The sequence below is a fragment of the Carboxylicivirga mesophila genome (assembly GCF_018271975.1).
Taxonomy (GTDB): Bacteria; Bacteroidota; Bacteroidia; order Bacteroidales; family Marinilabiliaceae; genus Carboxylicivirga; species Carboxylicivirga mesophila.
Window position 1 is genome coordinate 1 of sequence record NZ_JAGUCN010000021.1, and the last position, 115,343, is coordinate 115,343.

94 protein-coding genes and 1 tRNA gene (1 of these 95 running past the window's edge) are annotated in these 115,343 nt (G+C 41.8%); 57 read left to right on the plus strand and 38 right to left on the minus strand.

The annotated features are described in order from the left end of the window. Nucleotides 1-204: 204 nt before the first annotated feature. On the plus strand, nucleotides 205-885 hold the full coding sequence (locus KEM09_RS16425) for a DUF2461 domain-containing protein (RefSeq protein WP_212229925.1): 681 nt from the start codon (nucleotides 205-207) through the stop codon (nucleotides 883-885). A gap of 75 nt (nucleotides 886-960) precedes the next feature. Then, nucleotides 961-1,749: a nickel insertion protein gene (gene larC / locus KEM09_RS16430; protein WP_212229928.1), complete on the plus strand. Its 789-nt coding sequence runs from the start codon at nucleotides 961-963 to the stop codon at nucleotides 1,747-1,749. Nucleotides 1,750-1,919: 170 nt separating this feature from the next. Here the strand turns inward: larC and KEM09_RS16435 are convergent, their stop codons facing one another. Further along, nucleotides 1,920-2,627 (minus strand): Crp/Fnr family transcriptional regulator, encoded by a 708-nt coding sequence (locus tag KEM09_RS16435; RefSeq protein WP_212192049.1) that lies wholly within the window; start codon nucleotides 2,625-2,627, stop codon nucleotides 1,920-1,922. A gap of 111 nt (nucleotides 2,628-2,738) precedes the next feature. Between KEM09_RS16435 and KEM09_RS16440 the strand changes: the two genes are divergently transcribed. Beyond that, the gene (locus KEM09_RS16440; RefSeq protein WP_212229930.1) at nucleotides 2,739-3,155 is read left to right on the plus strand and encodes an OsmC family protein; all 417 of its coding nucleotides are present in this window, start codon (nucleotides 2,739-2,741) and stop codon (nucleotides 3,153-3,155) included. 106 nt (nucleotides 3,156-3,261) lie between these two features. On the opposite strand, the gene pheS is transcribed toward KEM09_RS16440, so the two are convergent. The 5 genes from pheS to KEM09_RS16465 form a co-directional block, all read right to left on the minus strand. Then, nucleotides 3,262-4,281 (minus strand): phenylalanine--tRNA ligase subunit alpha, encoded by a 1,020-nt coding sequence (gene pheS, locus KEM09_RS16445; RefSeq protein WP_212229932.1) that lies wholly within the window; start codon nucleotides 4,279-4,281, stop codon nucleotides 3,262-3,264. A gap of 159 nt (nucleotides 4,282-4,440) precedes the next feature. After that, nucleotides 4,441-5,754 carry a peptidylprolyl isomerase gene (locus tag KEM09_RS16450; protein WP_212229934.1) on the minus strand — a complete coding sequence of 438 codons (1,314 nt, stop codon included), beginning with the start codon at nucleotides 5,752-5,754 and terminating at the stop codon, nucleotides 4,441-4,443. 18 nt (nucleotides 5,755-5,772) lie between these two features. Continuing rightward, the gene (locus tag KEM09_RS16455) at nucleotides 5,773-6,576 is read right to left on the minus strand and encodes a peptidylprolyl isomerase (protein WP_212229936.1); all 804 of its coding nucleotides are present in this window, start codon (nucleotides 6,574-6,576) and stop codon (nucleotides 5,773-5,775) included. 102 nt (nucleotides 6,577-6,678) lie between these two features. Then, nucleotides 6,679-7,494 carry a peptidylprolyl isomerase gene (locus KEM09_RS16460; RefSeq protein WP_212229938.1) on the minus strand — a complete coding sequence of 272 codons (816 nt, stop codon included), beginning with the start codon at nucleotides 7,492-7,494 and terminating at the stop codon, nucleotides 6,679-6,681. Nucleotides 7,495-7,518: 24 nt separating this feature from the next. Beyond that, a complete protein-coding gene (locus KEM09_RS16465) occupies nucleotides 7,519-7,872 on the minus strand; it encodes a hypothetical protein (protein ID WP_244825066.1) in 354 nt (117 codons plus the stop codon). Nucleotides 7,873-8,157: 285 nt separating this feature from the next. On the opposite strand from KEM09_RS16465, the gene KEM09_RS16470 reads away from it, so the two are divergent. Beyond that, nucleotides 8,158-9,180 carry a DUF4097 family beta strand repeat-containing protein gene (locus tag KEM09_RS16470; RefSeq protein ID WP_212229940.1) on the plus strand — a complete coding sequence of 341 codons (1,023 nt, stop codon included), beginning with the start codon at nucleotides 8,158-8,160 and terminating at the stop codon, nucleotides 9,178-9,180. Between the two features lie 102 nt (nucleotides 9,181-9,282). Here the strand turns inward: KEM09_RS16470 and arsC are convergent, their stop codons facing one another. The 3 genes from arsC to KEM09_RS16485 form a co-directional block, all read right to left on the minus strand. Then, nucleotides 9,283-9,624: an arsenate reductase (glutaredoxin) gene (gene arsC / locus KEM09_RS16475; RefSeq protein ID WP_212229942.1), complete on the minus strand. Its 342-nt coding sequence runs from the start codon at nucleotides 9,622-9,624 to the stop codon at nucleotides 9,283-9,285. A 50-nt stretch (nucleotides 9,625-9,674) separates the two neighbouring features. Then, nucleotides 9,675-10,773 (minus strand): peptide chain release factor 2 gene (prfB, locus tag KEM09_RS16480; protein ID WP_212229945.1). Its coding sequence is split into 2 segments (ribosomal slippage): nucleotides 9,675-10,709 and nucleotides 10,711-10,773, totalling 1,098 coding nucleotides; the frame shifts between segments, so codons are not numbered across the junction. 198 nt (nucleotides 10,774-10,971) lie between these two features. After that, entirely contained in the window at nucleotides 10,972-12,429 is a 1,458-nt protein-coding gene (locus tag KEM09_RS16485; protein WP_212229946.1) for a S1 family peptidase, read from the minus strand. Nucleotides 12,430-12,716: 287 nt separating this feature from the next. Here KEM09_RS16485 and metH point away from each other — a divergent pair, with 287 nt between their 5' ends. The 3 genes from metH to KEM09_RS16500 are packed head-to-tail and all read left to right on the plus strand — an operon-like array spanning nucleotide 12,717 to nucleotide 18,168. Beyond that, a complete protein-coding gene (gene metH, locus KEM09_RS16490; RefSeq protein ID WP_212229948.1) occupies nucleotides 12,717-16,454 on the plus strand; it encodes a methionine synthase in 3,738 nt (1,245 codons plus the stop codon). Nucleotides 16,455-16,513: 59 nt separating this feature from the next. Beyond that, nucleotides 16,514-17,506 (plus strand): methylenetetrahydrofolate reductase [NAD(P)H], encoded by a 993-nt coding sequence (metF, locus tag KEM09_RS16495; RefSeq protein ID WP_244825068.1) that lies wholly within the window; start codon nucleotides 16,514-16,516, stop codon nucleotides 17,504-17,506. Nucleotides 17,507-17,553: 47 nt separating this feature from the next. After that, nucleotides 17,554-18,168, plus strand: a complete 615-nt coding sequence (locus KEM09_RS16500) for an ankyrin repeat domain-containing protein (RefSeq protein ID WP_212229950.1) — start codon at nucleotides 17,554-17,556, stop codon at nucleotides 18,166-18,168. Here KEM09_RS16500 and KEM09_RS16505 read toward each other — a convergent pair whose 3' ends face one another. From KEM09_RS16505 to KEM09_RS16530, 6 genes are all read right to left on the minus strand, one after another. Next, a complete protein-coding gene (locus tag KEM09_RS16505; protein WP_212229952.1) occupies nucleotides 18,169-19,185 on the minus strand; it encodes a glycosyltransferase family 9 protein in 1,017 nt (338 codons plus the stop codon). A gap of 123 nt (nucleotides 19,186-19,308) precedes the next feature. Continuing rightward, nucleotides 19,309-19,560: an ATP synthase F1 subunit epsilon gene (atpC, locus tag KEM09_RS16510; protein WP_212192062.1), complete on the minus strand. Its 252-nt coding sequence runs from the start codon at nucleotides 19,558-19,560 to the stop codon at nucleotides 19,309-19,311. Beyond that, nucleotides 19,560-21,074: a F0F1 ATP synthase subunit beta gene (gene atpD / locus KEM09_RS16515; protein WP_212229954.1), complete on the minus strand. Its 1,515-nt coding sequence runs from the start codon at nucleotides 21,072-21,074 to the stop codon at nucleotides 19,560-19,562. Before atpD ends, atpC begins: the two co-directional genes overlap by 1 nt. Nucleotides 21,075-21,109: 35 nt before the next feature. Continuing rightward, nucleotides 21,110-22,084 carry a polyprenyl synthetase family protein gene (locus KEM09_RS16520; RefSeq protein WP_212229956.1) on the minus strand — a complete coding sequence of 325 codons (975 nt, stop codon included), beginning with the start codon at nucleotides 22,082-22,084 and terminating at the stop codon, nucleotides 21,110-21,112. A gap of 13 nt (nucleotides 22,085-22,097) precedes the next feature. Beyond that, a complete protein-coding gene (locus tag KEM09_RS16525) occupies nucleotides 22,098-24,509 on the minus strand; it encodes an efflux RND transporter permease subunit (RefSeq protein ID WP_212229958.1) in 2,412 nt (803 codons plus the stop codon). Between the two features lie 65 nt (nucleotides 24,510-24,574). Next, nucleotides 24,575-25,621: a hypothetical protein gene (locus tag KEM09_RS16530; RefSeq protein ID WP_212229960.1), complete on the minus strand. Its 1,047-nt coding sequence runs from the start codon at nucleotides 25,619-25,621 to the stop codon at nucleotides 24,575-24,577. A 221-nt stretch (nucleotides 25,622-25,842) separates the two neighbouring features. Here KEM09_RS16530 and KEM09_RS16535 point away from each other — a divergent pair, with 221 nt between their 5' ends. The 18 genes from KEM09_RS16535 (at nucleotide 25,843) to KEM09_RS16620 (ending at nucleotide 43,334) form a co-directional block, all read left to right on the plus strand. Next, a complete protein-coding gene (locus KEM09_RS16535; RefSeq protein ID WP_212229962.1) occupies nucleotides 25,843-26,355 on the plus strand; it encodes a YfiR family protein in 513 nt (170 codons plus the stop codon). Between the two features lie 9 nt (nucleotides 26,356-26,364). Then, nucleotides 26,365-28,113, plus strand: a complete 1,749-nt coding sequence (locus KEM09_RS16540; RefSeq protein ID WP_212229963.1) for a methyl-accepting chemotaxis protein — start codon at nucleotides 26,365-26,367, stop codon at nucleotides 28,111-28,113. A gap of 10 nt (nucleotides 28,114-28,123) precedes the next feature. Continuing rightward, the gene (locus KEM09_RS16545) at nucleotides 28,124-28,435 is read left to right on the plus strand and encodes an STAS domain-containing protein (RefSeq protein ID WP_212229964.1); all 312 of its coding nucleotides are present in this window, start codon (nucleotides 28,124-28,126) and stop codon (nucleotides 28,433-28,435) included. 24 nt (nucleotides 28,436-28,459) lie between these two features. Beyond that, nucleotides 28,460-28,825, plus strand: a complete 366-nt coding sequence (locus tag KEM09_RS16550) for a response regulator (protein WP_200463503.1) — start codon at nucleotides 28,460-28,462, stop codon at nucleotides 28,823-28,825. 1 nt (nucleotide 28,826) lies between these two features. Continuing rightward, the gene (locus tag KEM09_RS16555) at nucleotides 28,827-29,192 is read left to right on the plus strand and encodes an Hpt domain-containing protein (protein ID WP_212229965.1); all 366 of its coding nucleotides are present in this window, start codon (nucleotides 28,827-28,829) and stop codon (nucleotides 29,190-29,192) included. 11 nt (nucleotides 29,193-29,203) lie between these two features. Then, nucleotides 29,204-31,240 carry a chemotaxis protein CheA gene (locus tag KEM09_RS16560; RefSeq protein ID WP_212229966.1) on the plus strand — a complete coding sequence of 679 codons (2,037 nt, stop codon included), beginning with the start codon at nucleotides 29,204-29,206 and terminating at the stop codon, nucleotides 31,238-31,240. 4 nt (nucleotides 31,241-31,244) lie between these two features. Continuing rightward, nucleotides 31,245-31,679: a chemotaxis protein CheW gene (locus tag KEM09_RS16565; protein WP_212229967.1), complete on the plus strand. Its 435-nt coding sequence runs from the start codon at nucleotides 31,245-31,247 to the stop codon at nucleotides 31,677-31,679. A 6-nt stretch (nucleotides 31,680-31,685) separates the two neighbouring features. Next, nucleotides 31,686-32,165: a chemotaxis protein CheW gene (locus KEM09_RS16570; protein ID WP_212192073.1), complete on the plus strand. Its 480-nt coding sequence runs from the start codon at nucleotides 31,686-31,688 to the stop codon at nucleotides 32,163-32,165. Nucleotides 32,166-32,175: 10 nt separating this feature from the next. Next, nucleotides 32,176-33,039 carry a CheR family methyltransferase gene (locus KEM09_RS16575; RefSeq protein ID WP_212229968.1) on the plus strand — a complete coding sequence of 288 codons (864 nt, stop codon included), beginning with the start codon at nucleotides 32,176-32,178 and terminating at the stop codon, nucleotides 33,037-33,039. A 26-nt stretch (nucleotides 33,040-33,065) separates the two neighbouring features. Then, nucleotides 33,066-33,965, plus strand: coding sequence for a sensor histidine kinase (locus tag KEM09_RS16580; RefSeq protein WP_212229970.1), 900 nt, complete (start codon nucleotides 33,066-33,068; stop codon nucleotides 33,963-33,965). Nucleotides 33,966-33,976: 11 nt separating this feature from the next. Beyond that, a complete protein-coding gene (locus KEM09_RS16585; protein WP_212229972.1) occupies nucleotides 33,977-34,453 on the plus strand; it encodes a chemotaxis protein CheD in 477 nt (158 codons plus the stop codon). Nucleotides 34,454-34,619: 166 nt separating this feature from the next. Further along, nucleotides 34,620-35,699, plus strand: a complete 1,080-nt coding sequence (locus KEM09_RS16590) for a protein-glutamate methylesterase/protein-glutamine glutaminase (RefSeq protein ID WP_212192077.1) — start codon at nucleotides 34,620-34,622, stop codon at nucleotides 35,697-35,699. Between the two features lie 51 nt (nucleotides 35,700-35,750). Then, the gene (locus KEM09_RS16595) at nucleotides 35,751-37,628 is read left to right on the plus strand and encodes a PAS domain S-box protein (protein WP_212229974.1); all 1,878 of its coding nucleotides are present in this window, start codon (nucleotides 35,751-35,753) and stop codon (nucleotides 37,626-37,628) included. 23 nt (nucleotides 37,629-37,651) lie between these two features. Then, a complete protein-coding gene (locus KEM09_RS16600; protein ID WP_212229976.1) occupies nucleotides 37,652-38,494 on the plus strand; it encodes a CheR family methyltransferase in 843 nt (280 codons plus the stop codon). Nucleotide 38,495: 1 nt separating this feature from the next. Continuing rightward, the gene (locus tag KEM09_RS16605; protein ID WP_212229978.1) at nucleotides 38,496-39,317 is read left to right on the plus strand and encodes a CheR family methyltransferase; all 822 of its coding nucleotides are present in this window, start codon (nucleotides 38,496-38,498) and stop codon (nucleotides 39,315-39,317) included. Beyond that, the gene (locus tag KEM09_RS16610) at nucleotides 39,317-39,889 is read left to right on the plus strand and encodes a chemotaxis protein CheB (RefSeq protein ID WP_212229980.1); all 573 of its coding nucleotides are present in this window, start codon (nucleotides 39,317-39,319) and stop codon (nucleotides 39,887-39,889) included. Before KEM09_RS16605 ends, KEM09_RS16610 begins: the two co-directional genes overlap by 1 nt. A 93-nt stretch (nucleotides 39,890-39,982) precedes the next feature. Then, nucleotides 39,983-40,711: a hypothetical protein gene (locus KEM09_RS16615; RefSeq protein ID WP_212229982.1), complete on the plus strand. Its 729-nt coding sequence runs from the start codon at nucleotides 39,983-39,985 to the stop codon at nucleotides 40,709-40,711. 19 nt (nucleotides 40,712-40,730) lie between these two features. Next, nucleotides 40,731-43,334, plus strand: coding sequence for a PAS domain S-box protein (locus tag KEM09_RS16620; protein ID WP_212229984.1), 2,604 nt, complete (start codon nucleotides 40,731-40,733; stop codon nucleotides 43,332-43,334). A gap of 26 nt (nucleotides 43,335-43,360) precedes the next feature. Here KEM09_RS16620 and KEM09_RS16625 read toward each other — a convergent pair whose 3' ends face one another. After that, entirely contained in the window at nucleotides 43,361-44,716 is a 1,356-nt protein-coding gene (locus KEM09_RS16625) for a UDP-N-acetylmuramate--L-alanine ligase (RefSeq protein WP_212229986.1), read from the minus strand. Nucleotides 44,717-44,845: 129 nt separating this feature from the next. Between KEM09_RS16625 and KEM09_RS16630 the strand changes: the two genes are divergently transcribed. Together KEM09_RS16630 and KEM09_RS16635 are read left to right on the plus strand one after the other, a co-directional pair. Then, complete coding sequence (locus tag KEM09_RS16630; RefSeq protein ID WP_212229988.1) at nucleotides 44,846-45,712, plus strand: MBL fold metallo-hydrolase; 867 nt, start codon at nucleotides 44,846-44,848, stop codon at nucleotides 45,710-45,712. A 180-nt stretch (nucleotides 45,713-45,892) separates the two neighbouring features. Beyond that, entirely contained in the window at nucleotides 45,893-46,348 is a 456-nt protein-coding gene (locus KEM09_RS16635; RefSeq protein WP_212229990.1) for a toxin-antitoxin system YwqK family antitoxin, read from the plus strand. 73 nt (nucleotides 46,349-46,421) lie between these two features. Here the strand turns inward: KEM09_RS16635 and KEM09_RS16640 are convergent, their stop codons facing one another. Beyond that, nucleotides 46,422-46,772, minus strand: a complete 351-nt coding sequence (locus KEM09_RS16640; RefSeq protein ID WP_212229992.1) for a carboxypeptidase-like regulatory domain-containing protein — start codon at nucleotides 46,770-46,772, stop codon at nucleotides 46,422-46,424. Nucleotides 46,773-46,919: 147 nt separating this feature from the next. On the opposite strand from KEM09_RS16640, the gene KEM09_RS16645 reads away from it, so the two are divergent. Further along, complete coding sequence (locus KEM09_RS16645) at nucleotides 46,920-47,630, plus strand: ComF family protein (RefSeq protein WP_212229994.1); 711 nt, start codon at nucleotides 46,920-46,922, stop codon at nucleotides 47,628-47,630. Here KEM09_RS16645 and KEM09_RS16650 read toward each other — a convergent pair. Beyond that, on the minus strand, nucleotides 47,625-48,275 hold the full coding sequence (locus KEM09_RS16650; protein ID WP_212229996.1) for a porin family protein: 651 nt from the start codon (nucleotides 48,273-48,275) through the stop codon (nucleotides 47,625-47,627). The two genes, KEM09_RS16645 and KEM09_RS16650, sit on opposite strands and share 6 nt — an antisense overlap. Next, complete coding sequence (locus KEM09_RS16655) at nucleotides 48,268-48,969, minus strand: SIR2 family NAD-dependent protein deacylase (protein WP_212229998.1); 702 nt, start codon at nucleotides 48,967-48,969, stop codon at nucleotides 48,268-48,270. The genes KEM09_RS16650 and KEM09_RS16655 overlap by 8 nt, the downstream gene beginning before the upstream one ends. Before the next feature lie 212 nt (nucleotides 48,970-49,181). Between KEM09_RS16655 and dnaG the strand changes: the two genes are divergently transcribed. The 5 genes from dnaG (at nucleotide 49,182) to KEM09_RS16680 (ending at nucleotide 54,610) form a co-directional block, all read left to right on the plus strand. Beyond that, nucleotides 49,182-51,128, plus strand: a complete 1,947-nt coding sequence (gene dnaG / locus KEM09_RS16660) for a DNA primase (protein ID WP_212229999.1) — start codon at nucleotides 49,182-49,184, stop codon at nucleotides 51,126-51,128. Nucleotides 51,129-51,146: 18 nt separating this feature from the next. After that, the gene (locus tag KEM09_RS16665; RefSeq protein WP_212230000.1) at nucleotides 51,147-51,668 is read left to right on the plus strand and encodes a pyridoxamine 5'-phosphate oxidase family protein; all 522 of its coding nucleotides are present in this window, start codon (nucleotides 51,147-51,149) and stop codon (nucleotides 51,666-51,668) included. Between the two features lie 47 nt (nucleotides 51,669-51,715). After that, nucleotides 51,716-52,411, plus strand: coding sequence for a hypothetical protein (locus tag KEM09_RS16670; protein WP_212230001.1), 696 nt, complete (start codon nucleotides 51,716-51,718; stop codon nucleotides 52,409-52,411). Nucleotides 52,412-52,417: 6 nt separating this feature from the next. Continuing rightward, on the plus strand, nucleotides 52,418-53,650 hold the full coding sequence (locus KEM09_RS16675) for a nucleoside recognition domain-containing protein (RefSeq protein WP_212230002.1): 1,233 nt from the start codon (nucleotides 52,418-52,420) through the stop codon (nucleotides 53,648-53,650). A gap of 168 nt (nucleotides 53,651-53,818) precedes the next feature. Continuing rightward, a complete protein-coding gene (locus KEM09_RS16680; protein ID WP_212230003.1) occupies nucleotides 53,819-54,610 on the plus strand; it encodes a porin family protein in 792 nt (263 codons plus the stop codon). Between the two features lie 59 nt (nucleotides 54,611-54,669). Here the strand turns inward: KEM09_RS16680 and atpG are convergent, their stop codons facing one another. From atpG to KEM09_RS16720, 8 genes are all read right to left on the minus strand, one after another. Then, nucleotides 54,670-55,551 carry an ATP synthase F1 subunit gamma gene (atpG, locus tag KEM09_RS16685; protein ID WP_212230004.1) on the minus strand — a complete coding sequence of 294 codons (882 nt, stop codon included), beginning with the start codon at nucleotides 55,549-55,551 and terminating at the stop codon, nucleotides 54,670-54,672. A gap of 6 nt (nucleotides 55,552-55,557) precedes the next feature. Then, a complete protein-coding gene (gene atpA, locus KEM09_RS16690) occupies nucleotides 55,558-57,141 on the minus strand; it encodes a F0F1 ATP synthase subunit alpha (protein ID WP_212230005.1) in 1,584 nt (527 codons plus the stop codon). 21 nt (nucleotides 57,142-57,162) lie between these two features. Then, complete coding sequence (atpH, locus tag KEM09_RS16695; protein WP_212230007.1) at nucleotides 57,163-57,699, minus strand: ATP synthase F1 subunit delta; 537 nt, start codon at nucleotides 57,697-57,699, stop codon at nucleotides 57,163-57,165. Nucleotides 57,700-57,750: 51 nt separating this feature from the next. Then, nucleotides 57,751-58,245, minus strand: coding sequence for a F0F1 ATP synthase subunit B (gene atpF / locus KEM09_RS16700; RefSeq protein ID WP_212230009.1), 495 nt, complete (start codon nucleotides 58,243-58,245; stop codon nucleotides 57,751-57,753). Nucleotides 58,246-58,257: 12 nt separating this feature from the next. Next, nucleotides 58,258-58,467, minus strand: a complete 210-nt coding sequence (gene atpE, locus KEM09_RS16705) for an ATP synthase F0 subunit C (protein ID WP_143301005.1) — start codon at nucleotides 58,465-58,467, stop codon at nucleotides 58,258-58,260. A 26-nt stretch (nucleotides 58,468-58,493) separates the two neighbouring features. Next, nucleotides 58,494-59,570, minus strand: a complete 1,077-nt coding sequence (gene atpB / locus KEM09_RS16710; RefSeq protein ID WP_244825071.1) for a F0F1 ATP synthase subunit A — start codon at nucleotides 59,568-59,570, stop codon at nucleotides 58,494-58,496. 405 nt (nucleotides 59,571-59,975) lie between these two features. Next, nucleotides 59,976-60,356 carry a bactofilin family protein gene (locus KEM09_RS16715; protein ID WP_212192100.1) on the minus strand — a complete coding sequence of 127 codons (381 nt, stop codon included), beginning with the start codon at nucleotides 60,354-60,356 and terminating at the stop codon, nucleotides 59,976-59,978. Between the two features lie 60 nt (nucleotides 60,357-60,416). Next, nucleotides 60,417-62,204 carry an adenylate/guanylate cyclase domain-containing protein gene (locus KEM09_RS16720; RefSeq protein WP_212230011.1) on the minus strand — a complete coding sequence of 596 codons (1,788 nt, stop codon included), beginning with the start codon at nucleotides 62,202-62,204 and terminating at the stop codon, nucleotides 60,417-60,419. Nucleotides 62,205-62,323: 119 nt separating this feature from the next. On the opposite strand from KEM09_RS16720, the gene KEM09_RS16725 reads away from it, so the two are divergent. From KEM09_RS16725 to KEM09_RS16775, 11 genes are all read left to right on the plus strand, one after another. Next, nucleotides 62,324-63,157, plus strand: a complete 834-nt coding sequence (locus KEM09_RS16725; protein ID WP_212192102.1) for a universal stress protein — start codon at nucleotides 62,324-62,326, stop codon at nucleotides 63,155-63,157. A gap of 125 nt (nucleotides 63,158-63,282) precedes the next feature. After that, nucleotides 63,283-63,864 (plus strand): non-canonical purine NTP diphosphatase, encoded by a 582-nt coding sequence (locus tag KEM09_RS16730; RefSeq protein WP_212230013.1) that lies wholly within the window; start codon nucleotides 63,283-63,285, stop codon nucleotides 63,862-63,864. Beyond that, on the plus strand, nucleotides 63,857-66,226 hold the full coding sequence (porZ, locus tag KEM09_RS16735) for a type IX secretion system anionic LPS delivery protein PorZ (RefSeq protein ID WP_212230015.1): 2,370 nt from the start codon (nucleotides 63,857-63,859) through the stop codon (nucleotides 66,224-66,226). Before KEM09_RS16730 ends, porZ begins: the two co-directional genes overlap by 8 nt. A gap of 102 nt (nucleotides 66,227-66,328) precedes the next feature. Next, nucleotides 66,329-69,070, plus strand: a complete 2,742-nt coding sequence (locus tag KEM09_RS16740) for a DUF3352 domain-containing protein (protein WP_212230017.1) — start codon at nucleotides 66,329-66,331, stop codon at nucleotides 69,068-69,070. Nucleotides 69,071-69,081: 11 nt separating this feature from the next. Next, a complete protein-coding gene (locus KEM09_RS16745) occupies nucleotides 69,082-70,071 on the plus strand; it encodes a Gfo/Idh/MocA family protein (RefSeq protein WP_212230019.1) in 990 nt (329 codons plus the stop codon). Nucleotides 70,072-70,145: 74 nt separating this feature from the next. Then, complete coding sequence (locus KEM09_RS16750; protein ID WP_212230021.1) at nucleotides 70,146-70,700, plus strand: GNAT family N-acetyltransferase; 555 nt, start codon at nucleotides 70,146-70,148, stop codon at nucleotides 70,698-70,700. Nucleotides 70,701-71,007: 307 nt separating this feature from the next. Next, nucleotides 71,008-71,577 (plus strand): SiaB family protein kinase, encoded by a 570-nt coding sequence (locus KEM09_RS16755; RefSeq protein WP_212230023.1) that lies wholly within the window; start codon nucleotides 71,008-71,010, stop codon nucleotides 71,575-71,577. A 12-nt stretch (nucleotides 71,578-71,589) separates the two neighbouring features. Beyond that, a complete protein-coding gene (locus tag KEM09_RS16760) occupies nucleotides 71,590-71,970 on the plus strand; it encodes a DUF1987 domain-containing protein (RefSeq protein ID WP_212230025.1) in 381 nt (126 codons plus the stop codon). Between the two features lie 29 nt (nucleotides 71,971-71,999). Next, nucleotides 72,000-75,050 carry an ATP-binding cassette domain-containing protein gene (locus KEM09_RS16765; protein WP_244825076.1) on the plus strand — a complete coding sequence of 1,017 codons (3,051 nt, stop codon included), beginning with the start codon at nucleotides 72,000-72,002 and terminating at the stop codon, nucleotides 75,048-75,050. A 56-nt stretch (nucleotides 75,051-75,106) separates the two neighbouring features. Then, entirely contained in the window at nucleotides 75,107-76,018 is a 912-nt protein-coding gene (locus KEM09_RS16770) for a hypothetical protein (protein WP_212192111.1), read from the plus strand. A 65-nt stretch (nucleotides 76,019-76,083) separates the two neighbouring features. Next, complete coding sequence (locus KEM09_RS16775) at nucleotides 76,084-76,518, plus strand: hypothetical protein (RefSeq protein ID WP_212192112.1); 435 nt, start codon at nucleotides 76,084-76,086, stop codon at nucleotides 76,516-76,518. Nucleotides 76,519-76,826: 308 nt separating this feature from the next. On the opposite strand, the gene KEM09_RS16780 is transcribed toward KEM09_RS16775, so the two are convergent. From KEM09_RS16780 to KEM09_RS16790, 3 genes are all read right to left on the minus strand, one after another. Next, a complete protein-coding gene (locus KEM09_RS16780; RefSeq protein ID WP_212230027.1) occupies nucleotides 76,827-79,085 on the minus strand; it encodes a sodium-translocating pyrophosphatase in 2,259 nt (752 codons plus the stop codon). A gap of 269 nt (nucleotides 79,086-79,354) precedes the next feature. Next, nucleotides 79,355-82,381 carry a basic secretory protein-like protein gene (locus tag KEM09_RS16785; RefSeq protein ID WP_212230029.1) on the minus strand — a complete coding sequence of 1,009 codons (3,027 nt, stop codon included), beginning with the start codon at nucleotides 82,379-82,381 and terminating at the stop codon, nucleotides 79,355-79,357. A 90-nt stretch (nucleotides 82,382-82,471) separates the two neighbouring features. Then, on the minus strand, nucleotides 82,472-82,756 hold the full coding sequence (locus KEM09_RS16790; RefSeq protein ID WP_212230031.1) for a hypothetical protein: 285 nt from the start codon (nucleotides 82,754-82,756) through the stop codon (nucleotides 82,472-82,474). A gap of 172 nt (nucleotides 82,757-82,928) precedes the next feature. Between KEM09_RS16790 and KEM09_RS16795 the strand changes: the two genes are divergently transcribed. Both KEM09_RS16795 and KEM09_RS16800 read left to right on the plus strand, forming a co-directional pair. Beyond that, a tRNA-Ile gene (locus tag KEM09_RS16795) sits at nucleotides 82,929-83,002 on the plus strand. A gap of 441 nt (nucleotides 83,003-83,443) precedes the next feature. Beyond that, on the plus strand, nucleotides 83,444-84,757 hold the full coding sequence (locus KEM09_RS16800) for a fibrobacter succinogenes major paralogous domain-containing protein (RefSeq protein ID WP_212230032.1): 1,314 nt from the start codon (nucleotides 83,444-83,446) through the stop codon (nucleotides 84,755-84,757). Between the two features lie 225 nt (nucleotides 84,758-84,982). Here KEM09_RS16800 and KEM09_RS16805 read toward each other — a convergent pair whose 3' ends face one another. The 8 genes from KEM09_RS16805 to KEM09_RS16840 form a co-directional block, all read right to left on the minus strand. Then, a complete protein-coding gene (locus KEM09_RS16805; RefSeq protein WP_212230033.1) occupies nucleotides 84,983-85,141 on the minus strand; it encodes a hypothetical protein in 159 nt (52 codons plus the stop codon). Further along, on the minus strand, nucleotides 85,125-86,075 hold the full coding sequence (locus KEM09_RS16810; RefSeq protein WP_212230034.1) for an L-threonylcarbamoyladenylate synthase: 951 nt from the start codon (nucleotides 86,073-86,075) through the stop codon (nucleotides 85,125-85,127). The genes KEM09_RS16805 and KEM09_RS16810 overlap by 17 nt, the downstream gene beginning before the upstream one ends. After that, on the minus strand, nucleotides 86,059-86,571 hold the full coding sequence (gene purE / locus KEM09_RS16815) for a 5-(carboxyamino)imidazole ribonucleotide mutase (protein ID WP_212230035.1): 513 nt from the start codon (nucleotides 86,569-86,571) through the stop codon (nucleotides 86,059-86,061). The genes KEM09_RS16810 and purE overlap by 17 nt, the downstream gene beginning before the upstream one ends. Beyond that, the gene (locus KEM09_RS16820) at nucleotides 86,556-87,722 is read right to left on the minus strand and encodes a 5-(carboxyamino)imidazole ribonucleotide synthase (protein WP_212230036.1); all 1,167 of its coding nucleotides are present in this window, start codon (nucleotides 87,720-87,722) and stop codon (nucleotides 86,556-86,558) included. The genes purE and KEM09_RS16820 overlap by 16 nt, the downstream gene beginning before the upstream one ends. A gap of 470 nt (nucleotides 87,723-88,192) precedes the next feature. Next, on the minus strand, nucleotides 88,193-88,816 hold the full coding sequence (locus tag KEM09_RS16825; RefSeq protein WP_212230037.1) for a carbohydrate-binding family 9-like protein: 624 nt from the start codon (nucleotides 88,814-88,816) through the stop codon (nucleotides 88,193-88,195). A 1-nt stretch (nucleotide 88,817) separates the two neighbouring features. Further along, complete coding sequence (locus KEM09_RS16830; RefSeq protein ID WP_212230039.1) at nucleotides 88,818-90,197, minus strand: sulfatase family protein; 1,380 nt, start codon at nucleotides 90,195-90,197, stop codon at nucleotides 88,818-88,820. A gap of 10 nt (nucleotides 90,198-90,207) precedes the next feature. Further along, nucleotides 90,208-91,755 (minus strand): sulfatase family protein, encoded by a 1,548-nt coding sequence (locus KEM09_RS16835; RefSeq protein WP_212230041.1) that lies wholly within the window; start codon nucleotides 91,753-91,755, stop codon nucleotides 90,208-90,210. Between the two features lie 10 nt (nucleotides 91,756-91,765). Beyond that, nucleotides 91,766-92,995, minus strand: coding sequence for a glycoside hydrolase family 88 protein (locus KEM09_RS16840; RefSeq protein WP_212230043.1), 1,230 nt, complete (start codon nucleotides 92,993-92,995; stop codon nucleotides 91,766-91,768). Between the two features lie 326 nt (nucleotides 92,996-93,321). On the opposite strand from KEM09_RS16840, the gene KEM09_RS16845 reads away from it, so the two are divergent. The 11 genes from KEM09_RS16845 to KEM09_RS16895 all read left to right on the plus strand — a co-directional run. Further along, nucleotides 93,322-97,380 carry a hybrid sensor histidine kinase/response regulator transcription factor gene (locus tag KEM09_RS16845; protein ID WP_212230045.1) on the plus strand — a complete coding sequence of 1,353 codons (4,059 nt, stop codon included), beginning with the start codon at nucleotides 93,322-93,324 and terminating at the stop codon, nucleotides 97,378-97,380. After that, nucleotides 97,367-98,071 carry a DUF6250 domain-containing protein gene (locus KEM09_RS16850; RefSeq protein ID WP_212230047.1) on the plus strand — a complete coding sequence of 235 codons (705 nt, stop codon included), beginning with the start codon at nucleotides 97,367-97,369 and terminating at the stop codon, nucleotides 98,069-98,071. The genes KEM09_RS16845 and KEM09_RS16850 overlap by 14 nt, the downstream gene beginning before the upstream one ends. Nucleotides 98,072-98,188: 117 nt before the next feature. Continuing rightward, a complete protein-coding gene (locus KEM09_RS16855) occupies nucleotides 98,189-99,745 on the plus strand; it encodes a DUF4955 domain-containing protein (RefSeq protein ID WP_212230049.1) in 1,557 nt (518 codons plus the stop codon). Between the two features lie 12 nt (nucleotides 99,746-99,757). Then, entirely contained in the window at nucleotides 99,758-100,378 is a 621-nt protein-coding gene (locus tag KEM09_RS16860) for a CBM96 family carbohydrate-binding protein (protein WP_212230051.1), read from the plus strand. 190 nt (nucleotides 100,379-100,568) lie between these two features. Then, nucleotides 100,569-103,634 (plus strand): chondroitinase family polysaccharide lyase, encoded by a 3,066-nt coding sequence (locus KEM09_RS16865; RefSeq protein ID WP_212230053.1) that lies wholly within the window; start codon nucleotides 100,569-100,571, stop codon nucleotides 103,632-103,634. Between the two features lie 151 nt (nucleotides 103,635-103,785). Then, nucleotides 103,786-105,672, plus strand: a complete 1,887-nt coding sequence (locus tag KEM09_RS16870; protein WP_212230055.1) for a surface glycan-binding family protein — start codon at nucleotides 103,786-103,788, stop codon at nucleotides 105,670-105,672. A gap of 52 nt (nucleotides 105,673-105,724) precedes the next feature. After that, complete coding sequence (locus tag KEM09_RS16875) at nucleotides 105,725-108,865, plus strand: SusC/RagA family TonB-linked outer membrane protein (protein ID WP_212230057.1); 3,141 nt, start codon at nucleotides 105,725-105,727, stop codon at nucleotides 108,863-108,865. A 15-nt stretch (nucleotides 108,866-108,880) separates the two neighbouring features. Beyond that, nucleotides 108,881-110,527: a RagB/SusD family nutrient uptake outer membrane protein gene (locus KEM09_RS16880; RefSeq protein ID WP_212230059.1), complete on the plus strand. Its 1,647-nt coding sequence runs from the start codon at nucleotides 108,881-108,883 to the stop codon at nucleotides 110,525-110,527. Between the two features lie 159 nt (nucleotides 110,528-110,686). Further along, nucleotides 110,687-112,231, plus strand: coding sequence for a sulfatase family protein (locus KEM09_RS16885; protein ID WP_212230061.1), 1,545 nt, complete (start codon nucleotides 110,687-110,689; stop codon nucleotides 112,229-112,231). A gap of 461 nt (nucleotides 112,232-112,692) precedes the next feature. After that, nucleotides 112,693-114,186 (plus strand): T9SS type A sorting domain-containing protein, encoded by a 1,494-nt coding sequence (locus tag KEM09_RS16890; protein ID WP_212230063.1) that lies wholly within the window; start codon nucleotides 112,693-112,695, stop codon nucleotides 114,184-114,186. Nucleotides 114,187-114,269: 83 nt separating this feature from the next. Continuing rightward, on the plus strand, nucleotides 114,270-115,343 hold the start of the coding sequence (locus tag KEM09_RS16895; RefSeq protein ID WP_212230064.1) for a chondroitinase family polysaccharide lyase. The gene runs 2,079 nt beyond the window's last position; only the first 1,074 of its 3,153 coding nucleotides appear in the window; it begins with the start codon at nucleotides 114,270-114,272; its stop codon lies beyond the right edge, outside the window.

Sequence of the window (115,343 nt, forward strand, 5' to 3'; positions counted from 1 at the left end):
AAAGGGTAGTTCTCCAAGGGGGAAATCTGTTAGCCACATTAACCAGGCAGCGAATAAAATCTTCCCCTTGGGGAAGTGGCTGTAAGCCGATGGGGAGGCATTACTTCGGAAGAATAGTATTAAACAGATGCTGCTCCATAGGATATCATCTTTCATCTAAAACTAATTTTGTATTTTGCATCTTCATCAACTAAAACCCGAGATATGGTAGACCCTTTAGTATTTGATTTCCTGACGCAGCTTAAGGCGAATAACAACCGCGATTGGTTCAACGACAATAAGGCTTTCTTTAACGAGGCCAAAGCGTCTTTTGAACAGTCGATGCAGCAGTTTATTGAAATTGTGCACACCATCGATCCCAGTATAGGTGATTTATCGCCCAAGGAATGCGTGTTTCGTATTTATCGCGATACCCGTTTCTCAAAGGATAAGACGCCCTATAAAACCAATATGGGTGGCTTTGTGGCAAAGGGTGGCCGCAAGAGTACGCTGGCAGGCTATTACCTGCATGTTGAGCCGGGTGCCAGTATGGTGGCGGGTGGCAGCTACTGTCCGCCGGCCGATGTGCTAAAGGCCATCCGTCGTGAGATATACAACTTTGCCGATGAGTACAAGGCCATCATCCACGATAAGACCTTTACAAAGGTGTTTCCCGAGATGTTTGAGGATAAGCTGAAGATGGCACCCAAAGGTTTTCCGAAGAACTTTGAAGATATTGAGCTGCTTAAATACAAGTCATTTGCACCCCTGCATGCCGCTGCTGATGAGGACCTGACAGGGCCGGGTGCTGCAGATCACGTGCGCTACATTATTCAGGTGCTCGAACCGCACAATACGTTTATCAACCGGGGTATTGAGGCCGAAGAAGATGAAATCATCCTCTAAGCCGGTAAATGTTCTAAACAGATTAAAACATAACAGAGCTAACAGTTGTGGCTGATAGCTAAAGCTTAAAACAATATGCAACTATTAATTGACGCAACAGGCGGTATTGCCGGAGATATGTTTGCAGCCGCTCTTATTTCGGCCGGTGCCGATGAGAAGCAGATGCTGCACGCTATGCGGCTGGCTGCTGAAAAAATAGGGAAAGCCAGTATTTCCACTTCACTCACCCACGATGGGGCACACCGTCTGCATATAGATATTTCCCATAATCACGGGCATTTGTCGGGTCATAAAGCCTATCATTTACTTGAGGATATTTTTGAGGTGCTCGGCATTACTGAAACCTACCGGCAGTTTGGGTTCAAGGCCCTGAATGTATTGGTTAAGGCCGAAATAAGAGCCCATAAAGAGAATACCTTCCTCACCGACCATATCCATGCGCACCATCACCATCATCATGACGACACCGATCATCATCATGAGCATCACGAAGATGCCTACCTGCACGAGGCCCAGGATATATTGATTGACATCACCGGTGCGGTCATGGGGCTGCAGCTGCTCAGTGCACCTGCCAATGCGAGTCTGCTTAATCCGGTGAGTTTTGGCGGCGGACATATTACCTTTTCGCATGGGCATCTGCCGGTACCGGCCCCGGCTACGAAAATTATATTTGATACCTATCAACTGCCTTGGGAGATGGGACCCATCGAAAAAGAATTGTGCACACCAACGGGCTCGGCCTTACTGGCTGCCCTGGATGCACAGCTAAGTGCCCACAATGGTGCTGCTATCATCAAGGAAGGCACCTCAAGGGGAGGCAAGGATTTTCCCATACCCCCGTTAAAAATACAATTGGTTTAGATTTAGATAAAAACCTTCATGATATTGGGAAATACCAACAGATAAGCAAGTCGTTAAGACTTTCGGAAAAAAGAAACGCCTGAGTTCGAAAGAGCTCAGGCGTTGTGCTTGTTTTATAAAGTCTTAAATCTTATGTCTTGCATCTTGATACTGCATTAATAAGCTACTGACTAAATATACACGTTACCAATCTTAATCAGCTTAGGGATATTAATCAGCTTAATCTTACGACCGTTCAGCTCAATCAGCTTATCTGATTTAAATTCCGATAGCAAACGAATCACCGATTCGGTGGCGGTACCCACCATATTGGCCAGTTCTTCGCGTGTTAAGGAGATTTGCAGTGTGCTGTCCTCGTCCAAATCGAAGGTGTCCATAAGCAGTAATAATACCTCGGCTAAGCGTTCACGCACTGTTTTTTGCGCAATGTCGGTTAAGAATTTGTTCGACTCACCCAACTCACGACAAGTCAGTTTCATCAACGACATGGCAAATTCAGGGTTGACCTTAATCAGGCTGGTAAGTACTTCTGATGGTAAATAACACAGCACAGCATCATTTACTACTTTGGACGTGGTACACGCCAATTCATCACTCACAACCGATCTAAAGCCTATTAAATCGCCATCTTTTGCAAATCGGATGATCTGCTCTTTCCCGTCAAAACCTGTCTTGTAAATCTTCAAGATCCCTTTGATTACTACATAGGCACCATTGATACGACTACCCTCGTGGTAAAGAATATTACCGCGTTTGTGCAGGGTACAGCTCATCGACTGCGTCAAAGAGTCTAATTCCTCTTCCGTTAAACCGCTGAATATTTCATATGACAGCAAATCTACCTCGTCGCTGAAAGGGACACTTTGAATATTTTTCATAACTTGACTACAACTGAATGAATAAAAAAGTGATAAATGTCATCATTTGAAGGCAAAGATATAAAAAGGTCAGATAATTACTATATTTGAAATATCTAAATAGTTAAATACATGAAAACATCAACGAGCATTAAGTGGACAGGTAACATGTCTTGGGAAACAGAATTATTCGGTCATAAGTTAGTTTTAGATGCCGGAAAAGAGAACGGGGGAGAGGATAAGGGACCTCGCCCGAAGATACTTATGTTAACGGCTTTAGCTGGTTGCACGGGTATGGATGTGGTGTCGATACTTAAGAAGATGCGTGTGGAAGTTGAAGATTTACAGATAATTGTAGAGGGTGATTTGACTGAGGAGCATCCTAAATATTACGAAAAGATGCACGTGATTTATGAGTTCAAAGGCAAGGATTTACCTATGGACAAATTGGAAAAAGCGGTCAACTTGTCGGAAGAAAGGTATTGCGGTGTATCGGCCCTTTATAAAAAAGCCATACCTGTTACAACCGAAATACGAGTGATTGAATAGTTTAAAAAATGTTATTAAACATCAATTTTTGAGCCTGAGAAGGCTAACAAAACAAGAAACCCCTGCTCGAATAGAACAGGGGTTTTTGCTATTTTATAGGGGCTTTTTACTCGGCCGACTTAAACTGGTCGAGGAAGCGTTTATCGTTTTCAAAGAACAGTCGGATATCCTTAATCTGGTACTTCAGCATGGTAATACGTTCGATACCCATACCAAAGGCAAAACCGGTATATTCGTTGCTGTCAATGCCACTGGCTTCAAGTACTGCCGGATCCACCATACCACATCCAAGAATCTCTACCCAGCCTGTGTATTTACATACGTTACAGCCTTTGCCACCACACAATGAACATGAAATATCCATTTCAGCCGATGGCTCAGTAAACGGGAAGTACGACGGACGCAGGCGAATCTTGGTATCTGCACCAAACAGCTCCTTAGAGAAATACAGTAAGGTCTGCTTCAGGTCGGCAAACGATACATTCTTATCGATGTAAAGGCCTTCTACCTGGTGGAAGATACAGTGAGCACGGGCCGAGATAGCTTCGTTACGGAATACACGTCCGGGGAAGATTGCACGGATGGGCGGCTGTTGCTTTTCCATCACACGCACCTGCACCGATGAGGTATGCGTACGTAACAGTACATCCGGGTTGGTGGCGATAAAGAAGGTATCCTGCATATCACGTGCCGGGTGTTCTGGCGGGAAATTAAGCGCTTCAAACACGTGGTGATCATCTTCAATCTCCGGTCCATCGGCAACAGTAAAGCCTAAGCGGGCGAAAATATCAACAATCTCGTTCTTAACAATTGATAGCGGGTGACGGCTTCCCAGTTCAAAAGAGGTACCAGGCAATGTAAGGTCGGCACCTGACTCACCCTGTCCGTTGGATGCAAAGCTTTCTTTCAGCTCATTGATTTTGTCCAATGCTTGTGTCTTCAGTACATTCAGTACTTTACCAACTTCGCGCTTTTGCTCGTTCGGAATCGTCTTAAACTCATCAAACAGCTGAGAAACCAACCCTTTTTTACTTAAATACTTAATTCTTAGTTGCTCAGCCTCCTCTGCTGTTGATGCAGCCAGGCTCTTAATCTCTTCAGCTAATTGATTGATTCTATCTAACATGATTGTTTAATTACTTTAGTATAGCGACTTGCAAAATTAATAAAACGATTGGGATGACGGATGTATATTGTGTTTCTTTTTTCGCCTGGTGGTTTGGAAACGCTCACTACCGATAACCAGTCATAATTGATACAGCCTGTGACTGGACTTCCCGGACTCCTATTTTCTGATTATCTCAATGGTTTTGATACGTATTTCATTTACCGGCCGGTCAATGGCGTAGGTTTTAACACCTGCCATCTTATCCACCACATCCATGCCTTTGGTTACCCAGCCAAACACGGTGTAGTCACCATCGAGGTAGGGGGCACCGCCAACGCTGGTATAGGCTTTTCGTTGTGCAGTTGTGTACTTAATGCCTTTCTCAGCTTCTAAATCATCCAGTTCGGCATCACTAAAGCGGCGGCCGGCTACAATGTAAAACTGGGAGCCATCGCTGCGGTTATGCCGGTTGCGATCTTCCGGGAGCTTAGAGGCGGCAATCATCCCGCGCTTGTGAAAGAGCTCTGGTACAATATTCATTTTTAGTGTGTAGCCCGGGCCTTGCCAGCCTACTACATCGTCCTTTTTAGCATATTTGGAGTCGGCCGCACCCGTTTGCACCAGGAAATCTTTGATGACGCGGTGTACCAGCAGACTGTCGTAAAAGTGGTCACTCACCAGCTTAATAAAGTTATCGCGGTAATCAGGTGTTTGGTCCGATAGGGCCAGTTCAATATTGCCCATGTTGGTGATGATGCGAAAACCTTTCACTTTGGTGTGCGAGATGTAAACTTTATTGGATTTGTTACGGAGCTCGTATATCGATTCGGGGCTGGATGACTTTTGCTCAATAAGCTGGTTGATCCATTTGGCCTCCAACACCCGTTTACTACCGTCTGTTTCCTGCACCAATCCTGCCAGGCGATGGCTTTGGGCAAAGACCGGGTTACCGGGTTTAAAATCACCATCATATGGTTTATAGGTGATGGTATCACTGACAATGCCGGTGCCCAATGCATCTTCGTTGAAATAGAGCTTCCGGTTATTCCTGTAGAGCTGGTAAACCGAATCAGCTTTGAAGGTTGCATCTTTAAGGCTCAGGTAGTTGAGGTTACGGCGGGTCACCTTTAGCAGCACAAGGTCCAAATCCACATCGTAGGCCACATAGCCTTGTACCGAGGAGAAATCTTCCAGATCCATGGGGGAGGCTTTCACTTTATAGGCGCCTTTTATAAAACTCAAGTTGGTCACCACCAGGTTAGGCGCCACATAAAAGCCATAGCCATCATTGAGGCGGCGTGTATAGTGATCGAAGGTGCGCAGGCTGACAATGCCCTTCACATTATCCTGGTACGAACCCTTGAATGTATCAATGGCTTTCTCTTTTCTGGAATTGGTGTTACAAGCCATCAGGCTGGCTACCATCAGGCATAACAACAGTTTATATATTTGCTTAAGACGTATTGGATTGATAGATCTTTGGTCTTGCATGTGTTGACAGGTTTCTTTTTACTGGGTTACAATGCTTACTTTGATAGTCACGTCGGTTTGCGGACGGTTATTTTTATCAACCGGTAATGAGGCAATTTTATTAATCACACTCAGGCCCTCTACCACCTCGCCAAATACGGTGTAATCGCCATCCAGCTCAGGTGTTCCACCAATGGTTGAGTATTGCTGACGTTGCTGTTCCGAAAACTCAATTTTATCGGAAATGCTGTAATGAAAGTTGATGTTATCCTTTATTTCGCGCAGCAGCTTGTTAAACGCCTTGGGGTCTTCCTGTTTCAGTCGGGCCAGCTCCTCTTTGTGAGGAAGATAGTATTGTCTTTTTAGCTCAATTTTAATCGGGTTATTGGTCGCCTTTTCAATCATGTCCAACTCCTCATTGGTGTATTTGCGGCCCTGCACAATATAAAACTGCGATACATCCGACATTTTGAAATGGTTCACTTCTTCGGGTTGGCGTGGGGCACAGATGGCTCCGCGTTTGTGGAAACAATTTTCGTGGTATTCGGCATCTATATTAATGGCTTTGCCGTAGCCAATGGCCCTGCCTGGTGCTGCATTGCGCGAATCGGATGAGCCGCCCTGGATAACAAAACCTTTTACGACCCGATAAAACAAGGTGCCGTTAAAATGCTGATCACCCACCAGCTTCAGAAAGTTATCGCGATGATTAGGCGTCTCGTTATAGAGTTTCACCTTCATGTTGCCCATGTTGGTGGAGATATTAACATAGTACACCGGCTCCTGGGCATTCATCAGTGAGAAATATATTACGCTTATGGTAAGAAAAAGTAGTCTGTGCATTGCTAAAACTATTTGAACCTGCAAGATATAAAAAAAGAATCCGGTAGCCGAAACAATGCGTTCAGCTACCGGGTAGGTCTTATCATCTGATTAACTCAGGATTTACTTCAATACCTTAACTTTTACAATGTAAACATCTTCCAGTGGGCGATCCATCTGGTTAGTATTCACTGTTGCAATGGAATCGATCACATCCAGTCCTTCAACCACTTCACCAAACACCGTGTAATTATCATCGAGGTGAGGCACACCGCCAACCGTGCGATACACTTCTTTTACTTCTTCCGGAATAGTTTGCTTGGGTTCATTGGCCAGTTTTTTCTCCACTTCTTCCTCAATCAATACACGCATATCCATAAAGCCTTGCTGGTTACCGGCCTGCTGTAATATCTGAAGCGTATCTTTATAATCCTCCAGGGTTTGATAAAAAAGCTGCTGACGTTTCATGTCTTCGTAACGCTTCTCAATGGCAGTAAATCCTTCGTCGTTATAGGTTTTGCCTTGTACAATGTAAAACTGTGAGCCCGATGACTTACGTTCAGGATTTACATTATCGCCCGTGCGTGCTGCAGCCAATGCACCTTTCTTATGAAAGAGTGTTGGGTAGTTGATTTCAGCAGGAACCTGGTAGCCTGGCCCGCCATTGCCCAGCATAGCACCTGATGCAGCACCTTTCGATTCGGGGTCGCCGCCCTGAATCATAAATTCATTGATAACACGATGGAACAGCAGAGAATCGTAGAAGCCTTCTTCAGCTAGTTTTACAAAGTTATCGCGGTGCTGAGGTGTTTCATCATAGAGCTTTATTTTCATATTGCCTTTTGATGTTTCCATTAGCAACATAACACCCTCTTTGGGCTGAGTGCTACAGGCAGACAATACGATGATGGCCAGAGCGATTGATAGTAGATGTTTCATGTTAATATTGTTAGTTCAATTTGTTTATGCAAATTCCACATTTTTAAAGTACTCAATGAGTCCCTTTTTAATGAGTTGGTTTTGATAAGAAGGCATCATGGACTTCAGTTTGGGGCTGCTTTCAAATATCGGGAATCCATCGGCATCAATTCCTGTTTCCTTAATAATGCCCTGACGCACCAATATGCGACAGCGGGCCACGTTGATGAGGTCCATCTTTTCAGTTTTTGAAAATTCGCGGAAGCCCCAGCCCATTTCCTGTATGCCCAACACAAACAGTATAAATTCGTATTCGGCACTCACCTTAAAGTGCTTACTGACTTTCAGGATCAGTTTATCCCATTCTTGCTCAAATTCTTCAGTTGTCATCTCTGCCATGTTTCAAAATTAATCAATCGCTCGTAATGCACAAGAGCTTTTCGACCTGTTGAAAGCTAACAACACCTGCTGTAAAAAGTTGAGTTATGAGCGCAGATGTCTAAGTGTTGTATCTTTTAAACTAATAACCTGAGTTCGATTTAAATTTTAAAACTCAGATTAGAATCAGGATAAACTCGATAAAATGTTCGTTTAGTTGTAACTTCTTCGAATGTGTGAGCGTCCTATTTTTTGTAGGGAATATTGCGTCCTATACATAAGTAAATGTTTTACCCAAAAGATACTATGATGAAAGTAATTAGAAGAAGTTTTTTAGCGTTTGCAGCCGTCTTGATGCTGGTACCGGTCGTGCAGGCACAGGATGTCATTGATAAGGTGGATGAAACCTATAGTAATATTACTTCTGTGGAAGTGGAAGGCTCGTTTTGTGGTGTTCGCATAAACGGTGGCACTGGCAATGACGTGCACCTGACTGGAGAAGTAAATGGTTCAAAGCAATATGATGTCAAGATACGTCACAATGTGAGTGGTGGTACCTTACGCGTTTGGATTGACCGTCCGAATTCATTACGTAATGTAAAAGGTAAACTGGAACTGAATGTGCCGACCAATACCAATATCGATGTAGAGAACTCAAGTGGTAGTGTTTATGTCTCAAATATTGGCCAGGTAATGGTGAAGCTAGAGGCATCAAGTGGCAGTGTAAAAGCCGAAAACATAGATTCTAACCTGACTATATCCGCTTCATCGGGAAGTATTTCAACAGCTGATATAGCTGGTGATGTGCGTGCCACTACCTCATCGGGTGGTCAAAAGCACATGGCTATTGGTGGAAGTCTGAAAGCCAAAGCTTCCAGTGGCAGCATAAAAGTAGAAGGTGTAGAAGGTGAAGCCGATGTAACGACCTCATCGGGTAGTCAGTCGGTTAGTTCTATTGGCAGTAACCTGTATGCACAAGCTTCATCGGGAAGTGTTAAAATCAGTGATGTAAGAGGCGATGTAAAAGCTGGTACATCATCAGGGGGCTTAAGCCTGAGCAATGTAACCGGTGCGGTTAACTTGTCATCTACCAGCGGCAGTCAGCGTGGCAGTAATATTAAACTGACAGGCAACTCTACCTTCAAGTCATCATCGGGCAGTGTATCCATGGATTTGACCAACGATACCGAGGAATTAAGTTTTGCCTTAACGGCTTCATCGGGCAGCCTGAGTGCCAAGGGCAGTAGTGGACGTAAGAAACTGATCATCGATCGCGGGCCAATAAAGATAACAGGCACCAGTAGTTCAGGCAGTCAGTCATACAGATAAGAAAACGGTTCAGAGGCCGGTTTTGACCGGCGATATTCAAAATAAAGCCGATTAGTGAGTGCATCACTAATCGGCTTTTATATTTTCAAACAATATCCTGGATTACAGGATGGTTTCAATCACTTCAGTTGGGCGGCCAATAACTGCTTTGTCGCCATTGACTACAATAGGGCGCTCTATTAAACGCGGGTGCTCCAGCATGGCCAGAACCCACTCCTCGTCGGTTAGCTCCTTATCTGCAAATTCATTTTTGTACACTTCTTCGTTTTTACGAATCAAATCATGTGCACTGATGCCCAGCTTTTCTAAAATGCTTTCCAGTTCATCCGGCGTTAAAGGATCATCAAGGTATTTAAGAATTTCAAATTCAACACCTTTCTCTTCAAGCAATGCAACGCCTGCGCGGCTTTTTGAGCATCTTGGATTATGTAATATCGTAATCATACTTTTTGAATTTTAATGCAACTATTTAACTGTTAGGTATCAGCAATTGTTTAAAAAACCTCTTCGGCACCAAACTCCATCAGGTAGGCCTTGATAAAACCATCAATATCGCCATCCATTACGGCCTGTACATTGGATGTCTCGTGATTGGTACGCACATCTTTCACCAGCTTGTATGGCTGCATCACATAAGAGCGTATTTGTGAGCCCCACTCAATCTTCTTCTTTTGTGATTCCACCTTATTTTGCTCTTCCAGTTTCTTACGCAACTCAATCTCGTACAACTGCGATTTCAGGAGGCGCATAGCGTTTTCCTTGTTGCCCAGCTGTGAGCGCGACTCGGTGTTTTCAATCACAATGCCCGATGGCGCATGTCGCAAACGCACGCCTGTTTCCACCTTGTTCACATTTTGACCACCTGCACCCCCAGAGCGGAATGTTTCCCAGGTGATATCGCTGGGATTGATGTCAATGTCAATGGAATCGTCAATTAGCGGAATAACAAATACCGATGTAAAGGACGTCATACGCTTATTGGCCGCATTAAATGGCGATAAGCGCACCAAACGGTGAACGCCATTCTCACTCTTCAGGTAACCATAGGCAAAATCGCCCTCAAACTGAAGGGTCACAGTTTTAACACCAGCCTCATCGCCCGGTTGGTAGTTCACCTCCTTAATTTTGTAATTGTGAGATTCACCCCAACGGATGTACATGCGCATCAGCATCTCTGCCCAATCCTGGCTTTCGGTGCCTCCTGCACCAGCATTGATTTTTAGTACGGCACCCATTTTATCTTCTTCGCGACGCAGCATGTTTTTCAGTTCCAGCTTTTCCAGGAGCTCTTTGCTCAGCTCGTACTGCTGGTCTACGTCATCCGCATCAGCTTCGCCTGCTTTATGAAAATCAAATAGTACCTGTAAATCTTCAACAGCTGAGGCTACTTCCTCGTAGTCGTTTACCCAGCTTTTAAGTTCGCGCAGTTTTTTCATCTGAAGCTCTGCCTTTTGGGCATCGTTCCAGAAATCAGGAGCCTGCGAGCGCAGCTCTTCTTCTTCTATCTCAACCTTCTTACGATCGATGTCAAAGATACCTCCTTAACGCTAACTCGCGTCCTGCTAAATCTTTAAGTATTTCTTGTGTTATCATGTTCAAAAATTAAAGACACAAAGGTACTAATAGTTCTTTAGTTTCGTGTCAGTGGTCAGTAGTTTGTGGCTAGATGGCAGAGCTTAGAAATATAGAGTGGTGAAAGCTGATGTTTCCTGTTTCGGCTTTAGTGTTGTGGCGCAGATAAATTGGAATTTAGCATTTGCACAAACGTTAAACCTGGTCTCTGGCCACCCATCATCGGCCGTAAACGTTTCGCTTCACATTTTTGCAATAGCGCGAAATGTACTTAAACGCTTCGTAGTTGCCCAGCTTACCCGCTTTATCCCAGTCGTAACAGGCTTTTTGATGCAGGCCAATGTTATAGTGGGCCACCCCGCGGTTAAACCAGGCGTGCACATCTTTTATATCCCGTTCAATGGCCAGGTCAAAGTCTCTGATGGCCGGCAGGTAATCCTGCTTAGAAAAGAAGATGGTGCCTCTGATTGAATAGATACCCGGCAAATCGGGATCCAGGTAGATGGTTTTGTCAATATCCTCCAGTGTGGCTTCTTCATCAGACGAATGCCGGAGACGCAGGCGGGCTCTTTCGTAATAGGCTTCGGCCAGCAGTGAGTCGGCATCAATGGCAGCCGTAAACCAGTCGAAGGCTGTTCGTACATCGTTGTTATTCTCAAGGTTGAGTTTAGCCAACTGGCAGATGGCAGGTCCGAAATCTACCTTATTATCAAGGCACAGCTCCAGATTGATGCGTGCTTCATTATCTTTCTCAACTGCCAAATCAAACAAGCTTTTAAAATAGTATTGCAGGAAGCCATGGGGGTTAAGCTCCTGACAGATGTCCATATCTTCGCGGCTGCCCACCAGGTTCTGGTAATGATAGCGGGCATAAGCTCTTAAGCAAAACGCCTGATCATCCTCAGGGTAAAGACGGATGTATTTACTTAGGTTTTTAGCCGCCTCAATGTATTGCTGGCAGGTTATATTGAGCAAAGACTGACTGAACAGTGGATTCAGAACATCACGTTTTTCCTTGTAAAATGTATTGTTTTTAACAGGCTGATTAATATTCACCCAGTTGGAATCATTGAGCAGGTAGGTATTGTAAAGTAATTTATGCATGCCATTGCGCGACATGTTAATAATTCCGCATAATTGGCCTTTGTTGTTGATGGCAGGTGCTCCGGCTGAGCGGGTATTATATTCACCGCTAATAATGCCTGCCCGGGATAGATATGGGAAAAAAGCCAAATCGTTAACAGGGGCCAGGGTCATGCCATCTTCCGATTCAAGTGGGTGAGTGAAGAACAGTAGTTCCTCATTTTGCTTAAAAGACTGCTTGGCCGGAAGTAGAAAGTTGAAGGTTTTTTGACGGTTCTGTTCTATCTTAATCAACGCCATATTGGTTGGCGGATGAATAGAAACAATGCGCTCCACCTCAAATGTTTTTCCACTGCGTAAGGTTACTACGGCTGAGTCGGCCTTCTCAAAAATATAGCCCATGGTAATAGCCAGTCCATCGCTGCTTAGGAGAAAACCGGATACAGTACCCGTTTGTAGCCTGGCACTGTTATAGGCCCGTGCTTCAAATACAGCCTTTTCGGTACTGTTGATAATGTCTACAATCGATTGGGCATTCAACACAAAAGGCCATATCAGCGATAGTAATAGTATTTTGAGTTTGGTCGTGGTCATTGATGATTTTGATTAGTCTCTTCAAAAGTAACAAAATTGACGTTTATTGGTTGATTCTCAAATTAAGAAGATGAACACCTATTGCGCTTATCTGCCCGTGCATGCTACTTCATGGCTGTTTATTGTCTTATTGGAAAAAAATTATCGTAATTTTGCTTGTTCAGGTCTAACTATTTAAGATATTGGATTGTTAGGTAATCTGATAACAATTGACTGCTCTTAAGAGTTGAAGTTAAAACCATATACCATAAAACATTAACCACATTTTTCAAATTGATAAGATCAATATGACGCGAACAGAATTGTTGTATAAGGTCATTAAAGAACGTGTATTGCTTCTTGATGGCGCCATGGGAAGCCTTATTCAGACCTATAAACTGGAGGAAGATGATTACAGGGGCGAACGCTTTAAGCATCACCACATGCCCATCAAAGGAAATAATGATATCCTTTCATTGTCCAGACCTGATATAATTAAAGAAATTCATGCCAAATACCTGGAGGCTGGATCTGATATCATTGAAACCAATACATTTAATGCAACGTCTATTTCACAGGCCGACTATGACATGCAGGAGGCCGTGTGGGATATTAACTTCGAATCGGCACGTATTGCACGTGAAGTGGCGGATGAATACACAGCCAAAAATCCGGATAAGCCTCGTTTTGTTTGTGGGTCCATTGGTCCGCTGAATAAAGCACTGTCGTTATCACCCGATGTGAATAATCCGGGCTACCGTTCAACCAGCTTTGATGAGGTAAAGGAAGCTTATAAAGAGCAGGTGAGAGCGCTGATTAAGGGCGGGTCTGACCTGTTGATGATAGAAACCGTTTTTGACACACTAAATGCCAAAGCGGCTCTGTTTGCCATTGATGAAGTGTTTGAAGAGGAAGCTTGTAAGTTGCCAATTATGGTATCAGGTACTATTACTGATGCCAGTGGACGTACCTTATCAGGTCAGACTTTGCAGGCGTTTATCGATTCTATTTCGCATATGGATATTCTCAGTATCGGTCTTAACTGCTCATTGGGTGCTGAGGAGCTGGAACCATATGTAACCGAGCTGTCCAAGAATGCCCCTTTCTATATAAGTACACACCCCAATGCCGGTTTGCCCAATCAGTTTGGTGAATATGACCAAACCCCCAATCAGATGTCTGCGTTGGTAGAGCACTGGATGGCCGATGGTAAAGTTAATATTATTGGTGGCTGCTGCGGAACAACACCCGAACACATTGCGGCGATGGCTAAGGTGGCTGCCAGGTATAACGGGCACCAGAAAGTACAGCCTCCAACCATCACTCATTTAAGTGGTTTGGAATCGTTGCAGATGCGTAAAGATGCCAATTTTGTGAATATTGGTGAGCGCTGTAATGTGGCGGGCTCTCGCAAGTTTTTGCGCTTAATCAAAGAAAAGCAATACGAAGAGGCGGTTGATATAGCCCGTCATCAGGTAGAAAATGGCGCCCAGATAGTGGATGTGAACATGGATGATGCCATGTTGGATGCCAAAGAGGAGATGGTCACTTTCCTCAATATGCTCATGTCTGATCCGGATGTATCCAAAGTACCGGTGATGGTGGATTCATCTAAATTCGAGGTGATAGAAGCCGGTCTGAAGTGTCTGCAGGGTAAGTCTGTGGTGAATAGCATCAGCCTTAAAGAAGGGGAAGAGCCGTTTTTAGAGCATGCCCGTATCATCAAAAAGTACGGAGCAGCAGTGGTGGTCATGGCTTTTGATGAAAAGGGTCAGGCCGATACCTTTGAACGTCGTAAAGAAATATGTGGAAGAGCATACAGGCTATTAACAGAAAAGGTCAACTTTCCGCCACAGGATATTATTTTTGACCCCAATGTGTTGGCCATTGCCACAGGTATAGAGGAGCACAATAATTATGCAGTTGATTTCATCAAAACCTGTAAGTGGATAAAAGAGAACCTGCCACATGCACATATCAGTGGAGGTATCAGCAACCTGTCTTTTTCGTTCAGAGGGAATAATGTGGTACGTGAGGCCATCCACTCGGTATTTTTATATTATGCTATCCAGGAAGGCCTGGATATGGGAATTGTGAACCCGGCCATGCTGCAGGTTTACGATGATATACCCAAAGAACTGCTGGCATATGTTGAAGATGTGGTGTTGAATAAACGCAGTGATGCTACTGATCGTCTGGTGGAGTATGCCGAGCAAATTAAAAATACGCAACAGACCGAAGGCGAAATCCAACAAGCTGCCTGGCGCGAAGGAACACTGGAAGAACGCCTGAGTCATTGTCTGGTGAAAGGTATCAGCGATTATCTGGATGTGGATATTGCCGAGGCCCTGGAAAAGTATCCAACAGCACTCGATATTATTGAGCAGCCGCTCATGGACGGCATGAATGTGGTGGGCGAGCTCTTTGGAAGTGGCAAGATGTTTTTGCCTCAGGTGGTAAAAACAGCACGCGTAATGAAAAAAGCTGTTGCTATTCTTCAACCAATTATTGAAGAGGAAAAAGCCTCAACCGGAGGTGCTAAAACCAATGGGAAAATAGTAATGGCCACCGTTAAAGGTGATGTACACGATATTGGTAAAAATATTGTGGGCGTTATTTTAGGATGTAACAATTATGAGGTGATTGATTTGGGGGTGATGGTGCCCACCGAAGAGATTTTGAAGAAAGCCATTGAGCATGGCGCTGATATCATAGGGCTGAGTGGTTTGATTACACCTTCGCTGGAAGAAATGGTGACGGTAGCTAAAGAAATGAAACGTAATAGTTTCAATATTCCTTTGCTGATAGGTGGTGCTACCACGTCAAAAATACATACCGCTGTTAAAATTGAGCCTGAGTATGACAATCCGGTAGTGCATGTGAAAGATGCCTCAAAAAGTGCACAGGTGGTGAGCGCCTTATTATCTGCCAAAGAGAAGGATAACTTTGTGCAGCAGGTTAAGCATGAATATGCAGGCCTTCGAGAGCGAAATGCGAGTAAGAAAACAATTAAGCTGATGCCAATAGAAGAGGCACGTGCCCGAAAGCATCAGATTGACTGGTCTAATACAATAACGCCACTACCGGCAGAGGCTGGTGTGCGTGTATTGGAAGACTATCCGATAAGTGAGATTCGTAAATTTATTGATTGGACATTCTTTTACCAGGCTTGGCGTTTAACCGGTAACTACGACCATATGGAGTCGGTGGTTGATAAGGCTTCAAAAGCCAAATGGCTGGAGCGTTACCGTACCGATGATGCTAAAGCTAAAGCAGAAGAAGCATTAAAGCTGTATCGTGATTCACAAGCTATGCTCGATAGGATAGAGCAAGAGCATATGCTGCAGGCTAATGCGGTGTTTGGTATATTTCCGGCTAATAGCGTAGGCGATGATATAGAAGTATATACGGATGAGTCGCGTCAGGAAGTTATGGCCACTTTCCACCATCTTAGAGAACAGCAGGATAAACCCGGCAAAAAGGTATTCCACTGTTTGAGCGATTACGTGGCACCTAAAGAAAGCAAGCGCTTCGACCATATTGGTGGGTTTGCCGTAACGGCTGGTGTTGGTATCGAAAAATGGCTGGAGCAGTTTGAAGCTGATCATGATGATTACAGCAGTATCCTGTTAAAATCATTGGCCGACCGATTAGCCGAAGCTTTTGCCGAGTTGTTGCATTATCGCATCAGAACAGAGTTTTGGGGTTATGCGCCTGAGGAGGTCATCGACCATGAGAACCTGATTCGTGAGCGTTACAGGGGTATTCGCCCCGCGCTTGGCTATCCTGCTTGTCCCGATCACAGCGAGAAGCGCACGCTTTTTGACCTGCTGCAGGCCGAAGAAAATGCCGGCATTACCTTAACTGAGCATTACAGCATGTATCCTAATGCGTCGGTGAGTGGTATTTACCTGGCGCACCCCGATGCCATCTATTTTGGTTTGGGTAAGATTGGTAAAGATCAGGTGCAGGATGTGGCCCGTCGAAAAGGCTGCACTGCTGAAGAAGTAGAGAAGTGGATTCCTTTAAATCTGGAGTATAAGTAACAATTAGGTGTTGAATCGGATATTTGTTGATTTGAAGACTTTGGTTTGCAAATCAACAAATGTCCAAATCAACGATTCAACTAATCACCATTGATAGAATGACTGTAGCAGAACAAATAAAATCAACCACTAAAACCGGCTTTTCCTTTGAACTACTACCACCACTCAAAGGCAATAGTATTGACAAAGTATTTAATACCATTGAGCAACTAAAAGCGTTTAACCCGCTCTATATAAATATCACGTCGCACAGGGATGAGATGCAGTATAAAGATACTGCCAATGGGCTGTATGAGCGGCGCGTGATTCGTAAACGACCAGGTACTGTAGCCGTGGCAGCATCAATCCAGCATAGTTACGGCATTAAGGTTGTACCACACATCATATGCAGTGGTTTTACAAAAAGTGAGACCGAGTACGCTTTGATTGACCTCAATTTTCTGGGAATTCATGATGTTTTATTGTTGAGGGGTGATAATTCCAATAAAGCGCGATTTGCTTCCACATCAGAGGAAAGTAATAATTATGCGCTTGATTTGGTCAATCAGGTGAATGAATTAAATGCCGGACAGTTTCTGGATGGCACATTACTCGATGCATTTGATACGCCTTTTAGTTATGGTGTGGCCGGTTATCCTGAGAAGCATGAGGAGGCTCCTAATATGGAATCTGACCTGTACTGGTTAAAACAGAAAGTTGACGCTGGTGCTGAGTACATAGTTACCCAAATGTTCTTTGATAATAGTAAGTACTTTGAGTTTGTTAAGAGAGCTCGTGCAATGGGCATAACGGTTCCTATTATCCCCGGTTTAAAGCCTGTTACGTTAATGAACCAGCTTACGGTGCTGCCAAAAATTTTTCACGTGGATATCCCGGAGGATTTTGCCAAAGAAATCAGGAAATGTAAAAATAATGATGAGGTGAAACAGGTAGGGGTAGAGTGGTGTATTCAGCAGGCAAAAGAACTGATACAGCATAATGTACCTATTCTGCATTTTTACACCATGATGGCCACAGCAAGTACCCGCAAGGTGGCGGAGGCTATCTATTAAGGGAATTACCTTTATTTTAATTGACCATTTAACATCAAAATATCAGGATGAAGAAATTAGTAACATTAACAAGTGTGGCAATAATGATAGTCACACTGGCTTGTCAGTCGACGGCCAAAAAGGATAAACAAAAGGAAAGTCAGTCAATTCAGGAAACAGAAGAGCAGGCAGTAACGGAAAGTATCAATATGCCAGCTTATTTTCAGGCTGCTTTGGAGGGCGATTTAGATAAAGTCAAGGAAGCAATCGGCAATGGCATTAATATCAATGCGATGGACGAAAATCAGCACAGTGCTTTAATGCTGGCCGCTTATAACGGACATCACCACATTGTTTCAGTATTGCTTGAAAATGGAGCTGAGGTTGATGCTGTAGATGGCATGAACCGCACGGCGCTGATGTTTGCCTCTACCGGTCCTTTTACACAAGCTGTCGAAGTGTTGATACAAGCCGGAGCCAATGTGAATGCCACAGATAATGAGGAGCAGTGGACACCCGTGATGATGGCGGCTTCAGAAGGTCAGCTGGAAGTTGTTAAGCTATTGGTAGCTAACGGAGCCGATCTTTCCATGGTGGATGTGGATGGTGAATCGTCACTGGATTTTGCCCAATCAAAAGGCCACCAGGAAGTGGTAGCCTATATTCAATCGCAAGTGAAATAATTAAAAGTCAATTGACTTAGCAACTAATAGAGGGGAGATGTCCATGAGGCATTTCCTCTCTTCTTTTATCTTGCATTTGGTACTGCCATCTTTGGTACACGGTCGACAAGGTAAATCCACCTCCATTATTTTCATCTTTGGGTTTGATGGATAGCCGAAAGCTGTTGGGCCAATAATCGCCTGTCCGGGTTTCTGAAACAGGTCAGCTGCATGTAAGAAGCCGGTATCGCCACTGATAACATATGGTGAATGCCACACGGCACAGAAGCTTTCCATTAATGAGGTTTGACCTGCCAGGTTAATCACACGCTCAGGAGCAGCTGCTTTAATTTCCTCACAAAATGTATCGCCGGGCCCTCCTAATACCACAAAGTGCAGGTCTTCTCTAATTTTAACCAGCTCTTGCCAGTATTTAACCGGCCAACGCTTCAGTTCCCACGCAGCTGATGGTACAAGGGTCACAAACTTCTGGCCTTGGGGTAGCCGATTTAAAACCAGCTCTTCTATCTTTTCTTCTGTTTCACGTGGAAAACGCCAGTCGTTAAAAGGTGTGTTAAACTCATTTACCTGCCATTTTTTCAATGGCTGACGAAACGAGTCTAGTGCCTTAAATGGTTTTGGAAGCAGATTAACACCAAATTTAAACAGCAATAAGCGCTTGAGGCGATCTTTATGTCGCGTTACCAGCTTGTTTCTTTTAAATATGTTACAAATACCAAAGGGGCACAACACCAGTTTAAGGATGTTTGAGCGAATATTACTATGGGCATCATAGATTAGGTCAAATTGCTCCTTTTTAAGTTTCGAACCCAGCTTAAAAACGCCTCCAAATCCTTCTTTCCTATCAAAGGCCCAAATGCGGTCGATGCGTGGTTCGATCTTAACCAGCGACTCCATGTCGGCGCGCACCACCCAGTGAATTTCAGCCTGTGGAAATTGGTTTTTAAGGCCAGTTACCACCGACATGCATTGAATGATATCACCAATTGAACTTAATCGTATAATAAGGATCTTCATGCTTTAAAAAATATAGTAAAAGAGGTGTATAAACCGCTTCGTTGAGATGTAATTAAAGCGCAAAAATAACAAAATCCCGGTGTATTGCCGGGATTTCATTTGTGTTATATCGTAAACTGACTATTAGCTCTTATGGATTAGGATGGTCACCTTATTGTTTTCACATTCTAACACGCCACTTTTGCAGTCAAAATACTCTTCGCTACCTGTTTTACTAATCACCCTAATCTTCCCTTCAATAAGCACGGAAATGATGGGTGCGTGATTCTTAAGCAAGGTAAATTGCCCTTTCTCACCAGGCACGGTCACCAATCCAACCGGTGCATCGTAGATGACCTTTACTGGTGTCACTATTTCGCAATGCAGATCTTCCATTAGGCTGATTTAGCTTGTTTCAACATGTCTTCACCTTTGGCAATAGCTTCTTCAATGGTACCCACCAGGTTAAAGGCTGATTCGGGGTATTGATCCACTTCGCCGTTGAGTATCATCTTAAAGCCTTTGATGGTGTCTTCAATAGATACAAATACACCTTTCAGACCGGTAAACTGTTCGGCCACATGGAATGGTTGCGACAGGAAGCGTTGTACACGACGTGCACGGTGCACTACTAGTTTATCTTCCTCTGATAGTTCTTCCATACCAAGGATGGCGATAATATCCTGTAACTCTTTGTAGCGCTGTAAAATCTCAATAACAGCCTGAGCGGTATTGTAATGTTCATCACCAACAATTTCAGGCGTTAGCATCCGTGAAGTTGAATCCAATGGATCTACAGCGGGATAGATGCCCAGCTCAGCAATCTTACGGCTTAATACTGTTTTGGCGTCCAGGTGAGCAAAGGTTGTTGCAGGAGCCGGGTCAGTCAAGTCATCGGCAGGCACATATACAGCCTGTACCGAGGTAATTGAACCATGCTTGGTAGAAGCAATACGTTCCTGTAAGGCACCCATCTCAGATGATAGGGTTGGCTGATAACCTACTGCAGAAGGCATACGGCCTAATAGTGCAGACACCTCTGAACCAGCCTGCGTAAAACGGAAGATGTTATCCACGAAAAGAAGTACATCGCGTCCTGAACCTGTGCCGTCGCCATCGCGGAAACTTTCGGCAATGGTTAAGCCTGACAAGGCCACGCGTGCACGTGCACCAGGAGGCTCATTCATCTGACCGAATACCATGGTTACCTGTGATGTATCCAGCGCATCTTTATCTACTTTCGATAAGTCCCAGCCACCTTTTTCCATATCTTCTTTAAAGGCATCGCCATAATTTACAATGCCTGATTCAATCATCTCGCGAAGCAGGTCATTACCTTCACGGGTACGCTCACCAACACCGGCAAATACTGATAATCCATCGTGTCCTTTGGCAATGTTGTTGATTAGCTCCTGAATTAATACGGTTTTACCTACACCAGCACCACCAAACAAACCAATCTTACCACCTTTGGCATATGGTTCAATCAGGTCAACTACTTTTATACCTGTAAAAAGGATTTCGGCCTGAGTAGATAGTTCCTCGAATGATGGCGGATCGCGGTGAATGGGTTTACCACCTTCTTTGGTTACATTACCGATGCCATCAATGGCATTACCCACCACATTAAGCAGGCGGCCTTTAACGTTTTCGCCCGCTGGCATGGTAATAGGACTTCCCAAATGGGTCACTTCCAGGCCACGCATCAAGCCGTCTGTTGAATCCATCGCAATACAGCGTATGGTATTTTCGCCAATATGCTGTTGGCACTCAATAATAATTGAAGGATGACCTTCGCGCTTAATTTCTAAAGCATCTAAGATATTAGGTAGCTCCTGATCGTTAAGGTCGAAGCTTACATCTACAACCGGACCAACTATTTGAATGATGGTACCAACCAATTTTTCCATATTATGCGTATTATTCTCGCGTTGATAATGTTCCTTTATCGGGAACGCTCAATGAGCTTAACTGCGAAATGGCGCAATTGCTCTTTCATGCTTTCACGACCATTGACCTTGTTAAGGGCGGCAATGGCTTTATCAAAATAGAAGTTCATTTTTTCTCTGGCTAATTCGTCTACCTTTAGTGTGTTGTAGATGGTTTTAACAGCTTCTATTTTTTCCTGAGCATCAAAGTCGACAGCGTTTATCCATTTCAGAAGGTCATTGCGCAATGAACCCGACGCCAATTGTAACGCATTAAGTAGTAAAAATGTTTTCTTGTTGGCAACAATATCTCCCCCAATTGCTTTTCCAAAAGTTTCGATGTTACCATACACATCCAGGAAGTCATCCTGTAACTGGAATGCCAGGCCAATATTCTCGCCAAATTCATATAGCAAATTTGCGTCGTCATCACTGGCACCACCTATGATAGCACCTGTTTTCAAGCTGGCAGCCAGCAATACGGCTGTTTTCAGCCTTATCATATTCAGATAATCCGATACCTCCACATCGTCGCGGGTCTCAAACTCCATGTCGTACTGCTGACCTTCACATACTTCAATGGCTGTTTGACTGAATAAGTCAATTACTTTTTTAAGGTGGTGCCCATTAATTTCGGAAGCGTATTGGTAGGCTTTGATCAGCATGGCATCGCCAGAGAGGATAGCGGTATTCTCGTCCCACTTTTTATGCACAGTTGCCTGGTTGCGTCGCACATCGGCATTATCCATTATGTCATCGTGCAGCAAGGTGAAGTTATGAAATATCTCCAGTGATAAACTGGGCTTCAGAGCTGGCTGAATATCATCGGTAAACAGGTAGCAGCCTGCCAGGCACATGGTTGGCCGTATGCGCTTACCGCCCATTCCCATTACGTATTCTATCGGCTGATACAGGCCTTTGGGCTCAACCACAAATTGTTGTTTGCTGATTTCTTGCTCTACCAATTTTTGAAGGTCGGTTATTGTGTACATAAATTGATGTGTGTTATTCTGATTTAAGCTCGTGTTTCTTTTCTATTCTTAGTTCTTCCAGTTCAATGTCTTCATCTTCATCATAAATATGTAATAAAGGCTCTTTGAACGATTGATTAGTAATAGCCTTCTCTAACGTTAACAACAACGCCGGCAGAAGAATAAGGTTTGAAAACAGAGCTATTAAAAGCGTAACGGCTACTAATATACCCAATGCCACGGTGCCACCAAACTGCGATACACTGAAGATTCCAAAACCGAAGAATAGAATGATGGATGTGTAAATCATGCTCACACCGGTTTCCTTTAAAGCCAATACCACAGCTGCCCGGATGCTCCAGTTGGTCTCTGATAGCTCTTGCCGGTATTTAGCCAGGTAGTGAATTGTATCATCGACACTGATACCAAAGGCTATACTAAAAACTAAGATGGTGGATGGTTTAATGGGTATATGGAAAAAGCCCATGAGTGCTGCCGTCATAATAAGCGGAAAGATGTTTGGTATTAAGGATACCAATACCATTCTTTTGGATGAGAACATCCAGGCCATGAAGGAGGCGATTAGTACAATGGCTAATAGCAGACTGGTAAACAGGTTGCGTACCAGGTAATCGGTTCCCTTGAAAAACACTACGCTGGCACCCGTTAGGGAGGTGTAATATTTATCTGAAGGAAATACACTATTGATGGTTTCTCGGATTTTTTTATCCAGAACAGCCATCTCAGTGGTGCCAATATCCTTCATGCGGAAGCTTAAGCGCGCCCGCTGCTTGGTTGAGTCAATAAACGTAGTGACCAGTCCGTTGTTGGCTGTTGCCTCCGTATCGCTTTTATTGACATACGAAAGAATAAAATTACGCTCCTGGTTACTGGGCACTTTGTAATGTCTTTCTTTACCATTATAGAAAGCCTGACGTGCAAACTTCACCACTTCAACCATAGATAAGGGATGTGAGATGGCATCAAATGCTTTCAACTCTTCCTGCAGCTTGTCCATGCGTTTCAGGTTACTGCCCGATATGGCGCCATTGGCTTTCTTTGTGTCAATCATCAGCTCCAGTGGCATTAAGCCATTAAAGTTTTCTTCAAAAAATTTGAGATCGACATACAAAGGATCATCATGGGGGATGTCATCAAGCATAAAGCCCGTGGTTTTAATCTTCGAAATTCCGAAGATACCCATTAGTAGCATGATTCCGGCTACCCAATATACTTTCGTTCTGTGATTTAATGAGATGCGCACCAATCCGTTAACTGCTTTGCCTACCAGTTGATTATCGAGGTGATTGAGGTGGCGCTCCTTTGGTCCATCCAGGAAACTGAAGATGATGGGGATTAAAAGGATGGACAGGACAAACACGACCATAATGTTGATGGCTGCAATCACACCAAATTCAACCAGGATTTTACTACTGGTGAAAATAAATGTGGCAAATCCCGATGCAGTGGTCAGGTTGGTAAGAAATGTGGCGTTACCTATTTTGCGGATAACACGCTGCAATGCCTTGATTTTATTTTTATGCTTTCGGTATTCCTGATGATACTTGTTGAGAAGAAATACTGAGTTGGGGATACCAATGACAATAATCAATGGCGGAATCATACCGGTTAGGATGGTGATTTTGTAGCCGAAAATCCCTTGAATACCTAAGGCCCAAATAACAGCAATGCCTACCACCAGCATGGAAAACATCACCACCTTAAACGAGCGGAAGAATAAGAAAATGATAAGCGCTGTAATACCTAAAGCGAGGAAAATGAACATGTTCAATTCCCTCTTAATCATTTCGGCTGTTACCACTCGTATAAACGGAAGTCCTGAATAATGTATATCGTGTCTGCTGTTCTCAACAAATTGCTGCCCTGCTTCTTGAATATCTTCAATCAGTTTCACCCGCTTTTTGCTGTGCAGGAGCTCATCATCAAGCGTAATGGCCATTAAAAAGGCATCTGTGTTTTCGTTGTATAAAAGCTCTTTGTAAAATGGCAGTGAATAAAATACTTCTTTAAGTGAGTCTAGCTCAGTTTGGTACTTGACCTTTTCAGGAAATATAGGCGCTATTTCAAAGCGCTTCTCTTTGCTATTCTTTTTAAGGTCATACGATTGTCCCACTGAAAAAACGGAGGTAACTCCATTGATATCAAGGAGTGATTTAGATAGTTCCTGCCAATTATTAAAATCACTAAGCTCAAAAAAATCTTCGTTCTTAATACCAATAATAACCATGTTTCCTTCATTCCCATAGATATTCAGAAACTCTTCATACTCCAAGTAGGTTGGATCATCTTCTGGTAGCAGGGGGGCATATTGGTACGACATTTCAATCTGTCGCGACATGATGCCCATGAAAACGGTTACTATAAATAATGCTATTAGAATGGCTATTCGGTTACGCAGTATGTAGCGTGCAATATTAATCCACATCTCTTAATCTTCTCCTTTTTTGTGATTGTGCGAAAATAGGTAAAAAGGGTTTGTTGGGCAATGATTTATTTGTCGCAGGTAACCGAGGCAATAACTTCAATGTCAAACCAATGTTCTGCTTTGTTCGATTGGGTATGAAATACGCTTGTTTTATTTTGGTGCAGAAGATTTGTCAGCTCATCTTCTACCAACTGTGCCAAATCGGGGTTAGTGAGTAAAATCTTCAATTCTTCGATAAGTATTTCTGATGAACTATAGTTACTGATGACTGCTTCAATAGCTGTTTTGTAGAAGTCTATTTGCTCATCAATGCTATTGGCTTGTTGAGTACTAAGGTTGCCGATTAAGACTTTTTGCAGACATGGCAGATAGCACGATTGTGTCAGACCATTCGTGTTTTTTTGGTACTGGGCAGTTGGAAAACCATCTTTTGATGCTGCTATAAAGTCAATGCAAAATGCGCCTGTTTTGATGCTGTTATTCAAGAGTAGTGGGTAACCATGCTTAAAAAGGGTGGGATCGAAATATAAAGATCTCACTTCTTCAAGTGTTGCCAGGTTGCTCCACCCGGTAGAAGCAATATTTTTACCTTCCAGATCTTCCATGTAGTTGGAGACGGTTGCCAGGTGACCCATGTGCATCTCTTCATGGTCGAGTAGCTGTTCTGCAAAATCATAACTCAACTGGATGCTACGGAGAATATCCTTCTCCTCAGTAAAATGTATCCCGCCTGAAAACACCAGTTTATCATCGTTAATGGTTACAACGGTGTAGGGGTGTTTCTGAAACTCTTTGCAGCTAACTACTGAATCGGGCTCGTCAAATAGTGTCAGTTTTAAAAGTGCTTTGTTGCTAATATCAGCAGCTTGCTGATTAATCAGTGAAAAAGCTGGTATGTGTTCCCCAAACAGTTGTTTGAAACTATCTGTCAGATGAGTCTGACAGCTGATGATATCATCGGAACTGTCCAGCGAAATATAGCACTCAAGTTTGGCTATGCAGGCTTTATTAAGGTTTAAATCGGCAATGAATGATGACAGCTCTTCGCTAATCTCCTTTGTTTTGCCCAATAATAATAAGGATGAGTCTATTTTTAGTGAGGTATGTTTCATTTGTTTTGTGTTGATGTTTTGGAGGTGTTTGACACCTATTTATTTAGCGTGGTTGGACTAGAAAAGTTGTGCAAAGTTAAGTGAAATGGCTTAATTTTTAACCCGTCATTTTGGATTCTTTTGTCCTAAAAATCAAAATTATTAAGGTAAAAAGAAACAATATAAGTTCTGGTGCGTACCAAAGCGCATTAAGATGTTGAATTTTGTAGGACAGATTTATTATGAAAAAGGTTTTATTCTTTTTGGCTTTAATTGTTTTACCTTTAGCCGGAAACGCTCAGGTAGCCAAGTTTAAGTCAGTATTTACATTGAGTTTCATAAGGCACATTGGCTGGACTGAATCAGCCAAACAAGGGGACTTTGTGATAGGAGTTGTGCGCGACAGGGAAATCGCTGATTGGATGACGAAATTGTCTGCAGGTAAAAAATTCGGATTCCAGAATGTTGTTATTAAAGAGTTTAAATCTCCGGAAGAAGTTGTAGATTGTCAGGTGGTTTACGTTTCATCCAACGTTAACTTCTCGAAACATGCCGCAACTATTGTAAGTAAAGTTAACGGCGGAAGCACGTTAATAATTACCGAAGCCGAGGGTGCATGTAATTCGGGATCGATGATTAACTTTGTGGTTAGAGATGATAAACTTAAATTTGAGATCCATAAAGGCAATGCTGCTAAATTTGGTTTGCAAATTAGCTCAAAGCTAGAAGGGATGTCAAATGCAATAAGCTTATAACAAGTAATCATGAAAAACATCAAACTGAATATTGCCCAAAAATTGTTAGCCGGGTTCGGACTTATCCTGTTGTTAATTATAGCTAACGGAATCTGGACTTATTCTACGCTAACAAGTAGTAAAAATTTGAATCGCAAATTAACAGGTCTGTATTCTCCCTCAACTACTAAGCTTGAGAGTCTGGCTGATGCTGTTAATGAATCTAAAATGCTTATTCGTAGCTGGGTATTTATTGATACACAGTCCGGAACACCTGATAAGGTGCGTTTGGGTGAATTGCATTCCACCGAGTACAAGGCTTTGAAAGAAGAATTACTTGCCTTAAGCAAGCTTTGGATTGAAGAAGAGGGAAATGAGGAAGATGTGGAGACATTAAACACTATCTTCCACGATGTTGATTCTTTATTTCAGATGCAGCAGTACGTGATGAGTAGCCTGAATTCATTTGAAGCTTACGAAGATGCCATGGTGCTGTTCGAAGTGGAGCCAATGGTGCAGGAGGGTGGTGAAATTATATCATTGTGCGAGTCAATTGATACTACAATTCGTGAGTTAACAACTAAATATGATGAGGCAACTAATGTAGCCTTATCTGGTAGTAACAGAAGTTTTACCGTGTTGCAGTGGGTTATTATTATTATGAGTTTGCTGGTTATTGCCGGTGCACTTGTTACTGCCTACATGCTATATAACTCCATTATTACGCCGCTTAACAAAGGTGTTACTTTTGCACAGGCTATTGGGCAAGGTGATTTAACGGCCACAGTTGATGTTGAACAGGATGATGAAATTGGTGATTTGGCCAGAGCTTTGGTTAGCATGGCTGAAAACCTTAAAAATACAGTGAATACCATCAAGTCAAATGCCAATGATTTGGTGACTTCAAGTACACAATTAAAGTCAAGCTCTTTACAACTGTCTAAAGGTTCTGCCGATCAGGCTGCTTCTGCCGAGGAAGTGTCAACTTCTATTGAAGAGATGGTAGCTAATATTGATCAGAATACTGATAATGCCATTCAAACAGAGAAGATAACTGTTGAAACAGCTAAAGATGTAGGTGTTGCCGATGAGCTTTCCTCACAGGCTGCTAAAGTGATGAAGGATGTTTCTGAGAAGATCACCATCATCAGTGATATTGCCTTCCAAACGAATATTCTGGCGCTGAATGCTGCTGTTGAAGCAGCCAGAGCAGGTGAGCACGGAAGAGGATTCTCTGTTGTGGCAGCCGAGGTGCGTAAATTGGCCGAGCGCAGTAAAACTGCAGCTGATGAGATCGTATCTCTTGTTTCTACAGGTCTGAAGGTATCTACTGAAGCCGGCGAAAAATCAAAAGCGCTGGTGCCGGATATCGAGAAAACCACGCAGCTCATTAAAGAAATATCTGCTGCAAGTATGGAGCAAAAAACAGGAGCTGAGCAAATTAACCTGGCTATGCAGCAACTCAATATGATTACGCAGGAAAATGCATCATCATCTGATGAGTTGACACAGAGTTCTGATTTGTTGGCTAATTTAGCCGATAACCTGAATGAAGCAGTTAGCTATTTCAAGCTTGATAAAACATTTGCTAAGGCGACCGATAAAACAGGTAAGAAAGTGGCGAAAACGCCTGTGGAAAATACTACTGAGAAGGTAGCTGTTAAGTCTGAGCCAAAGGCAGCACCAAAGCCAACAACTGGCAATGGGCAGAAAAAGGCCGATAATCCATTCTCTAATTTCGATAAGGATTTTGACCTGGATAATTACGAGAAATTTTAAGGTGTAGACCATGGAGAATTTACCATATTCAGTACTAATTGATGAATTGCCTGAGAAAACAATGATGCGCTTCTCAGGGCAGCTAATCATTAATCACATCGAAAAAATTACAGGAACTGTAAAAAACGGTTTGATAACCGATAAGGATTTACAGATCGAAGTCGATAATCCTGAGAGTGTTGATGTAACTTTTATACAGCTTTTATTGGCATTAAAAGCAACATTAAGTGCCAACGGAAAAAAAGTAGAAGTAAATGCTGAGTTAAGTGATGATATAAAAAAGCTTATCTTGAACTCAGGTTTTCAGTATGTTCTTAATTAATCTATAATAACTAGAATAATAATTATGGCTAAAACAGTTCTCATCGTTGATGATTCAGAAAGTATCCGCGAAGTAGTCAACTTTACCTTGCAGAATGAAGGTTATGAGGTATTGGTGGGCGTTGATGGTGAAGATGCTCAAAAATTCCTGGACGGCAGAACAATTGATATTGTAATAACCGATCTTCATATGCCAAACCTCGATGGCCTTGGGCTGATTCGTAAGATAAGAGAGATTGAAGCATATAAGCATATTCCAATCTTATTCTTAACAACCGAATCACAAGCTTCAAAAAAGATGGAAGCTAAGCAGGCTGGCGCTACCGGGTGGATTATCAAACCATTTGTTCCAGCTAAGCTATTGAGTGCAATTTCTCGTGTCTTAAGATAAGATGAGAGTTAAAAATATTTTCATTAAAGAAACTTCTGATAATCTGGCTGTTCTTGAGGAAGAACTGACTAAGCCTGTTAACCTGTCAAAAGAGGCTATTGAAATGGTTGTGCGAACTATGCACAATATCAAAGGAACAGCCCCTATGGTAGGCTTTACAGCATTACCCGAAATTGCCACACCGGTTGAACAGGCCTATAAAGAAGTTCTTGATAACAAATTGGTGGTGAGCAATCATATGGTTGAGAAAACCAAAACGGCGGTGTCGGTCATTCAACAACTGCTTGTTAATGAGGAATCGCACACGCCACAAACAGAAGAAGAGCAACAGCTTTTGATTGACTATTTTAACGCCATCACAGGTTAAACGCGTAAACAATGATTGACAAGTTTAAAGCAAAATTCGTAGAGGAGTCAAACGATAATGTTCATGACTTAGAGGAAGCGCTGTTGCTTCTTGAGAAAGATACGGGCAACAAAGAGATAGTTGAGCGGATCTTTCGTGCTATGCACACGCTTAAAGGTGGGGGAGCAATGTTTGGCTTTAATCAGTTAAGTGAATTTACGCATCACCTCGAAACGGTGTTTGATCTCGTAAGAAACAATAAGCTCGAAATAACCGATGATATTATTTCACTCACCTTCGAATCAATTGATCATATTAAGCACATGCTTGAAGTGGGCGATGTTGATGATGAAGAAGAACTGGATAACCAGCAGTCTTTTATTCAACGAGTACAGCGCGTGGCAAATCTTGAAGGTGCAGTAGTAACTAAAACACCGGCTAGCAAGGAAGTGGCAGTTAAGGATGACGGTTCCAAGACTTATCTGATCGACATCAAGCCAAATGAAGAAATTCTCCGAAATGGAACCAATCCATTTTACCTGCTTGATGATTTGCACGCTATGGGTATTGCCAAAGTTGTGGCCTACCATGAAAAGGTACCCGTATTAAGCAGTTTTAATCCTATTAGCAATTATTGTCATTGGCAGGTGGTGCTAAACACATCTGAATCGATAAATGACATTAAAGATGTATTCATTTTTGTTGAGGATGAGTGTGATATAGCCATTAACGAAATTAGTGCAGGTAATTTGCTGACTTCAACTGAACTGGTCAATAAAATTGATGAGGCGGCTCGTCTTCAGAAACCATTGGTGAAAGATGAACTAGCAGGATTGGCTGCAAGTACAAGCGATAGTGAAGCTAAGAAGGATGCCCGGAAAAAGGTGCAGTTAAAAGAGCATAAAATATCAAGTATTAGGGTTAACTCTTCAAAGATTGATGAGTTGGTTAACCTGGTGAGTGAATTGGTAACCATACAGGCACAGCTCAACTTATTTGCCGAAAACGATGGTAATCCGGCTGTATTAGCTTTAGCCGAAAATATACAGAAGCTCAGTCGTCAATTGCGCGATAATGCTTTTTCTATAAGCCTTATACCACTGCAAAGTGAACTAATGCGCTTCCAGAGACTGGTGCGTGATTTGTCCAAAGAACTACAAAAAGATATTGACTTTGTGATAGAAGGTGGTGATATAGAGCTAGACAAGAATATCATTGAGCACCTGACCGATCCTCTGTTACATATTATTCGTAATGCTGTTGATCATGGTATAGAACTGCCTGACGAGCGCATTGGTAATGGAAAGTCACCTAAAGGAACCATTCTTTTCAAAGCATACTACTCGGGTGCCAGCGTTATTGTAAAAGTGATGGACGATGGTAAAGGAATTGATCCTGAGTTTATTCGTAATAAGGCCATTTCAAAGGGACTTATAGATAGTTCAACAGAACTGAGCAGAAAAGAAATATTTGAGTTGGTCTTCCTAAGCGGATTCTCAACTAAGGACGAAGTAACCGATGTATCGGGTCGTGGCGTTGGAATGGACGTTGTGAAGAAGAAAATTGGCGAAATCCGTGGTGAAGTATCCTTAGATTCTGAAATAGGAAAAGGGACCACGCTTACGCTTGAGCTACCAATGACACTATCAATTATTGACGGTTTATTGGTGCGGGTGTTTAATAATCAGTATGTGATTCCAATTGCCAATATTGAAAAGATTTATGCGATTGATTCGGTATCATTCGGTAAAACATTTAATCATGTTGTTAATATCGATAGTGAGCAATATCCGTTTATTGACTTACGTGAAACATTTGAAACAGACCTGGTAAATAAAGGAACTGAGCAGCTGATATTGGTCAAATATGAAGATCGCAAAGTCGGACTGTTGGTAGATCAGGTAATTGGTGAATTCCAGACAGTGGTGAAACCTATGGGACGCTTCCTGAAAAAACAGGAAAATATTTCAGGTGCATCAATTATGGGCGACGGAACAATTGCAATGGTTATTGATACCAATCGTTTGATTCATAATAATGCCACTAAAAAATATCGAACCAAAAATTAAAAAAATGACATCAATTATTTCGTTTTTAATCAATGGAGAAGTATTTGCGTTCGATACATTGAAAGTTCGTAATATTCTTGAATTTGATAAGGTAACGTGGGTGCCAAACACCAAAAACTACCTGCTGGGAGTAATTAATCTGCATGGTAACATTATACCAATTGCCGATTTAAGGATGATGATGGGCACTGAGAATGCTGAAATCGGCCAGGATACTGCTATTATTGTTGTGTCTGATGATGATAAAACAGATTCTCTTATTGGTTTGGTGGTAGATGGCGTCAAAGAAGTGTTTGACCTTGATGAAGCCAGCCTTAAAGAATCAGTAATCAACGGTAATACTGGTCTGGTTCATACGTTTACCGGGAGCATATTTAAAAATGATGAGTTTATTCACATCATTGATTTATCAGAAGTTGTACAGGAAATAGAAAAATAAAGATAGATGAGTCAGGAAGTTAATGCCTATCTAACCTTTGCTGTAGGGAACAATATTTTTGGAGTTCACGTTGAGAAGGTTGTTGAAATAAAGGAATATGCAGCACCAAAGTCTGTTCCGGAAAGCATGAGCTATGTAAAAGGAGTGGCTGACCATCGTGAGCAAATCATTCCAATTATCGATGCAGCAGCTAAGTTCAACCTCGGAGAAATCAATATTACACCTCAGTCGTGTATTGTGGTTTTAGAAATAGACAAAGCCGATGGCAGTGGGATGATGAGCATTGGTGTATTGGTTGATGCGGTGTCTGATGTGTTCGAAACTGATGAATCAAAACTTAAGGCCATTGAAACAGATTATAAGCCAGGATATATTTCAGCTTCTTATCAGAATGGCGATGACCTGGTGATGATACTAAATGCAGATAAGATATTTAGTGAAAAAGATATAATAAACCTTGGGGAAGTAGTGAAAGCTGTAAAGTAGAGATGACCGGATGTTTGGAGTAGGTAATATAGGTAAAGAGAAGGAATTGGATGCGTTTAAAGCTGAGCTTTCAGAAAAGGATTTTCAGGCATTCAGCGATTTTATCTATAACGAATATGGTATTAAGATGCCACCCGTTAAGCGGGTGATGCTGCAGGGAAGGCTATTAAAGCGTATTCGTGAACTCAACATGAAGTCATATACCGAATACAAAGAATACTTCTTCAGTAAGGAAGGGCAGGCGAAAGAGATATATAATTTTTTGAATGTAGTAACGACTAACAAAACAGACTTTTTTCGCGAACCGGTTCATTTCGATTTTTTACGAAATGAGGTACTGCCAAAGCATAATGGAAATGGATTTTTTAAAGTTTGGAGCGCAGGCTGTTCAAGTGGTGAAGAGCCATACACGATTTCGATAGTGCTTAATGAATATAAACGTGAGTCTCCGTCCTTTAATTTTTCAATACATGGGTCTGATATTTCAAATAAGGTATTAACCTCAGCTGCAAAAGGGGTATATGCCGAAAATAAGATAGCCATCATTCCGTTGGAATTGAAAAAAAGATATTTCTTAAAAAGCAAAGATCGCTTGAACCCAACAGTAAGGGTAAAGCCAGAATTGCAACGAAATATTGCCCTGAAGCATGTTAATTTAATGGATAGTCATTACGACATGAATGAAACCTTTGATGTTATTTTCTGCCGTAATGTGTTGATATATTTTGACAGGGCAACACAAGAAAGAGTAATAGGGAAACTATGTAATTACCTGAAACCCGGAGGGATCTTTTTTATTGGTCACTCGGAGTCATTATCGGGGATGAATGTGCCTTTAGATCATATAAGGCCAACAATTTTTAGAAAAATATAACTAGTCCGGAATATAAAAAAACAATTATGAGCAATTTATCTGACAAACAACTTTTACGCGAACTCAGGTTACGACTTGAAGAAAGGAAAAAGTTAGATAATGAGATGAAGGAATTATCAAAGGATTTTCAGAGTGTAACTAAAAAGCTGAAAGAGTCTGAGGCGTTGAAGAGCCACTTTATCTCAAATATTTCTAACGAAATAGTGAATCCATTTACATCGATTCTTGGTTTATCAAAAGCCATCCTTTCGGTAGAAAAAAACGACTGGAAAAAAGTTGTTTCAATGGTAGCGCTTATTCATAGCGAGGCTTTTAACCTGGATTTTCAGTTACGCAATATATTTGTGGCCGCCAAAATTGAAGCTGGCGAGATAGCTCCTAACATTACCAAAGTTAATATCCGAAGCCTGGTACAAACGGTCGTTGATTCGTTCAACATCATCTCGCGTAAAATGGGTATCGATATTAAAATTGAATTCAATATTGAGCATGGCTTTGGTAAGAATTTTTACTTTAAAACTGATTCAGAGAAGCTGAAGCTTATTTTAAGTAATCTATTGAATAATGCTCTGAAATACAGTTATAAGGATAGTCAGGTGATTCTGAAAATGTGGGTGGATGAAGATGTGTTACACGCTTCAGTGCAGGATTTTGGTACTGGTATTTCAGAAAAGAATCAGAAAATTATATTCGAGCGTTTCAAGCGTCTTGACTCAGGTATCAACTCAATCAACCGTGGCCATGGTCTGGGATTGTCAATTACCAAAGCATTATTAGATGTGCTGGGTGGAGATATTGACATTAAGAGCCAAAAGGGTGAAGGCTCAACCTTCTCAATTGCTCTTCCAGAGGCGCGAAACATCGTTGAAGGATTTAGTGGCGATGGCAATGATGTGTTCTTTGATGATGATGATGAGATTTTTTAAGACAGTGTTAGATGGAAAATAGATATTTGCAACATTTTCTATACCCCTCTTCACTGTTCGCAAGCAAAGAACCGTATGTGATAAAAACCATACTTGGGAGTTGCGTTGCTATCTGCCTGTGGGATCCAAAGCTGAAAGTTGGTGGAATGAACCACTATATGCTTCCCAACTGGAATGGTAATGATTTAGCTTCGCCAAAGTATGGTAATATTGCTATCGATAAGCTGGTTGAACGCATGCTATATCTGGGTAGCGATATTAAAAACATACAAGCCAAAATATTTGGAGGCGGCGAATTGCTAGAGTCAGCTACCGGCAACTCCAATATGATTGGTGAGCGTAACATTAGGGTTGCGCGTTTGATGCTTGAGGAGAAGAAAATTCCGATTGTCGCATCAAGTACAGGTGGAAGAAGGGGAAGGAAAATTATTTTTTTCAACGATACAGGGGAAGTAAGGCATAAGTTTCTGGAAAAAAAGGTATATTAAACCTGTGTTGTAAGGGCCATGGGGCAACAAGAAAAAGGTGAAGCTGGACAATCAAGTTAGTTGAGTAGCTAATTGGTTGAGTGAATTGGGAATAATAAAAGAGTGTCTTGATTATTGTAAGATAGTAAGAGATAAGAATCGGGTTCTCAGATAAAATATTTTGCGCATGAAGAAAAAGATTCGAGTACTAGTAGTTGATGATTCTGCGGTTGTCAGGCAGAGCTTGTCATCCATCCTTGAATCTGATCCGGGCATTGAAGTCATGGGCACGGCGGCAGATCCAATTATCGCCGTTAAAAAAATCATGAAAGAAATTCCGGATGTTATAACACTTGACATTGAAATGCCCCGTATGGATGGATTAACCTTCCTGCGTAAGATCATGTCGCAACACCCAATCCCGGTTGTGGTTATCTCCAGTCTTACCACTGAAGGAACGGAAGTGGCCATGAAGGCACTGGAGTATGGTGCCAGCGAAATCATTGGCAAGCCGGCGATGAATGCCGCTCAGTTTATTAATGAATCGAAAATTATGCTCTGCGATGCCGTTAAGGCAGCTGCTCAGGTAAAGTTGAAGCGTCGCACCATTGCTGCGCCTGTGGCACAAGTGAGCGTAAAGCCTAAATATTCAGCCGATGTCATACTTGATAAGCCTGCCAGTTTTAAGCAGATTATTGATACCGAAAAGATTGTTGTGTTGGGTGCCTCCACAGGAGGTACAGAAGCGATTCGTAACTTTTTAAAGGCATTACCTGCTAAGGTGCCAGGCATTGCTATTGTGCAGCATATGCCCGAAGGATTTACCAAGTCATTTGCCAATAGTCTTAACAATATCTGTGGACTGGAGGTGAAGGAAGCCGAAAATGGTGATAAACTCTACCAGGGACGTGTGTTAATTGCACCTGGTAGCAAGCATATGCTGCTGAAAAGGGTAGGCAAAGAATATACTGTAGAAGTGAAAGAAGGTCCATTGGTCAATCGTCACAGGCCATCAGTTGATGTATTGTTTCGATCAGCAGCACGTTATGCCGGCAATAATGCTACCGGGATATTATTGACCGGGATGGGTAATGACGGAGCAAAAGGCTTGTTGGAACTAAAGGACGCCGGTGCACATACAATTGCCCAGGATGAGGCTTCATCGGTAGTGTTTGGTATGCCCAAAGAGGCTATTAAATTAGGTGCCGCCAGCAAAGTGTTACCACTTGATAAAATGGCTGCCTATTTATTGTCGCGTCTCGGATAACAGCAATAATTACTATTTTTACCACTCGTCTATAAAATAAGAATTACACATATGGCAAAGGTCAATATTAAGAATATCAGAAGCAGATATACTTTAAGAGGTTTTATGCTTGGATTGGTCATATACCTTTTTACAGTTTTTCTGAGCAACAGCATTTTTGATCACGTTAACCAACAGCCTACCTTTTATAATCTTTATAGTTTTTTCCCAGGCTTGTGGGTTATCACGTTTCTGCCCTTCATTACTGCGTTAGCCGGTTACCTGATAGCAGGTAACTTTGCTGTTTTTATTCGTAAACAACGCAAGCATATCAAGCAAGAGGCCAGTAAAAGTGAAAAAGTGCTCGAATTTGTTGATAACCTGCGTAAAGATAATTTCGAATCAGATCTGAATCTTAATGACAGAAAAGATAAACTGGCTCAGTCATTACTTCGCTTACGCGATTACCTGATTAAAAGCAAAAAGGACGAGGAACAACGACGCATAGAAGAAGAGCAAAGAACGTGGGTAACTCAGGGGTTGGCTCATTTTGGGGAGTTGTTGCGTAAGGAAAATGATAATATTGAAGATTTAAGCTACAATATAATCAGGTACCTAGTTGATTATATGAAAATTAATCAGGCTGGTTTCTATTTATTGAATAACATCAATTCAACCAACAAATTTTTCGAACTGACTGCTTGCGTAGCTTATGATCGCAAAAAGTTTGCCGATAAACGCATTGATTGGGAAGACGGACTGATTGGTCGTTGTGCCTTGGAAAAGGAAACGATACACCTGACCGATGTACCAGATAACTATCTGAATATTACTTCCGGATTAGGTGATGCCAATCCAAGAAGCATCTTAATTGTACCTCTTAAAACCAACGACGAAATCTATGGTGTCATTGAAATGGCTTCATTTAAGGATTTTGCAGAGTTTGAAATTGAGTTTGTTGAGAAGATTGCTGAAAGTATTGCTCTAACTATCTCTTCGGTACAAAACACCATACGCACCACAAAACTGCTGAAGGAAACACAAAATCAGGCTGAAAGAATGCTTCAGCAGGAGGAGGAGTTGAGGCAGAACCTTGAAGAGATGCAGGCAACCCAGGAAGAGAGTGATCGTCGCGAGGTGGAAATGAAAGGTATTCTGGAGGCAATTGATCATGCTGCTATCAGCTCAGAGTTTGAAGTAGATGGTACATTGATTAACGTTAATCAGAACTTTCTAAGAACCTTCCGCTATAATCCTGAAGAAATTGAGGGACAAAATATCAAGATTTTCTTTTTCAAAGACGATGCTGAAGGCCTTGATCAAATTCTGACTGATCTGAGAAACGGTCATAACTTTAAAGGACGTGTGCGTCGTCGTACCAAGATGGGAGACGAAATATATCTGTTGACCACTTACACGCCAGTTATTGATCACGAAGGAGAAATTATTAAAATTCTCAGCCTCGAAAATGACATCACTGAACAGGTAACCATGGAGGAAGAGCTGAAACGCAGTAAAGATGAGCTGGGTATCATGCTTGAAGAAGCCAAAAAAGAAGTGACCGAGCAGTTTAAAGAAGTGGAGGCTGTTAAGATTAGAAATGAGAAAACTTTAGAGGGAGCATTAGATGCCATTATAACCACCAACAAAGAAGGTATCTTAGAGTTCTTTAATGCTGCAGCTGAGAAACTATGGGGGTACGATAGAAGTGAGGTATTAGGGCAGCATGTAGCTATGTTATTTTCTGAATCAACTGTGGCCAATGACGAGTTTATCTCTGCTTTTGTATCTAATGACAAAACCAAGATAATTGGTGAACGTCGCGAGGCTCCAATCAAAAATAAGGTAGGCAGTGAAGAACCTGTGCTGTTTCTATTGTCGGAGGCTGAATACGGAGATGATCATTCTTATACAGCATTTATTCAGCAGGTTGAAGTTGAGTTGTTTTAGATAATCTGAAAAGAACCATAAGAATGGATTTTAAGCATTATCTGCAAGTGTTGAAAGAGAATACGCCTTATGATTTTAGTAATTATTCCGATAATTCAATCAAAAGGCGTTTGCAGAAGGTGATCGCGGATAATGATCTGACCATTGACGAACTGCTCGAAAAAACTCAGAATGATAAAGGTTTTATCGAGCGTTTGGTAGAGGATATTACCGTTAATACCACAGAATTATTTCGTGATCCGGAGTTATGGCCGGCTTTTTACGAAAAGTTGTTGCCAATGCTAAAAGGCAAAAAGACCTTTAACATCTGGCATGCAGGTTGTAGTTCAGGTATGGAAGTATATTCCAATATGATTTTGTTGAATGAGCTCGGGTTGCTCGATAAGGCACGCATCTTTGCTACGGATATCAGTGCTAATATGGTACGACAGTGTAAAAACGGCAATTATCGTTATGGTTTTAATAAGAGGCAGTTAACTGATTTCAAGGCAGTACTTCGAAAGTATCCACTTAATGGTATAACGGCCATTGACTTTTCTAAGTACTTTGAAATTGATGAGGCATCAGACCGTATTACTGTTAAAGAGTTTCTGAGAGACAAGGTTGATGTACGACAGCATGATTTGGTGCAAAGTAATCCGCCTTTTTATCACAAGTTTGATGTTATTTTTTGCCGAAATGTGTTGATATACTTTAATGCCAATCTGCAATCGAAGGTATATCAGATGTTCCATAAGCAATTATACCCTAAAGGTGCTATGATACTAGGAAATCATGAAAGTCTGACTGGTTTTTATAATACCAAGTTTAATAAAAATGGGCCCGTATATACCAAAAGCAACTCCTTTCATTTTAAATATCATTAATATGGCAGTTAATTTCAGTATTAGTGAAATAAGGGAGCTATCGGAGCAATTAAGTCTAAAACTTAATCTGCCATTCAGGTATATGACGCATTCGTTTCTTAAGCGCAGGCTGGGTATGTTTTTTGATAAACAGGGCATCCGTAAGCCTGCTCAGCTTATCGAGCAGCTTGAAAATCGAGATATGTCGGATGAGTTGTGCTATTTCTTCTCGGTTAATACCACAGAGCTATTTCGTGATGCTGGATTTTGGCGCCATCTGAGGAAGCTGGTTTCTGCCAACTATTGTGGCAATTCATTTAGAATTTGGTTGCCCGACGTGGCATCAGGTGAAGAGCTGTTTAGCCTGTTGATTCTGCTCAAAGAAATTGATTGCCTTGATAATGCTCATATTGTGGTTAACAGTACCTCAGATAAGCGAATTGAGCAAATAAGTAAAGGTTGTTTATCCGTTAAAAAGATGGATGTGAATGCTTACAACTATAAACGTTTTGAAGGGCATGAAAATCCGGAGACCTACTTTATTGATGGTGACAATGGTTTTATGTTCGATACCACTTTAATGCACAATGTTAGTTTTCAGAAAGGTGGTATTGAAAATGCTCCTGACGAAAAAATGGATATCATCTTGTTGCGTAACAGCTTACTGTATTACATACGTGATTACCACGAAACAATTAAGGATATGGCTGATAAGGCATTAGTGAGTGGAGGCTTAATGTGTCTGGGGGTGAAAGAACAGTTACCGGCACCATATAACGAGCGTTTTGAGTGTCTCGATGAAAAAGAAAAGATTTACAAAAAATTCAGGTTTATAAAAGACTAATGGTAAAAGGTGCATATAAAGCAGTAGTAATTGGTGGATCGGCAGGTAGTTTTTCGGTCGTTTCAAAATTGTTGTCGCAACTACGCGAAGACTTCCCCTTGCCCGTTATTATTTGCCTGCACCGTCTTAAGCATGTGCGTTCTGGATTGGTGGAGAGCATCAGGCTTAAATCCAAATTAGAGGTAATAGAACCTAATGATAAGGAGCCGATAAAAGGAGGTAAAGTATATTTAGCACCATCCAATTACCATATGTTTATTGAATACGATGGTACCTTTTCATTATCAACTGAGGAACCGCTTAATCATAGCCGGCCATCCATCGATCACACACTCTCGTCAGCTGCATACGTCTATCGTAATAAGCTGATAGGTATTGTACTGACAGGAGCTAATAAAGATGGAGCGAAAGGCATGAAAGATATTGCTGATAAGCGCGGCCATACTATTATCCAGGATCCAAAAACCTGTGAAATGGATACCATGCCCAAAAGTGTTGCAAAATTAATAAAGCCTAACGAGGTATTGACGCCTGAGGGAATAGTAAAATTTTTAAACCAATTAGCGTTATAAGAGTATAAACAAAGAGGCCGGTTTGGCTTTTTTAAACAGATAAATGGCAAGGGTGGCAGTGTCATCAGGCTATTGAAAGATAATTTTAGACACATGAAAAGAGGTAAGTATATTTTCTGGTTAGGAGCATTATTTTTTGGATTATCATTAGCTAAGTATGCTTTTAATATGGATCTGATGCCTGCCACATTTATTGTGTTTGAAGTACTTTCTTTTTTAGTTGTACTGTTCATGATCTATTTCGTTCAGAACTATATTGATACCTGTAAAAGTGGTGTAGGTAAATCTGAAGAGGATAAGGAATGTGTAAAAAAACAAGCTGAAATTGAGCGATTAAGGCGCCGGTTAAAGTCCTTTGAAAATTCAAACGATTTAAAGGAGCAACAAGTACATGCTAATAGCAATGAGCTGGTAGGCCAGTTAAAGAAGGCCTTTAAGGGGTATGATGGTCAAACTGGCGATGCTTTAATGAAAGAGCTTATTAAGCATTATGAAGTGATGGCTGCCGTTGCCTATTGTAAAGATAATGATAGTTACTCTGCCGTAAATCGATTCGGAATCGATGATGAATATATTTTACCTGATTTAAAGGCAGATGATGGGCTGCATGCACAGGCTATTGCTGACAAACAAGCTATGGAGATTGCTGATATACCAGCTGATTACTTAGAGGTTGGCTCAGCTACAGGTAGTACTCAACCAGTGTATCTTTATATTCTTCCTTTAATTCAGGATGAACAAAAAGGATTGGTTCTCGAATTAGCTACCTTTAAGAAGAATGACCTGGTTGAGGTGTGGAATAAATTTCAATCAGCGCAATAAACCCAGAGAATAAATAGATATGGCTAAAATAACCAATAAAATCAAGCAATTATTATCCATGTCGGTACTAAGTGAACGCGACTGGTATTTGTTGTCCATGGGGCTATTGTGTATACTGTTACTCATTTGGTCAGGTTTTCTATCGTTCAATAACCTTCATTTTTCAATGGGTAATATTGCGGTCATACACCGGTCGGTATTGGTATGGGCAATTGATTTATTAGTTATCTCTATACCAGTGGTTATCTTGTCAATCGTCAATTATAACAAAGGACAGCAAAGGAAACTTCAGAATGAGAATCGTCTGCTTAAGGAGCAACTCGATAAAAATGTGGAGCTGGCAGAACAAATTGGTCGTGGCGAACTGGATGAAATTGAATTGGTTGACGGACATCTTTCAGAAGTACTCTATAATTTAGGCACCAACCTTAAAAACACAAAGCATAAAGAGGAGGCCTATAATTGGATATCAAAGGGTAAGGAAAAAATCTCGGATATACTGCGAACGCACAACAAGGTGCATATGCTGGCTGACGATGTGATTCGTGGAATTATTGATTATTCAGGCGGTGTTCAGGGGTCGTTATATCTGCTAAAGGGTAAGGAACTCGTAAATATTGCCACCTATGCCTATAATCGTAAGCGGTTCGAAAAGCAAGTGGTACCTCTTGGCAAAGGATTGCTGGGAAGTGTGGCTTATGAAAAGCAGATGGTGTATCGTACCGAAATACCTGATGATTACTTCTACATTACCTCTGGCCTTTTAGGTGATAGAAAGCCCAGGAGCCTTCTCATAGTGCCACTTTTGCAAGAAGAGGAGTTGCAGGGAGTGTTTGAAATTGGTTATCTGCATGAAAGACTGCCCAAGCATGTATTAAAGTTTGCGGAAGAGCTAAGTAGTGTTATCGGACGAACGTTTTATAACTTAAAGATTAATGAGCAAACCGAAGTACTTCTGAAAGAATCGCAGGAGATGACGGTGACGCTGAAGGAAAACGAGAAGCAGTTGCAATTGAATGCTGCTGAAATGCTGGAAGCACAAGAGGAGTTGGAAAAGTCTAACAAACTGCTTGAAGGGCATATTCAGGAAGTTGAACATGCCCAGCAACGTCTGGAAGCTCTTCTGACCAATGCGTCCGAGTTTATTTCAATCTATAATGAGAAACAGGAGCTGGTGTTCGAGAGCCCGTCGGTCAAGCACATTCTTGGTTATGGGCCAGAGGATAAGGTATCGGGAATGGATCCTGAACTGATGACACCTCGAGGTTACAAAACCATCAATAACCTGTTTCAATACCTGCTTGAAACACCAGGAGGCGAGCAATCTGCGCAGTATACTTACCTAAAAAAGAGCGGGGAGAAATTATTCCTCGAAACCACCGGTAAAAACCTCTTACATGACCCGGCCATTAGAGGTATTATTTTTAACACCCAGGATATTACTGAACGTAAGCGTGCGGAGAAGGAAGAGCGAATGAAAAGTAGGATGCAGTCGCTTTCAGAGAATTCACCAGATATGATCATCCGTATTAATACCGGAGGAAAGTTGGTGTATGTCAATCCTAAAGTGGCTGATTTTATTGGTTTGCCTGCGGCCGAACTAGTGAAAAATCGCGTTAATGAGTTGGATATTGATGAGCGATTCAGAGATTATATGCTGGACTCACTGAAGCAGATTAGAGCCGAAGAAAAGCAAGTTATATCCGAGGTGGAGGTGCAGGCTGGTGAGCAAACCTTAATCATGGAGATAAAGGCTATTCCTGAATTCAATGAGGACAGGGATTTAGAATCGGTTTTGTTTGTAGCACATGATATGACCGAGTTCAAGAAAATTGAGCAAGAGATTAAGGAGAAAAATAAAAAGATTTCTGACAGTATTAACTATGCTCAGCGTATTCAGACAGCTATTTTACCTGATACCAAAGTACTACAGCAATTTTTTCCACGTTCATTTATCTTTTATCGACCTAAAGATGTGGTAAGTGGTGATTTCCCCTGGATGTTTAAGAAGGATAACTTCTTTTATATTGCAGCAGTGGATTGTACGGGGCATGGTGTGCCGGGTGCTCTGCTGTCGTTCATTGGTTACTTTTTGATGAATAATATAGTTAATGCCAGTGATAGTGTAACGGCGTCTGAACTACTGGATAGCCTGCATCTTGATGTGCGTCGAACCCTGCGTCAGGATCAGGAAGGTTCGAACGGTCGTGATGGTATGGATTTGGCCTTGGTGAAGATTGATCTTGAGTCGGATGAATTACAATTTGCTGGTGCGCATAACCCACTTTATTACCTGAGTGATGGTGAATTGTCCATATACAAGGGGTCCCGCAAAGGCATTGGTGGAAAACCATTAGCGAAAAAGGTGGAGAAAGATTTTGAGAATAATATTATTCAATACAAGAAAGGTGATCAGTTCTTTATCTTCTCCGATGGGTTACCTGATCAGGTGGGAGGACCGAAGGGACGTAAATATCAATCTAAACGTATCAGAGAGGCTCTGGAGGCTGAGCCGAATCAAACAATGGCACATTTCGAACGCCATTTCTCCAATGATTTTTATGATTGGATGGGCGAATATAAACAAGTTGACGATGTACTGTTAATAGGTATCGAGTTGTAGCCTGATTAGCTACAACTCATGAGTTTTTAAATTAATTCAGTTGCCAGAGTTTTAAGATCGACACCCGATAAGTTACCTGATGTCATTATTAGTAGGTTAGAGTTGGTATAATTCTGTTGTTTAAGCCATTGTACAAGGTTTTCAGAATCAGTCATTACCAATAAATCTATACGTCCAAAAGCAGCTAGTACCTCATCTGGTGTGATAGCCGGTAGTTTCTTATGCTCCAGCACTTGTGGATTATAGTACACCACTGCCGTATCCGCTTCATCCATTGTTTTATTGTACTGTGGCAGGAAATCCTTGTTCAGGCTGCTAAACGTATGTAGCTCCATCACTGCAATTAGTTTACGATCTTTAAACTGTTGCTTCATGGCATTAGTGGTAGCCTGCAGTTTACTAGGTGAGTGGGCAAAGTCAAGGTAAATGCTTGTATCGTCATTTTTAGCCAAGAGTTGAAGGCGTTTGGCTGCTCCCTTGAAGCTTTGCATGGCTTGTAAAAAGGCATGATTTTCGATGCCAAGCTGTTCACAAACCATGCGTGCACCATTCATGTTTTGCATATTGTGATCCCCAAATACTTCCATGGGATAGTGCTTACCCTCCCATTCAACAATAGCTAGCCCTTCATCATTAATATTAGTGATGGTGTTGTATGGAATCGCCTTGATTCTAGCGGTAAGATTCGTTGCTAGTTTACACAGCTCATTATCACCATCGAAATAGATGAGGGAGCCTTCATCAGTGATACTTTCAGAAAATTTAACAAATTGACTGATGTAATTCTCCCAGGTGGGAAAAACATTCATATGATCCCACGCTATACCTGTTAGCATCGCAATATGGGGTTTATACCAGTGAAATTTCGGTGTTAAATCAATGGGTGAGGACAAGTATTCATCGCCTTCAAATATGGCAATAGGGGCTTCCGTAGTCAGTTTAACCATGGTATCAAAACCATCCAGTTGAGCGCCTACCATGTAATCAAAATCTATTTGCAGCTCCTTTAGCACGTGCATAATCATAGCTGTGGTAGTGGTTTTACCATGACTACCGCCAATCACCACACGTTGTTTATTCTTGGTTTGCTCATACAAATACTCCGGGTATGAATAAATTTTGAGGCCCAGCTTCTGAGCTTCTATTAATTCGGGATTGTCTTTACGTGCATGCATGCCAAGAATAATGGCATCCAGGTCAGAAGAAATTGCTTCTGGATGCCAACCTTCTTTTGCAGGCAATAGGCCATGTTGCTTTAGTCTTGATTTGGACGGTTCAAAAATTTCATCATCAGAACCTGTTACCTGAAAACCTTTTTGATGTAATGCGATGGCCAGATTGTGCATGGCACTGCCACCTATGGCAATAAAATGGACTCTCATAGAAATACTTTGTTTTGCTCTTTTGTTTACCCTTTAGCACCTGCGGAAACCCTTTTGTCATTTGGCAAAAGCGTATCTTTGGCGGCTTGAGTACTTTGGACAAGTAAATGTAGTTATTATTAAGAGAGGATGAGTGGAATGAAGCTGGTAAAAATAGAAACTGGTAATTTTATGGCGGATGGAGGTGCACTATTTGGTGTTATCCCTAAAGTGATGTGGCAGAAAAAGTATCCGGCCGATGAGGATAACTATTGTAATCTGGCCATGCGCTGTTTGTTGGTCGATATGGGTGACCGAAAGGTGTTGATTGATACTGGTGCTGGCGCCAAACAAAGTGATAAGTTCTTTTCGTGGCATCGTTTGAATAGCGAAGCCAATTTGCTGGATTCATTAACCTCGGCAGGTTATAAACCCAGTGATATTACAGATGTCATATTAACTCACTTACATTGGGATCATTGCGGTGGCTGTGTGTATTACGATGAGCGAGATAAGCCTATGGTGAGGTTTGAAAATGCCAATCATTGGGTATCTGAAACTCAGTGGCAGAATTATGTTGCCCCAAATAGTCGTGAAGGCGTCGTCTATTTCCGTGATAATATGCAGCCCATTTATGAAGCTGGCTTGCTTAAGCTGGTTGAGAAGGATGGAATGATAATGGATAACATTGAGCTGCGTATCCTAAATGGCCATACACAAGGTAATATGTTACCAATTATTCATTCGCCCAATGGATCTTTGGCTTTTATGGGGGATGTCATCCCGGTGTTGCCGAGTATCGGTTTGCCATGGGTATCAGCCTATGATACCAAGCCTCTTGAAAGTATTGAGGAGAAACAAACGTTTTTAAAAGAAGCCGTAGAAAAAGAGATATGCCTGTTTTTTGAGCACGATTATTATACCGAGTGCGCCACAATTACTTATGGTTCTAAAGGTTTTGAAGCCGAGAATCTATTCACCCTCAATGAATGGAGTCATCGTAATTCAGGTGTTTAACAGCAGCTAAAATGTGTTGTGCAACACTTTCACCTTAAATACAGGTCAATTATTTATTTAATGTAATATAAATGTTAACTTTGTGTTAATACAATGAGGTTTTCGTAGTGACATATCAATGCGAAAAGTAAACACACAGGACTTTTGGGAGTTGGTATAAACGTTTAAAAAGGAGGCCTTATGAACAAGTTAGTTTTAGTAATTCTATTGGTTTTAGGGGTTGTGACAACCAGTGCACAACTAAGTGAAAAGGACGGTAAATATTACGATCAGGATAACAAACTCTATTCGGGAGTCTATGTCGAATATTATGATTCTGGCAGTAAAAAGTTTGAGATGAATGTGGTGAATGGCGTGAAAGAAGGTCTCACGACTATTTATTTCGAAAACGGTAAAACAAAAGAAATTCGCTCTTTTTCAAATAACCAAATGGATGGCACCTGGTTGACTTATGAATCAACAGGTGTAAAAACAGGTGAAGCCAACTACAAAGACGGGAAGAAGCATGGCAAATGGTTTATTTGGGATGAGCACGGCGTTAAGCGCTATGAAATGTCCTACAACGACGGTACAAAAGACAGTACCTGGACTATTTGGGATGGAAATGGAAAAGTAGTTGGAAAGAAAGAGTATTAGAAGGAAACTTCGATAAAGCAATAAAGGCGACCAAAACGGTCGCCTTTATTGCTTTGTTATAGGTTAAATCTTACTATAAATCAGCTTTCAGGCTAATGTCAAGTGCATTTGATTTATTAGTATCAATTGAAAGTGATTCGCATGTTTTGTATGAAACATAGTCAGTTGATACAGTGTACTTACCTAAAGTAACATTTGGAAATTCATAGTTACCATCAAAGTCGGTGTAAACAACTGTATTGAGCTCTTTTAAAACTACCTTAACTCCAACAAGGCTTTCACCTGTTGCAGCATCCGTAATTGTTCCAGAAATAGAGGTAGTTAATGTTGTTGTCGCTTCTTTTGAGTTTTCCTTCTCTTCAGCTGTGATGTTTGAAATACCAACCATCAAAAGTGCCAATAATATAATAACCTGTGTTTTCATAATCGTGTCGAATTATTTTTTAGCAAATCTAAGGGAGTAATGTTACCTAATCGTTAAATGCATTTTATTTGATGATTAAGGCTTTGTTAACTTGATGTGCTTGACCTTTTAGTCAGGAATGGATATATTCGATAAAAACCTGACATCATGCACATTGTCGCTAATATTATGGACGCTTTATCTACCTTGGGTGAGTTATTCTACCCACCAGTTTGTTCTTCATGTGGCAATCACCTGTTTAAAAACGAAGCAGAAATATGTCAGATGTGCATCAGGAGACTACCGCGCACCTATTTTGAAAAGCAGCCATTTGAGAATCAGATCTCAATTATGATGTGGGGGCGATGTAGAGTAGAATGTGGTTTTGCCTTATTCTATTATCGGAAAGGTGAGCGTGTGCAACAACTTTTGCACGATGTGAAATACCGGGGTAATCAAAAACTGGGTGTGGAACTTGGCAAGCAATTGGGGAAATTAATTAATCAATCCAGGCCCAGTGAGTTTGATGAGCTAATACCTATTCCACTGCATCCGCGCAAAAAGCGGATAAGGGGATTTAATCAGGCCGAGGTGATCTGTAATGGCTTGGCCGAAGCTCTGAGTATTCCTGTTAATAGTTCAGATGTTTACCGTAAAACACACACCGCTTCACAAACCAAAAAAGGGCGTTTTGAACGTTGGCAAAATGTCGAAGATATTTTTGGAGTAACAAATCCGGAATATCTTAAAAACAAACACCTGCTTGTGGTGGATGATGTGATTACAACAGGTTCCACCATGGAGGCCTGCATCAATCAGCTTACAGCTATTGAAGGCGTAAAGGTAAGCATAGCCACTATAGCCTGTGCTGCATTATAATAGTTTATCGAACTTATAGTACAAACTCACGACAAAGTTATTATTGTATTGCCCTGGTTTTCGGCTAATCCAGTGTGGTTTGGGATTATAAACCGGTATTTCACCATCATATGGTATGCGGATGCGATTGATGGAATAGAACCAACGGGCATTCACCCATAACTTGTCAGTAAAATGATAGTTTAAGCCAAAAACGGTGGCCCACTCAATATCCTGAAAGGGAACAACGCTGTGCGATGGAAGTTCATCAATGGGCGTTCCGTCAATTTCTTCTTTACTACTCAAAAGTGTGCCTACCGATAGCCCTCCTTCAGCTGAGAATTGTTTATACCTGTATCTACCTACCAGTGGAAATTGTATGTAAGTGAGGTGTATCTTGTAATCATCATACTTGCCTTTTTCGGGATTGGGTGCTTCACGGCTACCCTTCTGCATATAAGCAATGTCTAGCTGGATATCCCAATGTTCTGTTATAGTTCGGCTGACAAAAGCACCCAGGTTGATACCTACTTTGTTGTAACCTCCAAAGTTGTCGCCATCTACCTGAGAAAAGGAAGTGCCTAATAAAGGTCCTGCACTAAATTCCTGAGCAACTATGGTTATGCCAAAGGATAAAATGAAAAGAAGTATGTATAATTTACGCATGTATGGTTTGTGTTAACAGGGTTATTAGTTTTGGTACGCCGCTTGTTGCATTTTCCTGAATGAAAGTAATCTGCTTAGATGGAGTAAATGCCGGTTGATGTGGATCGATTATATATACTGGCGATCTGCCGGGTACATAGTTGAGCAGGCCAGCCGCCGGATATACGTTTAAGGAGGTGCCAACTACAACAAAGATATCGGCCTCATTAACCAGATCTATGGCTGGTTGAATAGCCGGTACTGCTTCACCAAACCAAACAATATGTGGCCGTAATTGTGATCCTTTCTCACAAGTGTCACCCCAATTAAGCTCCCAACCATCCAGTTCGTAAACGAGTGATTCGTCAATGGTGCTTCTCACTTTCTTCAATTCACCATGTAAGTGTAATACGTTTGAGCTGCCGGCCTGCTCATGCAGGTCGTCAATATTCTGGGTAATAACTGCTACATCAAAGTACTTTTCCAATTCAACCAGGCCTTTGTGTCCTTCGTTGGGCTGACATTCGTATAATTGCTTACGTCGTTGATTATAAAATTCAAGAACCAGGTGAGGATCCTTTGCCCAGCCTTCGGGACTAGCCACTTGAGTAACATCATGGTTTTCCCATAAGCCATTGTTATCCCTAAAGGTCCTAAGGCCACTTTCTGCACTGATCCCGGCACCGGTTAATACCACTAACTTCTTTTTAGACATAATTGCGGGTATTTGATGAATACAATCATTGTTAGAGAAAGTAAGTTGCTATTTAGACTGCTTACAATCGAGGTTTTTATATGGATAAATGTAAAGGAATTGGGCGAGTATTCAAAAAAACCAATTGGCTCCATTGAAGGTTAGGCGCACCGAATAATGTGTTATTTTTCTATCTTTGTGAACCGCTCAAAACGATAAGATAATTCCGTAAGATGATAGATCAGGTAACAGTAGATAAAGTGTTGGAAACAGCCAATAGCCAAATTATTGAGGTTGTTTCTGATTACGTTACCCTAAGGAGAAGAGGAATTAACTACCTGGGTAATTGCCCGTTTCATAATGAGAAAACCCCATCGTTTACCGTTTCACCACATAAGGGGATATTCAAATGCTTTGGGTGTGGCGAAGGAGGTAATGCGCTCAACTTTGTGATGAAGCACGACCAGCTTTCATTTGTTGATGCCATTAAATACCTGGGTAAAAAATTCAATATAGAGATTGAGGAAGAAGAATACTCACCTGAGCAGCTAAAGCAAAAGAATGAGCGGGAGAGTATGATGGTGTTGAGTGAATATGCCGGGCATTTCTTCAGCAAAAACCTGAACGAAACAGATGAAGGCAAGTCGGTAGGTTTAGGCTATTTCCGGAGTCGTGGTTTTCGGGATGATATCATTGAGAAGTTCCAGCTGGGCTATTCGCCCGAGCAAAGAGATGCTTTTACGCAAGAGGCGCAGAAGCAAGGCTATAAGCTCGAATACCTTGAAAAAACCGGATTAACGGTGGTGCGCGAAAATTACCAGGCCGATCGTTTCAGAGGTCGTGTGATGTTTCCCATCCACAGCCTGGCCGGTAAGGTAATTGCCTTTGGTGGGCGCATCCTTAAGAACGATAAGAAAACGGCTAAATACCTTAACTCGCCCGAATCAGAAATATACCATAAGAGCCGGGTGTTGTATGGTATTTATCATGCCAAACAGGAGATTACGCGACAGGATCGTTGTTATCTGGTGGAAGGCTATACTGATGTGCTGGCATTCCATCAGTCGGGTATTAGTAATGTGGTCGCGTCATCCGGTACTGCTCTTACCTCTGATCAAATTCGACTGATTGCCCGTTTTACTAAGAATATTACCATTATTTATGATGGCGATCCGGCTGGTTTAAAAGCGTCATTACGTGGTATTGACCTGGTGTTGGCCGAGGGCATGAATGTGAAAATTCTTTTGCTGCCCGATGGCGAAGACCCTGATTCATTTGCTAAAGGCAGAAATGAGGAGCAGTTAACGCAATACATTGAAGCGCATCAGCAGGATTTTATCAAATTTAAAACATCACTGCTGCTGGAGGATGCTCAGAATGATCCTATCAAAAAGGCACAGCTGATTCAGGATATCGTGCGCAGCATATCCATTATACCTGATAGTATTACGCGCTCGGTGTATGTGAAGGAGTGCAGTACACTGCTGAAAGTAGATGAACGTGTGCTGATGCAGGAGACAGGTAAGCTGCAACGAAAGAAACAGGAGGAAGATTTCAGGCGAAATGCCCCACGGCCCGACAGTAGTATGCAGCCAAGGCCTGCCGAAACAGCTCCTCCACCAGAAAAACGTACACCAAGCAATCCGCTTGAACTGGAAGAACGTGAGATATTGCGCTTCCTGGTAAAGTTTGGTGAACGCCCGGTTAATCCCGATGAAGATGAGAAAGTGACCGTCGGTCAGTATATCTTGCATGAATTGCGACAAGACGACCTGCTAAGTGTTAATCCCATCTATAATAAAATGATGGATGCTTATGAAGCAGTGAGTGACAAAACCGAATTGCCAGCGCTGAAGTTTTTTGTGAACAGCGCCGATCCGGATTTGAGCCGACTGGCGTCTGACCTGGTTGGTAAGGAGCACGACCTGAGTAAGATTCATCATAAATTTGGTATAGTGACTAATGCCGAAGAGCTATTGCCCAACCTGGTGCCCAAGATTGTAATGGAGCTGAAATGGAAAAAGGTGAAGACGGTTATTAAAGAAAAGCGGCAGCAGCTTCAGCAGATGGAAGTAAACGGCAACATGGAAGGTCTGATGGAACTGATGAAGGAGCTCAATACCTGGCAACAGGTACTAGCCCACATCTCCAAAGAACTTGGTGGAAGAACAATTGTGTAATCTATATATTAATGCATAATGCAAACGCTTAATCATACCGATAAAGAGGTTATTGAAGCCATTATACTCAAAGCCAATATTTGCTTTGTAGGCGTGGTTGACCAGAACAACAAGCCCTATGTGCTGCCAATGAATTATGGCTATAAGGATAATGTGATTTACCTGCATTCGGCACCCGAAGGACGTTTAATCGATATCGTCAACAACAATCCAAATATCTGTATCACTTTTTCAATTGATAATGACCTGGTGTTTCAGCATCCTGAGGTGGCATGCAGCTATCGGATGACATCTAAAAGTGTGGTGGCAATGGGGCAGGTGCAGTGGATTGAGGATATGGATGAGAAACGCGAGGCCCTGGATATTCTGATGAAAACGTACAGTGAGAAGCAGTTTAACTACAGTGATCCGGCCGTTCGTAATGTGAAGATGTGGAAGATACCTATTGATGAGGTGACGTGTAAAGAATTTGGGGCGCCTCATGATGAATACCGCCTGAAACGTAACCTTGATGAACTGAAAAATGTGCCGGGTAAATAAAGTTTGTTATTTTAGTAACTGATTATTAAGAATTACACCATTAGTCAATGAAGCAAGTTTTCCTTACCTCCATTGTTGTATTTTGTTTGGTAATGGTTGCCAGTGGGCAGACAGATACATATAAAGATTATAAAATAGTTTACTCCCAGGGCTTTAACAAAGAGAGTTCGACTAACGACTTTGAATTCTCCGATGCATCAAAGTGGCTGATTAGCAAAAACGGTAAGCCCGGCAAGACCCTCAAATGCCTGGGGAAAGGGACATATGAAAGCGCACATGAAGGCCCTGCTGTAGTGGCCGTGTTAAAAGATTATGAGCTGAAAGATTTTGTGGTAGAAATGGATGTGGTGCAGAATGGTAAAGACTTTAGTTTGCTCGATTTTTGCATTTTTTTCGATATAAAAGATAAGAACAACTATTGTTATGCACAGATAGCCAGTAAGGCCGATAAGAAGAGCCACAATGTATTTGCTGTTAATGGCGATCGTCCCAAACGGATAGGAACCATTTGTGAAGAAGGAATTATCTGGCAAATGAATGAATGGCAGCATATACGCATGGAACGAAATACTTCTGCCAAATCGATTAAAGTGTATTTTGATGGAGAACTCGTGCTTGAGGTAGCCGATGATATGTTAGCTGGTGGTTATATCGGCTTTGGATCATCGCATAGCGCGCTAAAAATTGATAACTTCAAGGTGAGTGCACCCACCTTTGAATCTAACACAAAAACTATTTTCTAAACGCCTATGGCTCTTAATTATCTCTGGATAGCTTTTTTCCTCATCGCTTTTGTTGTTGGACTGGTGCGTCTGATCTTCTTTGGCGATATGGAGGTGTTTCCGGAGATGATGAATGCTACTTTTGATAGTGCCAAAACGGGTTTTGAAATATCATTGGGACTAACCGGTGCTCTTACGCTCTGGATGGGGCTTATGCGCATTGGTGAGAAGGGCGGCATGATTAATGTGATGTCACGATTGATTGGCCCCTTCTTTAGTCGTTTGTTTCCTGAGTTGCCCAAAAACCATCCGGCCTATGGCAGCATGATGATGAACATTGCGGCCAATATGCTGGGGCTTGACAATGCGGCCACACCCGTAGGGCTTAAAGCCATGCAGGAGCTGCAATCAACTAACAAGAGTAAGGATACAGCCTCCAATGCCCAAATCATGTTTTTGGTACTTAATACCAGCGGGCTTACTATTATCCCCATTAGCGTTATGGCCATACGGGCTACAGAAGGCGCATCTAATCCATCTGATATTTTTCTGCCTATTCTGTTGGCTACATTTTTCAGTACCATTGTGGGTATCATTGCTGTATCTATCGTTCAACGCATCAATTTATTCGATAAAGTGATACTGGCATATTTAGGTGGCTTTACGGTATTGATTGGTGGGTTTATATTTTACCTGAGTACTTTAACTAAAGCTGAGGTGAATATTGTCTCTTTACTTGTTGCCAACCTACTTTTGTTTTCCATTATTGTCACTTTTATCCTGATGGCCATCAGAAAAAAGGTAAATATTTACGACACTTTTATTGATGGTGCCAAAGAGGGGTTTAACATCGCTATTAAAATCATTCCATTTTTAGTAGGAATATTAGTAGCAGTTGCTGTTTTCAGGGCGTCCGGCACATTAGATTTTCTGCTTGAAGGAGTGCGGACTTTCTGTGTCTTTATAGGTGTTGATACTCGATTTGTCGATGCCTTACCAACCGCTTTTATGAAGCCTTTAACCGGGGGTGGAGCCAGAGCAGTCATGGTTGAAACAATTGATGTATTTGGAGCAGATTCATTTGCTGGTCGCGCAGCTAGTACCATTCAGGGTTCTACCGATACTACCTTTTATGTTTTGGCTGTATACTTCGGTTCGGTGGGTATTAAAAAAACGCGTCATGCTCTGTCGTGCGGTCTCATAGCCGATTTTGCCGGTATAGTGGCCTCCATTCTGCTGGCATACCTGTTCTTTGGTTAGGATGAAGAAAAGCTATAGTTTTAGATAACTTTTAAAACCATACGTATATCCTGATGAAATTTAATATTGCTGTTATTGGCAATTATGCCTATTTATGGACAAGAGGTATCTAGCACGAGTCGCATACGAATACTGGATTTTCATGTTGGAGCTGGCTTCAGTAATTTTTTGAATGCAGAAGCACCTCATAAAACCTTTTTGTTCCTTAGCTCAGATGAGTATTATTTAACGCTTGATCCCGCCTCACTCGAGCGGAATTACAGCACAAGCCTCACAAAAGATATTAGGTATAGTGTGACTTTTGGTGTGGGCTTTGAGTATGAGCTAGAGAAGAGTTGGGCGTTATTTGTCGCTCTCAATTACGAAGGCAAAGGTATTAATTTAGAAGACCGTTACAGTCATCATCAAGAGCATTGGGGGCTTGATCCCAATACAGGTGAACAGGTTCTATTTTCCGAATCTCTAACCGAAGAATCAACAAAGGTGGAGGTGTCCAACAACTATCTGGCAATGCCCATTCTATTGCGAAAATACTTGACGGTGAACCGGGTGTTTTATCTGCAGGGAGGCTTTTATATGGCTTATTTATTGAAGTCGGAAGGCAAGATAGAACTATTTGATGCCTATGGCTCTACATTAGGGGATAATAACTTTTCATCCATGTCCATAATCATTGATGATAAGGATAAAATACACACTGCCAAATTTGATTATGGGCTTTCATTGGGTACCGGGATAACAAAAACTTTGACGAACAAGTTATACCTAAAAGCTGACTTATTAGTAAACATTGGCCTCAGATCGGTTGATAGCTTGTATGATAATGAATATGAAGAGGCGGCAATAGGTGGGGCAACTGGCTTTAATAATGCAGTTAAATCGAACAATTATTACGGGTTAAATTCAGATGCTAAAAACATAAATGTTGCATTAACTATTGGTGTCGGCATTCAATTGTAAGGATTGATAAGCACAAATGCCACCTTGCGGTGGCTTTCTTATATCTCATTTTTTAGAAATTACTTCTTTAACGCTTCAGCTCCTCCAACAATTTCAAGTATCTCAGTAGTAATAGCTCCCTGGCGCGCTTTATTGTACTGTAGTTGCAGTTCGCCAAGCATATCAGTGGCATTATCGGTGGCTTTATGCATCGATGTCATTCGGGCACCATGCTCCGATGCCAGCGATTCTAGTATTACGCGGTAAAACATGGTCTTTAAGGCATCGGGTATTACTTTGGTAATAAAAGTGGGAACATCTGGCTCAATGATAAAATCTTTGTTGCACGATGCAGCCTTTCCACACTCCGGTAATTCCATTGGCAGGAACTGAGATGAGCGAATAATCTGTACGGCCGCATTCTTGTATTCGTTATACACGAGCACAACCTTATCATAATGTCTGGCTCTAAATGCTTCCATTATTTCATGTGCAACATCTATTGCTTTTTCGTAGCTAAAGTCGGTATATAACTCATTATAATCTTTTACCACATTATAGCCCCGCGATTTCAGTATTTTATGGGCTTGCTTACCGATTGGCTGAATATCTACATCGCCCAATGCATTTTGAAGCTTAAAATCAACTTTGCAAAGCTTCTCAACTTCTTTAATCACATTGGTATTAAAGGCACCACACAGTCCTCGGTTTGATGAAATTGGAATAATCAATATTTTACGCGGCTCCCTCACCTCGGCCCATTCGAGTTGAAATCCTTCCTCCAGAGCTTCAGACAATTTCCGGATGATATTCGCCAGCCTGTCTACATAGGGGCGGATATAAGATATATCGTCCTGTGCCTTTTTAAATTTGGCAGCCGATACCATTTTCATGGCACTGGTTACCTGCCTGGTGGTTTTAACCGAGTTAATGCGAATACGTATGTCCTTTAAACTTGGCATAGTTAATTATTCTTCGGTTATGTATTTGTCAGCTGTATCATTGGCTAATGACTCAATCTGGCCGGTGATTTCATCGTTATAATTACCTTGCTTAATGTCATTCAATAGGTCTTGATGACTTATTTGCAGGCTTTCAATAAATTCCTTTTGCCACTCTTTTACTTTATCGGCTGGCACATTTTTAAGCAGACCTTTTGTACCACAATAAATCAGCGCTACTTGTTCTTCAACTTTAACTGGTTGGTACTGCGGTTGCTTTAATAGTTCAACATTTTTACGGCCTTTATCCAATACCAGCATGGTAGCCGGGTCAAGATCTGAACCAAATTTGGCAAATGCTTCCAGCTCGCGGTATTGGGCCTGGTCAAGTTTCAACGTACCAGCAACCTTTTTCATGGGTTTAATTTGCGCACTACCTCCCACACGCGATACAGAAATACCAACGTTAATCGCCGGGCGCACACCTGAGTTAAACAGGTCACTTTCCAGGAATATCTGTCCATCTGTAATGGAGATAACGTTGGTTGGGATATAAGCCGATACGTCACCCGCCTGGGTCTCAATAATTGGTAATGCTGTCAGTGAGCCACCTCCTTTTACTAAAGGTCTTATCGATTCTGGAATATCGTTCATTTGTGCTGCAATCTCATCCGATTCGATGATTTTTGCGGCGCGCTCCAATAAACGGCTGTGCAAATAGAATACATCGCCTGGATAGGCTTCACGGCCCGGTGGACGGCGAAGTAACAAACTCACTTCACGATACGATACGGCCTGTTTTGACAGGTCGTCATAGATGATTAATGCTGAACGGCCTGTATCTCGGAAGAATTCACCGATTGCGGTACCTGAAAACGGCGCATAGAACTGCATAGCCGATGGGTCAGCAGCCGAAGCCGCTACCACAGTGGTATATTCCATGGCCCCATGCCTTTCAAGGGTGTTCACAATCTGTGCCACTGTACTTCCTTTCTGACCAATGGCCACATAAATACAATACACTGGCTCGCCATCGTCGTAAAACGAACGCTGGTTAATAATTGTATCGATCGCAATAGCCGTCTTACCGGTTTGTCGGTCGCCAATGATCAGCTCGCGCTGTCCCCGTCCAATAGGTGTCATAGCGTCAACAGCCAACAGACCTGTTTGTAAAGGCTCTTTTACCGGCTGGCGATAGATTACCTGAGGCGCTTTACGTTCCAGCGGCATTTCATACGTTTGGCCTTGAATAGGGCCTTTGCCATCGATGGGTTCACCCAGGGCATTAACAACGCGACCAACTAACCCTTCACCTACATTAATGGAAGCAATACGCCCGGTACGTTTCACTAAATCGCCTTCCTTAACAGCTTGTGATGAGCCAAATAGTACGACCCCAACATTGTCCTGCTCCAGGTTAAGTACCACACCCATACATGATTCCAACTCAACCAACTCGTTGGCTTTTACGTTGGTAAGACCATATACACGGGCAATACCATCACCCACCTGCAAAACAGTTCCAACTTCTTCCAGGTCGGTTGATGTTTGGAAGCCTGCTATCTGTTTTTTTAATAAATCCGATACTTCAGCCGGTTTTATTGTGTCCATCCGAAAATCAATTTAGTACGTTTAACTAAGCAATTGCTTTTTTATTTGTTTCAACTTAGTGCTCATGCTGGCGTCGGCCATTTTACCATCTACCTTTAGTATAAAGCCACCTAGTAGTTCGGGCTTTACTTTGATGGTGAGCTCAATGGGTGCCTTAAATTGCTCTTTTAAAAACTGATTAAGTACATCGTGTTGCTGGTCATCAAAGTCAATGGCAGTGTATACTGTTACTTCTTTGATGCCTTTTTCATTTTTGTATAACCAGATAAAGCGCCTGTTGATATCTGCCAGAAGAACCTCTCTGTTATTGGTTATCAGTAAGTCCAAAAGGTTGAGCGTGCTCCTGTTAACCTTTCCTTCTAAAACCGAATGAAATGCCTGCTTTTTCTGGCCGGGCTTAACTACCGGGCTGTTCAGCAAATCGGTAAAGCCTTCAGCATCGTTGCAATAGCTTTGCAGCATATTTACATCCTGGTAAATCTGCTCCAGTTCTTTTTGCTCCATAGCGAGCTTAAAAAGTGCTTTGGCATATCTGTCGGCTATTAAGCTTCTGTTCATTCTCTTATATTCAGAGGTGTTCTACCTGTTGTTGATTAGTGCATAAGCGCACTAATTAAAGTTTACTTCCTGCAGGTATTTATCGATGATAGCCTTTTGCTTATCAGAAGTCTGTAACTCTTCTTCCAATAGCTTACCGGCAATATCAACCGAAAATTCTGCTACTTTCTCTTTCAATTGAAGGATGGCTTCGTTCTTTTCGCGCTCAATCTGAAGGCGGGCAGACGCAATAATTTTGTCTGCTTCCTGCTGCGCTTTTGATTTAGCATCATCCAGCATTGATTTTTTTAATTCCCGCGCATCTTTGATCAGCTTGTCGCGCTCTTCTTTGGCCTCGTTCATAATCTGAACTTTAGTGGCATTTAAATCTTCCACTTCGACTCTGGCTTGTTCGGCTGCAGCTAATGCATACTCAATGGTCTCTTCACGAGATTTAACAGCTTGCAGAATTGGTTTCCAGGCGTATCGACGCAATATGAAAACCAATATACCAAACGTAATGGCTGACCAAAAGACTAAACCGGGATCTGGCGTTAACAATCCCATAATCGTTGAGTTTTATCCTTTCATCAAAGCCACCACAATTGCAAATAAAGCAGCACCTTCAATAAGAGCAGCAGCAATAATCATGGCCGTCTGAATTTTAGAACTTATCTCTGGCTGACGTCCCATCGCTTCCATAGCGCTTTGAGCAATTCGACCAATTCCATATCCGGCTCCGATAATGATTAAGCCTAAACCGATTGTGGTTAATGATAAACCTTCCATTGTATTACGTTTAAAAATATTAACTATTAATGTTCTTCACTTTCGACTGCCATACCAATAAATAGGGCAGATAATAAGGTAAATATATAAGCTTGCAATACTGCAACTAATAATTCCAACATAAACATCATCAGTGCCATAGGAACTGATACAAACCCTATGTACGCACTTTTCATCACAAAAATAAGTGAGAATAAACTCAGGATAATGATATGACCTGCTGTAATGTTAGCCAATAAACGAATCATTAGCGCAAATGGTTTTGTGAACAGGCCGATAAATTCGATAACAGATAACAGCAGGCGGATAGGTACTGGTACGCCCGGCATCCAGAATATATGTCCCCAATAACTTTTTGTACCACTGAAATTGGTTACAAAAAAGGTAATAAGGGCTAATACCATAGTTAGGGATATGTTACCGGTAAGGTTACTGCCTCCCGGGAAGAAAGGAACCAGTCCAATCAGGTTATTTATCCAGATAAAGAAGAATAGTGTTAACAAAAAGGGCAGAAAGCGGTCTGCCTTGTGTCGGTCAATTTGTGCATAGGCAATATCATCGCGCACAAAGAGTATTAAAGGTTCGAGGAATGATTGCAGGCCTTTAGGCACAGCCGGTGGGCCCCGGTATCGTTTGGCAGCGCTGGTGAAAAGACCAATAATCAGTAGGATGCTCAGCCACATTGACGCTACATTGCGGGTAATGGAAAAGTCGATTGGTTGCGCATTAATCACCTCATGATGGTCGTCATACTCAATTGTTCCTTCAGCATCAGTCACGTATATTTTGCCATGATACAGCTTATAGTATTTTTCTCCTTTACGAACTAATGTCTCTCCATGATGAAAGGCAGATGACATAAATATGTGCAGTCCATCGTCAATTAAAATAACCGGAAGTGGAATAGTGATGTGTTGTTCCTGACCTTGCTTGTTTGTATAGGAAATAACGTGCCACTCATGAGCATCGGCAATGTGATGCATAATCATTTCCATTGGGTCAAATTCAGCATCAGTGCTTTCCTGGTGCTGATCGGTAGCATGTACGCTAATTGTTAATGCCAATGCGGCTATCAGTGCAAGCAATTTCTTAATAAGTTGCATCAAATCTCAAGTGCTGTTATTATGTTCCTTTTTTACTTTATTAAGCGCAGCTTAACAACGATGTCTACGATTAAAAGCGCGAAATAGTTCATTAAGAACAATAGTATTTCTGTTTTGTTTTCGCTGTCCGTTGGATTTAAGAAAAGAAATAAATAGGAAATGATGAAGGCTAGTTTTAATCCCATTAATATCAGAAAGATAAAAGCGCTATTATCGGGGTGCTTTTTTTGTATAAAAACAAACAGGAAATAAAAAAGAAGGTATAATCCGCTGAGAAACAGGAGTGCGGATGATACCTTCTTGATTGATATTGTCAGCCATTCTGTCAACCACCATTCTGCGCCCAATAGCACTGTTGCTAAAGTAAGGTATACGAATGATGAGCGAATGGATTGGATAGCCCAATTACTTTTTGATATTGGCATTCGCAGCAGGTGGTGTTACCTTTTCATCCATTTTGCAGGTGCCGGTAAAGATGGCGCCTGGTTCAATTGAAAGCTTGCTGGTTTGAATGTCGCCATGCAACTTACTGGAAGCTTTGAGCGATAATAGTTCCGATACTGTCAGACGGCCATCGAAAGTACCATAGATATCGCAGTTAGTACATTTTACTTCGCCTGTAACGGTACCATTTTGTCCAACAAGTACTTTTCCTTTTGAGATAATATTTCCTTCGATTGAACCATCGATCTTAATATCACCGTTTGTTTCTATGTCGCCTTTGATTTTTGTACCCGGACCAATCATGTTGGGTAGCTTATTTTCAGGTTCGAAATTTTTAGCCATTTTCCAATTGTTAGTTTTAAGAATATAACAAATATAGATATTTAAATGCTATAACCATAGCTAATTTGTCACCAGAACTTTTAATTTTTGTAATTGACGATCCTTGTTTACCTGTCTTAATCTGCGTGCTGTATTGGTATAGTAGGTGTGCTGCGAAATAAACTCATATTGCATTTTATTCCATTCGTCCATTGACATTTTACCATTGTGCCGGTTGAGTTCTTTATAGAGATTGTCAGAGATAGAGATGAAATCAGCCCTGCCTAAATAGTCAAGGTCAGCATCTTTAAGTATCTTTTCCATGTAGTTCTTGGGCTGATGCCCGACTCGCGTGACATTAATCAATTCAACTATTTGATCTATTTGATAATCCTGGTAGTAATATTGAGGTAGTATTTCTTTAGCGAAACTGATGCTGTTATCTTCATGATTACTGTATTCAACCAGAAATCCCACATCGTGAAGCAAAGCTGCTGTTTTTAATAACAGGAGATCTTCAGAGCTGACTTTCTCTCCCCGTCCGATGATTTCAACCTGTGTAATCACATCTTTAGTATGGGCTTTGTTGTGATAGAAAAGGTCAGGCATCAACTCGTTTTCCAGTTTGTCTAAAATAAACTCTTCAATGTCACCAAAACGAATATGTTGCAGCTTAACGTTGAATTGCTGGTTAGGAAATATGCCATTGGTATCGGCCGAAAGTTCAGGCTTGATTCTGCGTACATAATACATGTCTGTTTCACCTTTGTATTTTATGGGCATCTTACCCCTGTAATCGCATTCAAAAAAGTCTCTGATAAGCTCATAGGTAACGCCCGTTATATTAATCATGCCGGCAGTTCCAGAGCTTTCCATCCGGGATGCTATATTAACTGTGTCTCCCCAAATATCAAATGTAACGTTTTTACGGCCTATCTCTCCTGAAATAACTGGTCCGGTATGAATGCCAATGCGTAATTCCCATATTCCCAGCTCGGTGTTTTGTTGTTGCTTGCTATCGTGCATAAATTTTTGCATTTCCAGTCCTGCCAAAACAACTTCAATAGGATTGGTGCGGTTGATGCTGGGTATGCCACCTGCGCACATGTATGCATCACCAATAGTTTTAATTTTTTCAATATTGTACTTCTCTACAACTCCATCGAAGTAAAAGAAGAAGCGATCCAGCTCATCGATTAAAGTTTCCGGATTAATGTGTTCAACTATTTTAGTGAACCCTTGAATGTCAGCGAAGAGTACTGTTACTTTTTTGTATTTCCTTGAGCGTATGCGTGCTTGTTCTTTCACTGCCAGTGCGGTAGTGCCAGTATTTTTCTGTTGTGCTTTCTGTTTTATCCTAAATGCTTTACGAAACTCATCTTCAATGTTATGGGTTATTTTACGGATGCGCTGTTTAAATAATATAACTATTAGTACAAATGCCAAAAAGCTGATAAGAACAATACTTCCAATGTAAAACAGAGTGTGCTGCCAGATGGGTAAATCAATGTCTATGCTAATTTCTTTGGTCTCACCATTAGGCAGTTCTAGCAAAAAAAAGTAGGTGCCTTCTTTTAAATTGAAAAAACTGGCAGAATTTCGGGGTGACCAGTTACTCCAATCCTCAGAATAAGGAATAAGGCGGTACCTGTACAATGGCTCTATGGTACTATCGGTTTGCCAATATAAAGAGAAAGTTTTGCTTGATAGGGTGAGATTATTTTCAATTGAGATGGGGTGGTTGTCAGGAGATTCAGCCAAAACTTGTATATTATGTACTTGTGCCGGAAGAATATTTGGAAACAAAAGTGAAAATGTTACGTATACAACGGCGTATGAAAAGATCTTCTTGGAAAGTAATAGCTTCACAGCCCTTATGTTGATTGCTCCCTTCGGCATAATAGTTCTGGTATCGTTCCCTTACTTGCAATTAGAATCAAAAGTACTATATTTATTCCGTTAATAAAGAACATTCAGTATAGCTTTTTATGGACACATCAAAGAACACAATTCTGGTTCCCTGCGATTTCACCGAAGGTGTAGATTTTGCAGTAAGACATGCCATTAAGGTTGCTAAGGAATTAGATGCAGGCATTCACCTGTTGCATATTGCGAAAAAAGAAGAAGAGATTTCTGCACTTGAAGATCGCTTGACCGCATATGCCAATGAAATCCATGAACGCATGGGAGTTCTGCCAACAACATCGGTAAAGGAGGGTACTATCTTTAAAACAATTAATGCAGTTGTTGAAGAGCTAAACTGCCTTTTGGTGGTGATGGTGACTCATGGTATGAAAGGATTGCAAAAGCTAACTGGTAGCTGGGCTTTGAAAGTAATTGTTGGATCAAAAATTCCATATCTTGTTGTTCAGTCTGCTCCCAAGCGCGATGATTATCAGAAGATAGTATTCCCAATTGACTATAAGGCTGAGAACAAGGAAAAGCTGAAGTGGATTCAGTTCTTGTATCAGTTCTCGAAGCCAAAAGTTTATATATATGCTTCGGCCACCAAGGAAGGAATTATCGATAGCCGGACAAAAGCGAATGTTGTGTTTTCTAAAAAGTACCTTGAAGAGAAAGGGATTGATTATGAGTTAGTCTTATCTGAAGGAGAAGCATCCTTTTCTCAGGAAACTATTCAGTTCTCAGAAAAAATAGATGCTGATTTAGTGTTGGTGATGACTACGCGCGATATTGCTTTTCATGACTATGTTTTAGGTGCCTACGAACAATATATTATTGCTAACAGTGCGAAAATGCCTGTATTGGTAATAAACCCCCGTACTGACTTAATGAAGTATGGTTACGGAGGTTTTGGTTGATAAACTTTTCAAATAGCATATATAAAAAGACGATCTGGGATGATCGTCTTTTTTTGTACCATGTTTTTTTACGCGAATTAAAATACTTTTGTCTACAAATCGTTTTATTAAAAAACAATAACATCATGGAACTGGTCTTTGCTACGAATAATGAGCATAAACTTCGGGAGATTCAACTGCTTTTGGGCTGTAGTTTAAAACTATTGAGCTTAAAGGATATAGATTGTAATGAAGAGATTCCGGAGACAGGGACCACTTTGGAGGCTAATGCAAGGCAAAAGTCAGAATATGTATTTAATAAGTTTGGCCTCAATTGCTTTGCCGACGATACAGGATTGGAAATTGATGCCCTTAATGGTGAGCCAGGTGTTTATTCTGCCAGGTATGCAGGTACAGATAAAGATGCCGAAGCGAATATGAATAAAGTGTTAGACTTAATGAGTGAGGAGAATCATCGAAAGGCACGGTTTCGTACCGTTATTTCGTTGATTATCGATGGCAAAGAGCATCAGTTTGAGGGTGTTGTTGAGGGTGAGATTCTCAGGGAACGTTCGGGGAAAGAAGGCTTCGGATATGATCCTATTTTTACGCCAGATGGCTATCAGCAGTCCTTTGCTGAAATGGCTATGGAACTCAAGAATGAAATTAGTCACCGTGGAAGGGCTATAAAAAAGTTAATTGATTTTTTGAAAGAGCACTATGGGTAAACGCATATTATTTATTTTTCTACTGGCTTTAATCAATGCTTCTTTATTAAGTGCGCAAAATTCGGGATGGAGCGATCATTTCTCGTACCGAAATGCATTGCATGTAGCCGAAACAGAAAGCTATGTAGCGACAAGCTGTGAGATGGGCATAATGCTGCTGGATAAACTAACAGAAGAGTTGACTACATATAGCCGGGTAAATGGGCTTAGTGATACTGATATTACAGCTATAGAATCAATAGCTAATGATGTTTTTATTATTGGGTACGGCAATGGTAATATCGATATCTTGTCAGAACGAGGAATCTTAAATATTCCTGATTTTAAGCTTAAACAGATAGTAGGGGCCAAACGGATTAATCATTTTTACAAGCACGAGGACAAAGTGTACTGTAGCACTGACTATGCGCTGCTCGTGCTTGATCCTTCAAAAGGAGAGATAAGTGATACTTATTTTCTTGGACTCAATGCCGAACGATTAAAAATATATCAAACGGTTGTTTCTGGAGATTCAATCTATGCCGCCACTGAGAGGGGATTGTTAACAGCCAGCTTATCAGATCCTCGAATTGTATTTGATGAGGCGTGGAAAAAAATATCATCAGGTTCCTTACCTTCTTTTGCTGTAAATATGCATGGTGGTGAAATAGTTTTCGTTACCAAAGAGCAGAATACATTTAAAATAATAAGAGGGAATGAGAATAGTTGGTCAGATTTATTAAGTAGTTCAGGTTATAAAAGTCTTCATACCTATGGAGGTAAACTGGTTATCTCCCTCACCTCTCAGGTGTTAGTGTACGATGAAGGTTATAATAAAGAGCTAACTATCGATGAAAACAAAATAGAAGATAAACTTTCTGTTAATGGAGCACTCTATTCGAGTTTTGAGGGAGCTTTTTTTATGGCTGATAAAAACTATGGTCTGGTCAAATATATAGGAGAGAATAATTCAAGTTTTTATTTGGTAAACAGGCCATATTCCAATTATTGCTTTGAACTTCATTCAACAGAGTATGGGATTTATTTAACGGCTGGTGGTTTAAATGAGATTTACAATAACCTAGATAGAACTATTGAATATTCATACTATGACATAAATAAAAATGAATGGGGTAGTTTTAAGAGTTCCGTTCCTGCTACAAGCAACACAAGTCGTGATTTAATAAGAATATGCTCCAGTCAGACAGATGAGTATAAAGTGTACATGAGTAGTTGGGGTGGAGGTCTTTATGAGGTACAAGGCCTTGATTCGATTAAGTATTTTGGCGAGCAGAATGGAGGATTACAAGATATTTACCCCGATAATAGAATGTATGTGAGAGTAGGTGGTGTAGCCAGTGATAGTCAAGGAAATATATGGATGTCTAACGCAGAGGTAGAGGGGGGTATTGTAGTCAAGTCAGGCAATGAATGGAGGCGGTTTGATTATGAAACAACTAATAATCTACATAGTGTAGGTCAGATGCTTATAACCAGGGATGACTATGTATGGATGACAATACCGATGTATTTTGTCGGCGATCGGCAGGGGATTATGGTTATTAATACCAATGGTACATTATTGGATGATAAAGATGATGAGTATAAAAGTCCTGCCCCAGTTAATAATAGTAGTGATGAACGGCATGTAGGACAATTAAGGTTATGGGATGAGAATAGAAAAGAAATAACAAAGGTTGTGTTGAGCATGGCTGAGGATAAGAACGGCTACATTTGGTTGGGAACTGATAAGGGTGTTTTGGTGTATTATCGGCCATGGGCCATTTTTTCTGAAGATTACCCGGTTGTTAGCCGAATAAAAGTACCTCGCAATGATGGTAGTAACCTCGCAGACTACCTATTGGAAAATGAACGAATATCTTGTATAGCTGTTGACGGTGCCAACCGAAAGTGGATTGGTACCGAAGATGCGGGGCTTTATTTGGTGTCTGAGGATGGTTTAAAGACGTATTATTCATTTAATACTGAAAATAGCCCTTTACCATCTAATGCCATCAAAAGTATAGCAATATCACCAATTACTGGTGAAGTATTTATCGGTACTGAAAAAGGAATACTTTCCTATAAAGCAAAGGCGACTGAGGGCAATACGGCTTTTGATAAAATTTATGCCTATCCAAATCCTGTTCGCGAAGATTTTGCTGGCGATATTACTATTACCGGATTAATGCAAAACAGTATTGTTAAGATAACGACAGTGAGTGGTAAACTGGTGCATGAAACCAAGTCATTGGGAGGTAATGCCCATTGGAATGGTAAAAATTTTAGAGGGGAGAAAGTAAAGACCGGAGTTTACATTGTGTATGTTAGTAATCAAGATGGCGAACAGTCAGGTGTAACAAAAATTCTGATTGTTCGTTAGAATTCATCCTATTTTTTTGTCCGTTTAGCCTTTCAAAATTAGTTTTGTAACGAGGTGCTACTATTGTGAGTTACTTGCTTGTTTAATCGAACTATCAGAAAAATGAAGAAAGGCTGGGTTGTTGCTACCATTGCGATTAGTTGTTTGTTATTGGGTTATATCCTTTACCAGGTAAGCCGCGTTAAATCATACGATAACACACAGTCTTTAGTAGCCGTGCCTGCTGATGCGGCTGTTATTATTAAGGCTGAGAATGCTGATTGTATCTATAATGCTCTTTTTAATACCATTGATTATAAAGAGGAGCTGCAAAACTCTCAGGTGCTTAATAATGCCTTTAAGCAGATCCTTGCACTTGACTCGATAACCTTTGAAAATGGTGTTAATGTATACCAAGAAATAAACGGATTACCGGTCTATTATTCATTTCATGCTCAAGGTAAGGAGAGCGTAAGTCAGCTTTTTGTTTTTGAGCTGCCTAATAAACGGGAAGAATCTAAAATAGCAAGACTCATTAAGCAATTAACAGAATTGGGAGCCAATGTGTCGGTAAGGAAGTATAATTCACAATCTATCTATAAAATTACGGCCAATAAGCAGGAATGGTTTGCCAATATCGATAATGGAATATTACTATTGAGTCAGTCAAGCCTGTTGATAGAGACTTCCATTAGGCAACAGCAAAGCCCTGATTCATGGGTGAATGGTGCAGATTTCAAGCAGATTTATAAGACCATTGGTGCAGGCTCCAAACTAAATGTGTTCATCAATTTTCCGCGATTGCCAGATGTTATGAAACCTATACTTGGTGATGCTTTTCAGAAAAACGCAAAAATTGTTGGAGACCAAAGTAAATGGGCTGAGTTTGATGTTGAAATTAGCAACCAGGCTATTGTACTAAATGGTTTTATGAGTGCTTCTAATACTGGTGTCATCAGTAAAATGCTTGAGAATGCGCGTCCGCAACGCACACAAATACAATATGTGCTACCTAGTAATACGCGTGCTTACCTTTCGTATTCGTTAGAAAGTGCGTCTGATATGAGAAAACGTATTACTGGCTTGCATAATGCGAATGTGGATTATCAACGAAAACTGGAGCAGTGGCAAAAGAAATATGGTTTCAACCCTGAAGAAGAATTGTTTAGCCAGCTTACCGGTCGCCTGGCATTGGTGTATAGCGACTACAATAATCTGCAGCCCGAGGCAAATGGGTTATTAGTGCTTAAGCTAAAGAGTCAGTCATCTGGCAAAGAGATGCTATTGGAGATGTTGCGTAAGATGAGTTCAACATCGAGTAGTAGTATGGTTGTTAAAACCTATCAACCTGATAATGGGGTCAGCTATCCTGTTTATCATGGATTTGAAGAAGGTGTTTTGGCTCACTTTTTTGATCCGCTGTTGCCAAAAGTACCCTATAAATACCTGGCATTTTATGACGATAATTTGGTTGTAGCCGATGCACCTGTGCTGCTTGAGCAGTTCATCTACAACAATATGCTTAAGAAAACATTGGGTAATGATAAGGCGCATCAACAGTTTCTGAGTAATTTTTCGAGCCGCGAAAATGTGTTTGCCTTTTGTGAAACTGCACATCTGGCTGCTTATTTCGGAGAGACTTTTCAACCTCTTTTAGGGCAGCTTAATGAAGCACAAAAGGAGGCATTCAATAATTTTTATGGTATTGGTATGCAGCTTAGTGGTACTGGCAAAATGATATATACGACCTCCTATTTGCAGTACATGCCAAGTCGTGAGTCGGAGCCAAGAACCGTTTGGCAAAGTCTACTCGATTCCACTGTTAGCTTTAAACCAGTACTGGTCGACAATCATTACACCCGTGAAAAAGAAGTTATTGTGCAGGATGATGCTCATAATCTCTATCTGCTGAGTAATACTGGGCGTGTTTTGTGGAAAAAGCCTTTGGATAGTGAGATTTTAGGCGATGTGATTCAGATCGATTATTACCGAAACAACAAGCTGCAATACCTTTTTAATACCCGCAAGTCTATTTATCTCTTGGATAGAAATGGTAACCATGTTGCCAATTTTCCGGTTCGATTGCCATCGGATGCTACCAATGGAATGGCTGTTTTTGACTATGACAATAACCGTAACTACCGATTTTTTATCGCTTGCGAAAACAGACACATTTACCTGTATAACAATAAAGGCAATACCGTATCGGGATGGAAATTTGATAAAACAGACGGCAGGGTGATCATGCCAGTGCAGCACTTTCGCTCCAATGGAAAGGACTATATTGCATTTGCCGACGATAAGCGCAACTATATCTGCGATAGAAAAGGAAATATTAGGGTAAAACTGAATAAGCAATTTGCCAGAAATCGTTACTCTTCCTATTATTTATGTAATCAGAACCAGGCTGACGATTGTCTGGTGACAACCAACTCAGATGGTTTGCTGACCAAGATTAAACTATCCAGCGGTGAAGTTAAAACATCGGCTCTCAAAACAATTAAAGAAACGCACGCTTTTAGCGCATTTGAGCATAATGGTAAGCTGCATTATCAGTTGGTAGAACCGCATTGTGTAACTTGTTTCACCAGTGATGGTAAGGAAGTATTAAAAAAGGAATTTGATAATGAGATTAACCTAAATGTTGATTTATACAGGTTTTCTGCACAAAATATTAAACTAGGTGTTTCTGAAAAGGTCAACGGCCATATTCATTTGCTAAATGCGGATGGCAGGACCTACAAAGGCTTTCCTCTGAAAGGCAACTCCAGATTCAGCATCGGCTTTCTCAAGTCATCTGCTTCCAGGTTTAATTTAATTGTCGGAGGTGCTGATAACTACATATATAATTACCAGGTAGATTAATAATTGTAATAATGATGAAACTGAAAATTGGTGTACTGGGCGTGTCAAATCACTTTATTAAACGAGTGGTTTTACCAATGCAGGAATTGAGCAATATAGAGTTGTATGCCATCGCTTCGCGCTCTTTGAATAAATCAGCTGAAGTAGCTCAGCAATTTAATATTGAGCACTACTATGGTAGTTACGACCAATTGCTTGCCAATAAAGAGGTGGAGGCTGTGTATATTCCGCTGCCTAACCATATGCATGCCGAATGGATTAAAAAGGCAGCCAATACTGGCAAGCATATTCTTTGCGAGAAACCAATGAGTATGAATGCCGAAGAAGCCATGGAAGTGGTTGAGTATTGCCAAAAGCGAGGCGTCATTCTGATGGAAGCATTTATGTATAAGCACCATCCGCAATGGCTGAAGGTGCGTGATATTATCAGAACCAACAATATTGGTAAAATACAATACATCAACACTTCTTTCTCATACAATAATGCTTCAGCATCTAACATTAGAAATGTGAAAGAATATGGCGGCGGCGGATTGCGTGACATAGGTTGTTATGCTATTTCTGTTCCGCGTTTTTTGTTGGGTAAAGAACCTGAAAAGGTAGTTAGCCTGTTGAGTTTTCATCCTGAATTTGGCACAGATATGCTTACTTCTGCTATCCTTGACTTTGGAACGGCTCGTGCTACTTTTAATGTGTCAACGTGCGCCAGCGCCTTTCAAACAGTTGATGTTGTTGCTTCAGCTGGGCGAATAACTATTGATTTACCTTTTAATGCCTATAATGATGTGCCAGCTAAAGTAACTGTTGAATCAGCCATTGGCACCCGCGAAATATTAATAGAGGCAGCTGACCAGTATGGATTGATGATAGCTGATTTTGCTGAGATGGTAGAAGGAAAGCAGCAAGTGTCGGTTAGTGAAGATGATGCCATACTGAACCAGAAAGTGCTGGATGCGGTAATCAGATCTTCAGAAACTAGTTCCTGGGAGTCAGTCGTGTAAGTCGTTTTTTAAGGTTTTTTAAAGAACTTTGGCATGAATAATGCGTAACACCGTCTGGATGAAATAAGGGTGTTATGAAAAAACGTAATAGCTATAATGTGCTTGAATTAACAAGCCGCAGTCAGTTTGTGCCGGCAAAAGGATATAACGAAAAGATTGAACTTGTTAAGATTCGGAAAAATAATGAGTTCAGTTTTGCATTGCCGGATGTGCCATTGAAAAAGGGTTGGTGGGAAAATCTGGCAGTTAGTGGAGATATTCTGAAAAGTGTATTAATACACCCTGAAGTGCATTTTTTTATAGCATTACATAATGGCGAAGTTATCGGCTCGTTTGATTTAATTGTGCTACCCGACCGTCAGGTGGAAATACGTGATTTGGGAATCTCCAGTGATAGCCTGGATTTTGAAATTCGGGCATTGTTTCTGTCCAAAGTGGTTGATTATTGTTTCCAGTTTGAGCCAACGCGCATCTTTTGCCATGCCAGCGAATTTGAGAAAATGTCTGCCATTTCCAATTATCTGTCGCAAGGGTTTACCATCAACTCTCAAAATAATGGCGCGAGTACCGAAGATGTAGTAAAAGAAAAAACTCACCTTCAATCCGGTTTTCTTCTCAATTTGAATTAACGACGTTGTTGGCCATATAGCTTATCAGCCTCTTGTTAATCAGGATATTTGAATCGTTTAAGGGGTATATCTGTTATTTGGCGTAATTTTTCAAAACAATTCTGTCGTTTCTCCGTACTACCACTGACGTGAGAAGTAATTAGTTATTTTATTGTTCTATCTTGCACATGCTGCTCGATAGTTGAATGTGTAGTTTTAAGAAATTCATTAATGGAAAGGTGATGATATTGTATTGTTCTTTCTACTTTTGTATTTCTTGCTATATTGCAGTAAGATAAGAAGTCGTAAGTCTAACACACTTCAAAATATGGATAAGAATAAAGAAAATCATGGGTTTCTGGACTTTGCATATCAGATGTACAAGACCATGAAAACCAATGAAATTAATTTGGTGTATGAAGGGGAGGTAACCCAGGAAATTACCAAAACATTTACTTCGTTGACAGAGCGAAGTCTTGAAAAAAGTCAAGAGTCTAATACTGTTCAGCGTAAGGTGTTTAATGTAATGGTGGAGTGCCTTCAGAATATTAGTAAGCATGCCGATTCATTGGATGATGATGAGGATGAACGCAGGGGAATTGTTATGGTGAGTCATGGTGAAAGCAGCTATAACATTATTACCGGTAATGTTATAAAAAATGAAAAGGTGCCTGAGTTGAAAGCCAACCTTGAACTTGTTAACAGCCTGGATAAAAAAGGCCTGTCTGAGCTATACAAAAAGCAGATGAAGGAAGGTAGAATTTCTGATAAAGGCGGTGCCGGTCTCGGGTTTATCGATATCGCTAAGAAAACAGGCAGTAAACTTAGCTATGAGTTTAAGAAATTAAATGAAGACGTTAGCTTTTTTATCTTAACATCAACTGTACAACGAAACTAATTAGACTATAAAATGGAAGTAATTAATATTGTAGGTACTGACGATACACCTAATGTAATTCTGGATAAAGACAACGGTAAATTTGAAATTTCGGGGCGTTCGTTACCTGAAGATGTGAACATGTTCTATGAGCCAATCCTTGACTGGATTGATGCATATGCGGAAGCGCCTGCCGAAAAAACTGAATTCAACTTTAAGCTGGAGTATTTTAACACTGCCTCATCAAAAGTGATTCTTGATATACTGCTTAAGTTCGAAGAAATTGTTGAAAATGATCATGATGTTGTCATCAAATGGCACTATCACGAAGAAGAAGAAGATATGCTCGAAGCAGGCGAAGAATACGCCGATATAGTAGAGATACCTTTTGATTATATTTCATATACCGACTAATTAAAACTGACCTCCCAGAAAGCTAAAATATGAGTGAAGAAATTCTGAAGGCACTGATGCAACTGTTTGGTTTAATTGCCAAACAGGACGGTGGTGTTGAAGCGAATGAGACAGAGTATGTAAGAACTTTTCTTGAGCAGCAGTTAAATGCCGAGGCTGTGGAAGAATATTATTCGCTCTTTCTGAAATTCTCAAAAGATTCGAAACTTGGCAAGGGAGAGCCGGAAGGTAAGGTAAAACTAACGTCGATGAAAGATTCCGTGAAAATCCTCGGAATCTGTAAAAAAATCAATAAGCAGCTAAATAAGGAGCAGAAAGTGGTGGTTTTGCTGCGTTTGTATGAGCTGGTTAATGCCGACCGTAAGTTTACTGAACAACGCATGGCTATCATCAATACGGTGGCCGATGTATTTAAATTGCCAAAAGAAGAAATTGAAGCTATTGAGACCTATACGGTTAATAATGCTGTTCAAGAACTTGATTTGGAGGACGTACTCATTGTCAACCACAATGTAGATGAGTTTACAAATGCCAAGCATATCCAGTCAGGCGAGCTCGATGGGGATGTGCTAATCTTACGAGTAAACAGTGCTGGCTTATATTTCGTAAGGTATACAGGTAATCAGGATCTGTTTCTGAATGGCTTGTTAATTAATAATCGTCGTATCTATCTGTTTCCTAAGGGAAGCTTCATAAAACTGCCCAAAGGACAGCCAGTTTACTATACCGATGTGGTCTCACGGTTTATGTCCGATTCATCGGTGTCTAAAATCTCCTATGAGGTAAAAGATGTTGGTTTTCAGTTTAAGACAGGCGGTATCGGTCTGCGTAACGTCAACATCTCAGAAGAACAGGGTAAGCTCATTGGTATAATGGGTGCCAGTGGGGCTGGTAAAACAACGCTGTTAAACGTTCTTTGCGGGAATGAAACGCCTACTAAAGGAGAGGTGTTGATTAATAGCTATAATCTACATCAGGAGCGTGATAAGGTGGAGGGCGTGATTGGCTATATTCCACAAGACGACCTGCTGATTGAAGAACTAACTGTATACGAAAACCTCTATTATAATGCTAAGCTCTGTTTTAAAGATAAAGATGAAGCAGAAATAGAGGAGATGGTGAATAATACGCTAACGAGCCTTGGCTTGTATGAGCGTCGTAACCTTAAGGTGGGTTCACCACTTAATAAAATGATTAGTGGTGGGCAACGAAAGCGATTAAATATTGCTCTTGAGTTAATTCGTGAGCCAGGCATTTTGTTCGTTGATGAGCCTACCTCAGGATTGTCATCACGTGACTCGGAGAATGTTATGAACCTCCTGCGTGAGCTGGCTTTAAAGGGCAAACTCATATTCGTGGTTATTCACCAGCCATCGTCAGATATCTATAAGATGTTTGATAAGATGTATATCCTTGATACAGGCGGCTACCCGGTTTACTATGGCAATCCCAGCGAATCATTGATATATTTCAAACGGCTGGATGCGCAAATCAACAGTGACCAGGGTGAATGTGGTACATGTGGTAACCTCAATCCGGAGTTAATTTTCAATATCATTGATGCCAATGTAATTGATGAATATGGAAATTACACCAACAAAAGAAAAACCTCACCTGAGGAATGGCATGAGCATTACAAAGAAAACATTGAATTGCCACAGGTGGAACAGGTTAATTCTACACCGCCTAAATCATTGAATATACCATCGTGGTTTAAGCAATTCTTTATTTATACGCTTCGCGATTTTAAATCGAAAATCAGTAACACCCAGTATATTCTGCTCAATTTGCTGGAAGCCCCCTTGCTAGGGTTCATTCTGGCCTACCTCATTCGTTACATTGTCGATCCTGAATCGGATATCTACGTTTTTCGTGAGAATGAAAATATTGCACCGTATATCTTTATGGGTATCATTGTCGCCCTTTTCTTTGGTCTGATAATCAGTGCAGAGGAAATATTCAAAGATGCAAAAATATTAAAGCGGGAGAAGTTTCTGAATCTGAGTCGCTCGAGCTACCTGGCTTCCAAAATTCTGATATTGTTTGTGATGTCGGCTATTCAGATGACCCTTTTCGTAGTTGTTGCCAATAGCATTTTGGGCATTAAAGGGATGAATTTTGAATTCTGGCTGGCACTCTTCTCGGTATCTGCCTTTGCCAATATCCTGGGCCTGATACTTTCAGCATCATTCAACTCCATTGTAACCATCTATATTTTGATTCCACTGGTAATGATCCCTCAAATGGTGTTGGGTGGCGCGATGTTTACATTTGATAAGCTGAATAAAGACTTTACAAGTGTTGATAAGGTGCCGTTAGTGGCTGAGGTGATGCCTTCGCGCTACATTTACGAAGGATTAATTGTTCACCAATACAAGCACAACAATTTCAAGAAAAACATTTTTAAAGTGGAGCTGCAGCAAAGTAGTGCTGACTTTAAGAATGTATACTACCTGCCTGAATTGGAAGAAGTTATAGCCAATTGCCGTATAGCAGATAAATCAGGTAAGAGCTTTTCTGATGATATTGCCTTATTGCGCAATGAGTTGAGTAAGGAACAGAAACGGGTTCCATCTATTGAATTCGAAGGGATGGATAAATTAACAGTGAACGAATTTGATGAGCATGTTGCCAGTGATGCCAAAATGTACATTGAGCAATTGAAGAATCACTATCGCGATTTGTTTAATACAGCTGATAATACCATCAACCGTTTTATGTCAGATAATATCAGAAATAATAAAGATCGGTTTAATGTCATACGCGATGCCTATTTTAATGAAAGCATCTCTGATATTGTTCGTAAAACATTTGATAAGAATAAGATGCTTCGGGATGGTGATAAGCTGATTCAGGTTGTTGATCCGATTTATCAGATACCTGAGCCAGAGACAGCCATTTCATTCAGAACGCATTTCTTTGCACCACAGAAGCATTTTGCAGGGCACTTTTTTGATACTTTATGGTTCAATATAATGGTGGTTTGGCTCCTCACTATTTTGATGTATATAGCTCTGTACTTTGATCTCCTGAAGCGGAGTCTGGACTTCTTTGGTGAATTAAAACTGTTTAAAAAGTAACCTTTTACTAAATAATTGAGTATAATTGCTTCAATCGAAATTAAAAACGTACTAAAATGTTGAGAAAATTTAGTTACCTAGCCTTGATGGTTGCCGGAGTATGTATCATGTCAGCATGTTCAGGATCATCGAAAAAAAGTAGCGAGTCGGATGAATTGACACTTGCACCTGCTACAGAGAGTGCAGCTCTTGAGCTGTCAGAGGAAGTGATGAGTGATGTCATTCAAAATATTTCGTCACCAGTTGAAATGGCTTCAATAATCAAAGCAACAGGCGTTGATTTCTCACAAAAGATCCTCAATAGTACCGATAAAGTTGATGCTTACAATACAAGTTACAAGCGTGCGTTGAACCTGGGTGTGTACAGTGCTGATTTAGGTTATATCAACACCTTTGATAAGAATAACATTGTTGTATCCTACTTAGTAGCTATTAAAAGCTTGTCTGAAGGAATTAAAGTTGGTCAGTTTTTCGATTTTAATGCTCTAAAGCGTATGGCTACCAATAGCAATAATCTGGATTCGTTGATGCAGATTTCTATTTCTAGCTTTAACCAGATGGATTCATACCTGCGCAGCCAAAAGCGTAGTAATGTATCTTCATTAATTGTAACCGGTGCTTGGATTGAAGGTTTGTATATTACTGGAAATGTTATTGAGCAGACCAATGATGAGGGCTTAATCAACCGTGTTGCTGAGCAAAAAGATATCATTAATATTATTGAAATCATTCTTAAGAACTATAGTCAGGATCCTGATTTTGCGGAGTTGGCGCAGCGTATTGGTAAGCTAAAAGCGGCATACGATCCGGTTAAGATAACCACCGAGTTTGCAGAACCAAAAACCATTGAGCAGGATGGTATGCTTATAATTGTTCAGGATGAGATTAGTCATGTTGAAATTACTCCGGAGCAGGTGACAGCTATCATTGAAGAGATCAAGGCATTAAGAGAATTCATAGTGTCGTAGTCTGTGTGTTTGAAAAAAAGTTATTTTTGTAATTATTCTTACCCGGACCAATTAAAATTGATACCATGAAAAAAATATTTTATAGCTTCTTTATCCTTTTTATAATGAGTGGGCTAAGTGCGTCAGCGCAATGTGGCGATGATCTGCTTAAGACAGCATTAAAAGAGATGGGAGCCACACAGTACATCAAAGATTTCACTGTAGAAATGGTGAAGGAGCGTAAAGATGTTAAAACAGGCTACGTAAAGTTTTCTGTTGTTTTAAATAGTAATACGCAATACAAGTTTAATATTGTGAATGGTGCATCGAATGCTGAGCAGATGATAATGCAACTAAAGCAAAACGAGAAACTGATTAGTAGCAACTTTCACAATGGCAAAATGTACGATGAATTTCAATTCATTTGTCGAAAAACAGGCGTTTATCACCTTTATTTCTCCTTTAAAGGCGGACAGGAAGGTTGTGCAAAAGCTGTTTTGTCGCTTGTTAAGCAATTATAAGAACATATAATCATTTTATATAAAAGGGTTACTCAATATTGAGTAGCCCTTTTTATTTGTATCGTTTGCTATACCTCTTTTAAATGCTAGCAAGCTTTCGTTTATAACTGTTGGTGATTTAACTCTATCGCTACTGTTTTTGTTATTACGGAAAGCACATTGTGTATAATCAGGTTTTGAAATGACTGATGCCATAATGCGTATGTTGAGATTAGGTGCAAAAAAACCGCCCCAATTTGCTGGGGCGGAGAAATCTAATCAATGGTATACAGATGATAATTACATCTGTTTTCAATGTAGAAGTGGTTCTAAAACAATGAATAAATAACGGTTAATCCTGACATAACCACTGATACCATGGTCATTAGCTTAATCAGGATGTTTAATGACGGACCTGAAGTGTCTTTGAACGGATCACCCACTGTATCACCCACAACCCCGGCTTTATGTGCTTCACTGCCTTTGCCGCCATAATTGCCTTTCTCAATGTATTTCTTCGCGTTATCCCAGGCTCCACCCGAGTTATTTAACATTACAGCCAGCGTAAAGCCGGTTACAAGACCTCCCATGAGTAAGCCAATAACGCCTGCAACACCAAATACCAAACCCACAAAAATTGGGACAGCAATAGCAAGGATAGACGGTACCATCATTTCGCGTTGAGCACCTTTTGTTGAGATAGCTACACATTTAGCATACTCAGGTGTGCCGGTTCCTTCTAAAATACCCGGTATCTCTCTGAACTGGCGACGTACTTCCTCTACCATGGCACCAGCTGCACGTCCTACTGCTTTCATGGTCATGGCACAGAATACAAAGGCCATCATGGCTCCAATAAATAGTCCGGCCAACAGCAGAGGATTAAACATGTTAAGCTCATAGTAGTCCACAAAATTCTGGATGGTTGCTTTGGTAAGGCTTTCAGCACCTGTTACCTCCAGGAACTTATTACCCAGTTCTGGTACTTTTTTCAGCCATATACGCACTTCTTCCATGTATGCAACCAGCAAGGCCATAGCGGTTAATGCAGCCGATCCAATTGCAAAGCCTTTGCCGGTAGCTGCAGTGGTGTTTCCAAGCATATCCAGAGCATCAGTCCGTTCACGTACTTCTTTCGGTAGTTCTGCCATCTCAGCATTACCTCCTGCATTGTCGGCAATAGGACCAAACGCATCAGTAGCTAGTGTTATGCCAAGCGTTGAAAGCATACCAACAGCTGCAAATCCAATTCCATACACACCTTCGCTAAAGTCGGTAAAACCACCTGCAAAGCCAAATGCTGCAATAATACCGGCAACAATTGTAAGCACAGGTATCCATGTTGAATACATACCAACAGCAATACCATCGATAATGGTTGTTGCAGGACCTTGTTGTGCTTGTTTCGCAATACCCTGAGTTGGCTTATAACCATCAGAGGTATAATACTCGGTGCCTTGACCGATGATAATACCGGCAATCAACCCGGCTACAACAGAGCCGAAGATGCCCCATCCAAACCAACCTAAATAGGCCATAACTGCTATTGCAACCAGTATGAGTACAGATGAACCGGCTGTGCCAACAAGCAGTGAATTTAATAGGTTCTTGGCGCTGGCATCCTCTTTGGTTCGCACCATAAATATGCCTAATATTGAGAAGATAATACCGATGGCTGCTACAATCATTGGCGCAATAATGGCTTTCTCATTAAATGCACCTGAATTCATGGAGATGGCAGCTCCTAATGCTGCCGTTGCTAGGATAGAACCGCAGTACGATTCGTAAAGGTCGGCTCCCATACCAGCTACATCACCAACGTTATCACCAACGTTATCTGCTATCGTGGCCGGGTTACGCGGATCATCCTCTGGGATGCCTGCTTCAACTTTACCAACCAGGTCGGCACCAACATCGGCAGCCTTGGTGTAAATACCTCCGCCAACGCGGGCAAATAAAGCTTGTGTTGATGCACCCATACCAAAGGTTAACATGGTAGTTGTGATATGCACCATTTTAGCATGTGTCCACTCTCCATTAGCTACAAAATCAGCCGACCAGGCGCCGGTAAGACCTACCTCCTCGGCTACTTTCAAGCCCAGGCCAAAGATATTATGATCGTAAATGTTGTTTAATATCAGATACCATAGTGCAATATCAATTAAACCAAAACCCACTACAACCAGACCCATAACAGCTCCACTTCGGAATGCCACTTTTAAACCTCTGTTAAGTGATTGTGACGCCCCGTGTGCTGTACGTGCCGAAGCAAAAGTAGCTGTTTTCATCCCCAGGTAACCACATAGACCTGAGAAGAAACCACCTGTTAAAAATGCGATCGGTACAAAAGGATTCTGGACACCCAGAAACGCCAGTATTGTTAATATCACCAGCAGCACCAAAAAGACAATGCCTACTACTCTGTATTGTCTCGACAGGTATGCCATTGCTCCTTCTCTTACGTGCTGGGCAATTTCTTTCATTTTGTCAGTACCTTCCGATTCTTTCATCATGGATTTGAAGAATATCCATGCAAAAACCAATGCTAATAATGAAGCTATTGGTATAAACCAAAAAATTGAATCCATAGAAATTTTGTTTTAGTTAGTAAATGAGTAAGGGTATGTGAAGTACTTGAAGGGCACACATGATAAACCTGTCGAAAACAAGTGTTCTTTCGACTAACCAGAAGTGTAGAATAAGTCGGTTTGATCCGGCTTAGATATCCCATGTGGCTTCGTTTTTCAGGATTCTCTCCAATTAACTTTTCTCACATAATTATCTGTCCCCGCAATCACAAGATAATGATTTTAAGATGCCTGATGAATAATAATCAGAAAAATATTAGTGATTTACATCACCATCCGGCAAAGATATTAATGCCAAATTCACCTCTTTTAAGCTGATTCTGATGGAAGGGAAAGCCATAATATGGTTCCAGGATCATGGCTCCAAAGAGGTTGATGCGGTAGGCTACACCACCACTAAATACTGGTATGCGTTGAGCATTGCTGTTGGTAGTTAATTTAGCTACCGGGTATGAGTTTTTATTCCAGCTGACGCCGCCATCAACAAACAGTGCCAGTTCGCTAAATAAGAAATTGGAGCGGAACCAGGCAATTTCTTTCGGTCCGGTGAAAGGGATGCGCCATTCGAGGTTGGTAACAAGTAGTCGTGTGCCTATCAGTTGATTCATGCTGATAGTATTGGCATTGGTTGTTTCATCCCCGTAGAAGTCGCCCATGTCATATCCTCTCACAAACCAGGGAGAGCCAAGAAATAACTCACTCATGCGGTCACTGTCTGAATCTTTCCCGTAACGGCCATAGTGGTAGAGCCGAAATGCCAGGCTATAGGGCTTAATAAACACGTAACGCCTGAAGTCAATTAGAAGTGTCTGCATCTGAAGCTTATGCAGGTAGTGCTCCACCTGTATACGCAGTCTTTTACCCTCTACCGGTGAGGCAAGTCCCATTTTGGCATTGTCAATAACATATGCAGCATCCAGAATACCGGTACCGAAACCATCAGGTGCAGGAAGCTTTTCTTTTTCTGCCGAATAGATTTGTGAATAAGAATTGATGTTTTTAATCCGTTCAATTCGATAGTTGTAGAAGGCATAGGATGCTCCCACCTCAAATCGCCTGGTTTTGTTTATCGGAATAAATGTGAAGACCGATAGCTTATCCTCAAAGGTTCTTCGGAAAAGGTAATGAAGCGAACGTGCAGTTGTGCCGTCAGCCAGCGAATCGGTCTGATATTGGTACGTGCCTGTGCGATACGGAATGTGCGATAAAGCCACTCCGAATTTCATCCTTTTTTGCTGGGTAATATAGGCGATTTGTCCACCAAAATCATAAATCTCGCCATTAATGCTCACGGCCGTATATAGCATGTTTTTGCTGAGTATATCGCTAAACATTGCCTCAATGCTACCTGCCATACCAGTACCGAAGCGTCCGGTCATCACGCCTGCCGATGCGTTCCCAATATAGTCGAGCTTAAATTTGTTTCTAATTTGATCGGTAAAGAAGCTGTCTGCCTGCAGGGCGTATGATTGCCGGTTAAAATAGAGGTTGGTTTCTATTTGTGAAGGGATGGTGGAATGCGGTAATAATCGCGAAGCACTTAAATTAGTCTCGCGCTCAACCACCAGTTGCTTGTTTTTCCGTATGTTTTGTAAAGATGTTTTAAAAATGTTGTATTCGCCATTCCACAGCATAGTGTACAAAAGTGTGTCGCCAGTAAGAGTTAAGGCAGGCGAATAATCGGTCATGCCTGTTATGCCTGTTGGATAATTGGTAATTTGATGAACCTGTGCGTTATTGGTGTTAAGCAGATACAGGTTGCGCCGTCCGTCGCGGTTGGATAAAAACAGTATTTCATGCTTGTTGATGGTGGCAATTGGGTTGAGGTTTTTAGCGCCATCAAACGTTCTGAAGTACTCGGTTTGTCTAGTATCAACTGATACACGGGCTATATGCAGACTGCCTTGACTGCTGAGTTTAGTTGATATGGCTTTGTCGGTGACGTAATAAATGTATTGACCGTCTGGCGACCAGGTTGGCTGAATACAAGCAAACTCATTTTTCGTTATGTTTTCAATAGCATTGTCATCCAGGTTATACAGAATAATGTCTGAAACACCTTCTTTAAGTGCTGAGAAAGCGATGGTGTTATTGTTGGTTGACCAGGCCGGCCATGAGATTTCATCCATCTCATTAATTTGGATCTCCTTGATAAGATGCTTTCTTCGTACATCATAAATCTGGCAGGTTGACTGCCCTTGTTTGAAAGCAATAAAAGCAAAGTAGCGGCTGTCTGGCGACCATGTGCCCGATGTTTCGAGGTAATTCAGTGCATCAATTTCATCGTGGCTTGTAGCGGTATAAAGCCTGGAAACTACCTCGCCTGTTTTGCTGTCGGCCATAAACAGGTCGATATCATACATATCCCTTTCGGAAAGAAAAACAACATAGCGGCCATTGGGGCTGATGGACGGATTAAGGTTGTAGCGTCCGCTGTTTTTCTTAGATATAATTCTTTCGCCAACAATTGTAAATGTAGAGTCTATGCTTTCTTTCAGCAGATGTTCTTTTAATGTTTGCTGCCACATCACTGAAAGTGAATCGTCAGATAACATTAATACATCGCCTATAGCCTGCTCATATCCAACCCTTGCAGTAGCCTTAAACAAGCGAGGTATGTATTGCTCACCATACTGATAGGCAATATATGCCCAAAAGGCATGACCGTAGCGATAGGGAGAATACCGATAGCTAAAAGTCATTTCCCTCAGTGTTGGAAACGTGTTGTTTATTAGGGCATCGCGCATCCACAGTGCTGTATGGCTGTTAACACTGCCCAATGACAAGTATTCTGCCATACCTTCAATCATCCAGAGTGGGATATTATTAATGGCCATCAGGCTAACCTCCTCATCGGTAGACAGCATGTGGTACTGAAATGCATGTACCAATTCATGACCAAGCACATGGTCTGTTTGTCCGCCGGTGAATGAAACAGGCATTACCACCCTCCGTTTCATCCCTTCGGTAACACCACCTGTGCCAACATCAATGCGACTGCTTACGGCGGTTGTTTGCTGGAAATCGGCGTGGTTAGAATAAAAAATGATTGGATTTCGGGTTTGAAACGTATCTAATAGCACCTGCTGGTGGTAGAAGTACCATTTTTCGGCTTGCTTGCCTAACTGCTCGGCTAATTTTTCATCTTCAAAATAGTGATAGAGTTCAAAGTTGGGTGTTTTGTACAACTGAAAGTTGAACTTCTCGTAGGAAGGTTTATTTTGTCCAAAGTATTGCGCATGAAGCAATGGTATACTCCATCCACATAACACTAATATGGTGAATACGAATCGCATATTGGACACATTAAGGGCTGTTTTAAGATACGCATTTCAACCAATAATGTTGTCAATATATGATATTTGTTGTGTTTTGTAAATTGCTTTTTAACCTTCCTTTTTGCGTAGCAATCGTATACTACCAAAACCAGCGATAATGGAAATGTAAAAGCCAAAATCGTACCACCAGCCCGTATTAAATGACTCGTAGATGGTGATATCTTTATTGAATAATCCAAGAATTAGCGAGATGGGTGCAATCCAGCCATGCCAGATACCAGTGAAAAATCCTGCCGGAGAATCAGGAGCATAATTGCCTCCACCAGGTAAACATGAATTTAGTAAAAGGAGAGTAATAACGGTAGCGATTGTAAAAATACTTTTTTGCTTCATGACTAAGGTTAATAATGTATTCCACTAAAATACAGAAGTGTAATTAATATTTCAATGACGGACTTTGGCACAATGCCTTTAAAATTGCGGAAAATATTAAAATATCTATTTGATAATATAAAATTGTTAGCTATTTTTGCATCCGCTGAAAAGGTAATAACCTTGATAAGCCGGGCCTATAGCTCAGTTGGTTAGAGCACCTGACTCATAATCAGGGGGTCCCTGGTTCAAGCCCAGGTGGGCCCACCCCTTAAACGAAAGCCACTTACATCAATTTGTAAGTGGCTTTTTTGCACCACATTTTCTTGCAGTACTGATTTATAGGGACAACTCGCCCGCTAAATAAACGGAATGTTCGCAGGAAATTAAGAGGATTATTTGATATGTGGTTACTCAGCTCCACCTTTTTTATTTCAATAAAATAAACAAAATATATAATAGGAATGCATTATGGTATTTCTTTAAGTATCATGTATTGAGTGATATATGTGTAAAAACAAAAAAGATATTGAAAATATGTGTTACGAAATAGAATTTCTGCAATTAATAGGTGGGATTGTTTACTTAAAAATGAAATAACGCCTGTGAGCATAACACGCAGCAAGTGTGGTTTAGTGGCTTACGAGGTTGTTAACTGATGTTTTAAAATTAGAGATAATTAAAAAAAAGCTGATAAGATAAAGATTTATGAAACAACACGTATTTTTAATTGCACTATTATTAGTAACCCTTTGGGCATGTGAAAAAGATGAAAATAAATTACCTACCGAGCCGGTTCTGCTTTCACCTGCCAATGGCAGTGTGGTCGATCTATCAAAGCTGGAATTTGATTTTTCCGGAGGAATCGATCCAGAAGGCGCTTACGTTGCTAATAATTTAATGGTTAGTGAAGATTCAATGGCTTGGTACGAGATTAAAAATCATGCCAAAGTATTTGATTGCGAATTGGAATTTAGGGAAGGGCAGAAGTACTACTGGAAAGTACAGAGTTTCGAATACGATGAATCGGCTACTCAGGTTATTGCGGGCCGCATGACGGAAAGCAAGGTCTTTCATTTTTACACCAATGCGCCCAATGTGTTTGAACTGAAAGCTGAGTCGAGCTCACACACCAACTGGACCGGCCATAACTTTGTAAAACTTAGCTGGCTCGAACCTGAAAATACCGACTATGTGGAAGTTTCTTTTGAGCCACAGGTGGATGGCATACAACAACCCATACAAGTACCGGCAGGCCAGGGAGAGCTCTTGCTCGAAGACTTTTTTGACAACTGGGTGCCGCTAAAACAGGAAGATGCCAAAGTATACACATTTGAAGTAAAGGCGGTTAGTACCGATGGATTGCCCTCTGTGCCGGACACCATCAGAGCCATGCCACTGGATAAATTGCTGGTCCACGATTACGATTTTAATGTGTATGGCATCGTTATTATTGATATGCAAGCCTGGCTCGACAGAAACCTGATGACCACGCATTTTAATGATGGAAAGCCTTTAACTAGAGGTGTGATTGTTAAAAGAGGGAAAGAAATTCCTGAGTACGGGTATTATTATACCATATTTCCAAGTTATGATCCTGTTAACCATAACCCTTGCCCTTGTGGGTTTCATATACCAACTCATGAAGAGTGGAAGCAGTTAGAATTGGCTATTGGCATGCCGGCTGATAAGATTGATGAGCAGACTGCTGAATTAAGAGGCGCAGATCGTTCTTTTGTTCTCAAGTCAACTACAGGTTGGTTACCAGGTCCTAACGGCGAGAATTATAATGGCATTGATCAATATGATTTTAATATGAAACCAGCAGGAACTTTATCCTATAATTCTACTACACATCTTTATGATTCAAGACTTGATAGTGTAATGACCAAATTCTTGACCAGCACCAGAATCCCAAACTCTGATGAATATTTTTACATTAGACATATTTTTGAGAATGATGGCATAGGTGTTGGCAATTATTCTTCTTTTTGCAGCATTCGCTGTATCCGCGATAATTAATCTTTTAAATATTGTCATTTGCTGTCAATACATATGGCACCACAATGTTGTATGTACCTATAGCCCAACAATTCTATAGGTATATACAATTTCTGCCGGACAATCAATAAACCAAAACATGCTTCTATGAATAAAAAGTTACCCCCGTTTGGCGTAGCGTTTTTCATATTAAAACATAGCCCGACATAGAATGCATCCTTATCCTAACTAAAAGTTAGTTTGCAATTACCCAATACAACTTAAAGCCACGTAGTAATGCGTGGCTTTTTTTGTACTTCCGTTTAGCTTAGCGTCGCGCTGTTGCTGGCAGGCTGTATGATTAGGGCTTGATGGCAGAGTGGCCGGGTCAGCACCAAGCAGAGTCTTTTTATTTACGCCAGTCATACTCAGCCTTGCGCAGGCGATCCATGATGGCAATGCCAATGCCTGTTTCAGGTACCGGTTCAGCAATAATCAGTTCAATACTATCATCGTCTTCAAAGGTGTGCATGGCTTCAAACATATTAACTGCATAATCTTTCAGCTCTTCATGCTGCGATATGCGTATCACCTTGTAGAAGCCATTCTCCAGCTTACCGGTAAAAGAAATCAGTCCGGCTTTGCTAAGGTCTGCCTGCCAGTTAGCAGTATCATCTGCCAGCAGCAGCTTTTTACGGGGGCTGTAATGTGATTTGAGCATGCCGGGTGCTTCCATGCTTTCAATGGCCGATTGTTCGTCGCACGGCAGAACCGTTTCCAGCTCCTCGCGGGTGATAATGCCATTGCGAAGTATCTGAAAACCCTTATCGGTCAGTCGGATAATGGTTGACTCAATGCCCACAGTGGTTTTGCCGCCATCCAATATATAATCCACATCCGGCAGTTGCTTCTGAACATGAGCTGCCGTGGTTGGGCTGATACGACCAAATTTATTGGCACTGGGGGCGGCAATGGGGCAGCCTGACTGGCTGATTAATTCCAGAGCAATGGGGTTGGCCGGCATGCGGATACCCACAGTAGGTAAACCTGATGTGACCAGGTCAGGAACCCGCTCGCTTTTGGGCAGAACCATGGTAAGAGGTCCCGGCCAGAATTTCTCAGCCAGTTGATAAACCCGCTCATCCGTCGTTTTTATCAGCTCCTTTAGTTGATCCAGGCTGGCAATATGCAGTATCAGTGGATCAAAAGACGGACGCTCTTTCAGTTCAAATATTTTGGCCACAGCCATAGGGTTCAAACCATTGGCCCCAAGGCCATATACGGTTTCGGTAGGAAAAGCAACCAATTTGCCTTCCTGAATATATTTGGCAGCAGTTTCGATGTTATTTGTTCGCTCCATTTTTGCCCGATGTAATGTCATTTGATTTCTTATTCACCTGCTCCTTCATTTCCTGCTTATATTCCATCAGTTTGGTCTGAATGGTTTTATCCATCGCCGATACAATTTGAGCAGCCAGTATGCCTGCATTTTTGGCACCATTCAATGCTACTGTAGCCACAGGTACACCACCGGGCATTTGCAGAATTGAAAGGACAGAATCCCATCCATCAATGGAGTTGGTCGATTTGATGGGCACACCAATAACCGGGAGTGGTGAGATGGCTGCTATCATGCCCGGCAGATGAGCTGCGCCACCGGCACCGGCTATTATTGCCACCATACCGCGTTCATGGGCCTTACTGGCAAAGTCATAAAGCTTTTCGGGTGTGCGGTGAGCCGAAACGATGTCAATTTCGTAAGCGATATCAAATTTATCCAGCATTTCTGCTGCCTGTTTCATCACCGGCATATCCGAATCAGAGCCCATTACAATGCTCACTAGTTTTTTGTCCATGACTTAACTTTTATTAATTGTTTTACTTTTTCAGCTTTTTTCAATGCACATTCAAGCGAAGGTGAAAGCACGGTAATATGTCCCATTTTGCGATAAGGCTGCGTGATTTTTTTACCGTACAGGTGAATTTTAACACCATCAATGGCCATACTCTCAGTTAAACCCTCGTATAAGACATTGCCATGGTGACCTTCTTCACCTAAGATATTAATCATCACCGAAGGTAATTTAAGCTTGGTACTGCCCAATGGCAGGTTCAATATGGCGCGCAAATGCTGCTCAAACTGCGATGTTACTATGCTTTCAATAGTATGGTGACCGCTGTTGTGCGTACGCGGTGCCACTTCGTTAACGATGACTTCCCCTTTGCTATCGATAAAAAACTCAACCGCCAGCAAGCCTTCCATATTAAGCAGTTCAATTATTTCACTGGCAATGTTTTTGGCCTTTTCTGATTGCTCAACAGTAATAGATGAGGGGCAGATCAATTTATCCACCAGGTTGGCCTGCGGATCGAACAGCATCTCAACAATGGGGTAGCACTTGATTTCACCTTTGTTGTTGCGGGCTACAATCGCAGCTATTTCTTTGTCTATTTCTACTTTTTCTTCAATAACCGATGGCCCTGGCAGCAGCTTGTTTAAATTATTCGCACTGTTGATAACAGCCACGCCTTTGCCGTCATAGCCGCCTTTTCGTAATTTCTGAACAAACGGAAAGCTAAATTCCCCGTTGTCAATGCCTTTCAGAATATCCTGTTCCGACTCCACAAGCCTAAATGGCGAAGTAGGTATGTGGTTGTTCTGGTAGAAGTCTTTTTGAAGTCCTTTATCTTGTATAAGAGCCAGTATATCAGGGTCGGGCAGTATTCTTACCCCTTCCGATTTCAGCTTGTTGAGCGCCTCAATATTGACATTCTCAATCTCAAAGGTTAAAATATCCACCTGCTTACCAAACTGGTACACATCATCGAAATCGAGGTTACTGCCTTTGACAAAGTGCGATGCAATTTTACCGGCAGGGCAGTCTTCGTCTTTATCCAGCACGTAGGTGATAATATTCCACTTGCTAGCCTCCTGTATAAGCATTTTACCCAGCTGTCCGCCAGCTATAATTCCCATTTTTAAGTTTGATGTAACCAGTCTTTCCATATCATCTGTGTAGCAAAAGTTTCCATTGATGGCTTCAGAGTACAAAAGTAGTCTAAAGCTGACAAACAATCGACATTGCTTTTAATTGGCTGCAAAAATAATCAACTCTTTTGCATGTGCCAGCACTCACCATTGTGTTTGCAATTACCCTTGTCTGTCTGGTGTTTCACAAAACACTAGGTAAACCAATGGTTATGAAAAAAGTTTAACCTGTCTGGCAGAGTCTTTTTATTTGGTTTTCTGTTCGTCATTGCCTCTCGCTACATGGTATAACGGCAGTTCAGTTACCTCAATTGATAAAATTGAGTTATACCTTGCGATTAACCCCAAAACCGATCACTATCGGTTTTTGAGCACCTTAAATCCCTTATAAAATGCGAGGTACAGATACAGTGATAAGCGGGGGGAGCCAATAAAAAAACCCGGTACATCAGTACCGGGTAGTAACTATTGTTTTGACTGGTTTTAGCCTATACCAGTTTGATGGTACCAAAATATTGCGGCAGATGAAAGTTAGGTGCTTCATGACCGATGGGGTTCCATGACAGGAAATGCACCTGCTTTTGTTTATCGCCGCATTTGTAGAAGTTGGCTTTGTAGCTTTGGCCGACCTCGAACTTCTCAATGTTATCGCCAAACAATGTTCTGGGGATTTTAATCTTCATCGTCCATTGGGTTGGTGTGCCTTCCAGATCAATAGATTGCCCGCCCAGTGATGGCATTGTCTCAATGCTTTCAACCAGCCCGGTGGCTAGCCACTGACGATCTGTATTACTGGAACCTAACCCTGCTAATCGTGTGCCAATGCAGTTAAACTCCAGGTTATAGTATTTATCGTCATCAAATGCAATAAAGAACTCTACGCAACTGTCTTCCCACACCGGACCATTGGTGGTGGTGCATACCGCTTTGGGGTGATTTTCATTCACGGCATAGTGCAGGTAAAGATGGCTATCGTCATAAGCCATGCCAAATTTCACCTTCACATCGGCCGGGTAGTTCCAGTTATCGTTATCAATTGGGTGGATGGCCTCAGGGTAGCTGATGTCGCCTGATGCACTTTGTTTAATACGTTTAATCTCCAGTTGCTTCATTTCAATAAAGGTTTTTAACAACGGGGTCTTCGGTAGTTTGTCCCCATTGAGTCAATAAAGAAACTAATTTCTTTTTAATTGTCTGCGTATCGCCATGGTCAATCAGGTCGTTCATTTCACCCGGATCATCTGACAGGTTGAAGAGCTGTTCACGCTTCTGGCCTTCAGAGTAAATAATGTACTTCCAGTTGTTGTGGATGATACAGCGTCCAGAGATACCATAGTCTTCCTTGCCATTGGCAAAGGTGGTTTCCAGCACAATCACTTTATTTTCATCCCTTGCCTGCGGATGAAGGGCATAGGGCTTCTGACTTTGTCCGGCCATACTGGCGGGTTGCTCAATGGTTGCATAGTCGCACATGGTCGGAATCAAATCCAGACCAATATTGATGAGTTGTGAAGAATTTACACCAGACTGTTTCACTCTGAAATCAGCGATGATAAAAGGTACGTTGACAGATTCCTCGTAAAGTACCTGCTTCTGATTCCACTGGTGGCTGCCCGCTCCATCACCGTGATCACTCAAAAAGAAGATGACCGTATTATCCAGTTTGCCAAGTTTATCCAGGGTATGAATCACATGACCTACATAGGTATCCACCCGTTCAACCAGGCGGTAGTAGGCCCAGCGGTACTGGCGCCAGTCGTCTTTATCCCAGTCGTTGGTGGGGTAGGTTCTCCATGAAAGACTTCGTACGTGTTTCAGAATATCGGGCTGACCGGGTGGTATCGCATAGTTAGCCGGTACATCCGGGCATTCAGCCGGAGCAGGTGCTTCAGCAATTGGCTCCATACGCAAGCTCTGTCGGCGGGCCCATTCGCATATATCGTGCGGATTAACAAGGGATGCCACCATCAGGAATGGTTTATCTTCGCTTTGTTGCTTAATAAAGTCGTAGCAGTCGGCCGGGATGGAGGCATCCTGCCAGTCGCGCTCTTTTGTATTGGTGATGAGGTCAAAACCATGCAGCTCCTTTTCTTTAACAGGCACAGGCAGATGCCATTTGCCAATGTAGCCTGTGCTATAGCCCTGCTCTTTGAATACCTTACCCATCAGGTCAACTTCCATATTGGCCCAGTAGTTATTGGTTTCGGGGAGGTTGATGGAAGCATCTATCTGATGTGGGTACTGACCGGTAAGCATTGATGAGCGACTGGGACCACACAAGGGTTGCGGACAATAGGCACGCGTAAAGCGTGTGCCATTAGATGCCAGCAGATCCATAGCCGGAGTAGATAAGTCAGTATTACCGGCGCAGCTCATGGCATTAGCTGTTTGCTGGTCCGTCATAATTACCACAATATTGGGTTGGGGCGATTGGGCTGATACCAGACTGGCTGCTGTAAACATTACAGCAGCCAAAAATATGGTTTTTAGCATGTCCCTGTAATTATTCACCATCATAATTAATCCAGTCGTTTAGTATCTTTTCGTTGTACCAGGGGTCATCACTGTGTTTCAGCCAGTAGGCCATTTCTTTTAACAGCGCCTGTATCTCCGGAGTACTTTTATCTACCGGCAGGTTGTTCAGCTGGTAAGGATCGGCATTATCATCATAAAAACGTGTAGCTTTCAGCTGATGTTCCTTATCAATCACCAGTTCCAGTGTATGTTGGTGTGTTTTAATGCCTCTGGCAACGGGGAAATAGCTTTGAACAAGGCCATCCTCATCTTTTTTTCCATTAACATTTCTGATGTAGAGTGCCGATTGAGGTCTGTGTGCATTATCCACTAAAGTGAGCGCATCGGCATAGTTATGGCCTTGCATCTCAGCCGGAATCTTTTCTCCAAAACCCATCAGTCCCAGCAGCGTTGGGGTAATATCGGGCGTTCCCATAAGCAGATTATCGGTACGGGCATGAGACATGTCAGGCCAGCGAATCATAAAAGGCACATCAAAGGCCTCGGTAAATATATTGTTTTTGGGATCGTTAGTATTCTGGCTACACATGGTTTCGCCATGGTCCGAGGTAAATATCACAATGGTATTTTCATATTCACCCATCTGTTTCAGTTGCTCAATAATGCGACCAAATTCGCGGTCAACACCTGTTACATTGGCAAAATAGAAAGGGGCCGATTGGGCCTTTTTCATGGTCGGGTTGGCATTGTGCCTGTGCAGGAGCTTGCTCAATGGCTCACTATCGTATTGCCTGTAGTCCTCTTCCAGGCAGTCGTCCAGTGAATTGTACGGATTATGAGGCGGATTCATAGATACAAATATGGCAAATGGCTTTTCTGTATCGCGTTGTCCTTTCTCATTTTTCAGGTAGGAAATAACCTCATTGGCTTCGTGCTGTGGCGACCATTCTTTGGGGTCAAATCGATTGCCCTTGTTGTCGTAGTAATGCGGTTCTTTGTGCACGTCCCAGGTGCCATAGGAGTACCAGTAATCAAACCCATGGCGCTTTTCTTTGGGCGTATAGGTGTCCCAGGCAGGTGTGCGCGGATCCACATAGTTACCCGGATTAGCCGGGTCATTGGGTGTTGGAAAATCGAGGTGCCATTTGCCAAAATAGGCCAGGTTATAGCCTTCGGTACTCAACACATCGCTGATGCACACGGCATCATCGCGTAATGAGCTGATGGGGCGGTCGGCGTTACAGTTGAGCGGTACGCCCGATGAACCGGGGTATAAGCCGGTAAATAGGCTGCCACGGTGAGGGCTGCAAAGCGGACAGTTGCTCACAGCATTGGTCAGAACAACCGCCTCTTTGGCAAAACTGTCGAGTTGAGGTGTCTTTACCGGGTCAGCTTTGGTGCGTATGGCGCCTTTGAACTCAGGTGTGTCCCAAAAGTTCATGGCTTGCTTTCTGAACTGGTCAGGAAAAACATAGACCAGGTTGGGCTTTTTAGACTCTTTCTTAACCGGACTGCTACATGCAGCAAGTGCCATTATAAGCATAATGGCACTGTTTATATATCTGAATTTAATCATATTATAGCTGTTAATTGACCTGGGCCAGTTGGCCTGTTTCATTCTTATTTACATCTTTTAGGCGTAACAAGGCTTCCACATAATAGTAATCGGCATAGTTTAATGGTACATCAATCTCATTATTGTGAGGAATACTGCCTACACTATGCTTTAATATAAAGTTATGGTTGGTGCCCAGTTTGGCCTGGTAATTATCTGACGAAAGGCTGCTGATAATGGCCTTGGCTTCGCTCAGGTAATCGTTCTGCGAATATTCATTGAGCTCGATTAATGCCGATGCTGTAATGGCTGCGGCAGAGGCATCACGTGGCTCATTCGGGATTTTTGGCGCATCATAATCCCAGTAGGGAATACGGTCGGCCGGCATATCCTGATGGTTCATAATATAATCAGCAATCTTTTCAGCCTGCTTCAGATAGCGCTCATCTTTAGTATAACGGTAACAGATTGTATAACCATAAACACCCCAGGCTTGTCCTCTGGCCCATTCCGACTCATGTGCATAGCCCTGTGCTGTGTGTTTGTTTCTTACCTCACCGCTGATGCTGTCATAGTCAATCACGTGGTACGAGCTCATATCCTCTCTGAAATGATGTTGCATGGTGGTGTTGGCATGTGCTATGGCCACCTCTTCGTATTTCTTATCGCCGGTAATTTGTGTTAATTCAAACAGCATCTCCAGATTCATCATGTTATCGATAATAACAGGAAACTGCCAGCCCCGCTTTGATTGCCATCCCTTATCTACATCCCACGAACGAATACAGCCTACATTGGGATTAAAACGTGTGATTAAGGTATTACCGGCTTCAATCAATACCTGTTTGTAGTGCTCATTGGACGTAAGGCGGTAACCGTTACCATAGGAGCAGTTAAATACAAAGCCCAGGTCGTGGTAATAAGGAAGCAGACGATGGTCCTCAAACAAACTCTGGAATTTATCAGCTGCTTGCTCCCATTTCTTATTATTGGTATACTCATATAAATACCAGCAAGTGCCCGGGAAAAATCCTTCTGTCCAGTCAAATCCTTCAAGTGTCCAATGCATTTCTCCTTCAGCAGTGAGCGTGCGTGGTATTTTGTTAGCTTGCTCGGCGTCCTCCAAAAGCAAATTTATTTGCTTGGTGGCGAAGTTCAGATTCTCTTCACATAAGGGCTCGGATGTTTGTGTTTGCTGACAGCCACCAATGGTCAGTGCAAAAACTGCGAGTCCTAGATTTTTGATTAACGATGTTGTCATATCTCTTTTCAATAAGTTCAAATTAGCTTTTTTATTGTTGTTTTCCCTAACTGGTCTAACACAAAAATAACTAACCCTTTGGTGTAAAAAAGGCCTAACTATCTGGCCTTTAAACACTAAAATTGTACAGAAAAAGCAAAAACAATTGACTGTCAGTAGCAAAGAGTTGAGTAATAAATGTTGGGGCGTACGATATTGTACGTAATGCGAACTATTTTGGATGAATATTTTTGTGAGTGAAGTTCCTTTGTAAATGTATTAGATTTGCCTTGTTATAGATAGGTTTTTGCTGTGTTTCATTTTAATTAATTGAGGGGATTATGAGGATGAAGAAAACGATAGTGATGGCATTTATGTGGCTGCTGGCAATAGCATCCAATGGTCAAAAAGTAACCTTTGACTACCTGGGGCTGAAGGATGGACTATCGCAGGTAACGGTTACTACCATGCTGCAGGATAGCATAGGGCGGATATGGATTGGTACACGCGATGGCTTGAATGTGTATGATGGGGCACAAATAAAAACATTCAGGCCGGTGAGGGGTAATACCAACTCATTGCTGGGGCATAATGTCAGGGATTTGAAGCGGGACGGCAATTATATATGGGCAAGCACCTACGCTGGTGTGTCCCGCCTCGATATTACTAGTCTTGAATTTCAGCAGTTTCCATTCGATGGTATATTATCCATATTGCCTTTTAAGGGTAATTTACTCGTTGGTACCAACCGAGGTTTGTTTGAACTGGATCGGAAACTGAATGCCTTTAAGCTCAAGTCGGATATATTCAATGAGAATACCCCCATAAATGAGCTGTACCTTGATAACGCCGGTATGGTATGGATCTGCAGTAATAAAGGGCTTTATAAATATAACCCGAAGAAAAATGTGACGGCTCATATCCTTGATAATACCATAAACACCGTATTTACCGATTCACGCAAGCACATATGGGTAGGTACAAACGGGCAGGGCGTGTACCTGCTTAATCAGCATCACCAGGTCATTAAACATTTTAAGCATCATGACGAGGATAGCTCGCTTGTCAATGATATTATCAGGGATATTAATGAGGATTCTAAAGGTAATGTGTGGGTAGGTACCTTTCTGGGCCTCAGTATTATTGATAGCCGAAATCACACAATTACTAATTATAAACAAACCGATGAGGGCAGTAAAACCTTATCGCACAATAGTGTGTACAGTGTGATGCGCGACCATCAGGGGACCATGTGGGTAGGCACCTATTTTGGGGCTATCAGTTATTATAACCCTGATTTTCAGATATACCAGGAATATGCCGTCAGAGCCGATCATCCCGAAGGAATTGGCTACCGTGTGGTGGGTAAGATGATTGAAGACGAACAGAATAACTTATGGATTGCTACTGAAGGAGGCGGGCTGGATTATTTTAACCGTAAAAGCAAGACCTTCAAACATTATAACTACCGTGAAGGAAAGGCCGGTTTATCGCATAACAATGTGAAGTCATTATTAAAGGTAGACAAAAACACCTTATTTATCGGAACCCACATGGGGGGATTTAATATCCTTGATTTAGAAAGTGGCAAGTTCAAGAACTTCCTCCATAATCCGGAAGATACAACATCACTGCCATCAGGGGTTATCACCGATATCATTCCGTTTCATGGCGACTATTTACTGGGTACTCACGAAGGGGTTGTCCGATTTAGTCCTGTTAATCAGCAGTTTTCGCATTTTTTTGATGATGCCGAAACACGAGCTTATATTGGTAAGGTTATCTATTGCCTGTTCGAAGATAGCTTCGGTAAATTATGGATAGGAACTGAAAAGAATGGTCTTTGTGCTTATGACATTCAAAGTGCCAAGCTTAACAGGTATCAATATAAAGCAAATGATATACATGCGATTAGCAGTAATACCATTTATACTATTTTTGAAGATCACCAGTTCCGCCTTTGGATAGGGACCTTTGGTGGCGGACTTAATCAGTATATCCGCGAAAAGGACCACTTTGTCAATTATTCACGTGCCACTCATCAGTTACCCAGCGATTTTGTGTATGGTATTCAGGAGTCACGCTATGGGAATCTTTGGATAGCCACAGGAAAAGGATTGAGCCGTTTTGATATTGAGAATAACCGCTTCTATAACTATGACCGGCACAATGGTTTCCCGCTGGAGGAACTCAATGAGGGTTCTCTTTATGTCACCAGCGATGGCGAAGTGTTTGTTGGCGGCATCAATGGTTTAATTTCCTTTAAAGAAGAGGATATCCTGAAGAAATCGACCAACTACAACCTGCTGATGTCGGCCTTGTGGGTGAATAATAAAAAAGTAGTGCCGGGCGATAATACGGGCATCCTGGAAGATGATTTACCATTTACCGATCATATTGTATTAGAACCCGATCAAAATATTTTTACCCTGCACTATTCGGCCTGTAATTATATATCCACCAATCAAAGCCGCTACCAGTACCAGTTAGAGGGATTTAATGAGGATTGGGTGGATGCCGGTGAGCAAACATCTGTGACTTACACCAACCTGGATGCCGGCACCTACACGCTTAAGATACGCGGACTAAGCGGTATTGAAAACAGTGTGGTTGATGAAAAGCTGTTGCACATTACTGTCAATCCACCTGTTTATCAAACATGGTATGCTTATATCTTTTATTTCCTGGTGTTGCTGGCTATCATATGGTGGCTCAACCAGATATACCTGTCGAAGGTGCGATTGGTGGATAACCTGAAGGCTGAACAGCGCGAGAAAGAACAGATTAAAGAGCTTAATCAGTCGAAGCTCAGGTTCTTTACCAATATTTCACATGAATTTCGTACACCTCTGACACTTATTACCGGAACGCTTGAGTCTATATTAGAGGATACCAAAACATCGGCACGTAACTACCGGAAGTTGCTGACCATTAATAATAACGCCATCCGATTGAATAACCTGATTACTGAATTGCTTGACTTCAGAAAGCTGGAGCAAGGCTTTTTGACACTGAAGGTTGCTGAGTTTAGACTGGGTGAATTTGTTGATGAAATTTACCAGTCGTTTGTTGAATATGCCCATTATCATCAGGTTGATTACAGCTTTAAGACACCACCCGAGTCGCTGGCTCTTTGGTTTGATAAGTCACAGATGGAAAAGGTATTTTATAATTTGATATCCAATGCATTTAAGGTGGTGGATGAGCAAATTGGCAAGGTGGTGATTGAGGTAATTGAGCAGCCCGGATATGTGGATATAACCATCTCGGATAATGGGCCGGGTATGCCACCCGATAAAGTGTCAAAAATCTTCGATCGGTTTTACCAGATCGATCGCGTGACCGGAAAAACAAGTGGTCAGGGTAGTGGAATTGGTCTGGCCTTATGCAAAGGGATTATTGCCGAACATGATGGGAAGATACTGGTCAACAGTCAGGAAGGGGAAGGTACTTCATTTACTGTGAGGCTTCAGAAAGGGAATAAGCACTACAGCGAAGAGCAATTAACACCTGCTGAAGAGATACTGCAGACCATTGAACCACCGGTGATAATGCCGCATGAGATTGAAGAAGTGGGCGAAACAGTCGAATTGCCTGAGAATGCGCCGACTATCTTGTTGGTGGAAGATAATGCCGAGGCGCGTCACCTTTTGGTCGATATCTTCAGAACGAGTTATAAGCTTATTGAGGCTGAAGATGGCAGCGAGGGACTGAAGGCGGCATTGGAGCATCAGCCTGACCTGATTATATCGGATGTGATGATGCCAAATATGTCGGGTACACAAATGTGTGCCAAAATAAAGCGTAACGTACAAACCAGCCATATTCCGGTGGTGTTGCTGACGGCACGCACAGCCCTGGAATACAAAATAGAAGGCATTGAAACAGGTGCCGATGATTACCTGACTAAGCCCTATAATATTCGTTTACTGCGTACACGGGTGAAGAATTTACTGCAGAACAGGGCCATTATGCAGCAGAAATTCAAGCAGGACCCCCAGGCAGAAATTAAAGAAGTGGCTACCAACACCCTTGACAGGAAGATGATGGAGCAGGCGCGTGATATTATTGAGAAACACATGGACAATACCGAGTTTGATGTAAACGACTTTGCCCGTGAGATGGGCTTGGGTCGAACACGTTTATATGCCAAAATTAAAGGTGTAACAGGTCAAACACCCAATGATTTTATCTTGTCGACCCGATTGAAGAAGTCGGCGGAATTGTTAATGGGCAACCCTGAAATGAATGTGTCTGAAATAGCCTATGCCGTTGGTTTTAGCACACCCCGGTATTTCAGTCGTTGTTTCCGCGAGCATTTTGGGGTGTCACCTTCAAAATATGGCATTAAACAAGGCGATAGTGAAGAATCAGAAAGTGATAAATTAAATAATGAAGAAGAATAATGTAATGCGTTTTAGCATCGTATGCTGTTTATTGGGTGTACTGTTGTGGCAATGTAACAGCCGCAGTGATAATGAACTTTATGGCGATGAAGTGTTGTTCGACCCTGCACAGTGGGTGGTAGAGCAGCAGCCGGGTGGAGAGGTGCTTTTTACAGAACAGGGCATCGAAATATTGGATTCATCGGGTTGTACAGTTTGGTTTAAACACAAATTGGAAGGCCCACTGATGATTGAATACCAGGTAACAATGATTGATGAACAAGGGCCCTATGATCGAGTGTCAGACATGAACGTATTTTGGATGGCAACAGACCCGATTGACTCATACAACCTGTTTCATGCCGAAAGCCAACGCTTTGGCCAATTCCGTCAGTACGACCGGCTCAACCTTTACTACGTGGGCTGCGGTGGTCATAATAATACACGGACACGCTTTCGTCGCTATAATGGAACTGATAATCGGCCATTGGAGGAAGCACATGATCTCTCATCATCTGAGGTATTGCTCACACCTAATCATAAGTACACCGTGCAGTTAATAGCGAACAAAGGACATGTTCAATACATCCGAGATGGAAAGGTGATATTTGATGTTAAGGATTCTGAGCCGTATACGTCGGGTTGGTTTGGACTGCGTACCTATAAATCACATCAGCTGTTGAGTGGATTGAAAATTAAAACACTACATTAAGATTAGTAGCTTTTGCATCTGTCGTTTCTGAAAGATTTTAGCTGTGAAACGGACGATTTTTCACATGGTTTGATTCACGGTAAGCTATTTTGCAGCAGAAATTGAATCCAAAGATTTATGTATAACAAGACATTATTATTAGCAGTTCTGGCCATATTGTTTTCAGGTGCGCTCAATGCACAGGACAGTCAGTTATGGGAGAACTTTAAGAGCTGTTCTCAACATGGTAAGACAGCCGAGTTGCCGGATTTCTCCTATGCCGGATATCACCATGGCGAAAAGGCAATACCCACTGTTGAGCACAAAGTATTTGATGTAACACATTTTGGGGCTGTACCCAATGATGGAAAGTCTGATAAAAAAGCTATTCAGATGGCCATTGATGCGGCTGTAAAGAACAAGTCGGGCATTGTTTTCTTTCCCAAAGGTCGATTTCTGATAAACGAAGATACGGATGATACTACACCAATCGTTGTCAAAGGGAATAACATCGTATTTCGGGGCAGTGGCTCAGGGGAGGATGGTACCGAATTGTTTATGAAGAATCATTTGCCGGCTAAAGACCCGAAGAAGCTATGGACAACGCCCTATATGATTCAGTTTGTAGGTGGAGGTAGCGAAGATTTGCTGACCGATTTAGCGGCCGATGCTGTGCGTGGTACTCACACTATAAAAGTGCGTAATACAACAGGTATAAAGGCAGGTGACTGGATTGTTCTGAGAGTGAAGAACAATGCAGCAGATTTGATTGAGAAAGAAATGTGTGGCTGTCATGCTGATGAAAAGTGGACATCAATACTCAACAAAGGTGTGTATGTAAATGCCTATCATCAGGTACTTGATGTGAAAGGTAAAGAAGTTACTCTGAAAGAACCCTTGTTGCGGGATATCGATAAGAAGCACAAATGGCAGGTGTATCGCTATGCGCATTTTGAAGAAACAGGGGTTGAGGATATCGCTTTTGTTGGTAACTGGCATGATGAGTTTGTTCATCATAAGGATGATATACACGATGGTGGCTATTCGTTGCTGAAGTTTCAGCGTTTGGCCAACAGCTGGGTGCGTAATTGTCGTTTTACTGACGTAAACAGAGCTGCGAGCTTTACCTTATGTGCTAATGTTTCGGCATTAAACTGTACAGTAACAGGTACGCCGGGTCATAGTTCCATCAGTTCTAATGCGTCTACCAGGGTATTGATTGGTAAAATTTACGACAGCTCATCGCAGTGGCATGCTCCCGGAGTTACGGGGCCTACTTTAGGTACGGTAATTTGGCGCGTGAAATATAATGAAGACACCAGCTTTGAAACACATGCTTCGCAACCACGTGCTACCTTGTTTGATTGTGTTGAAGGTGGTTTCTTTATTGGTCGTGGCGGAGGTGCCCGTCAGAATCTGCCTAACCACATGGAGCATTTGGTATTGTGGAATTACAAGGAATTAGGCGAGCCTGAGGTGGATTTTGAATTCTGGTCGTCAACCACCTGGTTCTGGAAAATCATTCCTCCTTATGTGGTGGGTTTCCACGGTGCAGGTACCACATTTAAAGAAGATCAGGTTAAAGTGCTTGAATCCTTGGGTACACCTGTCAATCCGGAGTCTTTATACGAAGCACAACTGGAGCTGCGCTTAGGTGAACTGCCAGATTGGGTTAAAGAAATTAAAAACAACTAAAATCAATATATTATGAAGGGATTAACAACATTTTTACTAGTAATGCAAATGGCAGGAGCAACTGCTATGAGTGCTATGGCCAATAAGCCTGTTAAAGTTAAAGTCAGTCAGGATGCATTTGTACAGGGTGGTAATACGGCCAATGAACCAATGGGGGTGACTGAGTCGGGAGAACTTCGTATCATGAAGTCGGGCGGAACAGATAAGTATTCGCGCACATCCTACCTGCAGTTTAACCTTAAAAAGGTAGAGGATTTTACGAGTGTTGATTTAAACATTTGTGTAAAAGTATACGAGAGCAAAGAAGATGCCTCGGCTGAATTTGAGATGCAGGTATATGCTTGTGATGATAATAAATGGAGTGAGTCATCATTGGCATTTAATAACAAGCCTGAGAAAGGTGATTTACTGGCTACGCAAACAATGGGTGTTAATGAAAAAAATGAATGGGTGAAGATTAGCCTGCCGGCCGATAAGGTGAAGCAATTGCTAAAGAAAAGCAAGAAAGGAAAAATAACGCTGGTACTAAGTAATGATAATTTCAATAAGACCAGTGCAATTGTCATTTCAAAGGAACGCCTATGGAGCAATGGTACTCCAGCCAACCGCGAAGCCTTTCTGCAGTTTAAATAAGCTGAAAAACAATAATATTAACTGGTCGCCAAGGTTATTTGGCGACCTTTTTTATTTTTGTCACTGAATAACCAAACTAATCTGATTGGTGTGAGGTGAACTGAATGAATTTGGCACTTGTTTGTACGTTTCTGTCCATGGACAGGCCTGATGATGAGGTACATTTAGTCCAGATTTATTTAAAGCGTAAATGATGAAAAAAAATCAGATTAAAAGGGTCAGTACCCTCTTTCTAATAGCAACTTTGGTTTTAGGCAGTAGCTTCAGTGCATTCGGTCAGGAGTTCAGGCATGAGCAGCTTTGGTCGTTTGAAAACGTTAGTAAAAAGCAATGGACCTTTGATAAGGGGCATAAGCTATCAACCTCAGATGTGCACTACAAGCATGGTCAGAAATCCTTGAAATGGGATTGGCAAAAAACAGGTGCTATTACCTTAAACCATACCATTGGTTTTGTGCCTTTCAATCCTGAGAGTGAAGATAAATCCATCCCATCTTTTGCCGTTTGGGTATACAACGAAAAACCCATGGATGATGACGCCACTTTTGTGTTTGGCACTGATGAAACCGATAACTGCAGCTTTAAATTCCATCTCAACTTTAAAGGATGGCGTGCAGCATGGGTAGCTTTTGAGCGCGATATGGAAGGAACGCCGGTGAGTACAATGAACCGCTTGCGCATTGAAAGTCCGCAAACAGCTCCTAAGGGACAGCTCTTTTTCGACCACATGTTTTTATGCATCAATATTGATAGCCGCCATCATACGCCCGACAGGCAAGTGCCATTTGTTAATAAAGGCACTGATAGTCACTGGTTAATTCAGGAAGAAGCCAGTCATATGCAGCCCGACCTGCCGGCCCCAGCCGAACTATCAAAGGAGCAGCTGGCCGCCTTCAGGCTGATTGAGCAGCGTTTTGAAGCAGATATTCTGCGTCGCCAGAAAGTGAATACATCCACCGTGGACAACTTATACAAACAAGTGTCACGCTACCAGATTGTTCGTCGTAAGGGGCAAATCAGCGGACTACCAGTCTGGTTCGGCCGTAATGCTGAGTTGTATATCCCTTTGGCCGATCATAGCATTGCTAAGTTATACCGTGAGAATAAGCAGGATATCAGAAGCTATTTTGATTTAATGCTGAAAGTAGCCACTGCGTACGCCAACTGTGAAGAGTCCGGTCTGAAGGAAAACCTGAGAACGATGTACATGGATATGTATGATCACATGCTGGATCAGGGTATCGCCTTTGGCAGTGGTTTGGGTACCATTCACCACTATGGCTACAATTGGCGAAGCTACTACCGGGCATTGTTTATTATGCGCGATGTATTGCGTGAGGAAGGACAGCTACAGGCGGCTATTGATGGTTTGCAGTGGTTTGCCGCCATTGGCGAAACCTTCAATGCTCCAGTCATTAACGGAATGGATATGGATGCTTTCAATACGCAGGTAATAGGACGTTTGGCCAGTATCCTGATTATGGAGGATACACCCGAGAAGGCACAATACCTGGCGTGTTTCGCCCGCTGGATTGATAATGGTTTATTACCGGCTCCGGGCCTGAACGATGCTTTTAAGGTGGATGGCTCAGCCTACCACCATGCTAATCACTATCCGGCTTATGCGACTGGCGGATTGAATGGGGCCGTTCGTATGGTGTATTTTATGAGTGGTACTCCTTTTCAGGTATCGCAATTGGGGCACGAAACCATTAAGAAAGCTTTGTTAACCATGCGCTTCTATTGTAACCACACGCAGTGGCCTGTTTCTATGTCCGGCCGTCATCCTGAAGGACGGGGTGCTTTACACCCTGACCATTTTGCCATTCTGGCTAAGGCCGGATCACCTGATGGTAGCTCGGCCATTGATACAGAGTTGGCTGCTGCCTATTTACGCCTCATCCCTGAGAATAAGAAGAGCTCTTTCAAAGATGAGTTTCTGGCAAAGGGTATTTCAGCCGAGGCAACACCTAACGGACATATCACCATGCCTTATGCATCATCGTCGGTGCACAGGCGTGCCGAATGGACAGCCTCTGTACGTGGACATTCACGCTACTTGTGGGCATCAGAACACTATTTGGGAGCTAACTTGTATGGTCGATACCTGGCACACGGACAACTGCAAATTATGGGAGGTGGTCAGCCAATTGATAACAGAGGCAGTGGTTTTGTGCAGGAAGGCTGGGATTGGAACCGCTTTCCGGGTACCACAGTTATTAATCTGCCCCTGGACGAACTCAGAGCAAATATCTTGAATGTGGATCAGTTTTCAGGCTATGAAGAGATGCTGTTTTCCGATGAGGCTTTTGCCGGTGGTGTGCACGCCAATAATCAGAATGGAGTTTTTGCTTTTATCTTGCATGAACACGATAAATACCAGGGTAGCCTGCGAGCGCGTAAGTCGTGGTTTTTCTTCGATGATCAGATTGTGTGCCTGGGCTCTGGTATTGAAAATATCAATTCGGAACATCCAACTGAAACCATTTTGTTTCAAAACCATATAGGTAAAAAGGATGATGAGGTGCTGATTAACGGGCAACAGGCCGGAACCGGGGAACACGAGTCAAGCTATAAGGCAGATAATATGTGGATGATTGATAATAAGGGAAATGGTTACTACCTCCCATCTGGTGCAGTCTATTTCCGACAGGGAGAGCAGCATTCAAGGGATGAAAGTAGTGAGAAACCAACCAAAGGGGTGTTTGCTACAGCGGTGTTACAACATGGGAAAGCGCCAAAGGCAGCCGGTTACCACTACTGTGTCATTCCTGATGCCAATGTGCAACGCATGCAAACAGTAGCTGGCAAACCTGCTTATGAAGTGCTGCAACACACTGAGGAGTGTCACATGGTCTATAACACGGCCACCAATGAAACCAGTTATGTTTTTTTCGATGCCGCGAAAGATAATCAGAACGGAATTATTACCAATACCAGCCTGCCATGCATTGCTTTAACCAAAGAGTCGGACAAGGAACTGGAATTAAATATTACCAATCCTGATTTAGCCTTGTACGAAGGACCGGCCGATGAAATTTATAAAGATGGCAAGCGCGTTGAGCGAAGCATTTATTCGCGACCATGGCGTCCGGCTGAAAGCAAAACGACCTACCTGGAAGTGGAACTGAAAGGAAAATGGGCATGCAATAATAAAGTTGAATCAATAATCATTACTGAAGAAGGAAATACCATCGTTAGATTCGCCTGTAAGGACGGACTGACACAACAGTATTCTTTTCAAGTGATTGATTAATAAGTGAATCCGGCTAAGTCCATAATTGATTAGTAGAGTTAAAATACGAACGATTTAAACCCTATTGCGGAAGATTTTACACATATAATGGCTGTATTGCAGATACATTTGCAACGTTAAGAAGTGTAAAATTTTCTAAAAATTCGAGTATATGAAAAAATTCCGGCTACATCTCATTCTGTTAATTCTTGCTTTTGCAGGGGCATGTGCAGATGAGACGTTTTTATCAGATAACAAAAAGGTGGCACCACCGGCTGACTTAAGTTATGCCGAAACTGGTGAAGCCAGAGAAGGGAAAGCCATTGAAAGTGGACGCCCTTCAGTTAATACCTTTGGCGCCGAGCCTACTTTTACGATCGGCTCAGGTAAAATCGATGGCGCAGCTCTTTCTGAAGAATTGTTACAACAGTTTAATATTGTTGACACAACAGGTTTAGTGTTTGTCAACAACGGCAATATACTTACTCCGGCTACTTACCTTTTGGATGTTAAAGTAGAAACCATGGGTGGTATGACTACTTTCACAAATGGCTATAGTGTAAAAGTACTTCCGGCTTTAATTGAAGGACTGGCTTACCAGCCAAGCACCGTACAGTTTGAGCGAGGAAAAGATAATGCGACTAAAGAACCGGGTTTCGCTGGTAATGCAGAAGATGTGTCATTTGCCTTTGGTGAATTCGAAGGTTCAGAGTTCTTTGCCATTGATGCTTCTACAGGTATTATTAGCATGTCGGCCAAACAAGAGCCTGAAGTTGGTTTATTCAAATTGCATGTGGCGGGTAATAACCTGGCAGATTCGGTAATCATGTTCAATAATGCGTTAACAGTTAACGTGGTATCAAAACCATACCGATTGGTGTATGATCCCGAGGTGCAAACCAACGTGCAGGAACTGGCGTCACGCACATCGCAGGAGCCGGTGGTTACCGCTTCTAATCCGGGAAGTGTTAAATACAGGTTGGCTGATGGTACTTCTGAGTTTTTCGCTATTGATGAAAATACTGGTGCAGTAACCTTAAAGGCGATGCATACTTTTACAGCTGGTACTACCCAATATGTGGATGTGATTGCCGGTAATGATTTGGGCGAAACATTATTTGTAAAGGCGCTTGGATTCGAGATAGTGCCTCAGGATCCTGTTCCGCCTAACAACTTTATGTATGCCGACGGTAACGAAGGAACCGTGATGGCTTCATTGGCTTTTAGCAGTGCGATACCATCAGCAGAAGGTGCCTATCCAATTGCATTCGCCATTACATCAGGTAATGAGTCAGGTGAGTTTACCATTGACCCTTCCACCGGTCAGATTTCTCTGGCTAAGGGTAATACTCTCCCTGTTGGCGATTATCCGCTGGTGGTTGAGGCAACAAATGCTTATGGTTCAGCTAATGTTACTTACACAGTGCATGTTACTACATTGATTAAGAGCGTTATTTTCGATGGTGGATTTAACGTTGGCGGCGCGGTAAAAGATGGGGCAACAGGTAACATGGTATCAGTCGATTTGGATGGCAATGGAACGGGCACTGATGGTGGTCTTAAAAAGGCATGGTATGGTAAATACAATACTTTCTGGACCAGGGAAGGTGTGAAGCGTAGCGGCGCCCAAATGTTTGGACAGAAATCGGAAAATAACGACTGGCTGTTGGCTGAAAACATTAATCTATTGGCCTTTGAGTCGGTGGAACTATTCCTTGAATACTATATGCTATACGGTGGTGGACAGGACGATGTCAATGTTATTACCGTTAAAGTATCGGAAGATTATGCAGGTGATGTGACGAGTGCCACCTGGGTAGAAGTGGCCAGACTCAATGACCTTTTTGATAGCAAAGATAACATCCTGGCTAGTGGACGTGATGTAACTGCTGAATATGTGGATCAAGATATAATTGACCTAAGCACGTATAGTGGTAAGACCGTTACCATCGCTATTCACTCTTTGCATTCACTGGCTCTAAATCCTGCTAAAACAACTGATAATTTAAGCCGCGCAACCTTTATTCCTTATTTCACTGTTCGCGGATTAGAAAAATAATATAAATCAGGATGCTCATCCGTGAGTATCCTGGTTCAATAAGACACAAATCATGAAAAAATTAATTTCAATCGTATATTTTCTCCTGGTGGGAATGGGGGCTCTTTTGGCCCAGCATACCATCACCGGTAAAGTGGTTGATGAGCAGGGAGAAGCCATTCCTGGCGTTAATATTTTGCTGAAAGGGAGTTTAAAGGGAACCATTTCTGATATGAATGGTAGCTATACTCTTACTCTGGATGATCAGACCGGAACGCTGGTGTATTCATTTATCGGGTATAAAGACCACGAAGAGGTGATTAATAAGCGCAAGGAAATAGATGTTATCCTGTTTCCTGAAGTGGAGCTGCTGGATGAAGTGGTAGCTGTTGGTTATAATGTGGTGAAGAAGAAGGACCTGACCGGCGCCGTTGCACAGGTTAAGCCATCTGATATTGTGAAGAGTCCTGTTACCAACTACGACCAGGCCTTGGCCGGTCGTGTGGCCGGGGTGCAGGTATCAGCAGCCGACGGTACACCCGGCGAGGGCTTAAACATTGTTATCCGTGGTGGTAACTCTATCACAGGTGATAACTCGCCCTTGTATGTGGTGGATGGTATACCTTTGGAAGACTTTGACCCGGGAAGCATCAGCTCACACGATATTAAGGATTTTGATGTATTGAAAGATGCGTCTGCTACGGCCATCTATGGTTCACGTGGCGCCAATGGTGTTATTATCATTACTACCAAAGAAGGTCGTTCTGACGGTAAAACCCAAATCAGTATGAATACTTCCTTGGGTGTGCAGTGGGTGCCATCGCGTTTAGAAGTATTATCGCCCTATGAGTATGTGAAATACGAAAAGGAAGTTGCCTACAATAAAGGGGATACCTATGTTGAGAGCTTTAATACGCACTGGCAGGATCCTGAACTTTATACCAAGGAAGCACTGGCCGAGCGTGGTGAATCAGCTACCAGCTGGCAGGATGAGATCTTCCGTCAGGCCATGGTGCAGAATTATAACTTCTCGTTAAACGGAGGTAATAAAACATCCACCATTTACCTATCAACTGATTATACCGATCAGGAAGGTACACTGCTTAACACAGGCTTTCAGAAGATGAATAACAACCTGAAGTTTTCGCACCGTATTAACTCTAAAGCGCAAATGGGAGGATACCTTAACTACTCATACATTAAGCGTATTGGTCAGAATGTATCTGGAAATAATCGCCACAGCGTGATTAAAGAGGCGGTAACTTTCCGTCCGGTTAGTCCGATTGTTGACGACGGACGTGATGGCGGTATTGATTACGATGCCGACCCGAATGAATTACGTTTTAACCCGGTGAAATCATTGGAAAACACTGATCGTTATACGCGTCAGGATGTGGTTAGAGGTAATCTTTATCTGAACTATGATATTATTAAAGGCTTACGTCTGCGTGTAACAGGCACCTACCAGGTTGATAACCGTAAGGAATCACTGTTTTACAAAGAGGATACCTTCTCGGGAACACGTGGTATTGACGGTATCAACGGTACCTTAACCGATCGACGCTACCAGACATTATCGACGTCTAATACCTTGACCTGGAAGAAAAAGTTCAAATATATTCATAGTGTTACTGCCCTGGGAGGTTTTGAAGCTCAGCAGAGACAATCGGACTATTTCAGAGCTAAGAACACCAATATGCCGGTGGATATTTTCGGAACAGACAAGTTACACCTTGGTACGCAGCCAACCATACCTGAATCAGGCACCACCATGAACACCATGTCTTCTTTCTTCGGAAGCTTTAACTATGGCTTGAAGGATCGTTACCTGCTAACAGCTAACTTCCGTGCCGATGGTTCGTCCAAGTTCAGAGGCGATAATAAATGGGGCTACTTTCCGTCATTTGCAGCAGCATGGCGATTGATTGAAGAGAATTTTGTGCGCAACCTGAACGTATTTAGTAACCTTAAATTACGTGCCGGATATGGTATTACAGGTAATAACCGCATCAACGATTTTGCTGCATTTTCACAAATGGAGACCAGCACATCCAGCGGTTACGTGTTAGATAATATCTATTATGCAGGTGCCTATCATTCCAACCTGGCTTCATCAGATCTAAAGTGGGAAACTACTAAACAAATGAACGTAGGTATTGATTATGGATTCCTGAATAACCGTATCTCGGGTGTGGTTGACTATTACCGTAAAAATACAACCGACTTGCTATTATATGCCGAAATGGCACCAAGTTCGGGTTATAACCAGGTGTTCCAAAATGTTGGAGAGGTACAAAACGAGGGTCTTGAGTTTTCAATTAGCACGGTTAATATTGATAAGCGAGACTTTAAATGGTCAACATCGTTCAATATCTCTTTTAACAAAAACAGAACCATTGGCCTGAATGATGGACAGGACTTTATGCTCACTAATCCTGATTGGTATTTTAAATATAACGAGTACCAGTACATCACAAAGGTTAATGAGCCGGTAGGTATGTTCTATGGCCTGAAGTTCGATGGCGTTTACCAAATGGATGATTTTGTGTACGATAACTCGCAAAGCAGATATGTGCTAAAACCGGGTCTGCCTGATAATGGTGGTAATGTAGCGCCGGGAAGTATTAAGTATAAGGATTTAAATGGCGATGGTACCATCAACGATAAGGATAGAGCAGTTATTGGTAATCCTCATCCAAAACACTTTGGTGGTTTTACTAACGATTTCCAGGTGAAGAACTTCGATTTACAGGTGTTCTTTCAGTGGAGCTATGGCAATGAAATCTTAAATGCCAACCGTGTAGAATTTGAAAACCCGGGTAACACAACCGGTTACAACTACCTGTCATCGGTAGCTGATCGCTGGACTCCTGAGAATCCATCAAATGAGATGCATGGTATCTGGTTCGATGGCGTATATGGTGCACCGCCAACTGGTAATCATGTGTCAGACCGCATTGTGGAGGATGGTTCGTACCTGCGATTGAAAACCGTTTCATTAGGTTACTCACTAGGTAAAAAAGCACTCAACTTATTAGGCTTAAGCGCTTGTAGAATTTATGTGGCGGGACAAAACCTTTACACATGGACCAACTACAGCGGATTCGACCCTGAGGTATCAGTAGGGAAATTCGGCGCTCTAACACCAGGTCTGGATTATTCAGCCTATCCGATGAGTGCAACCGTAATGGGTGGATTAGAAATTAAGTTTTAATCAGGAAAAGTGAAAATGATGCAATTAGTTAAAAAGATATCAAAAATAGCGGTGGTTGCTGCCATCATGTTCGGTGGAGCAGCCTGCAGTCAATTCCTGGATGTGGAACCGCAAACCAGCTGGGATAGCGATAATTTCTATAAAGATGCCAAAGAAGTGCAATTGGGCCTTGTGGGTATCTACAATTACCTGGGCAAGGACGAGACCTATGGTTCGTATTTGCCATCCAACTATCAGGCTGGTACTGATGAGGCTTTGTATAGCCGTCATTACAACGAAGGCTGGCCCGTATCACTCTATCGTCATACATCAGCCACACGCGATATTGAGCAAACGTGGTATGCACTGTACCGCGGTATTGATGCGGCTAACAAGTTCATAGTAACTGTGCCCAATACGCCAGATTTGGATGAAGCAACACTCAACCGTGTGTTAGGAGAAGCACGTTTCTTAAGAGCGTTATATTATTTTGACTTGGTACGTTGGTGGGGTCCTGTGCCTTTGCGTTTGGAGCCATCTAAAGATATTGATGCCAATAATGTGGCAGCCTCATCCATTGAGCAAGTGTACGAAGTAATTGTTGAAGACTTGACCTTTGCCAGTGAGAACCTGCCACGCGTGCAGGACCCTGAAATGAACAAACAAACCGGCCGTGCTACTAAAATGGCAGCCCATGGGTTATTGGCAAGGGTGTACCTCACTATGGCTGGTTATCCGCTGCAGAATACCGCTATGTATGAGCAGGCAGTGGCACAGTGCGACTCAGTGATTGAAGATGGGTTCCATGGTCTGATGGATAACTACGATGAGGTGTTCCGTAATTATATTGGTAATATCCACGATGTAAAAGAAACCTTGTTTGAAGTGAATTTTAAAAACCTCAGAGATCAGGGCTTGAACGAGCATGGCCGTCATGGTAATGTTAATGGTGTTCAGTTTACATATGGTGGCGAGGGCTATCCATACTCCTATGCGTTTATGCAGTTGAGTATTAAGGTGAAAAACATTTATGCTACAGGCGATACCCGATACGACTGGAACTGTGCTTCATACACCTACGATAAGAAAAAGCATGAGATCAAGCGCATCACCAATGAATTGAAGTGGTGGCCTGGTAAGTTTCGCCGTTGGGAGCCTACCAACTGGGACGATGTGGATACACCGGGTGAAAACGAGTCGTATGAGATACTTGAACCAATTGCTTCACCCGATAAGAATTTTACTGGTATTAATTTCCCATTATTAAGATATGCTGATGTATTGTTAATGCGCGCTGAAGCTGAAAACGAACTGAATGGGCCGGCTAATGCCTATGCTTACCTTAATGCTGTACGACACCGTGCCGGTTTAGGCGATATTGATCAGAGCCGCGTATCGGATGAGGTTTCTTTCCGCAAAGAAATACAGGATGAGCGCTTGCGCGAACTGTGCTTCGAAGGTGTGCGTCGTCAGGATCTGATTCGTTGGGGTATCTTAGGTCAGACCTTAGAAGAGCTAAATATGCAAACGGAAGCATCAGACGACTATAACCCATCAAATACAGGCTATACACATTTGTTAAGAGCCGGGGACAACTTCGATGAATCTAAGCACCTGGTATTACCATACCCTTTGCAGGAAATAACCATCAACAAGTTACTTGACCAGCATCCCAATTGGTAATTTATAGACGATTTAATTGTTGAAGAGAGTGCCCTTGCGGCACTCTTTTTTTGTCCTGTTTATTGGGAAACAAACTATTTTGGAAGCATCCTGAATGATTTGGTCACATAAGCATTTGTGCAAGCTTTATTTTTGAACAAATACTAAATACCAACGAATATGAATCTTTTACGGAATACTGTTTTGATGATGATTGGGGCTACATTATCGCTGTTAGGCGCATGTAGTCATGGCACATCAAACTCGCATAACAAACAACAACCCAATGTACTGTTCATCATCACCGACGACCAGGGCTACGGTGATTTTAGTGCCTATGGTGGGGCAAGCGATGCACATACACCTCACCTCGATGAATTGGCTCAGAAAGGTATACGTTTTACCAATGCTTACGTATCCATGTCGGTTTGCAGTCCATCGCGTATGGCCATGCTAACTGGTCGGCAGCAGCAGCGTTGGGGCGTATATAATTTTGGTGCTCAACTGCCCGAAAGTGAAATTACCTTGGCTGAACAATTGAAGGAACAAGGCTACCAAACAGGTATGGTGGGTAAGTCGCATTACGGTCCGGTGAAGGGGCCCGGTGTACCAGAGTTCCCCACCTCACATGGCTTCGACTACTATTTTGGTAAGGAAGGTGGGACTATGGACTATCTGCGTCACAAGGCGGGCGATCGTGAGGGCTTTACTGAGAAGATGGCTAATCACCTGGGCATTGGTCCTTTCTGGGAGAATGACAAACAGGTTGATATGGAGGGCTATTCAACCGATATTATTCTCGATAAATCGCTTCAATACATAGAAGAGCATAAGCATCATCCGTTTTTCCTGATGGTTTCCTTTAATGCGGTTCACCTGTTCACGCATCAGATACCTGATGAGGATCTGAAGCTGATGGGCATCGACAAGGTGCCTGATTGGGATCCGGCAACCGGCGATTGGGACGAATACCTGGAGTGGTATGTCAACACTGTTAAGCCGCATACGCCACAGGGACGCCAACGTTACCTCTATCATCTAAATAAGCTGGATGATGCCATCGGGACCATCACCGCTAAGCTGAAAGACGAAGGATTGGATGAAAATACCATTGTGGTGTTTATATCCGATAATGGGGGTTCACCGCGCACTTATGCTGATAATACACCGCTCAAAGGGAATAAATACATTCTGGAAGAAGGCGGTATCAGGGTGCCATTTGTGTTGAGTTGGCCGGGGCATTTGCCACAAGGTAAGGTGTTCAATCAAACGGTAAGCGGCATGGATATTTTTCCAACACTGCACGCTGCTCTCGATATGCCCTTGCCGGCAAATACGGCGATGGACGGTGTAAACCTTATGCCGTACCTTTTAGGTAAGGATGACAGCAACCCACATGAATGGTTGTTCTGGACAGGTTTTCATTTAAAAGGAAAGCCGCGCACCTATGATGATCCTAATAGCGCTTTGGCCCGACACGATAAAACCTATTATGGCGATGAAACTGGCTGGGCTGTGCGTTACCAAAACTGGAAATTGAGATACTATGGTCGTGCCGATTCATATGGCTTGTTTGATCTGACCAATGACTATTCGGAGGAATATAATCTGGCAGCTGACCATCCTGAATTGGTTGAGCAGATGAAGCAACGCTTTTTTGAGTGGAACGAAAAGATTAAGGAAGATCACGTAAAATATGATCTACCTGAGTCAAGTGAATTTTAACCTGGATTATCGTATTAGAACTTCGTTATGAGCGTTAAAAATGCAATAAAACAAGGCTTTACTGAAATGAGGCATAGCATCGTTCTGGTGAGTTGAGGTAAAGCAACGGAGTGTTTTGTTTTGAAGCATTTTAAATGCGTAGTAGATTTTCTAATGCATATTGCGGGTTTATCAACTGACATGTATGTTTGATTTGTAACTCTAATGATGGTTTGAAAGCTGCTCTTTCTAGGGCAGCTTTTTTGTTGTTATGGTGGTTGAATGCTTACATCAGGCAAAAAGTGGATGGTACAGGTAGAATAAGGCAAGTGTACAATTGTATACATCATTTGTGACAAATTATGAGCATGTTACCAATAAGGCGTGTACGATTAGCACACCTATTGCGAACGTTTCAGCACATCCGGACAGGCCGTCTGACCTACTTTCGTTCCCAATCAATTCACTTAAATCTGATGATTATGAAAAAAAGTTTACTATTACTATTCACGGCATTGTTCCTGATTAATATTAATGGAAGAGCACAGGAGCAAGTTATTTTTTATCCTGATTTTCGTTATGATAATAACAGAGGTTTTACCAAACAAACAGTTTTGTTTGAAGGAACAGAAAAAAACAATATCTGGTATAGAGTATCTACCTTACCAGATGCAAGCCTGCTTGGGTATACGCGCGAAGGCGATCAAAAATCTTTAAAAGTAGTAGCTACTCCTGCTACTGTAGCTCCAAATCCGCCAGAAACAAAGTTTTATGCTACCGAAACCTATGCTGTAGTTGATGCTATAGATTTAAGTGGTTTCACTTCTGTTTATGATCTTCAGATGACATTTTTTAGTCTGAACCAATTTGGTAGAGGAGATGTGTCGAAGATGGAGGTAATACTTTCTACCGATTATGCAGGTGATGTAACTACTGCAACATGGACCGATGTAACTGGGTTACTTGATCAAATTGCAACAGGAGGAGCAGATTGGGTTAAGTCTACTTTAAGCTTGAATGATTATGCCGGCGAGGGTGCAGTGACCATTGCATTTAAATACACTTGTTCTAAAACAGCTGAGATTTCAGATACAGAACAATCAGCCACATGGAATATTGCCGAAGTACGTTTTACTGCTTCCCCCATTCAATTTGAAACAAAAACCAGTTGGCAGTTTGATGATGCGACTTCCTTTGAGATGATAAATATTGTTAGTACTAATGGTCAGGGATGGAAGCAGGTAAATGCTCTTCGTCCTGGATTGGTGAGTGATACCTATAAGTCTTTGCAGATGTCGGCAGTGTACGATGATGGCGGTACTAAGTATGTGTCACCAACTGAATCATGGGCTGTGCTAAATGCTGCTGATTATAGTGGTTACAGCAAACTTTATTTGTTCTTCTGGAACATTAGTCAGTACAAATTGGGTGGCGATTCTGATTTAAGCATCAAAATGTCAACCAACTATATTAAAAATGAAAATGATCAGGCTGGTGCTATTTCATCGGCAACATGGACTGATATCACCAGTAGCTTTAGTTTAGATAAAGCTTTAAAATATGATAGTGAGTGGATATGGAGTATTGGAGAAATTCCAGTTGACCAGTTGAATCCGAATATGACTATTGCATTTGTTTACAAAAGCACAGATACAGGTGTAGCAGATAATACAAATCGGGCTGCAACATGGCGAATTGGTGATGCAAAGATAGGTGGAGAGCAAATACCAAATAGTATTGACGATGAAAGTAAATTATCTGTTCAATATTTCTTCCCTAACCCTGTTTCAAACTCTTTGAATCTGTCAAATGAGGTGGCTTGGGTTGAGTTATATAATATTAATGGTAGCAAGGTTAAGAGCAAAGCTAATAGTTCAAATAATATGGATATCTCAGAACTTTCTTCAGGCATTTATATTCTCAAACTAAGCCTTAAGGATGGTTCAAATGTCACAACTAAATTAATCAAACGATAAATTAACAGAGCCCTGCACTAGCAGGGCTTTTCTCCCAAATCAGCCCAATTACCTTAAAAAGAATAATAGTTCAAACAGTATCTATGAAAGCACTCCTGTTTATTTTGTCATTCTGTATCACTGCCTCTTTGGGTGCTCAGAATTACCTTGGGCTTGAAGGCAATGTACCTGACAACTGGAATCCAAAAACCAACTTGTCCATATCATCGGCTCGCTATAAAATGGGCACTCAATCGATTAAATGGGAGTGGACACCGGGTAGTCAGATCGCCATTGATAACCCATCAGGTATGGCACAAGCTTGCCAAACCTATAAAGGAGGAATGATCCTTTGGATCTACAATGAAACAGCAAAGGATGGCGATCTGAAGTTTGAGTTTCTGACCAGTAATGCCGCCGTGCAATACTATTTTACCTACCACCTCAATTTTACAGGCTGGCGAGCCTGTTGGATCAGGTTCGATGAGGATATGATGGGCTCTAAATCCAGTAAGAACCTGACTTCTATGCGTATCAAAGCGCCTTCAACCTCCACAGGTGGCGTTCTCTATTTTGATCGTATGCGCTTTCCTGCTACCCGTATCAATGATAGGGTAACACCTGATGCGCAACTGTCTTATATCAATCCGGATATGAATGCCAACCATTGGGCTGCCTTGTGGCATTGGCACAGCACTTACTCCTATGAGTTAGAATTACCGACCAACCTTACCAATGAAGAAATAGTAACTTTTGCCAATATCCGCGAACGAATTACTGCTAACATCGCAGGAAGTGCCCCATCAGCCAGTCGTGTGACAGCCATCCGAAATCAGTATGCTGCACTCAATATTCAACGCAATGGAAGCAATATTACAGGTGTTGCCTTTGTGTCGGCTGACGAATACGTGTCTGCCAACGGCGATAAGCGTTTTAACGATCTGGATAACCTCATGTATGATATGGCAAAAGCCTGGTATCATAATAAGGAACAGGGCTTTGATGTCATGTTTTGTGATATACTGGATTGGTTATACGACCAGGGACTAACAGTAGGAAGTGGTATGGGTACCAACCATCACTACGGCTATTATTTCCGCGGGTTTCCCAAAGCCATTTGGTTGATGAAGGATGCACTCGTTGCCCAAGGGAAGTTTCAGGAAGCCTTCGAAATGATC

Bases quoted from the DNA above. Each gene is read 5' to 3' on its own strand.
- KEM09_RS16765 (WP_244825076.1), top strand. From the start codon at position 72,000: ATGAGTGAAGAAATTCTGAAGGCACTGATGCAACTGTTTGGTTTAATT.
- KEM09_RS16610 (WP_212229980.1), top strand. From the start codon at position 39,317: ATGGTAAAAGGTGCATATAAAGCAGTAGTAATTGGTGGATCGGCAGGT.
- KEM09_RS16500 (WP_212229950.1), top strand. From the start codon at position 17,554: ATGAAGAAATTAGTAACATTAACAAGTGTGGCAATAATGATAGTCACA.
- KEM09_RS16560 (WP_212229966.1), top strand. From the start codon at position 29,204: ATGATTGACAAGTTTAAAGCAAAATTCGTAGAGGAGTCAAACGATAAT.
- atpH (WP_212230007.1), bottom strand. From the start codon at position 57,699: ATGAACAGAAGCTTAATAGCCGACAGATATGCCAAAGCACTTTTTAAG.
- KEM09_RS16460 (WP_212229938.1), bottom strand. From the start codon at position 7,494: ATGAAACATCTACTATCAATCGCTCTGGCCATCATCGTATTGTCTGCC.
- atpB (WP_244825071.1), bottom strand. From the start codon at position 59,570: ATGCAACTTATTAAGAAATTGCTTGCACTGATAGCCGCATTGGCATTA.
- dnaG (WP_212229999.1), top strand. From the start codon at position 49,182: ATGATAGATCAGGTAACAGTAGATAAAGTGTTGGAAACAGCCAATAGC.
- KEM09_RS16595 (WP_212229974.1), top strand. From the start codon at position 35,751: ATGGCAAAGGTCAATATTAAGAATATCAGAAGCAGATATACTTTAAGA.
- KEM09_RS16645 (WP_212229994.1), top strand. From the start codon at position 46,920: ATGCACATTGTCGCTAATATTATGGACGCTTTATCTACCTTGGGTGAG.
- atpF (WP_212230009.1), bottom strand. From the start codon at position 58,245: ATGGGATTGTTAACGCCAGATCCCGGTTTAGTCTTTTGGTCAGCCATT.
- KEM09_RS16865 (WP_212230053.1), top strand. From the start codon at position 100,569: ATGATGAAAAAAAATCAGATTAAAAGGGTCAGTACCCTCTTTCTAATA.
- KEM09_RS16640 (WP_212229992.1), bottom strand. From the start codon at position 46,772: ATGAAAACACAGGTTATTATATTATTGGCACTTTTGATGGTTGGTATT.
- KEM09_RS16545 (WP_212229964.1), top strand. From the start codon at position 28,124: ATGGAGAATTTACCATATTCAGTACTAATTGATGAATTGCCTGAGAAA.
- KEM09_RS16470 (WP_212229940.1), top strand. From the start codon at position 8,158: ATGATGAAAGTAATTAGAAGAAGTTTTTTAGCGTTTGCAGCCGTCTTG.
- KEM09_RS16615 (WP_212229982.1), top strand. From the start codon at position 39,983: ATGAAAAGAGGTAAGTATATTTTCTGGTTAGGAGCATTATTTTTTGGA.
- KEM09_RS16675 (WP_212230002.1), top strand. From the start codon at position 52,418: ATGGCTCTTAATTATCTCTGGATAGCTTTTTTCCTCATCGCTTTTGTT.
- atpA (WP_212230005.1), bottom strand. From the start codon at position 57,141: ATGGACACAATAAAACCGGCTGAAGTATCGGATTTATTAAAAAAACAG.
- KEM09_RS16540 (WP_212229963.1), top strand. From the start codon at position 26,365: ATGAAAAACATCAAACTGAATATTGCCCAAAAATTGTTAGCCGGGTTC.
- KEM09_RS16665 (WP_212230000.1), top strand. From the start codon at position 51,147: ATGCAAACGCTTAATCATACCGATAAAGAGGTTATTGAAGCCATTATA.
- porZ (WP_212230015.1), top strand. From the start codon at position 63,857: ATGGGTAAACGCATATTATTTATTTTTCTACTGGCTTTAATCAATGCT.
- KEM09_RS16650 (WP_212229996.1), bottom strand. From the start codon at position 48,275: ATGCGTAAATTATACATACTTCTTTTCATTTTATCCTTTGGCATAACC.
- KEM09_RS16800 (WP_212230032.1), top strand. From the start codon at position 83,444: ATGAAACAACACGTATTTTTAATTGCACTATTATTAGTAACCCTTTGG.
- KEM09_RS16505 (WP_212229952.1), bottom strand. From the start codon at position 19,185: ATGAAGATCCTTATTATACGATTAAGTTCAATTGGTGATATCATTCAA.
- atpG (WP_212230004.1), bottom strand. From the start codon at position 55,551: ATGCCAAGTTTAAAGGACATACGTATTCGCATTAACTCGGTTAAAACC.
- KEM09_RS16885 (WP_212230061.1), top strand. From the start codon at position 110,687: ATGAATCTTTTACGGAATACTGTTTTGATGATGATTGGGGCTACATTA.
- KEM09_RS16780 (WP_212230027.1), bottom strand. From the start codon at position 79,085: ATGGATTCAATTTTTTGGTTTATACCAATAGCTTCATTATTAGCATTG.
- KEM09_RS16820 (WP_212230036.1), bottom strand. From the start codon at position 87,722: ATGGAAAGACTGGTTACATCAAACTTAAAAATGGGAATTATAGCTGGC.
- KEM09_RS16435 (WP_212192049.1), bottom strand. From the start codon at position 2,627: ATGAAAAATATTCAAAGTGTCCCTTTCAGCGACGAGGTAGATTTGCTG.
- KEM09_RS16530 (WP_212229960.1), bottom strand. From the start codon at position 25,621: ATGAAACATACCTCACTAAAAATAGACTCATCCTTATTATTATTGGGC.
- KEM09_RS16455 (WP_212229936.1), bottom strand. From the start codon at position 6,576: ATGCACAGACTACTTTTTCTTACCATAAGCGTAATATATTTCTCACTG.
- KEM09_RS16590 (WP_212192077.1), top strand. From the start codon at position 34,620: ATGAAGAAAAAGATTCGAGTACTAGTAGTTGATGATTCTGCGGTTGTC.
- KEM09_RS16755 (WP_212230023.1), top strand. From the start codon at position 71,008: ATGGATAAGAATAAAGAAAATCATGGGTTTCTGGACTTTGCATATCAG.
- KEM09_RS16630 (WP_212229988.1), top strand. From the start codon at position 44,846: ATGAGTGGAATGAAGCTGGTAAAAATAGAAACTGGTAATTTTATGGCG.
- KEM09_RS16565 (WP_212229967.1), top strand. From the start codon at position 31,245: ATGACATCAATTATTTCGTTTTTAATCAATGGAGAAGTATTTGCGTTC.
- KEM09_RS16425 (WP_212229925.1), top strand. From the start codon at position 205: ATGGTAGACCCTTTAGTATTTGATTTCCTGACGCAGCTTAAGGCGAAT.
- KEM09_RS16725 (WP_212192102.1), top strand. From the start codon at position 62,324: ATGGACACATCAAAGAACACAATTCTGGTTCCCTGCGATTTCACCGAA.
- atpD (WP_212229954.1), bottom strand. From the start codon at position 21,074: ATGGAAAAATTGGTTGGTACCATCATTCAAATAGTTGGTCCGGTTGTA.
- KEM09_RS16875 (WP_212230057.1), top strand. From the start codon at position 105,725: ATGAAAAAATTAATTTCAATCGTATATTTTCTCCTGGTGGGAATGGGG.
- KEM09_RS16625 (WP_212229986.1), bottom strand. From the start codon at position 44,716: ATGAGAGTCCATTTTATTGCCATAGGTGGCAGTGCCATGCACAATCTG.
- KEM09_RS16575 (WP_212229968.1), top strand. From the start codon at position 32,176: ATGTTTGGAGTAGGTAATATAGGTAAAGAGAAGGAATTGGATGCGTTT.
- KEM09_RS16635 (WP_212229990.1), top strand. From the start codon at position 45,893: ATGAACAAGTTAGTTTTAGTAATTCTATTGGTTTTAGGGGTTGTGACA.
- KEM09_RS16570 (WP_212192073.1), top strand. From the start codon at position 31,686: ATGAGTCAGGAAGTTAATGCCTATCTAACCTTTGCTGTAGGGAACAAT.
- KEM09_RS16730 (WP_212230013.1), top strand. From the start codon at position 63,283: ATGGAACTGGTCTTTGCTACGAATAATGAGCATAAACTTCGGGAGATT.
- KEM09_RS16585 (WP_212229972.1), top strand. From the start codon at position 33,977: ATGGAAAATAGATATTTGCAACATTTTCTATACCCCTCTTCACTGTTC.
- KEM09_RS16465 (WP_244825066.1), bottom strand. From the start codon at position 7,872: ATGGCAGAGATGACAACTGAAGAATTTGAGCAAGAATGGGATAAACTG.
- KEM09_RS16740 (WP_212230017.1), top strand. From the start codon at position 66,329: ATGAAGAAAGGCTGGGTTGTTGCTACCATTGCGATTAGTTGTTTGTTA.
- KEM09_RS16745 (WP_212230019.1), top strand. From the start codon at position 69,082: ATGATGAAACTGAAAATTGGTGTACTGGGCGTGTCAAATCACTTTATT.
- KEM09_RS16840 (WP_212230043.1), bottom strand. From the start codon at position 92,995: ATGACAACATCGTTAATCAAAAATCTAGGACTCGCAGTTTTTGCACTG.
- KEM09_RS16605 (WP_212229978.1), top strand. From the start codon at position 38,496: ATGGCAGTTAATTTCAGTATTAGTGAAATAAGGGAGCTATCGGAGCAA.
- arsC (WP_212229942.1), bottom strand. From the start codon at position 9,624: ATGATTACGATATTACATAATCCAAGATGCTCAAAAAGCCGCGCAGGC.
- KEM09_RS16845 (WP_212230045.1), top strand. From the start codon at position 93,322: ATGAAGAAAACGATAGTGATGGCATTTATGTGGCTGCTGGCAATAGCA.
- KEM09_RS16450 (WP_212229934.1), bottom strand. From the start codon at position 5,754: ATGCAAGACCAAAGATCTATCAATCCAATACGTCTTAAGCAAATATAT.
- KEM09_RS16775 (WP_212192112.1), top strand. From the start codon at position 76,084: ATGAAAAAAATATTTTATAGCTTCTTTATCCTTTTTATAATGAGTGGG.
- KEM09_RS16825 (WP_212230037.1), bottom strand. From the start codon at position 88,816: ATGAAGCAACTGGAGATTAAACGTATTAAACAAAGTGCATCAGGCGAC.
- KEM09_RS16860 (WP_212230051.1), top strand. From the start codon at position 99,758: ATGAAGGGATTAACAACATTTTTACTAGTAATGCAAATGGCAGGAGCA.
- KEM09_RS16830 (WP_212230039.1), bottom strand. From the start codon at position 90,197: ATGCTAAAAACCATATTTTTGGCTGCTGTAATGTTTACAGCAGCCAGT.
- KEM09_RS16790 (WP_212230031.1), bottom strand. From the start codon at position 82,756: ATGAAGCAAAAAAGTATTTTTACAATCGCTACCGTTATTACTCTCCTT.
- KEM09_RS16870 (WP_212230055.1), top strand. From the start codon at position 103,786: ATGAAAAAATTCCGGCTACATCTCATTCTGTTAATTCTTGCTTTTGCA.
- KEM09_RS16655 (WP_212229998.1), bottom strand. From the start codon at position 48,969: ATGTCTAAAAAGAAGTTAGTGGTATTAACCGGTGCCGGGATCAGTGCA.
- KEM09_RS16535 (WP_212229962.1), top strand. From the start codon at position 25,843: ATGAAAAAGGTTTTATTCTTTTTGGCTTTAATTGTTTTACCTTTAGCC.
- pheS (WP_212229932.1), bottom strand. From the start codon at position 4,281: ATGTTAGATAGAATCAATCAATTAGCTGAAGAGATTAAGAGCCTGGCT.
- purE (WP_212230035.1), bottom strand. From the start codon at position 86,571: ATGGACAAAAAACTAGTGAGCATTGTAATGGGCTCTGATTCGGATATG.
- KEM09_RS16520 (WP_212229956.1), bottom strand. From the start codon at position 22,084: ATGTACACAATAACCGACCTTCAAAAATTGGTAGAGCAAGAAATCAGC.
- atpC (WP_212192062.1), bottom strand. From the start codon at position 19,560: ATGGAAGATCTGCATTGCGAAATAGTGACACCAGTAAAGGTCATCTAC.
- KEM09_RS16485 (WP_212229946.1), bottom strand. From the start codon at position 12,429: ATGACCACGACCAAACTCAAAATACTATTACTATCGCTGATATGGCCT.
- KEM09_RS16855 (WP_212230049.1), top strand. From the start codon at position 98,189: ATGTATAACAAGACATTATTATTAGCAGTTCTGGCCATATTGTTTTCA.
- KEM09_RS16750 (WP_212230021.1), top strand. From the start codon at position 70,146: ATGAAAAAACGTAATAGCTATAATGTGCTTGAATTAACAAGCCGCAGT.
- KEM09_RS16785 (WP_212230029.1), bottom strand. From the start codon at position 82,381: ATGCGATTCGTATTCACCATATTAGTGTTATGTGGATGGAGTATACCA.
- KEM09_RS16440 (WP_212229930.1), top strand. From the start codon at position 2,739: ATGAAAACATCAACGAGCATTAAGTGGACAGGTAACATGTCTTGGGAA.
- KEM09_RS16715 (WP_212192100.1), bottom strand. From the start codon at position 60,356: ATGGCTAAAAATTTCGAACCTGAAAATAAGCTACCCAACATGATTGGT.
- KEM09_RS16620 (WP_212229984.1), top strand. From the start codon at position 40,731: ATGGCTAAAATAACCAATAAAATCAAGCAATTATTATCCATGTCGGTA.
- KEM09_RS16810 (WP_212230034.1), bottom strand. From the start codon at position 86,075: ATGGAGCGAACAAATAACATCGAAACTGCTGCCAAATATATTCAGGAA.
- atpE (WP_143301005.1), bottom strand. From the start codon at position 58,467: ATGGAAGGTTTATCATTAACCACAATCGGTTTAGGCTTAATCATTATC.
- KEM09_RS16670 (WP_212230001.1), top strand. From the start codon at position 51,716: ATGAAGCAAGTTTTCCTTACCTCCATTGTTGTATTTTGTTTGGTAATG.
- KEM09_RS16580 (WP_212229970.1), top strand. From the start codon at position 33,066: ATGAGCAATTTATCTGACAAACAACTTTTACGCGAACTCAGGTTACGA.
- KEM09_RS16805 (WP_212230033.1), bottom strand. From the start codon at position 85,141: ATGACTGGCGTAAATAAAAAGACTCTGCTTGGTGCTGACCCGGCCACT.
- KEM09_RS16760 (WP_212230025.1), top strand. From the start codon at position 71,590: ATGGAAGTAATTAATATTGTAGGTACTGACGATACACCTAATGTAATT.
- larC (WP_212229928.1), top strand. From the start codon at position 961: ATGCAACTATTAATTGACGCAACAGGCGGTATTGCCGGAGATATGTTT.
- KEM09_RS16525 (WP_212229958.1), bottom strand. From the start codon at position 24,509: ATGTGGATTAATATTGCACGCTACATACTGCGTAACCGAATAGCCATT.
- metF (WP_244825068.1), top strand. From the start codon at position 16,514: ATGTCCAAATCAACGATTCAACTAATCACCATTGATAGAATGACTGTA.
- KEM09_RS16600 (WP_212229976.1), top strand. From the start codon at position 37,652: ATGGATTTTAAGCATTATCTGCAAGTGTTGAAAGAGAATACGCCTTAT.
- KEM09_RS16880 (WP_212230059.1), top strand. From the start codon at position 108,881: ATGATGCAATTAGTTAAAAAGATATCAAAAATAGCGGTGGTTGCTGCC.
- KEM09_RS16550 (WP_200463503.1), top strand. From the start codon at position 28,460: ATGGCTAAAACAGTTCTCATCGTTGATGATTCAGAAAGTATCCGCGAA.
- KEM09_RS16770 (WP_212192111.1), top strand. From the start codon at position 75,107: ATGTTGAGAAAATTTAGTTACCTAGCCTTGATGGTTGCCGGAGTATGT.
- KEM09_RS16835 (WP_212230041.1), bottom strand. From the start codon at position 91,755: ATGATTAAATTCAGATATATAAACAGTGCCATTATGCTTATAATGGCA.
- KEM09_RS16890 (WP_212230063.1), top strand. From the start codon at position 112,693: ATGAAAAAAAGTTTACTATTACTATTCACGGCATTGTTCCTGATTAAT.
- metH (WP_212229948.1), top strand. From the start codon at position 12,717: ATGACGCGAACAGAATTGTTGTATAAGGTCATTAAAGAACGTGTATTG.
- KEM09_RS16850 (WP_212230047.1), top strand. From the start codon at position 97,367: ATGAAGAAGAATAATGTAATGCGTTTTAGCATCGTATGCTGTTTATTG.
- KEM09_RS16555 (WP_212229965.1), top strand. From the start codon at position 28,827: ATGAGAGTTAAAAATATTTTCATTAAAGAAACTTCTGATAATCTGGCT.